The sequence below is a fragment of the Pedobacter lithocola genome (assembly GCF_042650845.1).
GTDB lineage: Bacteria > Bacteroidota > Bacteroidia > Sphingobacteriales > Sphingobacteriaceae > Pedobacter > Pedobacter lithocola.
Genome location: NZ_JBHSBW010000011.1, coordinates 634386 through 749728 on the forward strand (window position 1 = coordinate 634386; position 115343 = coordinate 749728).

Genomic DNA, 115343 nt, shown 5'->3' on the forward strand with positions numbered 1-115343 from the left:
CACCGCCTTGATAACTGGAGGAAGTTCTGCTTTGCCTGGTGGTACGACCGCTACTGGTTTCCCTCAGCAATCTAACAATCTGTTGCAAAATTTACCTGCTGGTGCCAGGTTTACAAATTCTAATGATGTCATTTCTTATTTCCAGGCCAATGGTGCAACTGATAACTTTGCGAAACTAACCTACGCCAGGAAATTAACCGATCGGGAATTTACATTTCAACCCCAGTTAGGATACCTTTCATTAAATAACGCATTAAATTCTGATGAAGTTTTAGCAGTTGCCTATCGCTATACCTATAATGGTGTAGAATATCAGGTTGGAGAATTTTCTACCGATGTTACTTTCGATGCTACTAATCCAAAGGTTTTGTATGCAAAATTATTAAAAAACGAAACCACAAAAATTAATTTACCTACCTGGGATTTGATGATGAAAAACATCTATTCTATTGGTGGTTATCAAATCAGTAGTCAGAATTTTAGACTAGATATTTACCGCATTGATAATGAAAGTGGCGTGGAAAATCCTGTTATGACAGAGGGACAAAACACGGCTAATAAGCAATGGATTAATCTGGTAGAATTCGATCGCTTGAATCAACAAAATGAACGAAGGTCGGATGGGGTGTTTGATTTCGTTCCAGCCAATAATGCTTTTGGCTCGGCAACAAATTCTTATACCGCAAATAGCAGCAACGTTTTTGGTTCTAATTTATCTAGTTCGGGCTTGGCTTCTCTGGTTACCAATACCAATACGGGTTACATTACCATAGACCCAGCCAACGGACGCATTATTTTCCCGATTATTGAACCTTTTGGTAAAGATTTGGCGGCAAAATTTACGCCAGCAGAACAAGCCTTAATTGATAAATATACTTTTACAGCTTTATATGATTCCACTCAGCTTATTGCCAAACAGCTTTTTCAAAATAAAAATAGGTACATCATTAAAGGAAATTATCAGTCAGATGTTTCATCAGAATTTAGCCTTAATGCCATTAACGTACCTGAAGGTTCGGTAAAAGTTTTTGCCGGCACAATGCCATTAACTGAAGGTGTAGATTTTACAGTTGATTATCAAGGTGGAAGAGTAAGTGTTATCAATCAAGCTTTATTAACCTCTGGGCAGCCTATACGTATTACGACGGAAAACAATGAACTTTTCGGTTTACAGCAACGTTCACTTTTCGGAACCCGGTTTGATTATCGTGTAAACAATAAATTAAATCTCGGCGGTACAATTATGAACTTAACCGAGAAACCGCTTACCCAGAAGGTGAATATTGGCGAAGAACCGATTTCTAATACCATATGGGGAGCCGATGTTAATTACAGTTCGCCGTCCAGATTTTTAACTAAATTGGTAGATAAACTTCCATTTATTTCTACCAAAGCTCCATCAAGCGTTAACTTTTATGGAGAATATGCACAATTAATTCCTGGGCATCCACGGGCATTAAATTTTGCCGGAAGCGAAAATGGAGTAAGTTATTTAGATGATTTTGAAGCATCAAGATCGGTTATTGATTTAAAAAGTGCAATATCATGGCAGCTTTCCGGAACGCCGCAAATGTTTTCAGAATCGCAACTTACTAATGATTTGGCTTATGGCTATAATCGGGCTAGAGTTGCTTTCTATAACATCGATCCAACATTTTACAACTCTGCCGCATCTACCACACCAGCTAATATTCGTAACAATAGAAATGAGCTTTCTAACCACTATGTTAGGGAAGTTATTGAGCAGGAAGTTTTTCCGTTTAAACAAACCGCAACTGGGCAAGCTTTAAATATTACTACACTAAATGTTGCATACTATCCAACGGTTCGTGGTCCATACAATTACCGCACAACGGGTTTTGATAGAGATGGTGCTTTGTTAAATCCTCGCAACAATTGGGCAGGTTTTCAGCGTAAAATCGAAACAAATGATTTTGAAGCTTTAAACATCGGTTTTATCGAGTTCTGGGTGATGGATCCATTCATCAATAAAACAAATTCTACTGGTGGGGATTTATATTTCAACCTTGGTAATATATCTGAAGATATTTTAAAAGATGGAAGAAAGACGTTAGAAAATGGTTTGCCTGCAACCAACGATCCTACTAAATTTGATGAAACAACTTGGGGTAGAGTACCAAAATTACAACCTGTTATTCAAGCTTTTGATAACAGTCCGGATGCCCGAAGGCAGCAAGATGTTGGTTTAGATGGTTTATCAAACGAAAATGAGCGTGTAAAATTTGCTTCTGCCGTAAACTTGATAAAGGCGCAATTAAGCACCGCTGCAGCTGCCTTAATGGATGCCGATCCATCATCTGATGATTATACTTATTTTAGAGGGCCTCTTTTAGACCAAGCAAATGCCGGGATTTTAAAACGCTACGAAAAATATAATGGTACCGAGGGTAACTCTAAAACCTCACAGCAATCGCAAGATGAATTAGGCTTAGAAAACTCTGCATCAACATCATTGCCTGATGGTGAAGACATCAACCGCGATAATAACATGACACAAAGCGATGAATACTTTCAATATAAAGTATCTGTTCGTCCGGGTGATTTAACAGTTGGTCAAAACTTTATTACCGATAAGGTTACTTCTCAGGTGAGATTGGCAAATGGAAATAGTCAGGCCGTTTCGTGGTATCAGTTTAGAATTCCAATCGGCGATTATCAGCAGAAAGTAGGTAACATTCAGGATTTTAAATCCATTCGGTTTTTAAGAATGTTTATGACAAATTTTGCCGATACAACAGTTATGCGTTTTGCAAAACTTCAACTAATAAGGGGCGAATGGCGAGAATTTAATGCTAAGAACACGGCAGACCAAGTGATTGTTGATCCCTCTTTGCCAGCCTTAACTCCTGATAATTCTACCATCGAAGTTTCTACTGTTAACATAGAAGAAAACGGTAAACGTTCTCCAATTCCTTATGTTACACCTCCAGGTATTGTGCGTGAGAGAGATTTTAGTAATTACCGAGGAGATACTCGATTGAATGAACAATCTTTATCTGTTACGGTAAAAACTTTAAGAGATGGTTACGGCCGTGCTGCTTTTAAAACAGCATACAGCGATTTCCGCTCTTACAAACATTTGGAAATGTACATTCATGCAGAAGCCATAAATAACCAATTGTTAAATGATGGTGATGTACAAGCTTTTTTAAGAATCGGAACGGATAATCAAGATAACTACTACGAATATATTCTTCCTTTAAAGATAACATCACCAGGAACTACCGATCCGGATGCGATTTGGCCTGAAGCCAACCGAATGGATATTGATTTGCTGCTATTTCAAAATGCTAAACTTGCCCGAAATGTAGCAAAACTTGCAAATGGACAACCTTGGCCTATCAATTTGCCATTTACTTATACAGATGGCACAAGAACAATTGTAGTTAAAGGCCAGCCAGATATGAGTAAAGTCAGGGTTTACATGCTTGGTGTTAAAAACCCAATTAGAAATTTGGCAGAAGGCGAAGGTGATGATGGTTTGGATAAAAGTGTATTGGTTTGGTTTAATGAGTTAAGGTTAACGGAGTTTGATGAACGTGGTGGTTGGGCAGCAACGGCAAGATTAAATTTAAAGCTTGCAGATTTTGCTGATGTAAACATCTCCGGAAGTAAATCAACAATCGGTTTTGGCTCTATAGATTCTAAAGTAAGTGAACGTAATCGGGCAGATAATACGCTCCTTGATGTTTCTTCTGCTGTTGAATTGGGTAAATTTTTACCTCAAAAATCGGGTGTAAAAATTCCGATGTATGTGAGTTATTCTAAGCAAATTGCTACACCACAATACAACCCAAAAACGCCAGATATCGAACTGAAAAATGCTTTAGATCAGGCATCGCGAGAACAAAAGGATTCGATATTAAACTTTGCACAAGATTATACCGTTCGAAGAGGAATCAACTTTACAAATGTGCGTAAAGAGCGGACCAACAATACCAAACCTGTACGGCTTTGGGATATTGAAAACTTCTCTGCAAGTTATGCTTATACACAGTATAATCACCGAGATTTTATCAATCAAAGCAGTATTCAGAATAATTATAGAGGATCGTTACAGTATAGCTATTCAAAAGAAGCGAAGAGTTTTGCTCCATTCGAAAAGATCATTAAATCGAATATGCTGGCCATTTTGAAAGATTTTAATTTTAGTATTTTACCAAGTGCTATAAACTTTAGGGTAGATGTAGATAGACTATATGCAGAAAATACATTAAGAAATAACGATCCAAATAATTCCATTCCTATTTATCAAAGTGGTTATGGAACAACGTTTAATAAAAACTTTAGGATGAGCCGTATTTATGGCATCGCCTGGAATTTAACGCGTTCGCTTCAGTTAGATTTTAATGCAACCAATTATTCGATTATTGATGAACCAGATGGCAGAATTGAAGGGCTGAAACGTGATACCGTTTGGGAAAATCTGAAACGCTTAGGTCGCACGACAGATTACAATCATAACCTAAATGTAACTTATGCGGTGCCAATAAACAAAATACCAGGCTTAAATTGGATTACGTTATTAACCAAGTATGGCACAAACTTTAACTGGCAAACCGAACCACTTTCTACGTTAAGAGATCCAAATATAAATTTAGGAAACACGGTACAAAACAGTAGAAACATACAGGTAAATCCCACTTTTAATTTAACATCTCTTTATAATAAATTTGGGTTTTTAAGAAATGCAGGCAACAACGAACAAGGTGGGGGAGCTAAAAATTTCTTTATCAATATATTAACTAGTTTGAAGAATGTTAATGTAAACTATGTACAAACTAAGGGTACGTTTTTGCCCGGCTATTTGCCTACAACAAGATATTTGGGTATCGATAATGTAACAGGTGCACCGGGATTAGGTTTTGCATTTGGCAGCCAGCGAGACATTAGAGAAATGGCTTTAAATAATGGATGGTTAACTACCGATACATTGCAAACCCAAATGTATGTAAACACCCTTCGTGAAGATTTTCAACTCACAGGCCAATTAGAGCCAATAAAGGATTTAAGAATTAACATTCGTGCAAACCGAGCTCAAACCAGAAATTTCTCTACCAATTTCAGGTATGTGGCAAGTGTATCATCTTTCGAAAATTTAAGTGCAATTACCACGGGAGATTACAGCATTTCATACATCGCAATTGGAACAGCATTTAAAGAGAATAATGCCAGCACAGTTTCTACATTGTACAATCGATTTATGTCTAATCGTTTGATAATATCGCAAAGATTAGGTGCTCAAAATCCAAATTCGGTTGGAGCAGCAAATGGTTATGCCGATGGTTATGGAAAAGAAAGTCAGGATGTTGTGATTTCGGCATTCCTTGCAGCTTATTCAGGTAAAGATGCTGGTAGTTCAAAAATGAATTCGTTTCCGAAAATACCTTTGCCTAACTGGACTTTAACTTACAACGGCTTAACAAGAATTGCATTTATTGCCGATAGATTTTCATCAGTTGATATCAAACACGGCTATCGTTCTGCCTACAACATTAACGGTTATAATTCTTTGTTGCGCTATCAAGAGAATGATGGTTTCTCAAGCAGTAGAGATGCAAACAATAACTTTTTACCGCAATTTCAGTTTTCTCAGGTAACGGTTTCCGAATATTTTTCGCCATTAATTGGTGTTGATACAAGATTGAAAAACAACGTTACAGCAACTTTCGAATTAAATCGGTCACGTTTATTGGGTTTAAGCTTATCAAACAGTCAGCTTGCACAGTTATCAGAAAATAATGTCGTTTTAGGTTTAGGATATCGTACCACAAAATTCAGATTTCCTTTTGGCTGGTTTAAAAGCTTAAAAATGGATAACAATATGGATTTTAAGTTGGATGTGGCGATAAGAGATAATAAAACGGTTATTTATCGTGCCGATGTAGAAGAAGCAGAAGTTTCATCGGGTGCTAAAAACATTACTTTACGGCCAAGTGTTGATTACGTGTTAAACCAAAAATTTAACGTAAAACTATTTTACGATTCGAACATTACGAAGCCTTATACATCACAAACTTTCAATACATCGTTTAGTAACTTTGGGTTTAGTTTAAGGTTTACACTAAATTGATGGTAACTTTTATGTTTAGAATGATTTCTTCATAAAGTTTTTTAATGCTAAAATCCCAGATTCAGGAAAATCCTGATTAACTTTGACATAAATAAATTTAAAACAAATGAATTTCCCATCAGAAGGGAAATCATAGGTATTTCTGAATAAGTTGAATCATTTTTAAAGCGCTAAAAGGCGCTTTTTTCATTTCATTTCGATAGGTTAGATATTTACGAAAATTTACTAATGTGTGCAAGTTGTTTGCAAATGTGTGTGCAAGTGTTTACCTTTAGTTATGGCAAATGCGAGCAAATTTCTAGATAAGAGGTTTAAACTGGCTGATGGAACTTACAAGGTTCGTATCAGGGTAACTCATGAAAGAAAATCAATTTACTTAAATACTGATTACTCGTTCGATGAAGATACCTACAACAAAAAAATTGTTGCTGGTAAAAACATGAATAATAATGAGGATTTACAAAGAGCTAAAAGGGAAATTGAAATTAAAGAGCAAAAAGCTAATGAGGTTATAAAGAACCTACCTAACTTCACGTTTCATGAATTTAAAATAAGATTTGACCAGAAAGGAGATCGTTCAGACTTAGTTAATCTGTTAAAAGAACATTCCATTTTATTAAAGAAGGAAGATAAGTTTTCGAACGCTAACATCTTTTCTTATGCGAGTGAACTCTTCAAGCAATACGCCAATTACAAATTTAAATCAGATGTTTTCAAAATAAGCCAGGTTACTCCAAATGAGCTTCGAGCATTTCAAACATGGGCTGAAAAGAAAATAGGTGATAAAAAAGCTTATAGCACAACTACAATTAGTATGTATTTGGTAAGGGTCAAGAAAGTACTCAATAACCTTATTGCATCAGGCGAACTAAACAAATCTTTATATCCTTTTGGTGATAAGCTATATCAAATTCCAGAATCTGTAAATGCAAAGCGGCCGCTTACCTTGGACGAAATTATGCTGCTTCATAACTATCAACCTGTTACCAAAGTTGAAGATTTCGCTAAATCGATGTTCATGTTCAGTTATCTATGTAGTGGTATGAACATGGCAGATGTTTTCAGGCTGAAGCATTCAAATTTTAGTGCTGATAGGATAACTTTCATAAGGCAGAAAACAAAAGGTAAAGGAAAGGTTAAAACACTTTCAATTAAATTAACAGATGAAATACGCGATATTGTAGAAAGGCATAAAATTCATTCGCTTAATTCTGATTATGTATTTAAAGTTTTCAATAATCAAATGAGTGAAGAGGATAAGCACAAAGCAAAAGACATAGCTATCGCCGCCATTAATCGCTCATTAAAAGAAATTGCTGTTAAAATTGGTATTACGAAATCCATATCCAGCTACTTTGCTAGACACAGTTACGCAACCATTCTTATGGAAAGTGGAGCCCCAACAATTTATATAAGTAAGAAACTCGGACATTCCAGTATGAGTACAACCGAAGCTTATTTAAGCCAATTCTCAAAAGAAAAAGAAGAACAATTTGAAGCTAATCTTTTAAAAAAAGTTGACTAATCATGAATCAAATTAAAACTATTACAGATTTACGTAACATAGTGAATGATGTTAATTGTTGGTCTGAATACTTTGATACTTATTTGTTATCAAAGGCAACGTTCATGAATGATGATCAATTAAGAATTGCGGATGAGTTTGTTCGAGATATTTTCCCGTTATTTCAAAAGTCATTTTGCAATTGCGATAGTGGCGAAGAAATTGATAATGTTTTAAAAGAATATTTTGAGACTGTAAAGGCATTTGTAAAAGATTGTTATGAGTTTGAAACCTTAAGCGGTTACAAGTGGCTTAGCGATAATTTGGACGGGAAAGCTTCAACTAAAGAACTGGTAATAAATAAACTCAGAAATCTTAAATCTTATTATATTTTCGAAAAGCATTTCAATAAGGAATTAGAGAGTGAATTTCTTCAAACCTCAATTGCCTTGTTCGAAAATATGAAAGACTGTTTGCCAAAACATATTACACAGGATGCAAAGAATACTACTATCAGAAAACATGAAGTTTTTCAGCATTTCGATGATGCCTTTCTGAATGAAGACAACAAAGAAACATTTTACAATGAACTTAAAGCATATGCGCCGGACGGCAAATCAATTTTTGAAAACAAAAGTGATTTTAAGTTAAAGAAAGGTGAAGGGATGCACCTTGCCAAAATTGTAAGGAGTTATCATGACAAAGGTTTTTTCAAAAAAATTAATCTAATAAAGCTCCGGCCCCTATTTGCGAAAAGATTCGAAATAATCATTTCTTACCAGGGTTTCAAAGAGGGTAAAGCCATTTCAATATAATAACTATACTAATTATACATCTTGCTTATATGTATAATTAGTATAGTTAAATAATTCGTTTACTGGCGTTTACGCTTTTACATTTGTTTTATAATTAAATATATGCAAATGGAAAGTTTAAGTTTCACCACAGCAATACCAAATAATCGGGTTGGAATTATTGAGTCTATTGACGCTCAAATGCAAGAACTTCGTTCTGAAGTAAATGAGTTAAGAAGCATGATTGCCAGCCCCCCAATAGCCTCATTACCTAAATATGTCGATATTAATGGTGCTGCGGAAATCACAAGCAAATCGCCAAATGCTTTGAGAATTCAGATTTCTTTAGGTAATCTCAAGTCGATTAAAAAGGGAACCCGGAATTACTTCGATAGGGAGTACTTAGAAAACTGGATTTCTGGCACCAATCTAAATAATAAATCTAATGGCTAAGGTTTTTCCCAGAACCTTACCAAAAAATAAAAATCAACCAACCATCACAAGCACTGAGAAGCTGCTCATACTTCAGGTTCTCAGTCTTACTAAATCACTTTGCCGACGTCAAATTCATAACCTGACCTTAATATCAGTGTCATCGCTTTGCCGTGCTTTAAAAGGCCTTGAGGATAAAGGTTTAATTAAGATTGAAAGCTTTCGAAAAGATTGTGTAACCGGCAGAAGTGTGTATTTCTATGCTTTGAATAAGAAAGGAGTTGACGATGAGCAATAGTTCAAATATTCAAACATATTCCGATTCATACATTCTTAAATCTCTAAAAAAGATGCAATTGTATTTCACTCAAGCAACTATAAACCAATTGGTAAAAAAATATGGAGTGGATGAATCTCATTTAAGAGCCTTAATTAAAACAGCTACAAACTCAAGCAACTGGATTTAAGATGAAGTTTAGAATTGATTACATCAGGCAGCTAAATGCTTTTAGAGATATAAAGCTTAATACACCGGGGCTAACATCGGGAATGATTGCGGTTTATCACTCCCTTTTAGAAATTAACAATCAATGGAACTGGAGCGAAGAGTTTGATGTGGATTTTGGTTACATATTAGCCTTATCGAAAGTTGATAAGACCACTTACTATAAAGCGCTAGAATTTTTTCTAGTAAATGGTTTGATTGATAGGTATACAAAAGGTGTAAATCATTATACAAAAGCGAAGGTAACGCTTACAGTACTAGGCGAAAAATCGATAGGTAACTCACCAACTGAATCGCCTTCTAAATCACTAGGTAACTCACTAAGTGAACAGGATGCAGAACATAATACTTTAAAAGAAACATTAAACAATAAACCAAAAAAAGAAACAAAGATAGATTTTGCAATTTTTTGGAATTTATACCCAACAAAAATTAGCAAGAAAAAAGCTAAAGAAAAATGGGATTCTCTTAAACAAGTTGACCAAACCAAAATAATTGAAATCCTGCCAGCATACGCCGTGTGGAAACAATTTCCCGGATGGAACCATCCTAACCCAACTACCTTTTTAAATCAGGAAAGATGGGATGATGATATATCTCAAAATACACTAAAGTCCGAAAACCCGCAACATCATGTGGCGCCCTTGCCTAAATCACTTCAAAAATTTGCAGTACAATGAAAAATGATAATATAAATTCTCAAGTTCTTACACCTCCTAATGCTTTAGATTTCGAAGACGTAATTATTGGAGCTCTTCTACTTGAGGAACAAGCAATGGTTGAAGCTGCTGACAAATTAAAACCTCAAATGTTTTATTCGGCCTCCAATAGATTGATTTACGAAGTAATGTTAAATCTTTTTAATGATGGAAATCCAATTGATATAATAACGGTTGTTAACGCTTTAAGAAAGGTTGGAAAAATTGACGAGGTCGGCGGCGCCTATCACATTACAAATTTAACCAATCGTGTTGCATCTTCAGCAAACATCGAGTATCACATTGCAATCATTTCCGAAAAATACTTGAAGCGTGAACTTATCAAAGCCTGTAGAGAAGCTGAAAGAGCATGCTATGATGAGGGTGAAGATGTTTTCGATGTTATTTCAAAGGTCGATCTGAAAAAAGATGAATTGTTAAGCGAGGTTATAACAAAACGAGAAATTACAAATGAAGAGCTTTTTAAAGAAAGCTTAATTCATTTTGAAACTAGCCGAAACAAAAAATCCGAAATAACCGGGATTGAATCTGGCTTTTCAGATTTAGACAGGATAACCGCCGGCTGGCAGAAAACAGACTTAATAATTATTGCGGCCCGCCCGGCGATGGGAAAAACGTCGTTTGTAATACAATGCGTTCTAAACGCCGCAAAAGATTTTAGTCGTAAAGTCGCTTTTTTCTCGTTGGAAATGAACAATAGGCAGTTGATGAATAAGCAAATCTCAATTACTACAGAGATACCTTTAGAAAATTTTAGAAAAAATAGATTAAGCGAATTTGATTTCCAGAAAATACATCGCAAAGCCGGCGAAATATCAAACTCAAAAATATTCTGGGATGATACTTCGGCAATATCAATAACAGAAATTAAGGCAAAAGCTAAAAAGTTACATAGGAGAGAAGGTATAGAGTTAATTGTAATTGATTACATGCAGCTAATTACCACACCCGCTAAATCAAGAAGCAATAATCGTGAACAAGAAATCGCCTTAATTTCAAGAAGCTTAAAAGCCCTCGCAAAAGATTTAGATTTACCAGTAATCGTTTTATCCCAATTATCAAGAAACGTTGAATCTAGGGCGAACAAGACGCCTCTATTATCTGACTTAAGGGAATCAGGCTCAATCGAGCAAGATGCTGACTTAGTATTATTTCTTCATCGACCAGAATATTATGGACAAACAGAATATCCCAATGGCATTTCCACGGCTGGAAAAGCTGAAGTGATTATTGCTAAGCATCGGAATGGTGCAACGGACGATATTATGCTAAACTGGATTGGTGAAACCACTTCATTCAAGGACCTTGATTATTTATCGATTAATGAGATTAATAATCAGCAGGAAGAAACTAAAATTTTTTAATAAACCATGAAAAAAACTAAAGAAGAAATCACAACTCGTACGATTTACCTGGCGGAAATTGCGGCGGTAAACAACAATCGATTTCTGACAGCTGCGGAAAAGGAATTGAAAATAAATGAATTGCAACAATTTTTAATTAAACAAAAATAACATGGCCAATCATTCAACAGAGCAACGCGAAAGGTATGAAGCATACCTGGAAGAAAATTTGAAAAATTATCCTGATGATTTAAAGCGGGTTCTTCGAAATAAGGTAATGTTTTCACATTTCGAAAACGATGCTGATTTTTTAAAAGTCGTTAAAGCGGCAACCGACATTCATGACAAGCAAGTTTCAGCTGATGAAATAAAGGATGGTATGGAAGAAATATCCTACGGCACGAACGCAAGTAAACAATTGAATACTCAGCTTAAATCGCAAAAGAAAGATGAAGACTTAACCGATGAAGTATTCAAGCTTCTTAAAATCTAAGATTGATTCATCGTTAAAGATTTGAAGCCCATCGATAATAATATGTTAAAGCATTTTATTTAATAATAACGGGCCTCATAACAATATTTTTTTTGTTGAGAGACCCGTTGTAGATTTTCTCAAATGCCACACTAAAAGGCCTTTTAGGATTAATAACACATTAATAAAATTATGGCAAACAAACATAAATTGAATCAGGAACCTGAGATAATTGATGCTATCAGGGTTTTAGCTGAACATTTTGCTTTCCAACCAATTGGAAGTAGAAGAGAAGAAATGCTTAAAACAATCATAATATCTGCCTATAGCTTAATAAAAGCCGACAAAACAGCTGATTTATTTAATGTTTTGATGCAAAAATTGAAGGTTTTAAACCAAAATAACTAAAAATGAAAGAAAACACAACAAAAACAATAAACGATTTGCCAGAAAATAATCTGCTCATGATGCTTATTCAAGACATTAGCGAAGGTGGACCTTTTACAGCTTACATGGCTTCAAAACCACCTATTATGGCGGTAAAGTTTAAGATAAAGAAACGCTCTATTACCGATAAAATACTATTTAGAAAAGTAAGAATTTTTAAAGTTGATGAAGTACTATGTTCCGTTGCTGAATTAGCTGCTGATTACGTAAAAATGATGGATGGCAAGAAAGATATTGATTTAATGCTAAACACCATTTCAGTTTTTCTCATTAATAGTCCACATGTAAGCGGCAAAGAAATTATAAAGCTTAAACAGTTTTTACATTGGAATTGTGATGTGCCTGAAATGATTGTTCTTTTCGACAGATTAATCCAGCATGCCGGGAGTTTCTTTTTATCAAATGAGTACGAAAAAATTAAACAAAAAAATAATTTAGGATAACATGAGTGTGAACATAGGTTATGGTAGTGATGGGGGCTCTTTAAGTTTCGAAGCTGAAATTGAAACTTCAAAATTCGATGCCGGCGTTAAAAAAATAGAATCAGGAATTGAGGCATTATCCAAAAAACAAAATGCTGCGGGAACTTCCATTGGTGAGAATATCGGTAAAAGCCTTAAAGATGTTAGTGCGCAAAACAAGGCTTTACTTGATAGTTACGCCAAAAATGCCAGAGAAGCTGAAGCGTTATGGAAAAACAAGCAGTCGGTTATGCAACCGGCTCCAATTGTAAACAACCTAAAAGAGGTTGCTCAAGATGTTTTAAAATTAAAGGGAGCTACTCAAGAAAACAATGCTGTTCAGGAAGTAGCAGGTGAAGTTTTAAGTGGAATTTCCTTGGAAACGTTTACGCTGGCTGGTGCAATATCCTTTGCAACCGGATTTTTAGTTTCTCACAAAAAAGAAATTTTAGAATGGGTTGTAGCTCTTTTCAAAGGTAATGATGCTACTGCTCAAGCTACAAAACTATTAAAAGAGCAGATTGCTATTCAATTGGCCTCAAGAGAAGCCAGGCTAAAAGGTTTACAAGCCGCTGCTCAAGAAAGCGTAGAAATGAAAACGCTTTATAAGGCTGCTTTGGATTTGAATATTCCTTTGAAGGAGCGTAACAAAATTATTGAGGAGTTGCAATCCAAATACCCTGACTACTTTAGTAGCTTTTCAAATGAAGAAATACTTGCAGGTAAAGCAGAAAAGGCTTACAATCTTTTAACAACAGCAATATTAGCGGCTGCAAAAGCAAGAGCAGCTCAAGATGCCATTGCCGAAAATCAGTCGAGAATTCTTGAAAATGATTTTACAAAAGCGGATTTAGCAACTGAAAGAGAGAAAGCCAGATTAGCAGTTAAAAAAGCTCAAGAAAACTTCAATAATGCTGATAAATATCGTGATAAAACAGCGTCATCACTTACCGGTGCAACTACTATATCTCAAGCGAGTTTAGCTGCTGGCGCAATATCAGGGGCGAAAAAGGATTTGGATGTAATTGATAAGAAAATAAGAGATATATCCACTGATAGTGACATCCTGAATAAAAAGAATGCTAAGCTAGCGAGTGACGTTCAAGACAATATTCGAAAAAACGGCGCTGTTGCAGTTTTAGGTATTAATAACAATAAACCAAAAGCTATTAAAGAAACTACTGACAAGACAATCAACGAAAGGAAAGCTCTTGTTTCTCGCATGAATGATATTGATGCCGAATACAGCCGTAAAAGCTTTACAAAAGATGAAGAAGAGGTTCAAGCTTTAAAAGACAAGTTTAGTAAATTCAGAAAGATTATAGAAGATTTTAATAAAGCAAATCCAAAGCAAGCAATAGGACTTGAGGGTTTGGGAGAAATTGAAACACGTGCAAATTCCGATTTAATTTACAGGCAAAATACTGAAAAACTCAAAATTTCATTGAATGAGCAGAAAGGTATCTATACCGACTTTGAAAAGGAGAAAACAATCATTGGTGAAGCTCAAGCAAAAGAACGCTTCAGCAACGAGATAAATACCCAAAAATCGTATTTAACAATCCTTCAAGATGAGCTTAGTAACCTAAATTCTAAAAATGAATTGTCAGGAGCTGAATTGGAACGAAAAAAGGCGATTGAAGATAATATTAAAGCGGAACTCAAAATAAGGAAAAATGCTAAAGATAAAGAATATGCTGAAGCTTATCTTTCGGCTGTTTCATACGGTGAAACTTTAGCGCGAATCGATATTGAATATAGTGCTAAGGCAAAGGCATTAGGTAAAGATTTAACCGATGAAAAGAAAAACGAATTATTGAGGCAAAAAAATGATGCAATTGAAATCGCCAACGATGAAGCCTATCAAAAAACTGAGATTTATAAAAGACTATCACAGGAAACGATTCTCTTAAGTCGAGAACAAATTAAGGAGCAAATAACAATACTTAAGGAACTTCTCAATTCTGAATCTATCCAGCCTAAAGTACGAAATCAATTGAATAGCCAACTTTCAGGGTTACAAAATAGATTAGGTTTAGGCAGCAGGCAGTCAAATGTAAATGCATTAAAAAAAGAGCAATCTGATATTGAAAAAGCAATTACATTGCCTCAAAGCCAAACCAAATTAAAAGAACTGCAGGATCGCTTAATTAAAGTTGGTGCTGAATTAAAAAAAATATCTGGTAATGCTAAAGGTGCGGATAAAGGTTTAAGTGGATTTATCAGCAAACTAAGCGATAATGAGTCATTAATAGATATTAGTAATTATGCTGCAGATGCCGCAGATGGATTGAACAGTATGTCAGCTGCTTTAGGAGGCAATGAAACCGCAGCCGGCTATGCCTTAGATACTATTGGACAGCTCGCCGGTGGTGTCGCTGATTTAGCAGCTGGTTTGGCATCTGGTGATCCTGCTAAAATGATTGGCGCTGCTATTAAGGCAATAGGAACTTTGTTTTCTATCGGAAAAAAGGTTAAAGAAATGAATGCTGCGGCCCGTAAGGAAGTTGCTGATTTTTATGCCAGTGCAATTAGTGGCGAAAGAGAGTATCAAGATTTATTAAAAGAACGTGCCTTACAAACCATTAGAGATAATAAAGTTGTTCTGGAAGGAATCCGTGCTGAAATCGACTTAAGAAAATCTCAAGTAGTCGATTACAATAAAGAAGTTAATGAGATTATGGCTAAACTTCAAGGACAAAACTATACTGCTAGCGAAAGCTACACGCATGGTACCTGGTTTAGAAAAGCTAGTGTAAATAAAACTTACAGCAGTCTTCAAGGGATGGACTTTTCTCAGCTTAGTTCACTACTAGCTCAAGGTAAACTTGAGGGTGATGCTAAAGCTTTAGTTGAGCGATTAAAAGAGCTTGAGCAAAAAGGTTATGATGCAACAGCTGCGGTTGCGGAATTAGCAAAGCAAACAGCCGAAATATTTACAGGTACAAGCTCCGATACTTTGACAGATAGTTTGTTAAATATGTTTAAAGAAGGTAAAACGGGGGCGCAGGATTTAGCCGACTTTTTTAAATCTACTATGAACGATGCTGCTTTAAGCATTTTTAAAAATAAAGTTCTTGCAGCCGGTATTGATAAATTTTACGAACAATTTTCAAAAAAGGCCCAAAGCGATGATGAGTTAACGAATACTGAAATTTTGGACTTACAAAGCCTTTTCAAAACTTTTACAGATGATGCTCAAAAGAAATTTGAAGAGTTTCAGAAAATTACTGGTCAAAGTTTAAATACCACTTTAACCAATTCTGCTTCCGCTGTTACCGGCACGATCACATCTGCTGGATTAACTGAAAACAGTGCCAATATCGCCATGGGTATATGGAGAGGCCAATATGACTTGACAAAAACATTAGTCAGGCTTTCAGGCGATAGCCTCACCCATACCATGGCAATTAGCAAAGGCGTGCTCGATTGCTATAATATGTCTGTAAATATTTTTACTACAGCATTGGAAATTCGGGATAACACATTTAGAACTGCAAACAACACCGATAACCTGTATTTAATCCTAAGTAAAATCGAGAAAAACACAAGTGGTGGCTCATCATACCAGAATCTTATAAACGGTGGAATAAAACCATAAGCTATGTTAGAACAATCTATTAATACAAATATATTTTCGAACGAGGAGAAGGAATCTCTTTCGACTGCAGGAGATATTTTGACCGAAAAACCTAGTTTAATTGAGGTCACAATAAAACCTAAAAACCTTGTTCAGCATTTTTTAATAACGATTAGGTGTATTACCAATAAACGAGTTTTTGTTTTACGACCTCTTTTAGTTGGCAACATGTTTAGAATAGCATCAAAAGTTGTTCTAATTCCATCAAATTTTCTGGAGCAGAATTTAACAACTGCTATAATGGTCGGGGCTAATCAACATTTATCTAAGCTCGTTTATTGCGTTGCTTGTGCGCTGCAAAACGATCATAGAGAGCCAACAAATAGACTAATAAAATTAATAGAAAATGAATTTACGCTTTCTGATTTGTGTCAAATATTTGATGGCATACTATTACAAATTAATACGAAGGATTTCATGGAAATCTATCATCTTGCTGAAAGGCCTAAATGTGATAAATGCACCGGAAGAGGCTGCATAAAGTGTAATCACACAGGTTTTGCAAAAGATGAGCCTAAAGACAAGGGAGATAATAGCCCTTGGAGAATGACTGGTTCATATCGTAAATATTTCAAGGTTAGCCAACAAGAATTATTGTGGCAGACAAGCTGGGCAAATTTCACACTTGATACAGCAAGCATACCCGTTTACGAAAAGAAATCTTCAGAGGATGATGATATAGTCAGTCCGGAGGATGAAGAAAGAGAATTAAGAGAATTATTAGAATCATAATAATTATGTTAAAACCAAGGTTTAATAGCAGCAAATTAAAAGCTGAAATACAAAAACGTGTTGGACAAATTAATTTGGCAATATTGACAAGACTTCAACTAGTCGGAGAAACGTTTGTAGCTAATGCTAGGTCAAAAGCTGCGGATATTTACTTCGTAGAGGTTAATGGAAGAAAGACTGCTAAACATAAATATGGACCAAGACCAAAACTTATAACGGAAAGTACACCTGGTTTTATTGATCATACTTCAAACTTAAGATCCTCTATCGCTTATATCATCTTAAAAAACGGCAAAACCATTCAAGAAAATTATGAGGTAAGCGGCACAGGCTCCAAGGGCGTTCAATCTGCTAAAGCGTTGATTCGAGAGATTAAAGCGAAGTTTAACACTGGTTATGTTTTGGTTGTAGTTGCCGGAATGAATTATGCTGCAGCTGTTGAAAGTAGGGGCTTTGATGTAATTACAGGCTCAAGTAAAATTGCTGAAGCAGAACTAAGAGCAGCATTAGAAAAAATAAAGAAAATTAACAAAAAATAAAATGAAAGATAATGTATTAAAGGTTAGCGTATGTATAAAGAGTGGTTATGTAATAAAACTTATCAGGTTTTTGAAAATTTCAAAGTGCACAAGAACTTTAAAATTAAGACCTCTTAATGTTGGCACGATTCATAAGGTTGCAAAATATCTAACTGAGGATGTAACATTGGCTGAGAATGAACGCATTTATTATATAATTGCTTATGCTGTTCAGAACAACAGCCGCGAACCATCAAAGCGGATTGTTAAATGGCTTCACAGGAATTTAGGCACAACCGAATGCAATAATATTCTTAGCGTTGTATATTCACAAATAAATCCACTGGCTGCATTAAAATCATTTATAATGATTAGAAGTCTTAACGTTTTGGATATGCGTAATTAGAAATAATGGGTGCAAATTATTACACCCATTATGTAATCCTATTTTTGTAATCTATTTTTAAGTTCAAGAATGAATTCGGGTTCAGAAATATTAAGAGCTTCAATTTTATCTTTGTGCTTATTTAAAGCAAGCCTAATATCTCTATCACGAAAAGCGCTTAAAAGCTTCTCATTTTCACTTTGCTTTGCAGCTTTGCCTTTATTTAAGTATGCTATTTGCATGATATTGGTTTTAAGAATTTGTAATTATTGAACTTAAATTTTCATAGATGGTTTCATTTTTTAGTAGTTCCTCAAGATAGAGTTTTTCTAAAATCTTAAGCCTGGCTTTAAGAAACTTGATTGTATTTTTATTATTTTTCATTTTCAGCGCCTCCAATGTAAAAGTAAAACTCGCTAACGTCCAATATTTCTTTCCATTCTGTTTTTTTTGTGATTTCGTTGTAAACAGGGTAATTTTCTAATACTTCAGCATATTGAACCTGAATCTCATCACGATTAAAAACATCTCTATCGATCGGCCAATTACCAGCGGTTCTGATTTCTGTCAGAGCTTTACCAGCAACTTGATTAATTGCCATCATCCAATAATCATCATTGATAAGGCTTTTCTTTTTTTTGAATTTCTCAAAGCCAGCATTGCCATCAATTATGCTTTGTCTTGTAACATGATATTGAGGCGATTTTTTTGCTCTTGCACAATACGGGTGAATGCAAGCATCGTTCCCTTTTGACTTAATTAAGCACATGATGAACCTCCTTTCAAATAAACTGTAAAGATTGGAATGCTTCTAGCTCTACCTAAAGACGGGAGCTGTTTTGTTTCGTTTTTAAAATTGTTGTTTCGCATAACATTTTATTAAAAAGTATTCCAGGTGCTGCGAAACAACAATTAACTCTATAAGAGAAAAGTATTAGATGCCGCTCGAACGGCTCACCTGGAATTATCGTATGAAAAAAAAGCTATTGAATCAAGGTTTCTCTATTAGATTAAAATTTTATTAATTATTGTTTCGCAATGCAATATGCATAGGATCTTTTCTTAATGCAAATAATCAATGATTTTTTTTAAGTTTGTTTTTCAACTTAACCATCTCATTATGAAATTATTTTACTCATTAGTTTTATTTCTTGCTTTATCAAATGCTGCGGTTGCTCAGGATAAGCAAACATTTTCATTAACAAGCAAAGGCTTTGTAAGTTCAACTGATACAACAAAAAACTATTTAGTTTATGAGCTACCAGGTAAAACACAAAATGAGCTTTATAAAAAATCTTTAATTTACCTATCCGGATTGTATGCTTCGCCAAAGGACGTTCTAAGCACTATTGAGAATGAAAGCATTACAGTAAATGCTATTGCGCCAAAAGCAATAAAAATGAAGGTGCTTTATTTGAATCCGAGCTGGGATGTGAATTATACCATTACTTTTCAATTTAAAGAAGGTAAGTTAAGAATCAGCGAACCTAACATAAATAAAATATCAACCTACACCGGTGATGTTTACAGAACCGCTTCTATATATCCTCAATCAGGTACCAACAATAAAGAGATATTTAATAAGAAAGGTATTTTAAAACAAGAAGATGGTAAGCAAAACCTTGAAACCTATATTAATGGATTTATTGAAAATTATATTAAAGGCACGTTTGCTAAGGGCGATAATTGGTAGGTATTAACACATTTGTCATCAGTTGGTTCTGTTAAATGATTATTTAAAGTTTGGGTACCTACCAGCACCAATTAGCAATTCTTGACATGGTCTGCAAGCCTCAAGTTCAGCTTTGGTGATTGGTTTTTGTTTTGGAAGTAACGAGATTATTCCGAATGCTAGATAAACAGCGACAATACAACTTATTGAGGCCGCAAGCACTTGATAAAGAAAGTCTTTAAACGAATCAGACATAATCTAAATATAATGAAAATTTATTTTTGTAGAAATTTAGGTAACCTAGATTTTCTTGATTCGAAGTATCCACGATGTTTTCCTAGCTTCTTTTCAAGAAAAATTATCATTCTGGTTGACGGGCGCTCAATCCAACCAATGAAATTACCATCATCATCCTTTTTCATTAAGCCACGAATTAATATCATTTGCTGGCTTTCGGTAAAATCTAAAAGACTTTCACGAACATCATCATAAACCTGTTTTAATTTAGGCTGTTTTAACCAGTTGTAAATAGTTCTACGGTTCACGTCAAATGCTTTAGAAATTTCGTATGCGTTGCAAGAAGCACTTTCGCATGCTTTTCTAAAAGCATCTACAGATGGTGCTTTTCCCAAAGTTTTAGCCTCTTTGGTTTGATTGTTTTTTGAAATAGCGGATGACTTTGCCATATTGTAAATATACAAAAAGTGATATAATCAGCTGATAATTAAATGCGTAAACATTATCTTTAAAAATGGAAATATTGCCGGTTGGAACAGTATTAAAAACAAAAACTACCTATTTCGAGATAACTAGGTATAACGATAGCGGAACCTACGATGTTTGTGAGATTGAAGGAAATCGCGAAATGTTTATTGATGAGGAAATTATTCATTTAGGTTTAGAAGATGGAACTTGGGAGATTATCGATTAAAAAATCACTCTTTCTATTGCTATTTGAAAATAATGAATAGTTTCATGTAACATAAGTACCCCCTTCGTGTAAATATTTTATAATTATTAGATAATTATAAAACCAATTTTATAAATTAGACGTTAATTAGTGGGAAGAGCTTAAAAGAGGGAATATGTTCAGTGGACATATTTTTTTGTACAACAAGGTTTTACTTAAAAAATATTCTTACTTTTGCACTCCCTTAAAAATAAATCAAACAGGCTTTTATAAAAGTTAAATTTTATAAAAAGTTAAATCAAAAATATGACCCCTTTTAAATTTCAAAAATCAGTACAGTTACTAAATTTCTTTGCTATAAAAGAAGGAGGTAGCCTGAATAAATTGAAAGCATTAAAATTAATGTGGGCTGCTGAACGTTTGAGTCTTCGGACGAGTGGATTAACTATTGTTGGTGATGATTTTTTCGCGATGAAGCTTGGTCCAGTGCCTTCGTTTACGAAGGATATAGCTGAAGGTCGTGAAATGATGTCTGATGAAGAACAAGAGTTTAGAAGTTTATATTTAAAAACTACATCTAAACATAACTTTAAAAGTTTAAAATCTTTTGAAGATTCTTATTTCTCAATAAGTGCTATAAACGCGATGGAGGCTTCTTACAAGGAATTTGGGAAATATGATGGCTTTCAAATGGCTGATATAACACATCTTTATCCCGAATGGACTAAATTTTCACACTTATTTCCTAGATTTTCTAGATTCGAGATGGATTATCTAGATTTCTTTAAAGATCCTACTGAACAACCGTTTAGTATATTTAATCAGGATAAAGAACAATTGGAATTTATGAAAGATCATTTTATTGAAGAGAGTAATTTCAACAATATTATGTTTAGCATTTAATTTCTTAAATGGAATTACCCGACTGTCTTAAGCTAAATTCTGATATTTTTGAACCAAAGGGGATTTATAAATTTCCTAGTGAGCTACTGTCTAGTCCCCATCCACATTATTTTATCGTTGTTGAAATTGAAGGGAGGCTTTTCCATTTGGTTGTTTGTACCACACAATTTGAAAAGAAAAAACAATATTTAGCTTATGCAGGGATAGATGAATGTACTTTAGTATGGGTTAAGCCGGCTGAAAATAATGGTCTTACTCAAGAGTGTTATGTTAATTGTAATACAGTATTCAGTCATTACACAACAGAAGACCTTCAAGAAAAATTAACCTCAGGAGTTTTAACTTACGAAGGCCAAATCAGTGACAGTGAATATTTTCAAATTATGAACGGTATAATACAAAGTCCGAATGTGGACAAATCTGTTATACTTGTTATAAAGAAAACTTTCGATGATTTCAATGAATTGTAAAATGTCAACATAAAGGTAATTTCTTAAGGAATGAATCTGAATTACGCCAATAAACCACTCTAATTTATCGCAAATAATACTAAATTTGGCAGTAGTTTAATAAAATGTTTGCAATTTGGTGTTCAGCCTACAACTAGTAAATAATATAAGTAATTAATAATCAATAAGTTAGAAACAAATGAATTTCCCATCAGAATTAAAATACACTAAAGACCACGAGTGGGTTAAAGTAGAAGGTAATGAAGCATTTATTGGTATTACCGATTTCGCACAAAAAGAACTTGGTGATATTGTTTATATAGATGTTAACAGCGTTGGCACAGAAGTAGCAAAAGATGAAGTTTTTGGTACAGTTGAAGCCGTTAAAACTGTTTCTGATTTATTTATGCCACTTACAGGTTCTGTATTGGAGCATAATGCTGAATTAAACGATAACCCTGAATTGGTAAATTCTGATCCTTATGGTAAAGGGTGGATGGTAAAAGTTTCACTATCTGATTTATCTGAAATAGACCAATTATTAGATGCTGATGCCTACCAAACTTTAGTTGGTGCATAAATCATTAACATTTTACAAAGCACTAAAGCAGCAAAAATGGGCTATCTTTTGGACCCTTTTTATTTTAGTGCTTTGTAATTTAAAAATGCCACAAACTGAAGGTAGTGGCTTTTTCTTTATTGGGTTTGATAAAATGACCCATTTGGGTTTCTTTTTCGTTTTATCTGTTTTACTATTTTACGGTAAGGTAAAATATCAGCATAATTTTGGTTTCAGAACTTTAACCATTTTTAAAATTATACTAATTAGTGTATTTATAGGTGGAGGAATTGAGATACTGCAATGGAAAGTTTTTACATATCGTTCTGCAGAATGGTGGGATTTTGGTTGTGATATGTTAGGCTGTTTGATGGCAGTTTTTAGTTATGTACTTTTACATAAATTAAAGTTTGATGAAAAAATCGATTAGTTTAATCTGTATTGTTGGTGTTTTAGCTTTAAGTGGATGTAGCATTTTTAAAAAAGGCTGCAATTGCCCTAAAGTTTATTACAAATCTTACCCTTCGCAACGCAAATAGGCATTCTAAACAATAAATTTACCGCTAACGATGGATTTCGGTGCTGTATTTAAATTGTTACCTAAAATTTAACACACCTTAACAAACCTTTCAGCATTCCCCTAGTCTGATAGCATAGTTTTATAATACTAATATTTAAAATTTGATGAAAATTTACGTTCAAAGAGCAATATTTCTTGTTCTTATTTTTTGTGGATACCTTGCAAACGCTCAAAACACTGGCTCGGTAAATGGTAGAATTATCAACGCCAAAGACAAAAAACCTGTTGATTATGCAACTATTGCTGTTAAAAGCTTAAAAGACTCTAGTGTTGTGGCAACTGGGCAAACCAATCCTGATGGTACTTTCTCTTTCAAAAATATTCCTGCCGGAAATTATAGGGTAATAGCAGCATTTCTTGGATTAAAAACTACGAGTAAAAATGTAACTGTAGCAAAAGCTGCGGTAAATACTGGCGACATTGCTATGGCTGATGATGGTTTAAACCTTAATGATGTAGAGGTAGTTGCCCAAGTGCCAACGGTTGTTGTAAAAAAAGATACTTTAGAATACGATGCAAAATCGGTTAAGGTTCGTGAAAATGCCGTTGTGGAAGATGTATTAAAGAAACTTCCAGGTGTTGAGGTTGCAAAGGATGGTAGCATTAAAGCTGGCGGTGAAACCGTTACAAGGGTTAAAGTAGATGGTAAAGAATTCTTCGGAAGCGATCCTTTATTGGCTACAAAAAATTTACCTGCTGATATGGTAGATAAAATTCAGGTTATTGATGAACTTTCAGAGCAGGCACAATTTACAGGTGTTGATGATGGAACTCGTTCTAAAATATTAAACATTACAACCAAAAGCGGCATGAAAAAAGGCTACTTTGGTAATAGCACAGTTGGTTACGGTACTAACGATCGTTATGATGCCAGTTTAAACGTAAACAAATTTAATAACGACCAACAATTCAGTTTTATTGGTCAGTTTAATAACGTTAACAAACAAAATTTTGGTGGTGGAAATGGTCAGGGCAATGGTTTTGGCGGTGGTGGTAATGGAGGTCGTGGTGGCGGCGGTGGCGGTACATCTGCTGGTGGCGGTATTACAACTACAAATGCTGCTGGTTTAAATTTTGGTGATACCTATAAAGACGGAACTCAACTTCAGGGTAGTTATTTTTTCAATAAATCATCCGTTTTTAACGAACAAACTAGTAATACACAAACGCTTTTAGGCAATACATCTCAAAATGTAAATAATTACTTAAACAGCAATAGCGATAGAAACAATCATAGATTAAATTTTATGATTGATACAAAATTGGATTCGACTACAAGTATTAAAATTCAACCTAATATTTCTTATACAGAAAATAACGGCTTAAGTTTAAATAACTATATAAGAAATAACATTATTGCCACTGGAACTTCTAATACGGTAGGTAATCAAAGTTTCACAACAGAAAGCTCTACTCCATCTATAACCAATAATATTTTGGTGCGTAAGAAATTTCAACGTAGAGGTCGTACATTATCATTAAACATTAATACTACAATCAACGATAGCGATTCTGATAACATCAATTACATTTTAGATAACAATACGCTTAATGGTGTAACAACTCAAAAGCTTACTAATCAGTTAAATGATTTGAATAGCCATAACATTACCAACACAACAAGGGTTGTTTATACAGAACCATTATCTAAAACAGCAAGTTTAGAATTAAATTATCAAAACGGTATTAATAACAGCACATCCGACCGTAATATTTTGAATTTTAATCCGGCTACTGGTGATTTTGATATAGTTGATAATGTTTACTCCAATCATTTCGAAAACCAAACCTTAACCAATGCAGCTGGTTTAAGTTATACCGTAAATCAAAAGAAATACAACTGGAATATTGGTGTTGCCGGGCAACAAACCCATAGAGAAAATACCAATCTAACAACAGGCGTTGTTTTTAACCAAAACTTTATCAACCTTACCCCTTCTGCTCAATTTAGATATAACTTTAGCAATAGCAAAAGATTAAATATTAACTATAGAGGTACAACCCAACAGCCAACTATCGATCAGATTCAACCTATTCCTGATAACACCAATACACAATCGGTAATTTTAGGTAATCCAAACTTAAAACCTGCTTTTAATAATACTTTAAGCATAAGGTATAACAACTTTGCTTTTGCTAAAATGCGTTTCTTTGCTGTGTTTTTAAACTTAACACAAACATTTAATGCTTTTGCATCAAGCCAGCAAGCTGTAACAGATATTAATGATGTAAACTATGGTAAAATTGCATCAACATTTATAAACGTTGATGGAAATTATAGTGGTAATGCGAATATAGTTTTAGGTCAGCCGATTATTCCGAACAATAAATTAAATTTAAACGCTACACTAACAGGTTCATATTCAAAAGGAACAAATGTTACCAGTGGCATTAATAATGTTACCAACAATTGGAGCTTAGGCAATACTTATCGTTTTGTTACGAATTTAGATAAATGGGATATTACAGTAGGTATTGGTGGTACCGTAACAAATGCTACATATTCTGCTCAGCCAAATTCTAATAATACATTTTATACCATAAATCCAAGCTTTGATATTTCTTACGTATTGCCTTTAAATATCCGTTTGGCGATTGATTTGGATTACTTTAAAAACACTGGTCGCGGCGAAGGTTTTAACACAGAATATACAATTGTAAATTCTTACGTAAGTCGTCAATTCTTTAAAAATCGTGGAACATTTAAAATTGCTGTAAATGATGCTTTGAATCAAAATCAAGGGATTAGCCGTACGGCAACTGCAAACACAATCACCGATTTAAATTACAACGTACTAAAACGATATTACATGTTCTCGTTTACCTACTCGCTAACCCGAATTGGTGGTCGTAATATTGGCAACGATGTACAAATGCCTGGAATGGGTGGTCAAGGCGCCCCTCGTATGAGATTTTAAATAAGATTTAAGTTATTTGTTAGGTCTGCTTATTTATTTAAGCAGACCTTTTTTGTGCAGGATAAATGTATTTCAATTGTTACTTATGCGAAACAAACCATACCGTAGCTTCGAAGTCCTAACTATGAAAACATATTAACCTGATGAAGATACTTTTTACTTGTTTGTTGCTCTTTTCGTATTCTTTAATTTTTGCCCAACAAAAAATCGGTTTAGTTAGTGGTCGTGTTATTCAATCAAAAGATAAAAAAGCAATTGATTATGCATCAATCGTAATAAAAAATCAGAAAGATTCTAGCATTGAGGTATCTGGTAGTACCAGTGCCGATGGAAAATTCTCCTTCAAAAACCTCCAACCGGGTTCATATCGTTTGTATGCCGCATACCTCGGCTTAAAAAATGTAAATAAAGATTTTATCATCTCAGTAGATAAGCCTACCGTTGTTTTAGGAGATATTGTTTTAGAAGGTAGCAGTATTGATTTACAAACCGTAGAGATTAAGGCAGAAGTGCCACCAATCACTGTAAAAAAAGATACTTTAGAATTTAATGCCAGCTCATTTAAAACGGTAGAAAATGCAGTTGTAGAAGATTTATTAAAGAAATTGCCAGGTGTTGAAGTTGATAAATCGGGTGCTGTAAAAGCTCAGGGAGAAACAATAACCAAAATTAGAGTAGATGGTAAAGAGTTTTTTGGCAACGACCCATTGTTGGCCACCAAAAACCTTCCTGCTGATATGGTTGATAAAATCCAGGTGATTGACGAACTTTCTGACCAAGCTCAATTTACTGGTATTGATGATGGTTCGAGGACAAAAATTATAAATATTACCACTAGAAAAGACAAGAAAAATGGTTACTTCGGTAACACGAGTATAGGCTATGGTTCTGATGATAGATACGACATTAATGCAAATCTGAATCGATTTAACAAAGACCAGCAAATGAGTGTTGTAGCGCAATTCAATAATGTAAACAAACAAAACTTTGGTGGTGGTTTAGGTGGTAATGGTGGGGCAGGAGGCAGAAGCACCGGACTCACTACAACAAATGCGTTAGGTTTTAATTTTGCAGATACTTACACCGACCAAACACAAATAACAGCCAGTTACTTTGTAAATAAAACAGAAAATTTGATTTTAAGAAACAGCGTTACTCAAAATTTACTTGGCGATATCACCACAGTTTTTAATAATAACCAAAACAACACTTCTAATAGGTTAAACCATCGGTTTAATTTTATGGTTGATACTAAAATTGATACGCTAACATCTTTAAGAATTCAGCCAACGATAAGTTATACCAACAATGAAAGTTTAAACAATAGTATTTACACCAGAGATTATAGCACCTATACCACAAATGGTACTCAATCATTAAGCAACGCAAGTACCTCACCATCAATTAATAATAATATTTTGTTGAGACGTAAATTTAAACGCAGAGGCCGAACGCTTTCCTTAAATCTAAATACCAGTATAAATAGTAGTGATGCCGATAATTACAACAACATTACCGATAATACCGTTAATGCTGGTGTTACAACTCAAAAATTAACCAATCAATTTAACGATCAGAAATCTTCATCCATAAACAACAGCACACGTTTGGTTTACACCGAGCCATTATCTAAAATGTTGAGCTTAGAATTTAATTACCAGAACGGTTATAATCACAATCTATCCGATAGGTTTACCTATAATTTCAATCCAGCAACATTACAGTTCGATTTGCTCGATTTAACCTATAGCAATTCTTATGAGAACACAATTTTAACCAATACTGCAGGATTTAGCTTTAATGGAAACGGCAAAAAATACAATTGGAATCTTGGGTTTGCTGTTCAAAACACAGATAGAAACAACAATAACTTAACACAAAACTTTGTACTAAAACAAAATGTGTTTAACTACACACCATCGGCCATGTATAGGTACAATTTTAGTAATAGTAAGCGTCTGGTAATTAACTACCGTGGTAGCACAAATCAACCCACCATAAATCAATTACAGCCCATACCAAATAACACAAATACACAAAGCATTCCGGTAGGAAATCCAGATTTAAAACCCGAATTTAATAATTCTTTAAGGGTTGCCTACAATACATTTACTGTTGGCAAAAACCGCTCTTTATTTGTAAACTTAAATTTAACACAAACTTCGAATAAAATTGCCAATAGTAGTAGCCTTATCCAAAGTGGTATAAATCAAGGTAAGCTTGCTATATTGCCTGTGAACGTTAATGGTACATATGCTGGGAGTATTTCATCATCACTAAGTTTGCCTATTATGGATGAAAACAGACTTAATTTTCATATCAATGTTAATGGTAGTTACGATAGAGATGTAAACTTTACAAACGCTATTAAAAACATAACAAACAGCTGGTCGGTTACGAATGGTTATAGATTGGTATCCAATTTAGATAAACTCGATTTAACCGCGGGTGTTAATGGCTCCATTAATCAGTCAACTTATTCTGTTCAATCGAATTCAAATACCAGGTATTATACATTTAGTCCGAATATTAGTGTAAGCTATTTATTTCCAGGTGATATTCGCTGGTCGGTTGATGCCGATTACAACCAAAATACAGGTAGAGGTGAAGGATTCGATACTCGTTTCACACTTGTAAATTCATACATAAGTAAGTTATTTTTTAAAAATAGAGGAACACTTAAAGCAGCAATAAATGATGTGCTAAATCAAAACCAAGGTATAACTAGAACAGCCAATAACAATACCATTCAAGATGTTAGCTACAACGTTTTAAAAAGATATTTTATGTTCTCCTTTACCTACGCCTTAAATAGAATGGGTGGGAAAAATATTGATGCAATACGTGGAAATGGCAATGGAGGCAGAAATCGAGGTGATGGTGGTAATCGAAGAAACTAAAATATGTTGCATACTTCTCTGTATTAAATACTATAATATTCTCATCATCTTATTTGGAATAAATCTAAAGAAAGGGTAACTTGCACAACATTTAATTATCAATAATAACATGTGATGATTGAATCCAAAAACAATAAGCAGATGAAACTTTCGCAGCTAAAAGTTGGTCAATCCGGAACTATAATGGCTTTTACAGATTTAGAAATGTCTGTAAAACTTATGGAAATGGGCTGTTTGCCTGGCGAAATTGTAGAAGTAGAGAGATTTGCTCCACTTGGAGATCCAATGGCTATCCGCGTTGCGGGTTATCAGCTTTGTTTACGTAAAAGTGAAGCTGCAGTTATCATTATTCAATAAGCAGTCGGTTTGAATATTAAAGTTGCATTAGTTGGTAATCCGAATACAGGTAAATCTACCTTATTTAATCGCTTAACAGGTTTAAATCAAAAAATTGGAAATTTTCCGGGTATAACGGTTGATAAGAAGACGGGCTACACTAAACTTGTTGAAGGTAGAGATGCCGAAATTATTGATTTGCCTGGTACTTATAGTCTTTATCCAAAAAGCAATGATGAGCGTATAGTTTTCCAGGTATTAGCAGATAAAAATAATAATAGCTACCCTGATGTTATCGTTTTAATTGTTGATGCTTCGAACCTAAAAAGAAATATGTTATTGTTTTCTCAGGTAGCAGATTTAGGTATCCCAATGGTTTTGGCTTTAAACATGACAGATTTATCTGATAAACAAGGAATTTATATCCATGTAGATAAATTGGCTTCCAAACTCGGTGTACAAGTTATTCCAATCTCCGCCCGAAATAACATCGGTATTGATAAATTAAAAACTGCGGTTGCTTACACCAACAAAATTGCAACCCAAACTAACGCTGTTGATGTAAATTTTTTAGCACCTGAAGCCATAACTGCAGTTAAGCAAAAAATTAATACTGATAATGATTACTATGCCTTACAGGTTTTGCACCAACATGAGCATTTAAACTTCTTTTCAACTAGCGACCAAACAGAAATTGAGGAGATTGAAAAATTAAACCATTTCGAATCATCAAAATTGCAAGCTGCAGAAACAATAGCACGTTATAAGCACTTAAGCACCATTTTGGCCGATGTAGTGATTGATAAAGGAACCGCAGAAAAATTTAGCTTTAGTGATAAATTAGATAGCATTCTTACACACAAGGTTTGGGGCTTCGCTATTTTTCTGCTCATTTTGTTTGTGATTTTTAATGCAATTTTCGCCTGGTCATCTTATCCAATGGATTGGATTGAAACCGGCTTTGGATACATTACAGAAGCGGGGCATAATTATTTGCCCGAGGGAATGCTAACTGATTTACTGTTAGATGGTGTAATAGCCGGGCTAGGTGGCATCTTTGTTTTTATACCTCAAATTGCGATTCTATTTGCATTCATATCTATTTTAGAAGATACAGGCTACATGGCAAGGGTTACTTTTATGATGGATAAAATCATGAGCAAAGTAGGCTTGAATGGAAAATCTGTCGTACCAATGATTGGCGGTTTGGCTTGTGCAGTTCCATCAATAATGGCAGCCAGAAACATCGAAAACTGGAAGGATAGGATGATAACAATAATGGTTACACCGCTAATCAGTTGTTCGGCAAGGTTGCCGGTTTACATTTTATTAATTTCGCTTATTATCCCTCAAAAAACCGTTGTAGGTATAATTAGCCTACAGGGTTTAGCATTAATGGTAATGTACCTAATAAGTTTTGTTACAGCTATTTTGGTGGCTTGGGTTATGAAAGTTATTATAAAATCGAGAGAGAAATCGTATTTCATTATGGAGTTACCGGTTTACCGCATGCCCCGATGGAAGAACGTATTCTACACCATGTTCGAAAAATCAAAAACATTTGTATTCGAAGCGGGTAAAGTTATCATTGCTATTTCTATTATTTTATGGGTTATGGCCTCCTTCGGACCAGGAAACCGCTTCGAAAATATTGATAATAAATATCAATCGGCATTGCTTGATACCGCCAAAGCAGAACATGTAAAAACATTAGTAGCTACCGAAAAGCTAGAAAATTCTTACGTTGGCATTTTAGGGCATTGGATAGAGCCAGCAATCAGACCTTTAGGATACGATTGGAAAATTGGAATCGGATTAATTACCTCTTTTGCCGCCCGTGAAGCTTTTGTGGGCACAATGGCCACAATTTATAGTGTAGATGGTGGTGATGCAGACACCTCTACAATTAGAGAAAGAATGGCAGCATCGGTCAATAGTAGAACCAACCTGCCCGTTTATTCATTCGCTACAGGCATTTCATTAATGTTATTTTATGCTTTTGCAATGCAATGTATGAGCACAGTTGCTATCGTGTATCGCGAAACCAAAGGTTGGAAGTGGCCGATTATTCAATTGGCTTATATGACCGCAATGGCATATTTCGCGGCATTAATTGCTTATCAATTGCTGAAATAATTTCGACCGATTGCTTAAAATTTGTCCTATTTCTTTAAAAGAATTAATTTTTAAAATTAGAAGAGCAATTTTTGTGCATCTATTCAAGTTTGTTCCCACTTTCCGTTTTACTTCGCTCACAGCAGAAACGGCTGTGGCTCCGTGCTCAATCAATCGGGTCTAGAGGCGTTGAAAGTGATAAGATTAAGAGCTAATCGGCTAAAGATTTGCAAATTTGGTCTTTAATCTTTGTTCTTTTATCCTTACTCTTACCCTAACTCAATTTGTCTTTTAATACTTTCTTCCAGAGAGATTAAAGTTTCTGTTCTTTGGATGCCATTAACCGCTTGAATCTCTTCGTTTAGCACGTGGCGTAAATGATTGGTATCTCTGCAAATGATTTTGGCAAACATGCTGTACGAGCCTGTAGTGTAATGTAATTCCACCACCTCTTTAATTTTGCTTAATTGAGCAACAGCGTCTTTGTATTGAATCCCTTTTTCTAAATAAATACCCAAAAAAGCACAAATGTCATAACCAGCTTTTTGAGGGTCGATGATTAAGTGCGAGCCTTTAATAATGCCCATTTCCTGCAATTTCTTCATTCGAACATGGATAGTACCTCCCGAAACAATCAAATCTTTTGCAATTTCAGTGTAGGGTTTCGTTGCATCCTGCATCAATTGCTTTAGAATATCAATATCTAGGTTGTCAATTTCTAAATTGGAATTGTCTTTTTTGAGCATATTTTCTGATTTTGTTAAGCAAATTTAATAATAATTATCAATATTATAAAAATAAAATTAAATGCTTAAAATATTTGCAAGGTATTGGTTGTTCCTTTACATTTGTATCAAGCAATTAACAAAAAGGGAACGTTCTTTAAACAAAATTGCTAAACACAATGTAGGGTGGTGAAACAGGCAGACACACCTCCTTGTCTCGGTGGTGGAGAATATGGAAAACCGGTAACGGCTAACTACTCCTTGAAGGTTCGATTCCTTCCCCTACAGCTGTTTCAGTTTGCAGAATACAGTAAACGGTTAGCAATAACTGACAATTGGAAGCTGCTTACTGAATACTTAAAATGTTGGGTGGTGAAATTGGCAGACACGCCTCCTTGTCTCGGTGGTGGGGAATAATGGGACAAACGCAGTTTATTGGGTTGACCACAATTAATTTTTTGAACTGTAGCTAACTACCCCTTGAAGGTTCGACTCCTTCCCCAACAGCATTTTTTATGAATAATAAGTTAGTTAATCGAGCAATCCCGGATGGGTTGCTCTTTTTATTTTAAAGGTTTTTCTTTTCAAAAGGCAAAAAAAAAAGAGACAAATTTTCTTTGTCCCTTTTCTAAAAATTATCTGTAAAGATTAAACAGTCATTACATCTTTTTCTTTGGCTTCTGCATGTTTATCAACTTTGATAATATAAGCATCAGTAAGTTTTTGTACTTCAGCCTCACCAGTTTTAATTTCATCATCAGAAACACCTTCTCCTTTTAACTTTTGAATCTTGGTATTGGCGTCTTTTCTAATGTTACGCACTGTAATACGCCCACGTTCTGCTTCTTCTTTAACTTTTCTAACTAAGTCTTTCCTTCTTTCTTCTGTTAAAGGTGGTACAACTAAGCGAATCACAATACCATCATTTTGTGGGTTAATGCCAATATTTGCTACCTGTATCGCTTTTTCAATAGGCACTAAAAGTGATTTTTCCCACGGTTGAATAACGATGGTTCTGGCATCTGGTGTGTTAATACTCGATACTTGAGCCAATGCAGTAGAGGAGCCGTAGTAATCTACAAAAATACCATCAAGCATTCCTGCCGATGCTTTCCCGGCTCTAATTTTAGTTAATTCAGATTCACAATGATCGATGGCTCTATCCATTGCAGATTCAGCATCCAGTAATTGTAATTGTATGAGGTCGTTCATAATTGTGTGTATTTCTGCAAAAATAATAATTTTTTTAAATGGTTATTTCACCAAAGTACCAATTGGCTCACCTTTAGCAATTTTCATAAAATTGCCGTGTTTGTTCATATCAAACACAATAATAGGAACTTGGTTTTCTTCGCATAAGGTGAAGGCAGTCATATCCATTACATTCAAACCTTTATCGTAAACTTCTCTGAAGGTAATTTCTTCGTATTTGGTAGCCAGCGGATCTTTTTCAGGATCGGCTGTGTAAATACCATCAACCCGAGTACCTTTTAAAACAACATCGGCTTTAATTTCTATTGCCCTTAGTGCTGCTGCAGAATCGGTGGTAAAATAAGGATTTCCAGTTCCTGCTCCAAAAATAACTACTCTACCTTTTTCTAAGTGCCTTACAGCTCTTCTGCGGATAAATGGTTCGCATATTTGCTCCATTTTAATCGCAGTAAGTAATCGTGTTTTTATACCAACTTTTTCCAATGCATCTTGCAAAGCCATTGAGTTGATAACAGTGGCCAACATCCCCATATAATCGGCTTGTGCTCTATCCATTCCACTTTTTTCGGCACTTAGGCCTCTAAAAATATTTCCTCCTCCAATTACAATTGCGATTTCAAGCCCTTCATCGTGCACTGCTTTAATATCGATTGCATATTGCCTAACACGTTCATTATCAATTCCGTATTGTTTATCGCCCATTAGCGATTCGCCACTAAGCTTAAGTAGGATGCGTTTGTATTTCATGACTTCAAAAATATTAACAATTTTTTAATACCCTGCTATGCTTTTAAACAAATGATGTAATTATTTAGATTGAAAGATTTTTACCCTGGAAGATTACCTGTTTTAAATTTAAATCTTTATCCAGAACTAACAGGTTTGCTTCTGAGCCTTTTTCAACTTTGCCAATGGTATTAGATTTCCCGATTAACTTAGCTGGGTATATCGTGGCCATGTTTAAAGCATCTGGTAAGCCAATGTTGCAATGTTGAACACAATTTTTAACTGCCTGCAACATCGTTAAAGACGATCCTGAAAGTGTTCCATCTGGCATTACAAATTTATCTTCGCTTTTTATATGTTGGTATGGTCCGTTTGAACATTCGGTAACGGCATCCGTAATTAAAAATAACCGTTCTTTTAAAAGCTTATGTGCAAATTTTACTACCTCAAAATCTACATGTTGTCCATCTGCAATTATACTTGCTACTGCTTTATTGTGATTAAATACTGCTGTTGGAATTCCTGGCGCTCTATGATGAATTGGACTCATTGCGTTGAATAAGTGAGTAGTTGTTTGAATGCCTTTATCGTATGCAGCCGTTGCTTCTTCAAAAGTAGCGTTACTATGGCCTAACGATACTACAACATCGTTATCTAACAAATATTGAATCACATCATCATCCTGCAGCTCAGCTGCAATGGTCATTATTTTAATTACGCCATCACCAAAATCTAGAAGTGCTTTAATTTCATCTAAAGTTGCTTTTTTAATAAATTCAGGTGCATGGGCACCCAATCGTTTGGGATTTAAATATGGTCCTTCGAGGTGTAAGCCTAAAAAGTTTCTCGCATTTTTTTGGTAAGTTTTTGCTGCTTTTATGCACTCATTAAAAACTTCTGCACTATTGGTTGCCATACACGCTAAGAAACCAGTAGTCCCTTTCTTTAATAAATCATCTTCCATAATGGTTAATGATTCTAATGTTGGCTCTGCTGAAAACAATTTACCGCCAGCACCATAAATTTGTAAGTCTATAAAACCCGGAACTACAAATTCATTGTTCTTCGCTTGGCCAGTTGAAGATAAAATAGATAATATCTTCCCATTATTTATTTCAATGCTTTGATTTTCTATAAAATCATTATTCTGAAAAATTTGAGCATTATCGATTGTAAACATAGTAGATGATGGATTAGCTTAAATGTAATGGTTTATGCAAAGAAATTTGGATAGGAAAGTACAAAAAAAAACCTCCCGAAAAAATCGAGAGGTTTTAATTAATTTTATAAATGCTTATGCACCTAATTGAACACGTTTGAATGCAGATACTGTTAATCCTTTAGATGTATTATCTAAAAATTTACGAACATCTACTGAGCTATCTTTAACAAACTCTTGGTTTAATAAAGTACTGTCTTTGTAGAATTTGTTCAATTTACCAGCAGCAATTTTCTCAACCATTTCTTCTGGTTTACCTTCTTGGCGGATAACATCTTTAGCAATTTCGATTTCACGCTCGATAGTAGCAGGATCAACACCGTCTTTATCAACAGCAATTGGGTTCATAGCAGCAATTTGCATTGCAACGTCTTTACCAGCTTCAGTAATATCTGCACCATTAGCACCTTCAAATACTACCAAAACGCCCATTTTACCATTGGAGTGGATATAAGAAACAATTTTTTCGCCAGATACATTTGCGTATTCTTGAATAACGATTTTCTCTCCGATTTTACCGGTTAATTCAGTTATAGTTTCAGCAACTGTACGTCCATCTTCCAAAGTAATCGCTGATAATTCCTCAGCATTAGCAGGATTGTTGGCAACGGCTGCAGCTAAAACAGCCTGAGCTAGGTTACGGAAATCTTCAACTTTAGAAACTGGTTCAGTTTCGCAAGCTAAAGCAACTAATTTGCCATTTGTACCATCCGCTGAAACAGCGATAGAAACCAAACCTTCAGAAGTAGCATTACCAGAACGAGCGGCAGATACTTTTTGACCTTTTTTGCGCAATAAATCAACAGCTGCTTCGAAATCGCCGTTAGCTTCTACTAAAGCTTTTTTGCAATCCATCATACCAGCGCCAGTTTGTTGGCGCAATTTATTTACATCAGCGGCAGTAATTTGTACTGTAGACATTTTATTTCCTTTTTTAAATTTACAATCTTGTTATAACAATTACAGGTTACAAGTTACAAGTGTTAAGTTAAACTCATGTTAAGCCAACTTAAAACCTGAAACCAGTAACCTGCAATAAAAAATATTACTATTCTTCTGTTTTAGTTTCTTCTGATGAAGGTGCTTCAACTTCTGCTTCAGCAGTTACCTTTTTAGTAGTTGGTCTTTTTTCACCAGCTGCTCTAGGCTCTTTTGCTTCAGGCGCATCAGCTGCAACTTTCGCTGCTACTGCTTCTTTTTCAGCTTCATCATCTTTTTCGCGTTTACGCTCATCTAAACCTTCTTCAATAGCTTTGATAATTACATCAGTAATTAAAGAGATTGATTTCGTAGCATCATCATTCGCCGGAATAGGGAAATCGATGTTAGAAGGGTCAGAGTTTGTATCAACCATCGCAAAAGTTGGGATGTTTAATTTTAACGCTTCAGTTACTGCGATGTGCTCTTTCTTAACATCAATTAAGAACAAAGCTGCAGGTAAACGGTTTAAATCAGCAATACCACCTAAAAGTGATTCTAATTTAATACGTTCACGTTGAATCATCAAACGCTCTTTTTTAGATAAGATAGCATAAGTACCGTCTTTAGTCATTTTATCGATGGTAACCATCTTTTTGATTGACTTACGAACTGTAGCAAAGTTAGTTAACATACCACCTAACCAACGCTCGGTTACGAAAGGCATGTTTACTTTTTTAGCTTGCTCAGCTACGATTCCTTTTGCTTGTTTTTTTGTTGAAACAAATAATACTTTACGTCCTGATTTTACGATTTGTTTAATCGCAGCCGCAGCTTCTTCAGTTTTAGTTAAAGTTTTATTTAAATCTATAATGTGGATTCCATTACGCTCCATGAAAATGTAAGGAGCCATTTTTGGATTCCATTTACGGGTAAGGTGACCAAAGTGTACACCTGCATCCAATAAGTCTTGATAAGTTGTTCTTGCCATTGTCTTTGCCTCCTGTGATTAACGTTTACTGAATTGGAATTTCTTACGAGCTTTAGCACGTCCTGGTTTCTTACGCTCAACCATACGCATATCACGCGTCATTAGGCCTTTAGCACGTAATGCAGGTTTTTTCTCCGCATCTAGTTCAACAATCGCTTTAGCAATAGCTAAACGAACAGCTTCTGCTTGTCCTTTTACTCCACCACCTTGTACGTTTACAGTAATATCATAACGACCTGTAAGTTCAGAAACTTCTAAACTTTGGTTTACGATATATTGCAAAGGTAAAGTTGGGAAATAAACTTTGTGATCTTTACCGTTAACGGTAATTGCTCCAGCACCATCTTTTAAGTAGATACGTGCAACAGCTGTTTTTCTTCTTCCTGAAGTGTTAGTAACTGACATTTCTTAAAGTTTAATGGTTTTTGGAGATTGAGCTGAATGAGGGTGAGTTTCACCAGCATACACAAAAAGATTTGTGTATAATTTTTTACCCAATTTAGTTTTCGGTAACATACCACGTACCGCTTTCTCGATTACACGTTGAGGGTGTTTCGCCATTAACTCCTTCGGAGAAATAAAACGCTGACCACCTGGATAACCAGTATAAGAAACATATTGCTTTTCGCTGAATTTGTTTCCTGTCAATTTAACCTTGTCTGCATTGATAACAATAACGTTATCTCCGCAATCTACGTGTGGGGTGTACTCAGGCTTGTTTTTACCACGGATGATCATAGCGATCTTCGATGACAAGCGCCCCAAAATCTCGCCTTGTGCATCAACAACAATCCACTGTTTGTTAACAGTTTTCGCATTGGCAGAGACAGTTTTGTAACTTAACGTATTCACTTGCTTGTATTTAATTTATTAAACAATTATTTATTCCCATTAAATTTGGGACTGCAAAGATAGATAGAAAACTTTTATTATCAAATAGTTGATGGGAAAAAAGTTAAAGTTATAAGCAATAAGTTCTTTTAGAAAGTCGTCATGCTGAATTATTTCAGCATCTTAGTTCTTAATTAAATATATCAAATATTTTGTAAAGCAATAACAGTAGTTCTTTTGTTTGCTTCGGTCCCGCTTTTTGTTACAATCTTTTTTGTGAAAGCAAGCAACTTTAATATTTCGTCATTGCTAGGAGGATCAACGGAGCAATTTCATTCGTTCAGTTATCAAAAAAGTATTTCCACCTCAATCGGGTTTGAAGAACTTAGGCCTGAAATGCTATTGTTCTAAAGTCCAAAATCAGTTACAAATCATCAGGTTTAAATCCAATCCTTTTTCTTGGTTCAATTTTCTTATCCATCAACTTATCTATGTAAGTAAAAACCAATTCGATGTTTTTATCTTGATTTTTGAGTTTTCTTTTAATGTCTTCAATCTTGTATTTTAGTTCACCATTTTCATTTAGCCATTTGCGCAATCTTGTAAGTATTCTTACAATTTGAATGTTTACTTGAATGGCTTGTTGGCTATTTAAAACACTAGAAAGCATTAGCACACCATGTTCGGTGAAAGCATTAGGTAAATAGGTTCTGCCACCTTTATTTTTCTTTGAGATCACAATTTGTGATCTCAAAGATTGCCATTCAGTTTCTGTAAGGTGAAACATGAAATCTTCTGGAAATCTTTCACTATTTCTTTTGATAGCTTGGTTTAATGTTCTTGTTTCAACTCCATAAAGCTCAGCCAAATCACTGTCCAGCATAACTTTATGCCCACGGATTTCATAAATTTTGTTAACTAAAATATTTTCGGGGATGATTGAGAGCTTTTGTTTAGCTGTCATATCATTTTTGGATTTAAAATGTAAGATATAAAAATTGATTTGGATTTGAGGTCACAATTTGTAACCTCAAACAATATCCAATAGCTGTTGTTAAATCCTTAACCATCAAATTTAATGTATGCAGTATCTCGATAATATTTTCGGTTATCCCATTCCTCTGTTTTTAAAAAATATTATAGTTGGTATAGTAGCTTTATTATTAGGTGCTTTCGTAAAGTTTATCATTCATAAATTATTCTTGTTGTTATCACGTTGGTGGAGTTCAATTATAATTAAATCGACCATTAAGCACCTTAGAAATCCGATAGGTTTATTCATTCCGCTTTTGTTTTTAAACTTTTCGTTGTCGTTAATGGTAATGAGTGCTGCTTGGCGATTGCCACTAACTAAAACGTTAGAAATAGCATTGACTGTTACATTTGCTTTAATCCTGATTCGAGTTATTAATGTTCTTGAAGATTACTTTTTTCTTAAGTATGATTTAAACAAAGAGAATAATTTAAAAGAAAGAAAAATAAGAACCCAGTTGCAATTTGTAAGAAAGGTTATTGTTTCTTTAATCGTTTTGGTAACCGCTGCAATTGTGCTTTTGAGTTTCGAAAGTATGCGTAAAATAGGAGCAGGCTTACTTACCGGTGTAGGTATCGGTGGAATTATTATAGGTTTTGCAGCCCAAAAATCACTGGGAAATTTATTAGCTGGGTTTCAGATTGCTTTTACACAACCAATACGTATTGATGATGTAATAATTGTAGAAGGCGAATGGGGAAAGGTAGAAGAAATAACACTAACGTATGTTGTAGTAAATATTTGGGACCAGAGGAGATTGATCTTACCTATAACTTATTTTATTGAAAAACCATTTCAAAATTGGACAAGAGTTTCTGCTGATTTACTTGGAACCGTTTTTCTTTATATGGATTATTCTATCCCGATTGAACCTTTGAGGCAAGAATTAACTAGACTTTTGACCAATAATCCGCTTTGGGATAAAAGGGTAAATGTTGTACAAGTTACAGATACCAATAAAGATGGCTCTATAGAAATTCGATTTTTAATGAGTGCTTCAAATTCATCAAGAGCATTTGATTTGCGTTGTAATGTGCGTGAAGCAATGATAACCTTTATTCAAAACAATTATCCCGAAAGTTTACCAAAGAAAAGGTTGGACTTTAATGATAAGTTTGGAAATATATAAGCACCTTAGAAACCCAAGACTATATAAGCGAATAGCTTAGGTTTCTAAGGTAGTAAAAAAACGATTTAAGTTGCCACTTAATTAATTGCCTTAGTGGTAAAAATGTTATTTAAACATTTCTTTCAACTTTGCTAATTTCTCCTGTAAATCACCATCAGCACTTTTAGGTTCGTTACGTGGCTTTACGTTTTGCTTCTGATTACTCGGTTTGTATTCTTTCTTTTGAACCTTAGGCTCCCGACTGCGGACTTCAGACTTCGGATTAGCTTCTGTCTTCATAGAAAGCGAGATTCTTTTGCGAACCACATCTACTTCCATTACCGTAACCTCAACTTTTTGATGAACTTTCACAACCTCATTTGCATTTGCTATAAATCGATTAGCCAATTGGCTGGTATGTACTAAGCCATCTTGATGCACACCAATATCTACAAAAGCACCAAAATTGGTAATATTGGTAACAATGCCCGGAAGCTTCATGCCTGCTTTTAAATCCGAAATTTCATTAACACCATCTGTAAAACTGAAGGCTTCAAACTGCTCTCTAGGGTCGCGGCCAGGTTTTGCAAGTTCTTTTAAAATATCATTAAGCGTAGGTAAACCAATCTCGTCGCTAACATATTGCTGAGGTTTAATTTGCTTTTGTAGTTGTGAGTCTTTTATCAAAGCCGAAACGGTTGTGCCCAAATCTTTCGCCATTTTATCTACAACAGCATAGCGCTCTGGATGAACTCCGCTCATATCTAAAACATTTTCGGCATTGCGTATGCGCAGAAAACCTACTGCTTGTTCGTAGGCTTTATCACCTAAACGAGGAACCTTTTTTAAACTCTCTCGGTTTTTAAAAGCGCCGTTTGTATTTCTGTACTCAACAATGTTTTGCGCTAAAGTTGGTCCTAAGCCCGATACATAAGCCAGAATTTGTTTCGATGCAGTATTCAATTCTACACCAACGGCATTTACTGCACTTATCACATTATCATCCAAACTCGCTTGCAATTTATTTTGGTCAACATCATGTTGGTATTGCCCTACACCGATAGATTTCGGGTCGATTTTTACCAGTTCGGCTAGTGGGTCCATTAAGCGGCGACCGATTGAAACGGCTCCACGAACGGTAATATCCTGTGTAGGAAATTCTTCTCGGGCAACATCTGAGGCCGAATAAATTGATGCACCACTTTCATTTACCATTACAATAGTTGTGTTTGGTAAGTTTAGTCCACGAATAAATGCTTCTGTTTCTCTACCAGCAGTACCGTTGCCAATTGCAATAGCTTCGATTTCGTATTTTTTGCAAAGTTCTTGAATAATAACTTCAGCATTTTTTATGTTTCCTTGTCCGGTATGCGGGTAAATTGCTGTATTCTCTAATAACTGACCTTGCTTATCTAAACAAACCACCTTACAACCGGTACGGAAACCAGGGTCGATAGCTAGTACATTTTTTTGTCCCATTGGTGCGGCCAATAGTAACTGACGGGCATTTTCTGCAAAAACACGAATCGCTTCTTCATCTGCTTTTTGTTTTGTTAAAACCCTGAGTTCGGTTTCCATGGCGGGTTCCAGCAAACGTTTATAACCATCTTCTAAAGCTTGCTGAACTTGTTTTGAAGCAGTATTATTGCCAAGAACAAATTGATTTTCCAGAATAGAAAGAGCATCTTCAGCAGGAGGTAAAGCATCTAAACGCAAAATTAGCTCTTTTTCGCCACGGCGCATAGCCAAAACACGGTGAGATGCAGCAGTTTTTACGGGTTCACTCCATTCAAAATAATCTTTATATTTTATACCTTCTTCCTCTTTACCTTTAATTACTTCGGCTTTAAAAACTGCTTTTTCTTGAAAATAGGTACGCATTTTAGTTCGTGCTTCTGCATTTTCAGAAATCATTTCAGCGATAATATCTCTTGCACCAGCTAAGGCTTCTTCCAAAGAATTAACTCCTTTTTCTGCATTAATAAACTTACTTGCGGTAGCTTCTAAATCAAAATTTTGTTGGTCGAAAATTTGTAGGGCAAATGGCTCTAAACCTTTCTCTTTTGCTACCGATGCACGAGTTTTACGTTTAGGTTTGTATGGTAGATAAATATCTTCTAACAGGGAAATAGTTTCTGCCAAATTTATTTGCTTTTCTAACTCAGGCGTTAACTTTCCGAGCTCCGTCATCGATTTTAAAATCGCTTCTCTACGCTTATCTAAATCGCGTAATTGTAAAACTCTATCACGAATTGCAGCAACCTGAACTTCATCTAAACTTCCGGTTAATTCTTTTCTATACCGAGAAATAAATGGTACTGTTGCACCTTCATCTAATAGTGATATAGTAGCAGTAACTTGCTTTTCTGCAACTTTTAATTCGGTTGCAATTAATTTATGGTGGGTTAACATATTTAAAAATTAAAGTGGCAAAGCTAATCAGGATTTGCGGGATTTAAGGATTTTTAAAATGAAGTTTTCCACTAGAAATTGTTGGTAATAATCTAATTTTTTTGGAAAGCAATGGCAGAAGTATTGTCTATTGGTAGTCTGTCTTTACGCTAAATTCCCAATGAAAAATCGGGATATATCGCTTCAATCCCGTTTAGGTACTTGGGGTATTGCTGCTATTTTTGGTTGCTTTGTGCATTTAGAGAAAGAAGTTATGGAAAAGTAAAATAATCGCATCATATTTATAATATGAAAAATATAACCTTTATTCTGCTAGTATTTTGTTCCGGGTGCCGATATGAAACTTCTGAAATTCAGGAAAATGTTGATGAAGAAGTTCAGGTTATCTTGAATACATTCGAGAATGCTGCTGTTGCAGTATCAGAAAATGATTCTGAGGAGCTAAGAAGAACCAAGGTTCGATTTCCACCTAAAGGAAGTAAGGAAATTAATTTAAGCAAAATACCTAAAGTGCCTTTAAATAGAAAGCATCTGTATTTAACAAATGACACCTTAAATGAGATCAGTCAAAAGCTTTTCAATAATTTGTCTTCAAAGCAAAGAGGTATAATAATACATCCAGATTCCATTGGTGAAATATTGAAGAATACTAACCTTAAGTTTTCTCCAGCCAATTTGACCACAAACTCAAAAAAATATGAGATTAGAAATGATTCATCTGTCATTCACGATAGAAACTTTAATGGAAATCTGATTTTTACCCGAGTTGTTTTTAACAAAAATAAAACAAGAGCTTGCTATGTCTTTTCACAGAGCAAGAAAGTTGGTTATCAGAATTTTTGGAGCATGGGTACTATTATCTACGCAATGAAAGTAAATGGAATTTGGGTTTTTGATAGAGAGGAGGAACTTTGGATAACTTAAGACTTCTTTGCTATTTTATCCAAATCCTCTTCGGCTCTAAATTTAGTAATTCTGGTAATTAAATCTAATGGCATCGGTTTATCAATTGGAAACTGAACTGCACCTTTGCTCCATTTATATTCTCCAAATTCGTTTTGGAATACTTTAATGCCAGAACCTGTTGGATAAAAGCCAATGTGTTTTTCGTAAGCTGCGAAATATACTAAAACAGTATTCTGTTTAAAGGCTGGCATTTTATAGCTAATCACTTCGTTTGCATTCGGTACCGCTTTTCGTAGTGTTTCCCTAATTTGCTCCAAAATTAACTGTGTTTTGGCTGGAAATAATTGAATGTAATCATCTATAGTTTTTGGTTCTAGTTTTTCCATAGCGTTGAAATCTTGGAATGAAAATACGAAAATCGGCAATACTTATTCACTAATTTGAATGTCGTATTTATGCAAAAGACCCGCTAAACCAGATTTAGAAAACCTTGCTTTTTTTGTCCGATTATTATCAGGGTCGATGGAAAAATTGTACGCCGTCCTTATATCGGCTTTTTCTAAAGTGGTTGTGTCGAATGTTGCGCTGAGTAAATCGCAATTATCGAAAGTAACATTTGTCAAATCAGACTCCGAAAAATCAACTTCATGCATTTGGGTGTTTTTGAAATTGGTTTTCTTCAGTTTTATTTTGTAGAATGATGAATGGTCCAACTTGCAATTGTTAAAACTGAAAGCTAAACCGAAATCGTTACAGTTTTCGAAACGGAGTCCAAGCATTTTACAATCGCTAAAAACAATGTCGTTAAATGAGGTTTTGGTTAAGCTTGCTAAACTTAAATTACATAAAATGAATTCACAATCGAGAAATTTTACGCCGCTTAAATCAGAGTTGGAGAAGTTGCAGTTGATAAATTTACAATTTTCGTACTCTGCTATCGGTAATGCTTTTACAGTAAAATCTTCTCTGTTAAATGTTTGATCAGCTATGTAATTATTAGACATTGGTTGCTTTAATTTGAAGGCTAAGTTAAAAATTATCGCTTTGTTTTTGGCGTTCTAGCACGACTGAATTAAGATTTTTATACAGGTTTTACTAAAATAAACCAGACAGAAATGGAAATACTTTTTTGTTGTACTAGCTAAAAAGATTACCACGTAGTTCCTCCTCTCAATGACGGTAATTGAAGCATGACAGAAGTTAAAAAAGATTGTAATAAGTGGCGGGGCTGCTGAAAGCGAAGGATTAATAAATGTTGATTTTCTAATTACTTAACCCTTGTAAGAAATAAATCTGATTAAGCTTACGTGTTATATGGTGTTTTTAAGTGGTAAAGTATAGAGCAAAAAAAATCCTCCAAATTGCTTTGGAGGATCAGTATATTTTAGTCTTCTGTTTGTGAAGATTAGTAATTTTATTTTGTTGCGTACATTACTTCTTTAACTGCTTTAATTACTTTCTCTGCATTAGGTAAGCTGGCAGCAATTAAAGTTGGCGAGTATGGAAGTGGCACATCTGCACATGTAATGCGTATAACCGGTGCATCTAAATAATCGAAGGCTTTTTTCTGAACCATGAAAGCAATTTCACCTGAAAGTGATGCCAATGGCCAAGCTTCTTCTACTACGACTAAGCGATTGGTTTTTTTAACAGATTCGATGATGGTATCGTAATCGATTGGGCGAACTGTACGCAAATCGATAACTTCTACATTAATACCTTCTTTAGTTAACTCTTCAACAGCAGGATTTACCACACGAGTTAACATTTTACCGAAGGTTACAATGGTTACATCAGTACCTTCTTTAGTTACGTTTGCCTTACCAAATTCGATATAATATTCTTCTGCTGGAACATCACCTTTATCACCATACATTACTTCTGATTCCATAAAAATAACTGGATCTGGATCGATAATAGCTTGTTTAAGTAAACCTTTTGCTTCATAAGGAGTTGATGGTACAACAACTTTTAACCCTGGGGTATTTGCAAACCAGTTTTCGAAGTTTTGGGAATGTTGTGCGCCTAGTTGACCAGCATTACCGGTTGGACCACGGAAAACCATTGGGCAAGAGAACTGACCACCACTCATTGATAAAATTTTAGCAGCACCGTTAATAATTTGGTCGATTGCTACCAATGAGAAGTTGAATGTCATGAATTCTACAATTGGAATTAGTCCGGCTGTTGCAGCACCTGTTGCTATACCAGCGAAACCTAGTTCGGCAATTGGCGTATCGATTACACGTTTTGCGCCAAATTCATCAAGCATTCCTTGACTTACTTTGTATGCACCGTTATATTCTGCTACTTCTTCACCTAATAAAAAAACGCGGTCATCTTTGCGCATTTCTTCGCTCATGGCTTCGCGTAGTGCTTCTCTAAATTGGATTTCTCTCATTGTAAATTTTAATAACGGTGGCAAATATAATTATTAATCGCATTGAAACCAAAGGGAATTAAGCGTGTGTTTTGTAATAATTATGGTTGATTAAGGCTGTTTTTTCGGACAAAAATTTAAAGCGTTGTTGAGTTTTGTAGATATTTAAAAATAATATTGTGAATATCTGTTAATGAGGTGGTAATTGTGTTAAGGTTTATTGGTTTAACAAAATATATTGCTGCGATATGGTTTAAAGATTTTCAAGATCGTTGAGGTCTTTTGGACGGCCTGCAGCTTTTTTGGCTTTTTTTAAATCGTCTAAATGAATAGTTTTAATTTGGATACCATCTTCTTCAAATAATATTGCGTTATCATAACTGGCATCAAAATCTAAACCTTTTACAGCTAACATCAAATCAATTGCTGATGGTGGTATGCCAAAAGTAAAAACATCCCAATTTTTATGCGTGAGAAAATTTTCCTCAGTCATATCAAATACAGGCATCCCAAAATTTAAAAATGCATTTTTGATTTTGCCATAGTTTTCTAAAGTTCTTGCCACCCAAATATCCATATCACCCGTAGTTCTTGAGTAACCATGAAGAATTACTGAGAAGCCTCCAACTAAAATATATCGAACATCAGCCTTGTTCAAAGCCTCGACAAAATCACGAAAATCTTCATTAAAAATGTTGCCCATTATTTATTTCTAGCTCTCACACCAAATTTTGTTTTATCCATTCGTGGCGGATTCTCTTCAGGGAAATTGTAGGCAATGCTATTTAAATAGTTTGCAATTCGCAAACGTTCTTGCGAGGTTAAAGTACGATAATATTCGGCATGAGATTTTGAAGCCTCTTCTGCAGTTTGGCCTTTAAATGCTGTTCTGTCTAAACGATACATAGTCAAATATAAATATTTTATGTATTGATTTAATGCTTCGGATTTAACAATCCGTAAATTTCACTGTCTAAAAATTTTCCTCTGAAATAATAATCCTGTTTAAAATGTGCTTCTTTTACAAAACCCTGTTTGATGAGGATTTGTCGTGATGCATCATTTTCGACATTAATATTTGCTTTAATGGTATGGAGATTCATGTCGTTAAAACCAAAATCGATTGTTCTTTTTAAAGCTTCGGATATAATACCTTTTCTCCAATAATCTGGATGTAGCATATAGCCAATTTCTGCCCTGTGGTTTGCATAATCTGTTCTCCAATAGCCAATTGAACCTATCATTTGATTTGGATTTTCTTTTAAAGCTATAACCCAAGCCAAATTATCGCCATTTTCAAAGCCCTGATTAAATGTGCTGATGAATGTTTTAATCTCTAATAAATCTTTAGGTCTTTCGCGATCGATGTATTTCATCACCGTTTCATTGGTACGCATATCATATAGTGCTTCAGCATCTGTAAGCGAATGTTCGCGAAGGATTAATCGTTCGGTTTCTAAAAGAGGGAATTTGGTGAAATTGAGGGTTAGCATTTTTAAATTTAAAGATTAACCGCAAAGCACACAAAGTTTTTCGCAAAGGATTTAAAGTTTTATTACCACCGAGTACACAGAGGTTTTCACCAAGAACAAAAGAGATTGTGTAATTAGCCTGAGCTTTGTGCCCTCTGTGCTTTTCTTTTTTTGCTCTGTGGTTATATAGAAATCAAAGCCTAGCGTTCTTGCGATTTTTCTTCTATCCCTTTACGGTTAAAAACCTATTTCCCAAACAGCGTTTTGTAAATGGAATACTTGTAATTATCAGGAATTTCGCTTGCTTTAAAATAAGGTGCGCCAAAAAGCTCGGTAAGTTTTTCTTTCAATTTATTTAAAAACAGTGGTTTTATCTCTTCTAAAAAATCGCCACGTAAAACCTGTCGATTAGATTTAAACCAAACACCTCCATAGGTAGGGTCGTTCATGGTTTTTACAATATAGAGATTGGGTTCTACACAAGTTTTACCAGCAAATTGTTCGTAAGCATAAGTATAAAGCAAGGTTTGGATTAAAGCTTTATTGATGTGTTTTCCATCCGAATTAAAAAGTTCATCAATAGATGCAAAAGCCAGTTTATCACTTCCGGATTTATAATCGATAATTTTTGTAACACCATCTTTAACATCAACCCTATCAATATAGCCGAAGATTTTAATGCTTTCTTCTTTCCCGTTTAGTGGAAAACTAATTTCTGCCTCTATTTTTTGTTCTAAGCTGATAATATTAAATGGTGTTTGTGATATGTCTTGATTCAAAATAATATTTACATAAGCATCAACAATGGCTAAGATTACCTTTTGCATGCCTTTATATTCCATTACCAAATCAGGATGTTTGAACATTACAGCATTGAACGCTTTTTGAATCAATTGCGGAACTTTCTTCCGCTGCTCTTCTATTTTATCCTTCGTAATTTCTGCTTTGCGTAAATCGGCGTAGAAATATTCCATCACTTTGTGCAAAATCGAACCAATTTCATTGGCTTCAACTACTGCACTTATCTCTTTTGGTTCTTTAATTTCAGCTATGTAATTGAAGAAAAAATCGATCGGGTTAGAAATATATTGTGTAATTGCCGAGGGTGATAGCGATTTAGTTTTATCCAAATAACGTTTCAGTTTACTTTGGATAAATTCATTACCGGTTTTTTCGATTTGAACATCTCTAAATTGTTCTGTTTTCACATCTAAATTAAGTTCATTATATGTGAAGTTGAAACCACTTTCATATTCCAATTGCTTTAAAATTCTACTGGCTTCGCCCGATGTATTTTCGTCAGTTAAACTGTTGTAAACAAAGTTGATGTTTTTTGCCCTTTGCATTAAACGGTAAACCATGTAGGATGAAATGGCATCGAGGTTTTCTAATACAGGCAAACCGTAAACCCTCCTAATAGAATCGGGGATAAAACTATTTCCAATAGATGATTTTGGTATAATTCCTTCATTAAAACCCAAAATCACTACCTTATCGAAATTTAGATTTCTGGTTTCGAGCAAGCCCATCACTTGGATACCATTAAGCGGGTCGCCAGAAAGGGGGACGGCTATAGCCTGCAATGATTTTTGAACCAAATAAATTACAAACGGAATTTCCTCTTTGCCAATATGATTGCTGAATGTATCGTGTAGCCTGTTTAACTCCTGAATTGTTTTTACAAAAAGCTCCGCATCGATTTTTTTTAGTGTTTTCGCGTTTGATAATCTTGTTAAAACGAAATCTAAAACCTCTAATAAATTGGTAACTACAGCTTGCGGTTCTTCAATTTTTTTATAAAAAACTTCAAATAAGCCACTTTGCCTTAAAAGTCGCTTGTGGTCAACCTCAACTTTGTTTTCCTGTAATAATGCTGTGAGTATTTTATCTCTCATTTTTTGAGATAATCCTGAAAGTGGGTGTGTTAAAAAAGCCTCAACATTTTTATACATTACTTTATCAGCTTGCAAAATTTCTAGCTGACTGGTTAACCATACATCAACCAAACCAAAAATACTCGAAGTAGATAAAGCAAAACCCATAGTTACATTTAGGTCTATTGCTGAACCATTAAAACTTGTTGGAATGGTTTGTAACGTTGGAATAAGTAAACTTTCATCAGCTAAAACCACAACCGTTTTGCCAACACTTTCGGCATTGGTATAATCTTCTTCTAAAATAGTGTTAAGAATTTTTGCCTGGGCAGATTGACCCTGAACTTTAAAAACATTCACATAATGCGATTCTGTTTTCATCAAGCTTTCTTGTTTTGCAAACACATTTTTTAATCCAATCTGATTTAAGTTTTTTCGAAGAAACAAGCCAGCTTCTTGCGAAATGTCATCTAAATAATAGCTATCAGCGTCGAAATAAAACAATGCTTTTTCGGCTTCTTGTAGCTGTGCAAATATTTTTGCTTCGGCACTGCTCAAAGCATTAAATCCAACAAAAACGATTTTTCCTTTATCAAAATTGGAAATAAATTCTTGATGATTTGTAATGTCATCTGCCAAATGGCGATATACCGAACCATTGGTTAAATAGCCTTGTTTTTTTAATTCAGCATGAAATTTTTGATAAAGCTTTGGCATTCTTCGCCACATCTTTATAAATAATTCTTGCTGTTTTTTATGTTTTCCTTCAGAATAAGAAGTCCAGAATTGAGCTAGAAATTGATATTGTTCTGCACTTAAATAATCAAATTCTTTATTGATAACAGAGATATCTTCCAAATCGCGGTACAACTTTTCGGCATCCACTAAATCAGCATCAATTTGATTAAAATCGCTAAGAATAATTTTCGCTAAAGGAAAAAATTTATGGCTTGAAATGGTTTCTAAATTTTCCTCAACCAAAAGTTGGTTGTATATTTTATGTAGCGTAAAAAACTGCAAATAGAAATCGGCAATTTTATAACTTGTTGAGCATGCAAAAAACTCTTGAATGGTAAAAAAAGAAGGACTGAAAAAAGGTTTACCAATGATATCTGCAAAATGCTTTTGCAAATAAGCAGATGGACGTTTGTTATTGAAAACAATAGCACAATTTTCTAATTGATTTCCAAACTTAAAAACTAAATCTTCGGCAACTTCTTGTAAAAATGGTTTCATTTGCGTCTTCATGTTATACCAATTTCAATTTGCCTTTTACTGCGTAAAATAAATAGGTTTTTATGTTTTTAAACCCAATCTCGGCTAGAAGATTTCTATATTTATCTACTTGTTCGATGTGTTTATTGCTCTCTTCTAAAGTGAATTTATAATCCAGAATAATAACTTCATCGGCATTAATTAAAACCCTATCTGGACGATGAAGCTTTCCGCTAGCATCAATAATATTTTTTTCGGTGATGCTTTCTGTTGCCTTTTCTAAAATTTCTTTCAGCTCAGGGTGATTCAAAACTTCCAGCGCAGAATCGATAAGTTTTTGCTTTTCTTCTTCTTTAATAATGCCTTGTAAAACGAGATTGCTGGTGTAATCAAAAACGCCTTTTTCAGTGCTTGAACTAGCTAAAATATCATGCAAAATGGAGCCTTTTCTTCCAGATTTTTCTATGTTAACCAAATGCTTTAAATGCTTTTCTTCAGATGGGATATAAAGTTCTGATAAACGATTAGTAGTTGGATAACTCTCCAAAGAAATAAAATTAGCCTCAACTGGTTTATTTTCTATTGATAGATAATCTACAATTTCATAAACGCCATTTTCATCAAACTTATCATTAAACGTGTGGTTTAATACATCTCCCATATTGGATAAGTTAACTTCTTTATTGCCTTTTGCTTCGGCCTTACCCATTGTAGCAATATAGAGGAAATCTTTAGAGCGTGTTGTTGCTACGTAAAGCATATTTAAAGCATCCATATTGTTGTATAGCAATTCTTCGAAATATGCTTTGGAAATGGATGAATCGGCTAAATCTTTGTTGTATTTTAATGGAATTCCACGAAGTTCCTTATAAACCGTATCTTCTGATGAAACCCAAAAAGTTGAGTTGGGTTTACCTTTTATTTCCCAGTTGCAGAACGGAACAAAAACAGCTCTAAAAGCCAAACCTTTCGATTTGTGAATGGTGATGATTTGAATCGCATCTGCACCATCAGGCGATGGAAGTGATTTTTTAATGCCATCTTCATCCCACCAGGTTAAAAATGAGATTATCCCTTTTTCTCCTAACCTACCTGCATTGGCGGTCAAATCTCTGAAGGCTAAGAGATATGGAAGATGTTGTGCTAGGTTTTTTAATTCATAAGCTTCAATTAAAATTTCTACCAACTCAGGCAAAGGGAGTTGCAACCACGATTGCCAGTTTTCGCAAAGCGATTTAGGAAGCACATTGCTTAATGAATTTAAAGTTGCATTATTAAGGTTTAAATAATGATTTGCATTGGCTTCTTTTCCATGCAATGAATTAAAAAGCGCAATGCAATTTGCCTTGTACAAAGCCGTTTGCGCATCTAAACCGATTAAAACTTTTAGCGTATTAATGAGTAGCTGAATGGCTGAGTTATTGGAAATTAGTAAGGCATCGCCAGAAAGTACAGGCAGCTTTTGCTCCATTAATTTCTGAACGGTTAGCAAAGCTTCGCTGTTAGAGCGAACCAAAATTGCAATATCTTTTAAAGCATAATGCTGTTTATCCTTTAAATAAAAAATTTCCTGTATAACATCATCTAAAGCAATATCTCTAAAAATCGTTTCGCTAAAACGTGCTTCATCTGGTGCATGTTCTTTTCCAAATTTTTTGATTTTAATGGTTCCGCCTTTTAAAGTGTTTTTAGCGAAATTTTGTTTAGAACCTGCATAAATATCAGTAATAATTTGGTTGTAGTTTTGGCTATTCCACCACGTTGATATACTTTCAGGTTTGCTGGCTAAATTTTCGTTCAACTCATTTTGTAAGGTTAAAGGAATAGAAAGATAGAGTACATTATTAAATGTGATGATATTTTCTGTGCTGCGGTAGTTTTCTTCTAAACTTTCTTCGATAACATTATGTACGCCAACGTCGGTTTTCGCATGTTTGTGCAAAATATTCCAATCGCCATTACGCCAACGGTAAATGGATTGCTTGGTATCACCAACAATTAAATGGTCAATCGAATCAACACTTGGAGTAGCTATTGCATTGGTTAAAAGCGATTTAAAACTTCCCCATTGACTGGTAGATGTATCTTGAAATTCATCAAACAAAAAATTTTTGTATCGGTTACCAACTTTTTCCCAAATAAATGAGGGGTTGTCACCTGCATCTTCGGTAATTCCTGAGATTAGTTTTTGGGCATCACTAATTAGAAGGTTATCATTTTCTGCTCGATATTCTTTAAGTAGAACTGCAATTTCTTGCATTAACCGTAAATAATAAAGGTTTTTGTTGAAAGCAATAGCCAGCTGGTAGTTTGGTAAATGCGCTAAATAATGTGCTTTAATTTGATGTAAAATAGGATTTACAGTTTCATATGCTTCAGATGAATAGGCATTCTTTTGAAACCACTCTTCAGGTTCATCTATAAGATTGAATATTGATTCTATCTTTGAAAAGTCGCCCGGTGCTGTTAAGATTAACTTCGTTAGCGGGCTTTTTGATTTTCCTTTAAGTTGGTCGTTTTCTATACCTAAAACTTCTAAAGCGGCATGTGCATCAGTTGCCAAACGAATAATTTCATCCTCAAAATTTTTAATTTCTTCTTTCGTAACATTTATGTATTTTTTAAAAAGTTCATCTATGTTATCCAATCCTAATTCTTCAACCGCCGTTTCGAAAATTTGAAAACGCTCCGAGAAAATTTCGCCAATTAGGTTGTAGAGTTCGATTTTGTAATTCCAGCTTTTGTTATCGCTGATGCGCTCGATGGCCAAATCAATAATCCATTGCAAAAGTTGTTTATTATCGTTTAAGGCATTATCGAGTTTGTTAACCAAATCATCTTTTACTTTATCATAATTCATTTCTAAATTATAATCGGCATTTAAACCGAGTTCAAAGGCGAAACCACGAATTACTTTTTGAACAAAGCCATCAATAGTACTTACCGAAAAACGACTGTAATCGTGAAGGATTTTTCGATAGATTTTATCTGCTTTGGATTGAAGTTCTTGTGCGGTTAATTGTGGGTAAGCAATTAAAATCAGTTTGCGGTAATCATCAATTTTGTTTGATGGATTGCCTTGAGCTAAACCAACCAATACTTCTAAAATCCTCGATTTCATTTCTTCAGTGGCCTTATTGGTAAAGGTTACGGCCAAAATTTCGCGATATTTATTCTCACCGCTGAAAAGTAAAGTAAGGTAGTGTGCTGTTAAACTGAATGTTTTACCAGAACCTGCAGAAGCTTGGAGAATTTTAAGGGGTTGGGGCATTTGCTATATTTTTTAAACACCCCGCCCTGCGGGCACCCCTCTGGAAGAGGGGAATATTGGGTGCAGAAACTTTCTTATATAATCTTTCTTTGTCGTTTTGTAATTAGGCGCTGTGTAATTCCCCTCTTTTAGAAGGGTGGATGCGCAGCAGACGGGGTGTTTTTTGCAAAGTTATCCCGAGCCAAATCCATAATGCTCAATAATAAATTCTTCCAGTCCTACTAATACAAATTCCATATTTTTCATCACATCATCAACCGTAATTCTGTAAATTTTTAATCCTAAAGAAATAAGATATTCTTCTCGAACTTTATCATGTAGTTCTTTATCATCATGGCTTGAACCATCAATTTCTATAACTAATCCCAATGCTTTAATGTAGAAATCTACAATATAGTTTCCAATAATTCTTTGTCTATCAAAATCAATCTTATGGAAATTACCCCTTGTAACCTGCATCCAGAATAATACTTCTGGTAAATTACCTGCTCTTAGAAGTAGTTTGGCTCTTTCTTTTAGACGAGGTTGATAGGGTAAATCTCTAACTACATTTTGCCTTAATTGAATGCCATTAATACTGATTTTTATATTTAACACCCCGTACTGCGGACATCCCTCTGCAAGAGGGGAATGCTGGGTGCCAAAATTGGCAAGAATGTCATTAGGTGGTTGCATTTTGAGGCAATTTGTTTATAGCGCTTTGTAATTCCCCTCCTAAAAAGTGCTGGCAGGACGGGGTGGTTTTACAACACCTAACTTACAACAATTTAAAATTTTCCTGAAATCATGATACCAACAATTAGATTAAAAAACTCATTTTTGGTACTTGTACCCACTAAATAACAAGTTAAGAACTTTTCTTTAGTTTTTTCTTCGCCAAAGTTTTGTGGCTAATCCTCAATGGCCTTTCCGCCATTTCAATTTTTAGGCCTAACAAATCTCTAATTACAACAGAAGCACAAGCGCCACCAAATGCAGCAGGCAAATAAGAAACTGTGCCGTAAGCAGAGCGCTTGAAATTGCTACCATCCGTCATAATCATTGAGTTTTTATCCATTTCTTCGGTAGAGAAAACAGCTTTAATTTTGTTGGCACCCTCAAGTTTATTTAATCGTTTACGAACATAACTTGCGAAAACGCATTGGTAAGTATCGGGCAGCATGGCAATTCTCAATCTGGTAGGGTCCATTTTTCCGCCAGCACCCATTGAACTTACAATTGGAATATTTTGCGCTAAAGCTGTAGATAGTAAGGTGATTTTTGGCATCACACTATCTATACAATCCATAATGTAATCGAACTTAGAATTTAATATTTCTCTGCATTTTTCAGGCGTAAGAAAGGTATTTACCACATGAAGTTTCAATTCGGGGTTTATCGCAAGTAAACGTTCTTGCATAATTTCGGCTTTGCTTACCCCATGATTGGTAGCTAAAGCAGGTAATTGTCTGTTTCTATTTGTCGGGTCAACAACATCACCATCAACAATTGTCATTTCGCCAATACCCGAACGACAAATAAATTCCGCAGCAAAAGAACCAACACCACCTAAACCAATTATTAAAACATGTTTGGCTTGTAATTTCTCAATTCCATCATTGCCTACTAAAAGTGCAGAACGCGAAAGCCAGGTTGTATCAGACATTTTTGATTAATTTTTTATCACAGATAAAAAGGATGAACACAGATATTTCAAGCTTTAATCTATAGTTAATTTATTTCTGCCACGGAAACATGGATTGACACGGAATTTTTTCTGTGAATTCTGTACTCTCGTGGCTAATTATATTTTATACTCTCCAAATTAGACGCCATAATCAGTGTTTATCTGTGTCCATCTGTGGTTAAACCAAATTCAATTCTTTCCAGCTTGCAAAAATACGTGCTTTAAGCTCATCAACCGAACATTTTTTTAAACTTGCTGCAACTTGATAAATTTGCTGTATTGAAATGTTCGAATCATCTGTTTCTAAAAAGAAGTTATCATTACTTTGGATCAGTTGGGAAGCACCAGAATTTTCTTTTAATATGGAAGCGCCAAATGATAAATAAAAACCGTTCGCAATTAATAGTTCGCCAAGTGCTTTCTGTTTATTAAATCCATGAATTATCATCGGTATTTTCACTTTTAACCGTTTTCTAATCTCCAATAATTCTGAAAAACTTTTAACACAATGAAGAATAACAGGCTTATTTAATTTTTCTGCCAGTTTGATTTGGTTCTCCAGAATAATAATTTGATTGGTAATGCTTTCTCCTCTTAATTTATCTAAACCGCATTCACCAATCATTTTTACGTTTGGTTGTTGTGCTTTACATTCGAGGTGTTTTAATTGAATTTCTAGATTTTCTAGTTTTGCAAACCATGGATGCAAGCCCACCGAAATAGACCTATTACAGGTTAATGGATATAAATTTCCATCCGTTAATGATAAACTTAAAATACTTTGAATATCTTTTTGCTGCAGTGAGCGGTGGGTATGAATATCAAGATATGGCATTTATTGAAGAATGTAAATGTAGTTGCTCTGTAAAGAATTAAGAAATAATCTACAAAATTAGTCGACTTTATTATTTTTGCAGCATCATTCTTTAAAAATCATGAAAAAAATATTAATATTAATTACTGCTGTATTAATTTCTAGTGCAGCATTTAGTCAGGCGAAAACAGAAGGTGTACATATTTATAACCCTGAAGCAAATGCCCTGGCAGATTTAAAAGTGGCTACAGATAAAGCTGCTAAAGCAAATAGACACGTATTAGTACAGGTTGGAGGAAATTGGTGCAGTTGGTGTATTGCTTTTCATAATTTGGTAGATACAACTGCAGTTTTAAAGCAAACCATTAATGATAATTACGAATATGTTTTGGTAAATTGGGATAAAGACCATCATAACGATGAAGCTATGAAATATCTTGGTTTTCCAAATCGTTTTGGTTATCCGGTTTTTGTAGTGTTAGATGGAAAAGGTAAAGTGCTGCACATCGAAAATTCTGCTTATTTAGAAACTGATGAAATTGGTGCAAATGGCAAGAAAAAAGTTGGACATGATGTGAAAAAAATCACTTCGTTTTTGAAAGGATGGACGGTTGCAGCTGTAAACCCCGAAACTTATAAAGCTAAATAGAGGTAGAGGGTAAAAAGGTATAACGCGAAGGGTAAAACTCAATTTCAAAATTAAAAGCCGCTGATTTTCAGGTATTAATCTGCGAATCAGCGGCTTTTGTCTTTAATCATCTAAATCGTCTTCATCAACTTTAATGTCATCTACATTTAATTCGTATGATGGTTTAGATGCTTCATCAGCTTGTTCCAACATATCTTTGTCGTGTTCGATGTTTATGTTATCACCACTGATTTCATTAATGTTTTCCGTACTGTCTTCTCTACGCAAAGCATCATTGGGGTCGTTCGAATAATCTTCGTCTTTTGGGTCTATCATAACATTTAATTTATAGATAGATAATCAATTTGACTAAAGAATTGTTTTTAATTTTTTATTGATTTACATCATACTGAACTCTACCCATTGTTAATAAACCTGATTGCAGCGACAGCGGCAATTTTTCATTGACGCTACAGCGAAAAAGCCGGGCCACAATAAGCAATGGAATACTGAACGTTAACTTTCAAAATCCCTAATCGTATAAAATATTACGGGTTAGACTGATTTTGTATAAAGGCGGCGGTGTAAACTGTGATCTTTTATGTTTTAACAGCTCAACTTATAAGATAGTGATGGTTAGCTCAAAACAAGCTTATTGTTTACAAACCATCTCCGTATTTAAAATTAGGCAAAATGCTAACTGGCAATTTCCCGGCAGGTACCAATCGATTATTAATTACTGCCGCTGCAGAGATTTGCATATAATCTTCTTTTTGGTATCCTATAAGTAAGCCTTTACTATTTTCTAATCCTGGTAAACCAGCTAGGTTATATGGATTTGCAAATAGTGCAAAAACTGCATTTTTGCCAGATAATTCTTTAATAAAATTTTTAACACCAGCATTTAAAGGTATGTTATTTCCTGGTCTTGCCCGGCTATCGTGTATGCCCACAATTACCTGGTCGAACGCCCCGATTTCTCTAGCAATATTTGATATTTGCGTAGCCGATGCATCTTTATCCAGCACATAATAAACCGAATTATAAAATCCTTTAGAAACTTCTTTCTGGAACCTGGTAACCGTTGGAACGCCAATACTAATGATTGCTGTTCTTCTAATCGGAATCATATTTTTAATATAATCTTTACCTTTAAGCAAGGTAACCGAAGCATTTGCCAATTCTTGAACCAATGCATTACTAGCGTTGCGGTTTACATTAGCAACAATGCCTTGGGTTACAACGGTATCTTTTTTATTTAAGCCTGCCCAATATTTAGCAGTTAATATTTTTCGTACACTTTCATCAATCGTTTTAATATCAATTCTACCCTGGCGTACTGCTCTCCGTACTAGATGAATCGCCCTGTCGCTATTTTCAGAAAGCTCCAAAATATCATTACCGGCAATTATTCCAAGCAAATCTGCTTCGCCATTCTTAAAGTATTTTACAACACCTTTCATGTCCATTGCATCAGAAATAATTAAGCCTTTAAAACCTAATTTTTCTTTCAAAATTCCGGTAACAATTGGTTTTGATAATGTTGACGGCAAGTTTGGTGTATTATCTAGCGATGGAATATTCATGTGGGCAATCATAATTCCAGCTGCACCTTGTTTTATCAATTCTTTGAATGGATACATTTCCAAACTATCTAGCCGGGCAGCACTAAATGTAAGTTGTGGCAGATCGTAGTGCGAGTCTACATCCGTATCACCATGCCCAGGGAAATGTTTTAAAGTGGTTAGCAAACCACCATCTTGCATTCCTTTCATATAAGCGGCAGTTTTTGTAGCCACATTATATTTATTTTCGCCAAAAGAACGGTAATTGATAACCGGATTTTTGGCGTTGTTATTTATATCTGCATCGGGAGCCAGATTCATTTGCATACCCATGCGTTTGTAATCTTTGGCAACTTCTTGCCCCATTCGGTAAATCAAATCTTTATTTTGGATGGCACCTAAAGTCATTTGGTATGGAAAAGAAATTGTACTATCCAACCGCATGCCCAAACCCCACTCGCCGTCGTTTGCTACAAGTAAAGGTACGTGACTAACTTTTTGGTAGGCATTTGTTGCAGCAGCTTGCCTTACCGGGCCACCTTGAAAAAAAATTACACCACCCAATTGTTCTTTCTTAATCACCATACCAACAGAATCTGTATATTTTTTGCCAAGATTAGTATGCGCCCTAACAAAAAACATTTGAGCAATTCGCTCTCTTCTGTTCAATTTTTTAAAAACCGAATCAACCCATTTTGGTTGATTGTTTAATAAATCCAGATAGGTTTGCTTTTGAGCATTTGCCGATAAAGTGGCAATACAGAATATTAGTAGTAAGAATAAATTTTTTTTCACGATGTTTTGTAGTAACCAGTTGGCTAAATTAATAAGTTAAACGCGAATTAAACAAAAACCAATCCAAGTAATTGATTTAATACAATGTAGAACGCTAGGTTTCCTGAATTTTGAAAATTAACGTTCAGTAATTCTTTTGTAACTGCAGCCCCGCTGTTCGCTAAAGCCTCGCAGAAAAAGCTCGGGCTATCGCTACCATCGGGTTTATTAACAAAGTTAGTGCTAAACAAACCCATCGTAGCCTAGTTTTATCAAATCATTTTATCAAAAAATAAAAACATAATTTAATGTAAGCAGTTATAATATTAACGCTTTGCAAATATTTAACTAAATTTTATAATTATGAAAAATGTAAGCACACCAAAGAACAACCCAACTACACAAGGTAGTTCTATAGCCGACAGAGCTAATCACGATGTTAAAGTTGATAAAAAAATTCAGGGAATTACAAATGGTGGAGGTCAGCGTTCCGATCAAACATCAAATAAAGATAATCAGCGTAAGCATGATAATAAGAAATAAATTGAGATGGAAGATGGGAAATAACATGTAAGAGGGAAGATGGGAATAGAAGTATATAAGCCATCTTCCCTCTTACATACCACATCTTAAATTTTCCATCTTCTATTTTCCCCTCCCTTAATCTGGTTCACTAGCCAATTCAATAATTTCTTTTCCATCCAAAATTTTTCTTCCGTTGGTGTGGCTTAAGGTGTTTATCATAGCATCAGCAAGTTCTACCATGGTACAAAATCCAGAAGGATAGATGGATCTTCCTATCGGGAATAACCAATTTACATATTTATAAAATTTATGAGCATACTTTTGGGTTTGTAATGGCTTTATAAATCCCGGGCGAAAATTGTAAACCTGCTCAAAAGGTAATTTAATCAAATCACTTTCTGTTTTACCTTTAACCTGAGCCCATTTTAGTCGGCCATTTTCATTAGTTCCACTACCCGATACATAACAAAATGTCATCGCCTCATTTAGTTTTGCTAGTGTTTTAGCAACATGCATGGTTAAAGTGTAGGTCATTTTGTAATAAGTTTCCTCATCGGCACCAACTGATGTTATTCCTAAACAGAAAAAACAGGCATTGTAACCTGTTAATTGATTTTCTATCGTGGAGAAGTTGAAGAAATCCTGGTGTATGATTTCTTTTAATTTGGCGTGCGTGTATCCACAAGGTTTACGATTGATTACCAAAACCGAATTAATTGCCGGGCTATTTAAGCATTGAATTAAAACACCTTCACCAACCATACCAGTTGCACCAGTAATAATTACATTGTTTTCCGATCTCGATTTTCCCATAAAAAATTTGTTTGTTTAAACTTAGTACTAATTTTCTTTACCCGGTTTAATAAACTCCGAATAACTTTTCTTAACATAAAGCAGAATTTGATAATCATTCATTTTCCTGATTTGTGTTGCCGAAGGCTTATATTGCTTAATAAAACTTTGTAAAGAATCTCCCTTTAATTTAGTAATAGCGGCAATCTTTTTAGCATCAAAACGACGATTTATATAAGTTGTTTCTTCATCATTCAGCTCAACTTTTTGCAATTTAGAAATAGACGATTTATTCTTAGTAATTAAGCCAATGGTTTTTAAAACATCTAAACTTATTATAGAAGAGGTAGAATTAGAAACCAAATTAGAGCCAATTGTTGGGTAACGCCAACCTTTCTGCACCAAAACATCGTTAATAGTAGGTGCTTTATAGGCAAAAACACTTTCATTATCTGCTCTCATTTTTAACGAATCGGCAACATAATCTCTTTTCGATAAAATGGTAACATCATTTAAATCTATAGAAGTGGCTTGGAGATAAACGCTTAAATCGGGCAAATTGCTGTTTAAATTTAATTCGTATTGTTCGTAGCCGAGTTTACGAATTTTCACGATTGCTATTGATGGAATTCTATCCAATTTAAATCTTCCATCGGAACCTGTTATTATAGTTTGCTTGCCATAACTAACAACAACTTGCTCAATCGGTAGTTTTGATTGATAATCGAAAACTTGCCCATTAAATTGCTGAGCGTACAACTTATTCGATAAAATAAGTATGGATAGGATGATGAATATTCTCATGTTTCAGGTTAGATTTAAACTAAAATTAGCGTATAAATTGAGGCTGATTTAAACTTTAACACATGTTAACTTTTATAGTTTTACCATTGCGGGCTAATGCAAAAAAAAAGTCTCAACTTCCGTCGAGACTTTCTTCAAATTATGTTAATTACCTCACAGCTGGAGGTTTCATTTGGTAATCGTAAGGTGGTTGGGCACCCAACAAATTCTGTACAAAATAATCCCATCTCCGTCTCATCATATAAGGCGAATAAGCGCCATAACCATGCGCACTATTGGGGAATATGACTAAATCGAATGATTTGTTTGCTTTTTCTAAAGCTTCTACAACCAATAGGGTATTGTAAGGTGGAACATTATCGTCCATCATTCCATGTACCAACATTAATTTTCCTTTTAAATTCTTGGCATAATTCTGATTGGCTTGTGCTTCGTAATCAGCATTTTCAACCAGTCCATTATAGCGTTCGCCCCAATCATCTTCATAGTTTCTATTTTCATGGTTTCCAGATTCTGAAATGCCAACCTTAAAGAAATCAGGGTAACGAAACATGGCTGTTGCAGTTGCAAAGCCACCACCAGAATGCCCCCAAATTCCAACTTTGGTAGTTTCCATTGGATATTTAGCAGATAGTTGTTTTATGGCTGTAATCTGATCTGGCAAAGTGTTTTCTGCCATATTGCCGTAGCTCATATCATGAAAACTTTTCGATCGGTTTGGATTACTTGTACCTTCCATCACTACTACAATAAAACCTAATTCTGCCAGGCATTGATTATCTCCACGAGATGCCGCGAAAGACCAACTGCCAACACTTCCACCTTGCGGACCAGGATAAATGTAGTCGATTACGGGATATTTTTTGCTGGCATCCATTTTAGTTGGTGTAAAAACCAAGCCGTAAATGTCGGTTTTGCCATCAGCAGCTTTTACCGAAACAGGTGTTGGCGCTTTCCATCCAGTAGCCACTAATCTCGATATATCAGTTTTCTCTACTTCCATTACTATTTTTCCGTCCATGCTGCGTAAATTACTTACAGCAGGAACATCAGGCTGAGAATAGGTATTTACAAAATAGTTTCCTGAAGGTGAAATGGAAACGGTGTGATTTCCTACCTCTGGTGTTAAATCAACCAATTTTTTTCCATCGAAACCAATTTTATAAAAATGCCCGAAATATGGATTGGTTTTATCTTGTCCGTTAGCCATAAAATATAGCGTACGGGTTTTTTCATCCACTTTTAACAGGCGTGTAACCACCCAATTTCCTTTGGTAATTTGGTTTTTAACTTTACCTGTTGTAGCATCATACAAATATAAATGGCCCCAATTATCTCTTTCCGAGTACCATAAAATTTCTTTTGTTGCAGGTAAATAACGCCAGTTAATGGCACCCTGACCAGATTCAAATTGTGTTTTTACAGTCTCTTCAAATACCTCACGTACGGCACCAGTTTGTGCATTTGCAATGCGAAATTTCTCATTTTTATGGTCGCGAGAGGTTGATACAAATGCAACTTCAGAACCATCGGCTTTCCAATCGATATCATCAAAAGTACCACTGCTAGAAATGTCATCACTCAAGGTAGCACGATGCGGATCTGGCGGAATATTCAATGAGATTACTTTCGGGTTTTCTACATCAATAACAACTCTTCTGATGGTAGGAATTTGCTTATCGCCCGGTAAAGGATATTTCCATGCACTAAGCTTTGGCGAGCCAACATTTGTGCTTACCAGGTACATATCTTTGGTATTTCTTTGGTCTTGCTGAAAGGTTGCTATTTTTTTCGAATCTGGCGACCAACGTAAAATCGCTCCATCGCTATGTTTCCAGCCGGCATTATCAGTTGCGTAACCGTAATCTTTTATTCCATCAATTGTTAATTGAGTTAACTTTCCGGTTGCTACATCTTTAACATAAAGGTTGTAATCTTTAATCAAAATTGATTTTTTGCCATCTGGAGATACAACTTCCTCGCTATTTCTACGTCGAGGTGCTGAAGAAACATTTTTATACTCAGTAGTAATCGACTTGGTTTTCTTTACGGGATCTACCAAATATGTTTGTGTACCCGCTTGATTGCGTGATACATACCAAAATTTGTCATCTGCTAACCAATTTGGAGAAACTCCAGGATTATCGATGTACTTGGCAGTATTGTAACTTAAAAAGGTTTCAGCGTGTTCGTAATCTTTTGCAGTTAGCGATGTGGCCTGTTGTGCATTGGCTGTAGCGGCTATCGCAAAGGCAGCTACAGATAGTAAATATTTATTCATATTCATTTTTTCTTCGCCATAAAAATAACACTGTTTTATAAATTGATTGGTATTAATCATGATACAAAATTTATCATTCACAAATCCTTTATTTTGAATAGAAAGTTTTATTGTGAGTCTAATAAATGTTATTATGACATTTATTTTTTTTTAATAACTTCGTTTTTGGTGTAAAATGTAACCAAACCCATCATTCAATAATCTTATCCCAGCCATGTATAACTTTAAAATCAAGAATTTTTTAAAACATCATCGTTTGCCGATACTTTTTTTCATGGTATCCATATTTTTTCTACAAAACACATACGGCCAATTGCGGACGGAATATTTATTAGAAAAAAACTGGAAATTTAGTAAAGGCAACCATCCAGAATCGGTTAAAGAAAATTTTAATGATAGTAGCTGGGAAACGGTTACAGTTCCTCACGATTGGGCAATTAAAGGCCCTTTCGATGGTGCAAATGATAGTCAGGAAGTTGCCATTGTGCAAAACGGAGAGAAACAAGCATCGAAAAAAACAGGTAGAACAGGCGGATTGCCTTTTATTGGGAAAGCCTGGTATCGAAACACATTTACCGCGGCAGCTTTTAAAAAGGGCAAAAGGGCTGTTATCTTAATTGATGGTGCGATGAGCTATCCGGTAGTTTATCTAAATGGTGAAAAAGTTGGGCATTGGGCTTATGGATATAATTCTTTCTCAATCGATGTAACATCTAAAATGAGGGAAGGCAAAAATGTTTTATCAATCGGATTAGAAAATTTACCAGAAGCTTCACGCTGGTATCCTGGAGCTGGCTTATATAGAAATGTACATGTAATTATAACCGAAGATGTGAACATTCCAGTTTGGGGAACTTACATCACAACGCCTGTAATCAATAAAGATTTTGCCAAGGTTAAAATTAAAACCAAGGTGAATTCTATTAGTGGTAAATACGATGGCTTGAATTTACAAACAACCATAAAAAATGCCAAAGGACAAACGGTAGCCACTGCCACCAAAACCTTAAGCGATACAGATTTACAAGAGTTTGAGCAAGATTTGATTGTTAAAAACCCGGCATTATGGTCGCCAGAAACACCTAATTTATATCATGCAGAAACAAAATTATATATTGGAAAAACCCTGAAGGATGAATACTCAACAACATTCGGTATTAGAACAATTAAATTTGAAGCGGAAAAGGGATTTTCTTTAAATGGCGTTTACCGAAAGTTTAAGGGCGTTTGTAATCATCATGATTTAGGTCCGTTGGGTGCTGCCATTAACGTAGCAGCTTTACGCAGGCAACTTACATTATTAAAAGATATGGGTTGCGATGCTATACGTACTTCGCACAATATGCCAGCACCAGAACTGGTTAAACTTTGTGATGAAATGGGTTTTATGATGATGGTAGAATCTTTTGACGAATGGAAAGAACCAAAAGTTAAAAATGGTTACAGCCATTTATTTGATGAATGGGCAGAAAAAGACGTGGTCAATATGATTCATGCCAATAGAAATAGTCCCTGTGTGGTAATGTGGAGCATTGGAAATGAAGTGCCAGATCAAGGAACAAAAAATGGCGGAAAAATATTAAAATTCCTGCAGGATATTTGTCACCGTGAAGATCCAACCAGACCTGTAACGGTAGGTATGGACCGCATTCAAAATGCTTTGGATAATAACTTCGCGTCTGTATTGGATGTCCCAGGATTTAATTACAAGCCAATGCTTTATAAAAATGCTTATAATCGTCTTCCACAAGGTTTTATTTTAGGTACAGAAACGGCGTCAACGGTAAGCTCGAGAGGTGTATATAAATTCCCGGTAGAATTTTTTAAAATGAAAATGTATGATGATAATCAAAGTTCATCTTACGATTTTGAGTATTGTAATTGGTCGCAAATTCCTGATGATGAGTTTGTAAAGCAGGATGATTTAAAGTATGTAATCGGCGAATTTGTTTGGACAGGCTTCGATTATTTGGGCGAGCCCACACCTTATGATGAAAAATGGCCTTCGCACAGTTCTTATTTTGGAATAATCGATTTGGCTGGAATCCCGAAAGATAGATTTTATTTGTACCGTAGCAGATGGAATACCGAAAAACCAACCTTGCACATTGTACCACATTGGACATTTCCAGGTAGGGAAGGACAAGTTACTCCGGTTTTTGCGTACACCAATTATCCATCAGCCGAACTTTTTATTAATGGTAAAAGCCAAGGAAAACAAACTAAAAATAACTCATCCAATACCAACAGATACAGATTAATGTGGAAGGATGTAAAATATCAACCAGGTACAATTAAAGTTGTAGCTTACGATGCCAGTGGTAAAGCCGTTGCAGAAGAAGTTGTTAAAACTGCTGGTAAACCACATCATATTTTGTTAGAAACAGATCGTAAAGCCTTAACCGCTGATGATAAAGATTTAGCATATGTAACCGCTAGTATAGTTGATGTAAATGGTAATTTATGTCCTGATGCAGATAACAGTTTATCATTTGATGTTAAAGGAAATGGACAGTTTAAAGTAGTTTCCAATGGCGATGCAACAAGTTTAGAACCATTTCACCTGCCAAAAATGAAAGCTTTCAATGGTAAATTGGTGGTAACCATACAATCAAGCGAGCAGGCTGGAAAAATAAATTTACAGGTTTTATCAAAAGGATTAAAAGCAGGTAATTTAACCGTTTCGACTAGTAAATAAATTCAAAAATGTCTTTGGTTTAAAAACCACAGACATTTTTTTTTGCGGAGAGGGCGGGATTCGAACCCGCGGTACCTTGCAGTACACACGCTTTCCAAGCGTGCTCGATCGACCACTCTGACACCTCTCCGTTTTTTTGCAAAAATATATTTTTTATTCAAAAAAAATGCCTGAGTAAAAACTCAGGCAAATTAAAATATATTTTTGTATTGAAATTAATCGATAACCGTAATTTTAAGCATATTGGTTTTACCTTTAGCTTCCATCGGGATAGCTGCGGTATTGATGATAATATCACCTTGTTTAACCAATTTTTTGCTTTTTAAGAACTCATTAACTTCAATTATGGTATTATCTGTACTTTCCCATTTATCGTAATAAAAGCCTCTAACACCCCAAAGCAAGCTTACTGCGTTCAATAATGATCTATTGCTGGTAAATATAAAAGTCAATGCTTCTGGTCTGTGACTAGAAATTTCGAAAGCAGTATAACCACTCAATGTCATCGAAACAATACCAACAGCATTAGTTTGTTTAGCTAAGAAACATGCCGAATCACAAATCGCATCACTTAAAAATGATGGAGATTTTGGTTTCAAAAATTTATCAGGATTAAATGGATAATTGTTTTGCTCGATGTTTTGAATAATTTTCTGCATCGTTTCGATAACGATTAACGGAAACTCACCAACTGATGTTTCACCACTTAACATTACCGCGTCAGCACCATCCAATACAGAGTTTGCAACGTCATTAACTTCCGCACGTGTTGGGCGAGGAGTAGTAATCATGCTTTCAAGCATCTGTGTTGCAACAATTACTGGTTTAGAAGCTGCTCTACATTTCGCAACAATCATTTTCTGTAACAACGGAACTTCTTCCATCGGGCATTCAACACCTAAATCTCCACGTGCTACCATAATACCATCAGATACAGCGATAATTTCATCGATGTTGGCAATAGCTTCTGGTTTCTCTATTTTAGCAATTACACGAGCAGTTTTACCACGTTCGGCAATTATTTTTTTAAGTTCGATGATATCATCAGCCTTACGAACGAATGATAAACCAATCCACTCTACATCATTTTCTAGAACAAACTCTAAATTTTCACGATCTTCTGGTGTTAGTGAAGGAATAGAAACTTTAGTATTTGGGAGGTTTACACCTTTTCTTGAAGTTAAAATACCACCATGAACGATTTCGCAAACAACTTCATCTTTTAAGTTTGTAGAAATAACTTTCATTTGAAGCTTTCCGTCATCCAAAAGGATAATTTCTCCAGCCTGAACATCTTGAGGAAAACTTTGGTAAGTAATATAAATACGTTCTTCATTACCAATACATTCGGTAGTAGTAATTACAGTTGTTTTGCCATTAATTAAATTGATACCACCTTCTTTTACCAAGCCGATACGAATTTTCGGACCTTGTAAATCAGCCAGGATACCAACATTATATTCGTATTTTTTATTTAAATCACGAATAGTATCTAAAACTGCTTGGTGATCTGCTTGAGAACCGTGAGAAAAGTTTAATCGACAAACATCTAAACCGGCATTAAACATACTATATAATACTTCTGGTTTAGCTGATGCAGGGCCGAGTGTGGCTACAATTTTTGTTCTAGAATGAAAAGGTTTCATTTAATATTTGATTTAGCAATGCAGTTTGTACTGTTAATTAATTAGCTAAAATTAATTAAACTGCATTAAATTTTATATATATTTTGTTGTGTATAGTTTTTTATAACCCTCAAATATAGTGTAATTAATACACCAAGTATATAATTTTTATATTACCAAATTCTCTTTCGATTTTAATTTGGTTGGTTCTATTTTTGCAGCTACCTGTATATCAGGCAGTTTATTAAGTCCGTTTATTAAATAATCTAGATCTTCTTTATCAATAAATTCTTTTATAATTATAAAAAAATCTACGTTACTCATCTCTGGAACTAACACACCGTCGCTACTTTTATTGCTGATAAGGTAGTATTCTACATCGCCTTGCTCAACAAAAAAGTAATATTTAGAGAAAGACCATGCAGGTTCATCGATATTAAAAAATATTTCATGGTCCTCCACTTTGGCAAATTGCGTGTTTAATCGCGTATTAATTTTGTGGCACAATACATAGTCTTTTAGCGGTGCGGTTACGGCAATTAATATGAAATCAAGGTCTAACGTTAATTTTAGATAAGTTTTATTCAAGTCGAAATAAATTATTTACAGAACGAAATTAAAAAACTAATTCTATATTCGCTTGTTATTTGAGAGCCAAATTTAGGTATCGAAATAAAAACATTTGAAAATTGTAAGAATTTATTTTTCTTTGCACAGAATTATTTAACCATTAAATTATAAAATTATGTCTGATATTGCTTCAAGAGTTAAGGCTATTATCGTAGAAAAACTAGGTGTTGACGAAAGCGAAGTTACGCCTGAGGCTTCATTCACCAACGATTTGGGTGCAGATTCTTTAGATACCGTAGAATTAATTATGGAATTTGAAAAAGAATTTAATGTAGCTATTCCTGATGATCAGGCTGAAACCATCGGTACAGTTGGTCAAGCAATCGCTTATTTGGAAAAAAACGTTAAATAGAATTACGCTTTTTCAGTATAAATGGAATTAAAAAGAGTAGTAGTAACAGGGTTGGGTGCGCTCACTCCTATAGGCAATAATGTTCCTGATTTTTGGGAAGGATTGACTAACGGGGTGAGTGGCGCTGCTCCTATTAAAGGTTTTGATACTGAAAAGTTCAAAACTAAATTCGCTTGCGAGGTGAAAAACTTTAATCCAGAAGATTTTTTGGAGAAAAAGGAAGCTCGTAAACTAGATCCGTTTGTACAATACGCTTTGGTTGCAACCGAAGAGGCTGTGAAAGATGGTGGTTTTGATTTCGAAAAATTAGATACCAACAGAATCGGCGTTATTTGGGGTGCAGGCATAGGTGGATTGAAAACTTTTTTAGATGAAATTTCGAATTTCGCTAAAGGGGATGGCACGCCAAGATACAATCCATTTTTTATCCCTAAAATGATAATTGATATTGCTCCAGGGCATATATCTATCAAGTATGGCTTACGCGGGCCAAATTTTGCAACTGTTTCGGCATGTGCTTCATCTACCAATGCAATGATTGATGCATTCAACTATATCCGATTGGGTATGGCCGATGTCATTATTAGTGGTGGTTCTGAAGCCATTATTAACGAGGCAGGAATGGGTGGTTTCAATGCCATGCATGCATTATCTACACGTAACGATGATCCTCAAACGGCATCTCGTCCTTTTGATAAAGATAGAGATGGTTTTGTAGCTGGTGAAGGTGCAGGAACAATTATTTTGGAAGAACTTGAACACGCCAAAGCAAGAGGTGCAAAAATATATGCAGAACTTGTGGGTGGAGGAATGAGTGCAGATGCTAATCACATTACGGCTCCTCATCCTGAAGGTTTAGGCGCCAGAATGGTTATGACAAATGCTTTAAAAGATGCAGGTTTAACAACTGCCGATATAGACTATATTAATGTTCACGGAACATCTACACCATTAGGTGATATTAGTGAAACCCGTGCCATTGCAGATCTATTTGGTGATGATGCCTATCGTTTGAACATTAGTTCTACAAAATCAATGACTGGTCATTTATTAGGTGCTGCTGGTGCTATTGAAGCAATTGCTGCAATTCTTGCTGTTCAGAATGATATTGTACCTCCTACAATTAATCACTTCACAGATGATCCAGCATTTGATCCGAAATTGAATTTTACTTTTAATAAAGCTCAAAAACGCACAGTTAGAGCAGCTTTAAGTAATACTTTTGGATTTGGTGGTCATAATGCATCAGTAATTTTTAAAAAGTACGAAGATTAATAAATCGCCTCTGCTATATAATTTTGTATGCTAATTAAAAATAGATAACTTAGTTAAATATGCTAGTTAGCCGCTAATTGAGTTATTTATTTAATGCCGATATTAAAATTATATAAACTTTACTTATCTCCTGAAAAGGAGTTTGTTAAAAAGCTAAAAAACATTCTTGGGTTTGTTCCTGGAAATGTGACGCTGTATAAAATGGCGTTCAGGCATCGTTCTGCTGCAAAAGTTTTAAAAAACGGTTCGCGTAGCAGCAACGAAAGATTAGAATTTCTTGGCGATGCTGTTTTAGGATCCGTAATTGCCGAATTGCTTTTTAAACACTACCCATATAAAGAAGAAGGTTTCCTGACAGAAATGCGCTCGAAAATTGTAAATCGGGCAAATTTAAATCAGTTGGCTAAAAAGATGGGTTTTGATAAGTTAATTCAGTTCGACCAACGTTCTGTAAGCATTCAAACCAAACACAACTCTATGTTAGGCGATGCATTTGAAGCAATTATTGGTGCCGTTTACATGGATAAAGGGTATAATTTTACTAAAGATTTCTTACTTCGAAGGATAGTAAAACCACACATTGATATCCACACTTTAGAATTAACCGAAACGAACTTTAAAAGTAAATTAATTGAGTGGTGTCAACGGCATGGTAAAGATGTGCTTTTTGAACTTGCAGCCAATGGTGAAGGTGAAAGCGCAAAACTATTTACCATTAGTGCTATGGTTGAAGGTGAAAAAGTAGGCGTTGGTAGAGATTATAATAAGAAAAATGCAGAAAAGCTTGCAGCCGAAAAGGCTTGTGAAACACTGGCAATTTAATTTGATTCAACTCTATTCTCCCGCGAGAAATGAAAACCAATATCTGTATTACTTTCCTTTTCCTAAAGTATCTGTAAACTTTTTCGAAGATTCTTTTATGTATTTGATGTAATCGTAGCTATTCCAGTGTTGAGCCTTCTGAAATTCTGGGCGATAATCAATCATATATTTCTCCAAAGTATCGCCTCTTAACTCGGTATTGTTTTTTATAATACTCGGATTAAAATAAACATCAATTTGCGATTGTTTTATTTCATTATCTGCATATCTACTAAATCTCCTTGCATTTTTTGGGTCTCTTCCAACCAAATTGTATAGCCCATTAATCGGATTAAATATTGCTGATAAAAACGAAGATTTACCGCCATTAAATACACCTTTACTCTGAAAATCTCTTTTAATGTCAGCGAGATCTTGCTTTTTTGTACTACCAAGAATAGTAACCTCATTTAGAGTTGTACTACCTCTAATCATGTAAATCAAAATATCTTGCCTGCCAAGAACCAAAATTCGCTGATCGTTTAAGTAGGTTTTGCCAATTTGTAAAGTATCTCCGATTGCTGCTTTAAGTTGGAACATTCCTAAATCGTTACTCGTTACACCTGTTTTTGTACGTAAATTAGTAATGTTGGCAAGTGCAACCCGTACATTCGAACCCTTTTCTAGCACTACGCCTTTCACAATAAAATCTTGTGCATTAACAATTGATGAAATTGTAATCAGGCAAAATAATAGGGTTACAAAAAGGTATCGGACTTTCATTCTAAATAATGTTTTGCGTAAAATTAACAAATGTTAACTAAGTAAACTGTTAAAATAACGTTAATGCTGGCTTTAATGTTTGTGGCTTTTATTTATTTAAGTATTAAAATAATCTAAAATGTAAGCACATGGTTAACTCTTGATTGATGCAACAAATTAAAACTGTACATTAATTTTTTCTATCTTTGCGCATGATAAAATCCATGACAGGATACGGCTTAGCAACAGCCGATTATGCCAATGCAAAATATAGTGTCGAAATCAAATCGCTCAACAGTAAATTTCTTGAGCTCAATCTAAAATATCCTAAAGCCTTTTCTGATAAAGAATTAATTTTACGCAACGTTTGCAGTAAAGATATTGAACGCGGTAAGGTAAGCTTAAGCATCACAGTAGAACGCAGTTCGGGCGAGGTTACTGGCGCAAGCATAAATACAGCTCTACTTGCTCATTATTATAATCAGTTAATGGCAGCTAACGAACAGTTGAATGCCAATAGTACTAACTTATTGCAAACCGCATTAACCTTCCCAGAAGTTATAAGCTACAAAGAAGAGAGTGTAAGTGAGGATGAATGGAATCAATTGTACAAAATCTTCACTGAAGCTTTAGCAAATTTTAATAGTTTTAGAGAAGATGAAGGTGCCGTTTTAAAAGCTGATTTAGAATTAAGAATTAAAAACATCCTTTCTTACTTTAAATCCGTTGAAGAATTAGAACCAAAAAGGTTAACGGCCATTCGCGATAAATTTTCTCAATTTTTGGATGATGCTGTGGGTAAAGTGAATATAGATCAGAATCGTTTTGAACAAGAGTTAATTTATTATATCGATAAAATAGACATTACTGAAGAAAAAACCCGTTTGAAAAGCCATTGCGATTATTTCGTTCAAACCTTAACGAGCAAAGAAGCTAATGGAAAAAAACTCGGCTTTATATCTCAAGAAATTGGTCGAGAAATAAATACAATGGGTGCTAAAGCAAACGATGCACAAATGCAGCAATTTGTTGTGGGTATGAAAGAAGAATTGGAGAAAATAAAGGAACAATTATTAAATGTGTTGTAAGGTTTTAGGATTGGGATGTTGTAACGTTTCAACTCCTCAACTTTACAACTTTGTAACAATAAAGCATGCAAGGTAAATTAATCATATTTTCAGCACCTTCTGGAGCGGGAAAAACTACAATAGTACACCATTTATTAAAAAAGTTTCCTGAACTAAGTTTTTCTATTTCTGCCACAACTCGCGAGTTGCGAGGTGCAGAACAACATGAAAACGACTATTATTTTATAACAAAAGAAGAATTTTTACATAAAGTAGCCAGACAAGAATTTGTTGAGTTTGAAGAGGTTTACAATGGTACTTTTTACGGCACTTTGCGTTCGGAAATAGAACGAATTTGGGATGAAGGGAAACATGTTATTTTTGATATTGATGTTGAAGGTGGAATTCGTTTAAAAAGAAAATACGAGGAAGATGCTTTGGCAATTTTTGTTCAGCCGCCATCATTGGAAGTTTTAAAAGAACGGTTGAGTGGTCGCGGCACAGATAGCCAAGAAAAATTACAGGAACGTTTTGTCAAAGCAGAAAAGGAATTACTCTACGCTGATAAGTTTGATGTAATTTTAAAAAACTATGATTTAGCAACTGCTTGTACAGAAGCTGAAAAGCTGGTGGGAGATTTTTTAAGAAGTTAGCAGTTTCCAATTAGGAATTAACAGTTTTGGATCACTACAAATAACCCTGAAAAATATGGAGTTGTTTAGGTATTCACTTAATTAAAAATATAGCCCGCACAACTGTAAATTGCAACAGATAAATGTTAACTGCAAACTCAAAACTGAAAACAGGCCTTTTCTTCGGTTCCTATAACCCAATTCATACCGGGCATTTAATTATTGCAAATTATATGGCTAACCATACCGAACTTGATGAAGTTTGGCTTGTGGTTTCTCCACATAATCCTTTAAAAGATAAAAGTGGCTTAACCAATATGTACGATAGGCTTGAAATGGCTAAACTCGCAACTGAAAATGCAGAAAATATTCGTGTCAGCGATATTGAGTTTTCGCTACCCCAACCATCTTATACAATTGATACGCTGACTTATTTACATGAAAAATATCCTGAGAAGGAGTTTGTACTTATTATGGGGGCAGATAATTTGGTTTCGTTTAAGAAGTGGAAAAATTATGAGGTATTGCTCAAAAACTATCAAATTTATGTTTATCCACGGCCTGAAGCAGACGTTTCAGAATGGAAAAATCATCCTTCAATAACTTTTACAAATACACCTTTAATGGAAATCTCTTCTACTTTTATCCGCAAAGCGATAAAGGAGAAGAAAAATGTTCAGTTTTTTTTACCTGATAAGGTTATTGATTTTATTGATGGAAAAGGGATGTACAGGTAGTTGAATTAGTTAATCGATAATTCCCTTAACATCTTTGTATTTAAGTATAACACGGTTGGCATGCTTTGTTAGTGATAATTGTAATCCATCTAGCTCAGCTCCACAATAACCAATGCCCTTATTATCTTTAATTCTGCTAAGTTTTTTCCAATTGTCTACTAATATTGTAGCAGTTACATAAAAATCAGAACCTTTAATATCTACATCTAAATATTCTTGTAAACCTTGCGCCCTGTATTTCTTAAAAATATAGGTTAATTGTCCATTATTATCTTTTATTTTTCTAGCGAGTTCAATCGTAAATTCCTTTGAACCCGGATTTATAGTTGATAATTTCGAATCTTCTTTTTTGCTTTTTGTACAAGAAATAAGGATGGTTAAAGAAATTAAAGCAATTTTTAAAAATGCGTTTTTCATGAGCTTTAAATCAAATAATCACTATCAGCTTAAAATTTTACTATTACAAACCTTTTATATTTGGTAATATCATGTAGAATAGTTAAAGCTAATGAATTAATACAACAAAAATATTGCTGGTTTTTTATGTAAATCTATTTCTTCTTTACGCCAGTTATAAATGCTCTGGGTTTTTATAAATTCATCTTCACCTGTTAAATTACAAGCAATGCAAAGTTGTGTTTTAGGGTTGCAACTTTTTAAAACTTCTTCTAGCATCTGATTATTACGAAATGGGGTTTCGATAAAAATCTGTGTTTGTTTGTATCTACTAGCTGATAAATCTAAATCTTTAATGCGTTTGGTTCGTTGTTCTTTATCAATGGGCAAATAGCCCCAAAATGCGAAACTTTGTCCGTTAAAACCAGACGCCATTAATGCCAAAAGTATAGAACTTGGCCCAACTAACGGCACAACTTTTATACCTCGCTTATGTGCTTCAGCTACAATATCAGCACCAGGGTCTGCAATACCCGGGCAGCCTGCCTCACTCATTAAGCCAACATCTTTACCAGCTTTTAATTCTGTAAAAAACTGACCTAAATCGGTTCTGTTGTGCTTACCGTAATCATGAACAATTAAATCTTTTTGGGGAGTTTTTAAGCCTGCTTCTTTTAAAAATCTACGGGCTGTTTTACTATTTTCTACAATGTATGTATCAATTTGATTTATTGTATCAACCAAATATGGCGTAAAGGTTTTGTGGGCTACCTCTTCTGCCAGAGGTACAGGAATTAAATATAATGTGCCGTTTTGCATAGCACAAAAATACTCACAATTAATATAATTTAAGTTCTAAAATTCATTGTGTATGCAATATAATCTCTTTTGCAACTATCGGTGTAGCAAATTTTATTTTTTAATGACTTACTTTCCGCACAATTATACAATGCGTAAAACGTTAAATAATAGTTAAATATGTATTTAAAGCAATAAAAACAGTAATTATTGTAAACTATGCTAGCATATTAAACCATCTGCATTTTTGGTTCTCTAATTGATACACACATGTTAGGTTATTAAATATAAACACACAAATGAAAACACTGAAAACTACGGCACTTGTGCTGGGGCTTTTTGCGCTCCTTGCCGGAACCACAACCTTAGCCAGGGCACAAGGCTACGAAGAAAATTACCAGGATGATGGTTACAATACTGGTACTGTTTCACTTCAAACATTTTATGATGAACTTTCGCCTTATGGTACCTGGATTCAGGACCCTCAGTATGGTTATGTTTGGCGCCCTGATGTAGATCAGAATGAATTTCGCCCATACTATACCAATGGACGTTGGGCAATGACAGAATATGGCAATACCTGGGTTTCTAATTATGACTGGGGTTGGGCTCCATTTCATTATGGACGTTGGGTCATCAACAGTTACAGACAATGGATTTGGTTACCAGATACAAACTGGGGACCAGCATGGGTAGATTGGAGAAGTGGTGATGGTCAATTCGGTTGGGCACCAATGGCTCCAAGCATTAATATTAATTTAAGTTTCGGTCGCCGTTATGTTGTGCCAGAATTTTGCTGGAACTTTATTCCGCAATCAAATATTTATATTAATTCTTTCCCAAGATACAACTACGGTCGTAATAATGTTTACATCCGCAATACAACAATCATAAACAACACTTATGTTTATAATAGAAGAAGTTATTATGGTGGCCCAAGGATCGAAGATATTAGAAGAGCAACTAACCGTAATGTAACTGTTTATAGATATGCACAAAGTAATAGACCAGGTGCAAGTAGAATAGATAATAGATCTGTTTCTATTTACAGACCAAGACCAGAACGGGGTGCGGTTGATAATCGTAGTGCTGCGCCAAGAAAATTTGAGCAAGGTAATGTCGGTTTCAATAGAAATGGCAGAGGTGATGACAGTTACAGTCGCGAGCAAAGAGGTGGTAGCAATGACCAAAGATTTGGTCAGCGAAATGATAATAACAGAATGGCTCAGCCAAATAGAGGTGAAGGAAATATAGATAATCGTAGGGAAAACGGCAGTCAGCCTAATAATAGAGGTGATATATTAAATCGCAATTCTAACGGAAGAAGTGAAAGAGGGAATCAAAACCTTGGTTCTACCGACCAAAGAAACAGGCAGATTGGCGAGCGTACTGCAGAGCAAGGTAATCGTGATCAGCAACGTATTCAACAAATGCAGCAAAGAAGTCAACAAGATAGAATGAGCCAGGATCAACAACGGGTGCAACGCGATGTTCAAGGTCAGCAACAACGTGCTCAGCAGTCAGATCAACAACGTCAGCAAATGCAGCAACAACGTTCGGCTCAAATGGAACAACAAAGAGCTCAACGCGATCAGCAAATGCAACAACAACGTAATCAGCAAGTAGATCAACAACGTTCAGCTCAAATGGAACAGCAAAGAGCGCAACGTTCTCAACAGGCAGATCAACAACGTCAACAAATGCAACAACAACGTAATGAGCAGGCTCAACAACAAAGGGCTCAACAATCTCAACAACGTGAGCAGATGCAACAACAACGTCAGCAGAGAGCAGAACGCCCAGCTGAAGTTAGGCAGCAAGCACCACCTCAACAACAAAGTCGTGGTGGAGAAAGAAGTGTTGAAAGTGGAAGACCAGGTAGAGGTGGAAGATAAAATAAATTAAACAATAAAAGTCCCGACTAAAAACCGGGACTTTTTTATTTCATGCATATATTTTTGTATTACCTTTTCTTCTTACAATATTAAGCTTGACCAGCAGCCTGATGTAAATTACTAAAATCTTTTCCTCTAAAAGTAGTTTCGGCATCTGGGTGCAGGTTTTCAGGATCTAACAGAAAAGTAGTTAATCCTAATTCCAGCCCAAATTTTATCTCCGATTCTGCATCGTCACCAATGACTAAAATTTCTTCTGTATTTAAACCGTATTTCCTAATTAGTGCTTCAAATGCATCCTTTTTATTCTGGTTCGAAGTGGTTACATCAACAACATAAACTTCTTCAAAATCATCTTCAATGCCAAGCATTTTAACCTTAGTAGTTTGCTTTTTTAAAAATCCGGCTGTTACAATAAATTTACGCCCTTTTAGCGATTTAATATAATGATAATCCTCGCTGGCAGTTAGTGGCTTAGTCACTTCGCCAGTAATTAAATAATCTATCGCATTATCAATCGCAGCTTGTTTAAAGCTATATTTTTCTCCTACCTTTTGGAAGGGCATTCTTAGCATATCTTTCTTTGCCAAAAGATACGTTTCTGGCGAAATACCTAAATCTTGCTGCTCTAAAACATTGTACAAACCACGCATAAGTTGTTCTTCATTGGGCTTGGTGAAGTAGATTGTATTGTCTAAATCAATAAAAAAAATGCTTTTCATTATGGACTGGTTTTTGTATCATTAAAAAAATAAAACAGCAAGAGCTTATTTATGTTTATTAAATAAAAAAAATAAAGTTATGACAAAGGAAACAAAAATTATAGTTGGTGTATTAGCCGGAGCGGCATTAGGAGCAACAATTGCATTAGCATTATCTTCAGATTCTACTGATGACTTAAAAGGCAAAGTATCTGATTGGTTAAGCGATATTTTAGATTCATCTAAAGATAAGCTGGCAGGTCTTGCTGATAAAGCATCTGGCGTGGCAGATAAAGTAAAAGATAAAATAGCTGATATAAAAGCTTAAAAATAATTGGAGATGCCGGATAATTCCGGCATTTTTATTCAATTATAATTTCTAACCATTTAAAAATGAAAATTTCTTTTCATGGTGCTGCCCGAACAGTTACGGGAAGCAAGCACCTTATAACGCTCAACAACGAAACTCAAATTTTATTAGATTGCGGCCTATTTCAAGGCATGGGCAGTATTACCAATAAGCTGAACGGCTATTTTGGTTTCGATGCTAAAAAGGTTACCTACCTTATTTTATCTCATGCACATATAGATCATTGCGGTTTATTGCCCCGATTGGTTGGCGAAGGCTTCGAAGGAAAAATCTACTGTACATCGGCAACAATGGATTTAGCTCGTATTTTAATGATGGATTCGGCAAAAATTCAAATGCAGGATGCAGAATTTTCAAACCGTCACCTAAAACCAGGACAAGAAAGAGAAGAACCTTTATACACCGATGAAGATGTTGTAAAAACAGTTGGTAGCATGAAAATTGTTGAGTATGAGGAAGATTTTGAGATTGAGCCTGGTATTAAATTAAAATTTACCGATGCCGGACATATTTTAGGTAGTGCGGCAGTGCATTTAACAATTACAGAAAACAACAAAACCACCCACATCACTTTTAGTGGCGACGTTGGTCGTTATGGTGATTTACTGCTTAAAAGCCCCCAACAATTCGACCAGGCAGATTACATTTTATTGGAATCTACTTATGGCGATTCGCTGCATAAGGATTTAGATCCGATTGAAGATATGCTGCTCGAAATAATTGAAAACACTTGTAATGTTAAAAAAGGCAAAGTAATTATTCCGGCATTTAGTGTTGGGCGAACGCAGGAACTTTTATATGCGCTTAACGGTTTAGAATTGAAAGGTAAATTACCAGATGTTCTTTATTACGTTGATAGTCCGCTATCATCAAAAGCTACCGAAATTTTAAGAAACCATCCCGAAGTGTATAACAACGGGGTTAAGGAAACGCTTAAAGTAGATCATGATATTTTTGGTTTCAAAGGATTAAGATTTGTTGAAACGGTTGAAGAATCAAAAGCTTTAAATAACGACCCTCGCCCTTGCGTAATTATTTCAGCATCGGGTATGGCAGAAGCTGGTAGGGTAAAGCATCACATTCGTAATAACATCAGTAATTATAAAAATACCATTTTAATGGTTGGCTATTGTGAGCCTACATCGCTCGGTGGAAGATTAATTGCCGGACAGAAAGTTGTTGATATATTCCATGATGATTATGAAGTAAAAGCCGAAGTAAGGTCCATAAAATCAATGAGTGCTCATGGCGATTACGATGATTTACTTCAGTTTTTATCGGGTCAAAATCCTGAAAAAGTTAAGCAACTATTCTTGGTTCATGGCGAATATGAAGTGCAACAGAAATTTGCTGAACGTTTAAAAAATCATGGTTTTAAAAACGTAAGCATTCCAGAGTATCACCAAGAATTTACGCTTACCTAGGCAATCTCCGAAGGTGAAGCAGGGTAATATGCTTAACTATGGTCTTTAGTCTTTATTCTTTGGTCTTTATTCTTTTGGCTTTAGTCTTTAATCTTTCATCACTATCTTTGGTTCCATGGATATTTTTGGCAAAGCTCTAACAGATTTCTATAAAACCGGCGAAGCTGAGATACTTTGGTTAAACAATTCTTATGGTGAACCGGAAGAAATGCCAGTTGATTTTTTCTTTCGTGATGATGAAGATATGCCTGTTATGGAACTTCAGGCCCTTCAAATGTGTGAAGGAACGGTTTTAGATATTGGTGCAGGTGTTGGAAGCCATGCCTTAGTTTTACAAGCTTTTAGGGTAGATGTTACGGCAATCGATATATCAAAATCTGCGGTTGATATTATGAAGGGTAGAGGCGTAGAAAAGGCACTTTTGCAAGATGTTTTTACTTTGAATGCAAAATTCGATACCATTATAATGTTAATGAATGGCATTGGTTTAACAGGTACGTTATTGGGTTTTAAAGAGTTTTTAATCAAGCTTAAAGACTTAATCAATCCGGGCGGGCAAGTGCTCTTCGATACATCAGATATTTCTTACTTGTACGATGGCTTAGAAAAACCGATAGACAAGTATTTTGGTGAAGTATCTTATCAATATGAATACAAAGGCGAAAAAGGCGAGTGGTTTAATTGGTTATATGTTGATGTAGAAACTGTACATAAAATCGCAATGGAAACCGGATGGTTAAGCGAAGTTATTTTTGACGATGACGAAGACCAATATTTAGTGAAACTGACTTTGAAATTTGATTAGACTTACGAAGCTTAAAGAAAACCGTAAGTCTAATTCGCCTCTTTTTAAAACCTAAAGAAAGTATCTTTTCCGCCAACTTTTCCGCCAAAGTTTTGAATATTGTAGGTAAAAGTCAGCATAGAATATCTCCCTAAATTATTATAGCGAGCATCGCGGATTGAGTTTTCTGTAATCGATACATATCTTCTTGTATTGGTATTTAGAATGTCGTTTACAGAAAATTTCAATTGAGCCCTGTCGTTTTTCATAAATAGATAAGTTAAACCAGCATTCCAGATTTGAATTTTATTGTTAAAACCGGCAACTGTTTGTGTGTTGTAATTTAAACGATAGGTGGTTTCCCAAACCAATTTTTTAGGTAAACGTACTATTAGTTCGCTTTCGCTTACGTGTGTAAAATAGTTGATACTTGTAAAATAGCTGTCGTCATACCTGCTACTGTTTATACCTAAGTTGTAGCTTGTCGAAATTTCTAATTTATCATTTAAATTTAATTTACCACTAACTCTAGGGTTAAAATTTAAAATTTTTGCATAGCTACGTATATCATTTACAAGCACTAAATTTCGGGTAAAGTTTGTGTAAAAACCCGTTCCGATAGTGAATTGGCGCTTATCCTGTTTTATATCCTTGCTAAAATTTAAACCTGCGTTTAATCTTATTATTCCATCAACATTAATAGGCGTTGAAGTTTGCAAACCATTGGGGGCAATTGTTCTTGCCATAATTACAGCATCATTATCAATATTAGCACTTCCATAAGCGTTGTAATTGAGTGAGCGCTTTACATCGTATTTGTATAAGTTTAAATAAATTTGATGGGTCTTTGTAGGAACCAAATTTGGGTTTCCGTTTTGAACATATAATGGATTTGTATTATTTGCAACAGGTTGAATGTAACTTACATCAGGCTCACGAAAGCTTGGGGTATAATTTAAGCTAAAATCTTTGTAGCGAATTACAGCAGATGGCGCAAAGAAATTAAAGTTTTGGTTAAAAGATGGGTAACTAGAGAAACTGTTTTCTAAATTAATGGTATTAAAAACTAAGCCTGGTTGAATGGTAAAATCTTTCGTAAGTTTCCATCTTAACGACGCCCGATTATTGGTTTTATAACCCTGTTGATTTACAGTTTGCGAAAGTGTTGGTATTGCAATATCGTAAGCCTGACTGTTTGGATCTTTATAAAATGTTGCCAATGCATTCTCGTTATCCAGGTAATTTCCATTTGTTGATAGCGTTAAGCTAAGCTTTTTTGTTAGCGTTTTAGTATAATTTACGCTAAGATAAACACCTTGATTTTTGATGTTGTTATCTCGTAATTGATCCAAAACCTGAATAGAGTTTGGGTTGTAAAAATTGGTAGTTGTATTGTTAAAATAATCAACTAAATTATCTTTTTTGGTAAAATCCAATGTTGCATTTAAACTGCCTTTGCTTTTTCTAAAATCTCTCCAATAATTTGTAGAAATCTGATAATCAATGTTATTACCAATATTTCTTGATTCGTTTATGCCATTATTTAATTGCAGATTATCAATGTTTCGTGTTTCTGTTAATAGCAATCCATTATTTCGGGTATTGGTAATGGTAACGGATGGTGAAATAATAAGTTGATTTAAACTATCTAATTTAAATTCGGCACGCCCGCTAATGTTGTGGTTATAATTTTTATTTCTTTGGTTTTGATTGGTTGATGATAATAAATCTCCGGTTCCTAAACTTTGTCGGCTATCAGTTAAGGTAATAATCTCCTGATCATTTTGTCCGAAAAAGTATTTAAGATTAAGTTTTGCTCCTTTTTTAGTTAAAGTATTAAAGTTTGCACCAGCACCGGCAGATTGTTGAATACCACTTGCAGCACCACCAAACGAAATCCCGTTAAGGGCATAACCGCCATCGCTATTAACCATCATCGAATTAACACCAGTACGTTGCATACCCCCAATCCTCATAACATCACTTATCGAAAAACCTGGTTTATTTATATTATTGCCGTAACCTAATATACTTACTTGTGTGGTATCTCTAAAAAAGTTCATAATTCCACCAGCTTCATAACGGCTGTTTGGTAAGCCAAAACCACCATATATTTTTCCAAAAGCACCTTGTTTAATAGCTCTTTTAAGTTTTAAATTTATTACCTGCGGCGTATTTACAGCAAGCAAATCAGGGTCGGCTCTTTTTGCATCCTTATCATCCATTACCTGTACTTTATCTATAATATTGGCAGGTAAGTTTTTAGTCGCAATTTGCTGGTCGCCACCAAAAAATTCTTTACCATCAACCAGTATTTTACTTACTGTTTTGCCATTAACTTGGATAGAGCCATCGGCTGCAATAGCAACCCCAGGCAACTTTTTTAGTAAATCTTCTACAACTGCCGATGGCAATGTTTTAAACGATTCGGCATTAAACTCAATGGTATCTTTCCTTACAATAACTGGCGGTCTTTCTGCAATGATATTCACTTCATTTAAATCGTTCGCCTTGGTTGAGAGATAAATTATGCCCAAATTAACTGTTGGTTTATCCGCTGTTAATTCGATTTCTTTACGATACGTTCCGTATTGCCATGCAGTAATAACCAACCTGTATTTTATGCCGGTTTGCAGGTTATTGATTTTAAAAACTCCTTTATCATCAGATAATTTGTAGGTTGTTAATACACTATCACCAATTTTGTAAACGGAAACAGTTGAATAATTTAACGTGGTTTTATGGTTTGCACTATCGACCAGAGCGCCGCTTATGCTACCATTTTTTTGTGCAAAAATGGCTGTTGAAATCAGAAATAAAGAGAGGATAGAGATGAGTTTCTTCATAATACGATGGTTCGATTGGCAAGTTTAATGAGTTGGGTTTTATCAATAATTATAATGTGATGAATGGGTTTTTAAATGTGATGAACCTTGTTTTATTTAGACATTTTGAACATATGACAGTTTTAATATTGAGATGTTGCAGCAAAGCCAATAATTAACTAAACTTTTAGGTAAATATAGTTTTGGAAGGATATAGATACAAGTACCAACGAGAATATTACATAAATAAAAAACCTCCATCATTTATGTGATGGAGGGATAGTGTTTAATTTAGATTGATTAGTCCTTAGAAATATTTTTTTTGCTAGATGTCTATTTCAAATCGTTATAGTTTACAATTTTTACATCTTTATTTTTAGCTAAAATTTCTTCCATCCAGGTTCTGTGTGCGGCACCTACACCCACAACTACTCTTTTTGCCTTTTTCGCTCTTGCTTGCTCGATAACTTTTTTGCACATGCCTTCGTTTCTTAAAGTCCATTGGGCTACCATATCTTTAACAGCTTCGGTTGGGAAGCCAGCATAACCATAAAAATTGCGGCCGCCGTAAAAGTTCCATGCTTCTATTAATGCGCCATACTTTTCAGTATTCATACCTGCATATTGGTCAGCATTAAACTGTTTAGCTTCTTCAGGATTAAAGGTCCAATATTTATTAATTGCGCTCATGGTTTTTCCTTCTGGCGATAAAGAATCAGCCTTTGCCTTTGTTGCCATAATTTTAAAAAGCGAATCAGTTTTCGCCCATGCAATGCTCCATGGTTTATCATACGTTTGGCAATCCATATTATAAATTTGGTTTTGTCCAAGTTGGTATATTAGCGGGAAATATATTTTGTTGTATTCGCTTCCTGGTCTGTTAATGCCCAATTTTTTTAAAGAATCGGTGCTTCCAAACATTTTATTGTACTCTGCCAATTCTTCTTTGCCGAATTTCGGTTTCATGACGTTTTCTAACACAAACATTTGATAGTCGAAATTTCCTCTATCCCAAATTTTGGCGTATTCTAGTGCCAAATTCATTCTGGTTTTGTGGTAAAATGCAAATGATGCTAGGGCTTTTTGGTTCCTTTTTATCAGCGATGGAATATTCTTTGGCGTTTCTGGGTTTAAGCGATTAACGTAATTTACTTTTTTTTGGAAAGCTTCTTTAGCCCAATTACTTTCTTCCAATTTCGAATAATCTTCTGCTGGTAAGTATTCGCCAAAAACCATATCGGGTTTAAAATTTTTTAACTTATCTATAACAGCCTGAAAGTTCTGGTTAGATTTAGAATTATCGTGACTTGATGCAACGATTACGATTTCAATTTGTGCATTTGATTTTACTACAAATGCGATAAATAATAAAAATGCTAGGCTAAGTTTTTGTAGGGTTTTCATAATGAATCTGTTTTTGATTTGTTGATTCAAAGATGATTATACAAAGGCTGCTGCTAAATTTAATTATCCCAAAGGCTTAGAATTTTATCCCAATAAATGGATTAAGAATTAATGGGTTTATCACTCAAATCCCGTTGTTCACACTCATAATAAGGTGTTTCATCCTACAAATCAGAACTATTTCATTAATGCTTTATTGAATGATACAATTAATTTAAACAAATCTCGATACTCTGTTAAAGGCAAAGTCTCAGCTTTATCAAATACATCATGATAGGCTGAAATTCCTCCCTGTGTGTAGAAAAAGAAAGCCGGAACACCTTTTTCGGTAAAGAAATAATGATCGCTGTTAGCCGCTTTGCCTCTCGAATTTATTTTAGCAATTAAATTTTGCTCATTATTAGTTTGAATTAAAACCTCGAAGGCTTTAGGATAAACACTTGCATTTACAACGGTCATTCCGCTTTCGCCTGTACCAACTAGATCGAGATTTATCAAAAACTTTATTTGGCTTAGCGGTAACAATGGGTTTTCAGTAAAATACTTTGAGCCAAGCAAGCCAGCTTCTTCACCAGCAAAACAAATAAAACCGACTGAATAAGATTGCGGATTTGCGGCATAATATTTCGCTAAACTTAGCAACGTTGCTACACCAGCTGCATTGTCATTTGCGCCCGGAAAATAGGTGTCTTTTCCCATTCCGCCCAAATGATCGTAATGTGCGGTTATCAACAATACCGAATCAGGATATTTTGTGCCTTTAACCAAACCGCAAATGTTAACGGCTTTAAAATCAGGAATTAACTTATTTTCTATACTAACACTAATTGTTTTTGGAATTTGTGTAAAAGTTTTTTTATTTATTTGAATTATCGTTTTATCTGCAACTTCTGTAGCTACAGACCAGGTAAGTTTATCTTTAAAAACAATTTGAAGGTTAGAATCAGCCTGATAAGTAATTGAATCTATTTTATTAACATTAGATTGTTTACCTAAAGAAGGGCTTTCGTTGTTGATGATAAAATCTTTACCCGGCACTAAATTTTTCCCGTTAATTACCACAAGCATTTTCCCAGGAAAAGTATTTACTTGATAACTGAAAGATTGCTTATAGTCTCCTTGAAATGGTAGAAGACCAATTTTTTTATATTCAGCAGATAAGAAGTTGGCTGCTTTTGTCATACCGTCTTTTGTATAACCTCTTCCCCAAAATGCCTTTGAAGTTAATTGCTTAATTGTGTGGCTTACATAAACAGAATCTTGTGAGAAGCCATTTAATGAGGACAACATTAAAAGCAATAAGCTAAACCTTTTAATAGATAAAATTTGCATGGCTCTAATTTAGGCATTGCATCTGAATTCGGCCTTATCTTCATTTTCAGCTGACCAAAATTTCAAATTCACCATAAGTCTTCATCAAAATTTATAAAGCGTTTGCGGCGGCTTTCTTCTTCTTTTTGTTTCTACCAATCCATATTAGTACACCCGTAATTGGCATGCTTGCGGCAATTAAACTTGCAAAAAAAGCAATAACTTTTCCAGTTAAACCCGCAATGGAACCAACGTGTATGTCGTAATTCATCCTATAAATTTTATCGGCTACAGTTGTGTTTTTTAATTTCCCATAAGCATGCTTAACTTCAATTTCTTTCAAGGTATGCTGGTCAAAATACCGATAATCCGATTTCCAATAAGTTTCTGGGTTGGGGTTTTTGGCAATTTCTATTGAAGCTTTTTCATTTTCCGGAACATGAACATCCAAACTGCCTTTAAATTGAGGGTCGGCTTTTAAGTAAGCTGTCCAAATTTTATCTGCCGCTGATGTATTGATGGTAAGCTTTGCATTTTTGGTTGTATCAGAATACGTTTCTTTAAATTCTATGAGTGATTTACCACCAGAGCTAACAAAATATATTGATTTTGCAAACCATTGAAAGCCCATAACCATTCCAGTTAAAGCAATAAAAATTATTACCCAAGTAATGTAAAATCCAAGAACGTTATGAAAATCATAATTTACTCTTCTCCACTTGGCATTCCATTTTATGGTAAATCGTTGTTTAGATGCAGCCTTGTTTTTTGGCCACCAAAGTATCAACCCGGAGATTAATAACAATACAAAAATTAAGGTAGCACTGGTTAATATTGGCTGCCCAATTGTAGGCGGCAACCATAAATAATAGTGCCCCATAATCACAATCCTGAAAAAGTCATCATTCATGTTTTTAACCTTTACCACTTCGCCGGTGTATTGATTTACAAATACGATGTAGTAATATTCAGGATCGAAATTATAGTAAACCACCTGAGCAGTTTTGCCTGGTTGATAATTAACGCTGTGGGCTTTTTTGTTGGGCAAAGCCTTATCAGCAATTTGCTTTAGTTGTGTTGGCGGTAATAAAGCTTTGTTTTGTATGGCTAAATTGCGATAGGGTTGAGTAACGTTTTCAATCTCTTTTTCAAATGCCAGAATACAGCCTGTAATTCCTAAAAAACATACAAATAGCCCGGAAGTTAATCCGAGCCACAAGTGTATTCTGCCTACCCAATATTTAAAGGTTTTATTCTTTTTCTTTTCGAACATGTAAGCTGATTAAAATTTGTATGCAATGCTTACCCTATAATTTCTTGGTGCTTCTGCTTGATAGTAATAAGCATTTAGCCATTGATAGTATGAACCGCTAAATAGGTATTTATCAAGAATGTTAAAGGCATTTCCAGTAATCCTAAACTTCGAACGTTCGTAAAATAATCCACCATCTAGCTTAAAATAGTTTGGTAATTTTTGTAATCCAACACTCCAGGTATCTGTTGCACGATCGGCTAAATATGTAAAGCCGGCAGAAATACCCGAGCCTTTAAGCATACCTTCTTGCAAAGTATAGGTTAACCAAGCATTTGATACATGTTTGGCAAAACCTGGAATAACATCACCAACATTAATCCCTGAAACACCAGGTGTAACTTCGGTAACTTTAGAATCCGTATAAGCATAATTTGCGATTAACGTTAATCCATCAGTTATTTTTCCTCTTAAATCAAATTCAATTCCTTGCGATCTTTTTTCGCCTAGCACAACACTAAAATTTTGTCCGGGTGTATTTGTTGGGTCGGCGGTTAATTCATTTTGTTTAAGAATTCTGTAGGCCGATAGTGTGGTATTCCATTTACCATCAAACCAATCTTTTTTAATTCCGATTTCATTATTTGTGCCAGTAATTGGCTCAACTTTACCGCCATCTCTAACCAAGCCACTTTGAGGTGTAAAAGCTTCATCGTGCACCGCATAAACCGCCGTGTTTTTATCTATAGAAACACTCAAGCCTATACGAGGTGTAACTTTTTTAGCTTTATCTGCTGCTGCTCCAAAAGCCGATTGGCTTACATAAGTATATCTTCCGGCTAATGTTAAACGTACTTTGTTGTTAAAAAAGCCCAATTCATCTTGTGCGTATGCACTTAAATATTTCGAATCCATTAAACCGCCAGCATTAATTGCTCTTTGCTCTAACGAGGTAATGCGATCGAAATTTGGATAACCATTAGAAGGGAAACCATAGTTGGGATTATTTAAATCGAATGGAGAAGTTGGTAAATCTAAATTATGAGATTGACCCCAATCTGCCATATAATTTTTATTTCCACCATCAAAGCCCGCCAAAATACGATGGTTTATACCACCGGTTTTAACCTGTCCGTTGATAAATAATTGAGCAAGTTTCATGCTGCTGGCTGCATCCCAAATGCCAACGTTTCTAATCACAATTCCGTTTGTATTAACTGCTGATGGCCATGAACTCATACCAACTTGTTGGTAATTAAAATAAGCTGCTTGTGCAGTTAATTTCCAGTTGTCATCAAAGTTGTGTTGTAAATTTAAAAACAAACTTTGGTCGTTAATTCTTGTTGCTGGCAATCCGGGCTGTGTCATTGTCAATTCTCTTGGATAGGTTGCGTAACCATTGGGTGAGAAAATATAATATGAACCAACCTCCGTCATTTTTGCATTTTGAAAAGTGTATTCTGCCGTGATTTTAGTTTTATCCGTTATTTGATAGCTAAGTACTGGAGCTATGCTGTATCGGTCATTTTGCTCGTAAGGGCGGAATGAACCTTTATTTTGAACTGCACCATTTAACCTGAAAAGCAATTTGCCATCACTTGTTAATTTATGGTCGAAATCTACTGTGGTTCTGTATAAATCATAACTTCCAAGCGTAAAAGAAACTTCGCCGCGATTAAAGCCCGTAGGTTTTTTGGTTACAACGTTGTATAAACCACTTGGGTCGCCATTGCCGAGCATAAAACCCGCCGGACCTTTAACAAATTCTATATGATCTACAAAACTCATATCCTCGGTTAATGGTCCCCAAAACGAAGAAACCACATTAAAACCATTCCGCATTGCTTGAATTTGCGAACCACGCATGGTAATATTTGTGTACATATCTCCCCAATGCTCAACCCTTACCGCACCACTAACATTTCTTATTAAACCATCGCTCATGCTAATAATCTGTTGATCTTTTATCACTTGGTCGCTTACGGTTTGAATATTTTGCGGAGCTTCTAAAAGCGGTTCGTTAAGCCTTAGCGATGCTGATGGAAGACTAATTTTGTATCTATTATTTCTTCCGGCTACAGTAACTTCTTCTAAAGCCTGGTCATTTTCTGATAAAACAAAATCAACAGTTTTGTTTTCGCCGGCCAAAATGGTAACTGATTTTTCTGAAGCATTTATGCCAACTGCAGATGCTTTGATGGTATATGTGCCAGGTTTAACACGATGGATGGTAAATTTTCCATTATCATCGGTGGTTGTTCCATTACCATTTCCTTTTAAACCTACCGAGATGTAGGCAGCAGGTTTGCCATTTGATGTTGTTATTGTTCCTTTTATGGTTGCAAGTTGTTGTGCAAATGTTGTTAAATAAAAAAGGGAGAGTAGAAACGTAAAGCTGATAGGTCTGATTTTATGCATCTTAATTTTATTTGGATTAATTCTAAACAGTTGCAAAATAACGTTACAAAAGTTTATGATCCAAATTATTTTGAATAATTCTAAATAAGGTGTGTATAAAATACAATATGTCTATGTTGAGGAATTACAAATAATCTGGTCTGCTTTGGTAAAAACCATTAATAAAAAAAGGATTATCCCAATTAAAGGATAATCCTAAGCTATTGTTGTTTTTGGGTTAGGGGCTTTATTTGATGGTTAATACATGTAAACCAATTGATTTTTCGCTATCATTAGCAGGATTGATTAATCCACCGCAAATCACATCGTAGTGGTATCCGGCTACAAATACCGCATCAGTTATCGTCGTTTTTACCGAACCTGTTGCAGTGTCTTTCGCATCAAGAGAATAAGTTCCTGCATCAATAGCAACAAATCCACCGGCTGTTTTAAAAGCTTTGTTTGTTGCATAAGATGTTGTTGTTGAGGTTTTAAACAAATCCAGGGATGGAGCATCAGGAGATAAATTAATAAAACGGATGTAGGCTTTATCTGTTGATGGCATACTTAAATCATCTCCAATTAATAGGCCATCCAATTGGCCAGGTTTGTTAATCAAGTAATAAGAATATCTTGTGTTTTGATTTAAAGTTACATCTTTCGTAAGCAAGCTTTCTGTGTTGCTACCAGATGTAAATTTCAGGCTATAAGTTCCTGCGGTTTTTGAAGTGTAGGCTAAAGAACCCGCAAAAGGTAATGATGCTGAGTTTATTGCACTTCCATTTAAATATACATTGTAAGTTGCCAAACCGGGTGAAGAATTTACCACCCGTAGATAGGAAATTGTAGTATCTGTAGCATCAGTTTTAACACATGAACTGATTAGGACGGCAATCAGCAGTATCACTAATGAATAAATATAAGATTTTCTTAAAAGGAAGATTGTAAATGTTTGCATAATTGAGTTGGGATTTGATTTATTATTGATTACGATTAAAACGACTGTAGAATTGCAATCGCTACAGCTTTACAAATATTGTGTTTAAAGGGGTTTGAAGGATGTTAAATGTTGTTAAGCAGATGTTAAAGTTTTAAGGCTTTTTTTAACAATGGAAGTTATATTACAGGATATATACCTTAACACTTAGAAAAAAACAAAAAAATAAATTATCTGTTCATATAGAGTTTACATAAGTATTTAATAAGCTTAACAGTAATTGATATTCTGAACTGTAATTTAGATTAACCAATAAAACTTAAAAAAATGATAAAAAACATCTCAAAATTAGCAATCATCTCTGTTGGAGTATTTGCACTTGCTTCATGCAGCAATTCATCAAAAGATAAACCTGCTGACACAACAATCACAAAAACAGAAACAACAGTAACTCTTCCAGTTAAAGAAGAGAATGCACCCGAAAGTGTTGATTATAATGTTACTCCTGATACAGCAATACTTGGTAAAAATAAAGAGGCACTTGTAAAAATAACCGAAGCCAAATCTATTATTTTACAAGATGCAGATGGTAAATCTACAGGTTCTGAGCTAACCGTAAAACTGTTAATAACCAACAAAAGCACCTTAGATGCAAAAAAATACTTTTCGATTTCTGCTTCTGATGCTAGATTAGAACTCGATAATAAAACCTCAGTTCCTGGACGTAAGGAAAATGGGAGTACAGAGCCAGATGCAGAAGCATCCTCGGAAGCAGTTTGGATTTTTCAACTCCCTGCTTCAACAAATCCAGTTAAGCTCAACTTCTTTTTAGATGGAACCCGAGTATCTGTTGGATTGATAAAAAAGTAAAATAAAGCCCCGAAATTTTCGGGGCTTTTTATTTCACAGATTTGTATTAATTTTTAAAAAAATTAAAAAACATTGTGTAACTCGATTTTTATTTAAACCTTTGCACCTCAATAGAGTTAAAGCCGTTTTAATACGCAAAGGATGATTAAACAATTTTTACATAAACTTACTGCATTTACAGCAATACACATTGCTGCGAAGAGTTTGTTTATTAATCGTTTTCAGCCTGTTTTCTATTATCCCTTAAGTCGGCAAAATTTTACGCCGCGTATTTAGTACATCTTACTAATACTATGAGGAATTGATCCTCTCTAAAAACCCAATTAACAAGAATACCTTAATTTTTCGTTAGAAAACGAATGGATATTAATGAATTTATAGTACAAGTAGCCATTGCTGAGCATCAAGTTTTTGCAGAGCAGATTGTTACTGAAATGGCAGAATCTGCAAAAGCTCGTGGAACTGGTATTGCAAAACGTTCTCCAGAATATGTTGCCAATAAAATGAAAGAAGGCAAAGCCGTTATCGCCTTTCATAAAGATGGAACATGGGCAGGCTTTTGCTATATCGAAACCTGGAGTCACGGTCAATTTGTGGCAAACTCTGGGTTAATAGTTTCTCCTGAATACAGGAAAGCTGGTTTAGCACATGCCATTAAAGAACACGTTTTCGAACTCTCGAGAAAATTATATCCTAAAGCGAAAATTTTTGGTTTAACAACGGGTTTGGCTGTAATGAAAATCAATTCCGATTTAGGCTACGAACCCGTTACCTATTCTGAATTAACGCAAGATGAAGAGTTTTGGAAAGGTTGCCAAAGCTGTGTAAACTTCGATATTTTGAAAATGAAGGAGCGGAAAAATTGCATGTGTACTGCTATGCTTTATGATCCTGCCACTCAAAAACACGATGCAGCCAAAAAATTTGCCGAAGAGTTACAAAGGAAACCAAAATTATATGAGCGCTTTATGCGCATTAAGCAACGTTTGGTTGTAAAACCTAAGCCAAAAACGGGCTTAAAATCACTTTTATTTTTACTTACCCTTTTATTTCATAAATGATGAAGAAAGTTGTTTTAGCATTTAGCGGAGGTCTTGACACCTCATTTTGTTGCATCCATTTAGCAAAAGACCGCAATTTGGAAGTTCATTCTGTAATAGTAAATACAGGTGGTTTTTCTGAAGAAGAATTACAAGAAATTGAAAAACGTGCTTATGCTTTGGGTGTAGCCTCTCACGCGGTAGTTGATGAAACTAAAAGTTATTATAAGGAGTGCATTAAATATTTAATTTTTGGTAACGTATTAAAAAATGCTACTTATCCATTATCTGTGAGTGCAGAACGTGTAAGTCAGGCTACAGCAATTGCCAATTATGTTAAAAAAGTGGGAGCTGATTATGTCGCTCATGGTAGTACAGGAGCGGGTAACGACCAGGTTCGTTTTGATATGATTTTTAATATTCTAATTCCAGAAGTTGAAATCATAACCCCAATTAGAGATTTAAAATTATCCCGCGAAGCGGAAATAGAATATTTAGCGAAACATGGTGTAGAATATAGTGCTGAAAAAGCTAGATATTCAATCAACAAAGGCTTGTGGGGAACTTCTGTAGGTGGAAAGGAAACGTTAACATCAAACGAAACCTTGCCAGAAAGTGCTTGGCCAACCCAGGTTACGGAAACAGCATCGCGTAAAATTGAACTGACTTTTGAAAAAGGTGAATTGGTTGCTATCGACGGTGAAACTTTAGAGCCGGTTAGGGCAATTCAGAAACTACAAGCCATTGCGCAACCTTTCGGTATTGGTAGAGATATTCACGTTGGCGATACAATTATCGGAATTAAAGGTCGCGTAGGATTTGAGGCTGCGGCACCGGTTTTAATTATAAAAGCACACCATACTTTAGAAAAACATACCTTAACCAAATGGCAGTTAAGCTGGAAAGAACAATTATCTTCTTTCTATGGTAACTGGCTGCATGAAGGTCAGTTTCACGACCCAATTATGCGGAACATAGAAGCTTTTTTAGCAGATACGCAGCAAATGGTTAGCGGTAAAGTTTTCATCGAATTGTTGCCTTACCGTTACCAGATTATTGGTATAGAATCTAACCATGATTTGATGAGTAATAAATTTGGCAGCTACGGCGAAATGAACAATGCCTGGAGCGGAGAAGATGTTAAAGGTTTTTCTAAAATATTTGGCAACCAGGTAATGATTTGGCATAAAGTAAATAACGAGGCTTAGCCTTGAAGGTTTGAGGTGTAAGGTTTAAGCGTAAAGTTAATGCGCCTAAATCCTAAGCCTTAAACCCCAAACCTTAAACCTTTTTAAATATGAAAATTAAAGCAGGAATAATTGGCGGTGCCGGATACACAGGTGGCGAAATGCTCCGTATTTTGGTTAATCATCCAGACGTAGAAATTGCTTTTGTAAATAGTACCAGTAACGCAGGAAATTTGATTTCTGATGTACATACGGATTTAATTGGCGATACTGATTTAAAATTTGTTGGTGATATTCCTCAGGATATCGACGTACTTTTTTTATGCGTTGGCCATGGCGATGCACAGAAGTTTTTAACGGCTAACCCGATTAATGATAACATCAAAATCATCGATTTATCTCAAGATTTTAGACTCATAGCAAATCGTAACTCTGAAATCTCAAATCGTAAATTCGTGTACGGTTTGCCAGAATTAAATCGTGATGCAATTAAATCAGCAAACAACATCGCTAATCCGGGTTGCTTTGCTACCTGTATTCAACTTGGCTTATTGCCTTTAGCTGCTAAAGGTTTGATTAAAGGTGAAGTTCACATCAATGCAACAACTGGTTCAACCGGCGCAGGACAAAGCTTATCAACAACTTCGCATTTTAGCTGGAGAAATAATAATCTTTCAATTTACAAAGCTTTCGAGCATCAACATTTAAATGAAATTGGCGAAAGTTTATTGCAATTACAGCCATCCCTTACAGATGCATTGAGTTTCATACCACAACGCGGTGCTTTTACTCGAGGCATTTTAGCAGCAACGTATTTAGAAAGTGATTTAACTTTAGAGGAGGCACAAAACCGTTACGAAGAGTATTACCGTACGCATCCGTTTACTCATGTTAATCGGAAAAATATCGATTTAAAACAGGTTGTTAATACGAACAAAGCGCTGGTTCATGTAGAAAAGCATGGTAACAAATTATTCATCATCAGCATTATCGATAACCTGCTCAAAGGCGCCAGCGGACAAGCGGTTCAAAATATGAATTTAATGTTTGGATTGGAAGAAACGGCAGGGTTAAAGTTGAAAGCAGCTTATTTTTAAATATGGTAAAAGGCGGAAGGTTTAAGGCTTAAGGTAAAATAGCATGAGAGATTATAAAAAGCTTGATGTTTGGAAAAAGTCACATGAGTTGAATATGTTCATCAAGAAAAATATTGCAACACTATTTCCAAAAGAAGAACGGTTTGAATTGACATCTCAACTTACGAGAGCCTCCCTATCCATCCCTCTAAATATTGTAGAAGGTTGCGGAAGATTTACTGATAAGGACTTTGCACATTTTTTAGATACTGCTTTAGGCTCTACAAATGAAATTGATTATTGCTGCCTTTGCGCATCAGAGTTAAAATACATTAGTGTGGATGATTATCTAAAAGTGAATCAATCAATTAACGAAGTTAGAGCAATGCTAATTTCATTTTTAAAATTTTTGAGAGGTAGTACGACTAAACCTTAAACCCTACACCTCAAACCTTACACCTTAATAAAATGCAACTATTCGACGTTTACCCACTTAACGATATAGAAATAACTAGAGCATCTGGCAGCAATGTTTGGGATGCTAACGAACAAAAATATTTAGATTTATATGGCGGTCATGCTGTGATTTCAATTGGTCACACCAATCCGCATTATGTAAGTCGATTAACAGACCAGCTAAGCAAAGTTGGCTTTTACTCAAATTCAGTTAAAATTCCTTTGCAGGTTCAGCTTGCAGAGAAATTGGGTCAGGTTTCTGGTAAAAAAGATTACCAACTGTTTTTAGTAAACTCTGGTGCAGAAGCAAACGAAAACGCCCTTAAATTGGCCTCTTTTTACAATGGCAGAAAGAAGGTAATCGCTTTCACGGGTGCTTTCCACGGAAGAACATCTTTGGCGGTTGCTGTTACCGATAACCCAAAAATTGTTGCTCCGGTAAATCAAACCGAAAATGTAATCTTCTTACCTTTTAATAATGAAGTAGCTTTAGAGGAAACTTTCAAAGCACAGGGAAATGATATTTCTGCTGTAATTATCGAAGGCATTCAGGGTGTAGGAGGAATTAAAGAAGCCTCAAAAAGTTTCTTGCAAAAAATCCGTTCACTATGTGATGAGTACAATGCAGTTTACATCGCCGATTCAGTTCAGTGTGGTTATGGCAGAACGGGTTTGTTTTACGCTCACGATTATGCAGGTGTAGAAGCTGATGTTTACACCATGGCGAAAGGAATGGGAAATGGGTTTCCGGTAGCCGGAATTTCTATTGCACCGAAATTTAAACCATGGCATGGTGAATTGGGCACTACATTCGGTGGCAACCATTTAGCTTGTGCAGCCGCTTTGGCCGTTTTAGAAGTAATGGAAAGAGATAGCCTGATGAAAAATGCTGAAGAAATTGGGAACTATTTAATTACGGAATTAAAGAAATTTAAGCAGGTAATAGAAGTTCGCGGTCGCGGGTTAATGATTGGGATTGAATTACCTGAAGAATTAGCTCATGTTAAAAAGGAATTGTTATTTAAACATTTCATTTTCACGGGCGAGGCTAAACCAAATGTAATTCGTTTATTGCCCGCCTTGAATTTAACGAAAGCACATGCTGATGAATTTTTAAGTGCCTTTGAGAAAGCGGTTAAGGGTATAGGACATAAGGCTTAAGGTAATGAGAGACTACAAAAAATTGGATGTCTGGAAAAAAGCTCATGAACTTAATGTCATTAAAAAAAGAGATTGCTATAAAGCTTCCAAAAGAAGAAAGATTTGAATTAACTTCTCAACTTACAAGAGTCTCATTATCTATTCCTCTAAATATTGTTGAGGGATGTGGTAGATTTACAGACAAAGATTTTGCCCATTTCTAAGACAACGCCTTAGGTTCGACTAATGAAATAGATTATTATTGTTTATGTGCCTCAGAATTTAAATATATAAGCGAAGAAGATTATAAAAAAGTAAATAAATCAATTAATGAAGTTAGGGCAATGCTAATTTCTTTTTTGAAATTTTTAAGAGCCGGTGGAGGGGAAAACCTTAAACCCAAAACCTCAAACCTTACACCTTAGTATGAAACTTTTCACTTCCGTACACGATGTTCCAAGCATCAAACAATTTGTAAATGATGCCCTTGAATTAAAGGCAAATCCCTATGCACACCAAAATTTGGGTAAAAATAAAACCTTAGGTTTAGTTTTTATGAATCCAAGTTTGCGCACCCGTTTAAGCACTCAAAAAGCAGCGCTAAACTTGGGTATGAACGTGATGGTGATGAATTTGGATAAAGAAGGTTGGGCTTTAGAAACGCAAGATGGTGTAGTAATGAATGGCTCCACAGTTGAGCATATTCGAGAAGCTGCTGCAGTAATGGGACAGTATTGTGATATTTTAGGATTACGATCATTTCCTAAATTGAACAACCGTGAGGAAGATTATAGCGAAGATTTCTTTAATAAATTTGTTAAATATTGCGCTGTTCCTGTAGTAAGTTTAGAAAGTGCAACTCGCCACCCGCTACAAAGTTTCGCTGATATTATTACCATCCATGAAACTTGGACGAATAAACCTGATGATTCAAAACCAAAGGTAGTATTAGCTTGGGCGCCACATGTTAAAGCTTTACCACAGGCGGTTCCAAATTCTTTTGCCGAATGGATGTGCAAAGCCCAAGAAGAAGGATTGATTGACTTTAAAATTGCTCATCCTGCAGGCTACGAACTAGCAGAACAATTTACAACCGGCGCTACTATTGAACATAATTTAGATGAAGCTCTAGCTGGTGCTGATTACGTTTATGTGAAGAATTGGAGCAGCTATAAAGATTATGGTAAGGTATTAAACTATCCAGATGGATGGATGATGAACAATGAAAAATTAAAACTGACCAATGATGCGAAAGTAATGCATTGTTTGCCAGTTCGCCGTGATTTAGAATTGTCTTCTGAAATTTTAGATGGACCAAATTCTTTGGTTATTCATGAAGCAGGGAATCGTTTATGGGCAGCTCAAGCGGTAATAAAGGCTATGTTGGAGAAAATGTAAATCTGTTGGTGAGTTATCAGTTGTTAGTTGTCTGGCTGGATGCTTCAACTTAGAACCTATAACTCAAAAACTTATAACTTAAATATGAAACAACTTACCATCATCAAAATCGGCGGAAACGTTATTGATAATTCTGAAAATTTACATCAATTTTTATTAGACTTTACAGCTTTACCAGGTGAAAAAATCTTGGTTCATGGTGGTGGTAAAATTGCAACAGAATTGGGCGAAAGTTTAGGTATTGAGGCAAAGATGTTTGAAGGGCGACGAATAACGGATATTGAAACTTTACGCGTTGTTACCATGGTTTATGCGGGTTTGATTAACAAAAACATGGTAGCTCAGTTACAAGCCAAAGGTAGTAACGCCATTGGTTTAACCGGTGCTGATGGAAATATTATCAAAGCGAAAAAACGACCTGTTAAAGAGATTGACTATGGTTTTGTAGGCGATTTAGATGACAACTCCGTTTCAGCCGCAACATTGGATAGCTTGCTAAAAGCTGGATTGGTTCCTGTTTTGTGTGCAATTACACATGATGGTGATACTCAACTTCTAAATACCAATGCCGATACCATCGCGTCTTCGGTTGCAGTGGCCATGTCTTCACTTTATGAAACCCGTTTGGTATATTGCTTTGAAAAAAAAGGTGTTTTGAAAGATGTAAATGATGATGCATCAGTTGTGAGAGAGATTAAAGTGGAGGAATTTGATGATTTAAAAGCTGATGGAACCGTTCAAGGTGGGATGATTCCTAAATTGCATAATGCTTTTGAGGCGATTAAAAAAGGTGTATCAGCAGTTTATATTGGTAAAGCCGACGAATTAAATGAACTTGCAAATGGAACTTTTGGGACGAAAATGCTCGGGTAAGACTGAAGGTATAAGTAGAAATTTAAAGGATTAAAGCGGATGGTTTATGCGCATTACATAGAAACCGAACCAATAAACTACTTTTTTTGCCACTTAAACCTGATAGTAGCGAACACGAAGTGCAACGAAGTAAAGCGAATAGCAGGGCTTGACATTAATAGTTGTACGGAACTTGTTTTTCAAAAAAAATAAATCAATGAAATCACAATAATCTGTGTAATCAAATGAAAAAAAAAATAGCAATTATAGGTTCTGGAAATATTGGAATTTCTTTAGCAAAGGGATTGGTAAAGGCCGACTTTGCGCAAGCCGCCGACATTACGCTAACCCGTAGAAATATTGACCATCTAAAATCTTTCGCCGATGCGGGGTTTGTAGTGAGCAACGATAACAAAAGTACTGTAGCCGCTGCGGATGTTGTAATTCTGGCGGTATTGCCTCAACAATTAAACACGGTTTTAGATGAAATTCAACCGTCGATTAATGCTAGCAAACACTTGGTTATTTCGGTAATTTCTGGGGTAAGTTGTGCTGCGGTTCGGGAGAAATTGGGCGATGATGTTGAAGTGGTTCGGGTAATGCCAAATACGGCAATTGCAATTGGTCAATCAATGACCTGTATTGCAAGCGATAATGCATCAGCAGAAAATATTGCCGATGTTACTAAAATGTTTGAAACAGTGGGTTCGGTTGTGAAAATAAATGAAGATTTAATGACTTCTGCTACAGCACTTTGTGCTTGCGGGATTGCGTTTTTTTTAAGGGCAATTAGAGCGGCATCTCAAGGTGGTGTGGAGATTGGTTTCCATGCTGATGAGGCTTTGAAAATGGCAGTTCAAACAGCAAAAGGTGCTGCTGATTTGCTTTTGTTGCATGGCACTCATCCAGAATCAGAAATAGATAAAGTAACTTCGCCGAAGGGTTGTACCATTGCCGGTTTAAACGAAATGGAACACAACGGTTTTAGTTCATCGCTAATAAAAGGCATTAAACTTTCGGCTTTAAAGGCAGGGAATTTATATACAAAAGAAGGTTAAAGGTATAAGGTAAAAGGTATAGGTTAAATCCCTATGTCTTGATACTTGATACTAAATACTTGATACTATGATAGAAAATATACAAAAAGAATGTCTGGATTTGTTGCGGCAGTTGATTCGCATCCAATCTTTTAGTAAAGAGGAAGATAAAACTGCAAATTTAATCGCTCACTTTTTGAAGGAGAGAGGAGTTAAAACACACCGTAAAATGAACAATGTTTGGGCTTACAACAAACATTTTGATGCAAGTAAACCGACATTGCTTTTAAACTCACATCACGATACAGTTAAACCAAATTCTGGCTACACCCGCGACCCTTACGATGCCGCAATTGAAGGCGATAAGCTTTTTGGCTTGGGCAGTAATGATGCTGGTGGTTGCTTGGTTTCTTTAATCGGCACATTTTTATATTATTTTGAGCAAGAAAACTTAAAATACAACATCTGTTTGGCTGCAACGGCAGAAGAAGAAATCTCTGGGAATAATGGCTTAGAGCTGGTTTTACCAGATTTAGGTGAATTGGAATTCGGTATTGTAGGCGAACCAACGGAAATGAATTTGGCCATCGCTGAACGAGGTTTGTTGGTGTTAGATTGCGTCTCTCATGGCAAAGCTGGACATGCGGCAAGAGAAGAAGGCGAAAATGCAATTTACAAAGCTTTAGCAGATATCGAATGGTTTAGAAACTATCAGTTCCCGAAAGTTTCTGAGGTATTTGGCCCGTTGAAAATGACGGTAACCATTATTAATGCAGGCTCTCAACACAATGTGGTACCAGCAAATTGCACTTTCACGGTTGATGTTCGCGTTACAGATGCCTACACAAATGAAGAGGTTTTGGAAATTATTAGAGCGAATGTGAGTTGTGATGTTACACCACGTTCTATCCGTTTAAAACCATCATCGATTGATAAAAATCATCCTGTTGTACAAGCTGGCGTAAGTTTGGGTAGAACAACTTATGGCTCGCCAACCACATCAGACCAAGCCTTGTTGGATATTCCATCTGTAAAATGCGGTCCGGGTTTTTCTGGTCGCTCGCACATGGCCGATGAATTTTTATATGTTAAAGAGGTTGCAGATGGTATAGAGGGTTATGTAAATATGCTGAAGCCAGTGATTCAAGGTTGAAGGTAGAGGTTGTAAGTTAGAGGGATTGGATGCTTATCTTATATGTTCTTATATGGTTAAACTACCAAGCAAAATTTTTTATAAAATGACTTTTGCGTTCCCTTAAAAAACTCGGCGTATTCGATGGTAAAATTGATAAAATAACTTTGTGTGCTTTGCCAAAAACTTAGCAACCTTTGCGGTAAAGAAATTAATATGAACCCTGCTTAGCAAGCTTCATCAAAAATAAAAATAAATAAATATCCTGATGAAAATCTGGCAAAAAAATATAGATGTAAATAAATTCGTAGAAACTTTCACAGTTGGGAAAGACCGCGAATTGGATTTACAAATGGCAAAATTTGATGTTTTGGGTTCTTTGGCGCATACTCAAATGTTAGAAACCATTAACTTGCTTACTGCTGACGAATTGAAAACCATTCAGCAAGAGCTTAAAAATATTTACGCTGAAATTGAGGCTGGTAATTTCATTATCGAAGATACCGTTGAAGATGTACATTCTCAGGTAGAATGGTTATTAACTCAACGCATCGGTGAAGCCGGTAAAAAAATCCACAGTGGGCGTTCGCGTAACGACCAGGTTTTAGTAGATTTAAAGCTATTTTTTCGTGCTTGTATCGAAGATATGGTTAACCAAACTTCAACACTGTTTAATCAATTAATTGAGTTGAGCAATACGCACAAATATAAGTTGATGCCAGGTTATACCCATTTGCAAATTGCAATGCCATCATCTTTTGGTTTGTGGTTTGGTGCTTATGCTGAAAGCCTTGCCGATGATATGGAATTAATGCTTGCTGCATGGAAAATCACCAACAAAAATCCATTGGGTTCTGCTGCAGGCTATGGTTCATCTTTCCCTTTAAACAGAACCTTAACCACAAATTTATTGGGCTTTGAAAGCTTAAATTATAATGTGGTTTATGCACAAATGGGGCGTGGAAAAACTGAAAGAATTTTGGCTCAGGCGATGAGTGCTGTGGCAGCAACTTTGGCTAAAATGGCAATGGATGTTTGTTTATTCATCAATCAGAATTTTAGTTTTATCAGTTTCCCGCCCGAATTAACCACAGGTTCGAGCATTATGCCGCACAAAAAAAATCCTGATGTTTTTGAATTGATTCGTTCAAGATGTAATAGAATTCAGGCATTGCCCAATGAAATTGCGATGATGATTACCAATTTGCCATCAGGTTATCATAGAGATTTGCAATTGTTAAAGGAAAATCTTTTTCCTGCAATTACTTCGTTAAACGAATGCCTTGAAATCGCGACTTTCATGTTCCAAAACATCACCATAAAAGATGATATACTAAAGGATAAAAAGTACGATTACCTATTTAGTGTTGAGGTTGTTAACGATTTGGCTTTACAAGGCGTTCCGTTTAGAGAGGCTTATAAAATTGTTGGCGAACAGATTGAAAATGGTACTTTTGCACCATCGGGCCAAATACATCATACACACGAGGGGAGCATTGGTAACCTTTGTAACGAGCAAATTTCTGTGGCAATGCAGTCTGTATTAACTCAATTTGGTTTTGAAAAAGTGAATAAAGCAATAGAAGATTTAATAGCATAATATGAAAGTTTCAAAATTAGCCAGCGCTTTAGTTGGTTCAGAAATTATAAAAATTGGTAACGAAGTTAATGAGATGAAACGCAAAGGCGCATCAATCGCTAACTTAACCATCGGTGATTTCGATTCGAACATTTACCCAATTCCAACAGAATTAAAAGCCGGAATTGTAGATGCGTACAATGCCAATCAAACCAATTATCCACCAGCAGATGGCGTTTTGCAATTAAGAGAAACGGTTTCAGAATTGTTAAAGGATAGATTTGGTTTAGAATATAACACTAATAGTATTTTAGTTTCTGGCGGTTCTCGTCCGTTAATTTACGCAACTTATTTAGCACTAATAGACCCAGGGGATACCGTGGTTTTCCCAGCACCATCTTGGAATAACAACCACTATTGCCATTTAACCTCAGCAAAAGCAATTGCGGTAGAAACTGATGCAGAGCATAATTTTATGCCAACTGCTGCACAATTGAAGCCACACTTAAAAGGTGCAACGTTGTTGGCTTTGTGCTCACCATTAAATCCAACAGGAACCATGTTCGACGCAGATTCTCTTGCAGAAATTTGCGACGTTGTTTTGGAAGAAAACGCATCTCGTGGAGCGGATGAAAAACCATTGTATTTAATGTACGACCAGATTTATTCATTGCTTACTTTTGGTAAAGAACATGTAAATCCGGTTTCTTTACGCCCTGCAATGCGAGAGTTTACTGTTTTTGTTGATGGCAGTTCGAAATGTTTAGCAGCAACTGGTGTACGTGTTGGCTGGGGGTTTGGTCCAGAAGATATTGTGAACAGAATGAAGGCTTTGGTTGGTCATATGGGTGCTTGGGCACCAAAGGCTGAGCAAGTTGCCATGTCGAACTATTTCAATAACAAAACACAGGTTGATACTTTCTTAACCAACTTTAAGAGCCAAATTCAAGATAGCTTAAATGCACTTTACAATGGCTTTAACGAATTAAAAAGTGAAGGTTTTAATGTTGATGCAGTTGAACCTATGGGTGCAATTTATTTAACCATCAAAATCGACTATATCGGAAAAACTACAGCCGATGGTCAGCTTTTAAAAAATAGTGCTGATGTAAACTTCTACTTAATTAAAGAGGCTGGAGCAGCATTGGTTCCATTTTCTGCCTTTGGTAATGAACACAGTATGCCATGGTTCAGGGCATCTGTTGGCGCATGTACTTTGCAAGATATCAAAGACATGTTACCGAGAATTAAAGCTGCCCTTAGTAAGTTGAAATAAAACAAACAAAAAAGTCCTATCTAGTTTGAAAACCTGATAGGACTCTTTTACTTGTAAAGCCCTTTAGTGATTTAGGTTATTTAAACTCGCTCGTTTTATGGAAATCAATATCAGGATAATCCTGTTTCGTTAAGTTAATCATATAATCACTATCTGATAAATAAACAGGGTTTGCCTCTTTATCAAAACCAATATGTTGTTGTTTGCGTTTAACAAATTCATCCAATTTCTTTCTATCGCTTGATGTTACCCAGCTCGAACGTGTATAACTTAATGTACGGAAGCGACATTTTGCACCGTACTCATGCTCTAAACGAAAGTTAATCACCTCGAATTGAAGTTCTCCAACAGCACCGATTACCTTTCTATTTCCTGGTTGCATTACAAACAATTGTGCAACACCTTCATCAGTTAATTGTTCAATGCCTTTTTCCAACTGCTTGGTGCGCATTGGGTCCATATTTTCCACCTCTTTAAAAATCGACGGAGAGAAACTCGGAATTCCCTTAAACTGCAACTTTTCACCTTCAGTTAAGGTATCGCCAATTTTAAAATTACCACTATCATACAAACCAACCACATCGCCCGGCCAGGCCTCTTCCACAATACTTTTTTCGTTCGCCATAAAATCCATCGGGTTCGAAAATTTTAGTTTCTTATCCTGACGGGTATGGTAGTAAAATTTATTTCGCTCAAATTTGCCAGAACAAATACGCAAGAAAGCAATTCTATCGCGGTGTTTTGGGTCTAAGTTGGCGTGAATTTTAAACACAAAACCACTAAAATTTTTCTCTTCCACCAGCACATCACGCTCTTCAGCTTCTCTATGTCGCGGACTAGGGGCAATATCAATAAACGTATCTAAAAGCTCTTTAATCCCGAAATTATTAATCGCACTGCCAAAAAATACGGGTGCTACTAAACCTTCCGTATATAAATCTTTCTCAATTTTTCCGTAAATCCCATCTACCAATTCCACATCATCTTTCAGGGTGTTTATTTCATTTTCCTTCAAATAATTTAGTAAAGATGGGTCGTTTAAATCGTTAGCCGCCACAACCGAATCGGTCACTTTAGTTTTATCCGAATTGAATAAATTTAAGTGTTTGTTGTAAATGCTATAAACGCCTTTAAAAGTATGTCCTTGACCAATTGGCCAAGAAAGCGGGCACAAACTAATGTTCAGTTTTTCCTCAATTTCATCCAATAAATCGTAAGCTTCTTTACCCTCACGGTCCATTTTATTAACGAAAATGATTACAGGCGTATTTCGCATCCGGCAAACCGACATCAGTTTTTCAGTCTGTTCCTCTACACCCTTCACACAATCTACCACTAAAATTACGCTATCCACAGCCGATAAAGTCCGGTATGTATCTTCCGCAAAATCCTTGTGCCCAGGCGTATCCAGAATATTAATTCGCTTGCCACTATATTCAAAACCCATTACCGAAGTTGCCACCGAAATACCACGTTGTTTCTCAATTTCCATAAAATCGGAAGTGTTGCTTTGATTCGCTTTATTCCTTTTTACCGCTCCAGCAGTGTTAATTGCACCACCAAAAAGCAGAAATTTTTCTGTTAGTGTGGTTTTGCCTGCATCGGGGTGGCTAATAATGGCAAAGGTTTTACGTTTTTCTATTTCAGGGTTAAGCATAATAAATTTTGGGTAAAAAAGTGGCGATGAAACCTGGTTAAAGGAATTTAACTGCGATAAGATTTGAATAGTGTTGTTTCATCTGGCTGCAAAGATAGCAAATTTGCTTAACTGTTTGAACTGGTTAATCGAGAATACTAGTAGACCAAAATTCTGTTGAGGAAAAAAATAGAAATGATTTTTTAGAAAAGCAGATTCAGTAGTTCTTAGGTTGCATCAGTCCCGCCATACATTGCAATCTTTTTACAACTACTGTCATTTTGGGCTTTAAAGCATTTGTTCTATCGGCTGGTTTGCAAGTATAACTTAGGTTTTTGCAATAAAAAAGGATTTCCATTTCTGTCGGGTTTGGATAACTTCTTCAGTAATTCTTTGGATTGTTTTTAAAACCTATAGTCTGTAAATTTTTCATGCTCGAAGTCTCGATGTTGCCAATAGCCCAAGGGTTTAAACCCTGGACTATATGTTAATTTTAAAATGGTTTTCTTCTCCCAAATACCTAATTCTTTGTTCTTAAACCTGACAGCAGCGAGCATACCGATTTAAGGGTATGCTTGCTTGTTTCACAGGTTTCATCGGTATAAAGCGAATGGCAGGGCTGGAGTTCTCCGAAGAATTACTGAGCGTTCATTTCCATAAAATCAGAATCGCATTTTAATAGTTAACGACACTAAAAACCTTCTTATCAACGATAATCTTACAAATCATACTTATTTTTGTGCTAAAATTGTTAGCTTTAAATATCCCTTCAGACTAAAGCAACCAAAAATCTTATTGCCAATGCCAGAATTAGAAGAAACTTCTATGGCCGCAGAAATTGCGGCTAAATTTGTGAATTATACCTCCAAACATGTTTTCTTAACGGGAAAAGCCGGAACAGGTAAAACTACTTTTTTGCGGAAACTGATTAAGCTAACCCATAAAAAGGCAGTGATTTGTGCGCCAACTGGTATTGCTGCTATTAATGCGGCAGGCGTTACTATTCATTCACTTTTTCAGCTGCCATTTGGGTCGTTTTTTCCTGATGCTGCAGCAAATATCATCAATCAGAATATCACCTTTAACTTTAATACGCCACGCTCAATTGTTAAGCATTTAAATATGCAAACCAATAAGCGGCGATTGATTCAGGAATTGGAGTTGCTGGTGATTGATGAAGTGAGTATGCTCAGGGCAGACATGCTCGATGCAATTGATTTTGTGTTGCGCTATGTTCGTAGGAATAGAAATGTGCCTTTTGGCGGTGTTCAGCTGCTTTTTATTGGCGATTTGCATCAATTACCACCTGTTGTAAAGAATGATGAATGGCGGGTAATGTCGGGATTTTATAAAAGCATTTACTTCTTTGATGCATTGGCTTTGAAAGATAATCCTCCAATTTACATTGAATTAGATAAAATTTACCGTCAGAGTGATGCCGTGTTTATCAACCTGCTAAATAACCTTCGAAATAATCAAATTACCCCCGAAGATACTTCATTACTAAGGCAACATTTTAAGCAAGATTTTAAGCCATCCGAAGACGAAAATTACATCACATTAACTACGCACAATAATAAAGCTGACACGATAAACCGGGAACGCTTAACACAATTGAAAACCAAATCATACTTTTTTGAGGCTAAAGTTACTGGAGAATTTAATGAATATGCTTATCCGAACGATAAAAGCTTGGAGCTTAAAGTTGGTGCTCAAATCATGTTTATTAAAAATGATATGTCTGCCGAAAAGCGCTATTATAATGGTAAAATTGGTGTTGTTCATCACATCGAAAAGGATATTATTGAAATTGAATTACCAGATGATAAGGTTGTAATTGAGGTTTCGCCATACACCTGGGAAAACGTAAAGTATAAACTAAACGAGGCTACGAACGAAATTTCGGAAACAGTTGCTGGCTCTTTTATTCAATATCCAATAAAGTTGGCTTGGGCCATTACGGTTCATAAAAGCCAGGGTTTAACTTTCGATAAGGCAATTATAGATATTGGCGATGCTTTTGCACCCGGACAAGCGTATGTTGCTTTATCGCGTTTACGCTCTTTAAATGGCTTGGTTTTAACCTCACATTTACGTGAAAACGGTTTGCAGCAAGACCAAAACATTCATTATTTTTCTAAAACTAAACAAGCTGCCGAAGTGCTGCATCAGCAGATTAGTTTTGAGAGTTACGATTTTATCAGGACTTACTTATTAGCAGCTTTCGACTTGAATTTGGTTCGCTATTATTTAAAGGAACACGTTCAAACTTTTGATAAGGGAGAAAAATCTACCAAGCAGAAATACGATGATTGGACGATGGAACTTTATCGTGATTTTCAAAAAATTACGGCAACTGCTGATACTTTTATTAACCAACTCAAAAATTTATTTGCTACACAAACGGAACACACTTTATTTAATGTTTCTAAAAGAGTTGGTGCAGCTTTGAAATATTTTAACCCACTAGTAAAAGAGATTTCGGATAGGCTTTTGGCTCATATTGAGCAAATTAAGGAAGATAAACAGATTAAAACTTACTTAACCGAATTGCTTGAATTGGAGATTTTGGTGTATGAGCAATTGAAGAAGATGCACAAGAGTAAAGCACTTTTACAAGCCATAATTGAGGGAAAGGAATTTAGCAAAGCTGATACTGATGCTTTATTGAATATTGCAGAACGCAATCAACAGTTGCAGAAAGCGATTCAGTTGAAGGGTATGACGTTGAAGGTAAAATCTGTTACAGAAAAGAAAATTAAAGAACCTAAAGTTGATACGAAATTAGTAAGCTTTGAACTGTATGAGCAGGGGAAAAGCTTGGAAGAAATTGCTAAAGAACGGGGTTTTTCAGTTGGGACAATTGAAGGTCATCTGGCCTATTACGTATCTACACAACAAATTGATGTAGCTAAATTGGTTAAGGCGAATAAAATAAAAAATATTGCAGATGCGGTAGAAAGTCAGAAAACAAAATCGATGGCCGTGATACGGGATTTTTTAGGAAAAGATTATTCATTTGGGGAGATTAAGTTAGTGTTGGCATCGTTGTTCCCATCGGAAGAGTAGGGAAAATCTAACCGCAAAGACGCTAAGAAAAGAAACGCTAAGAACACAAAGCTGGATTCAAAATTATGGATGAGAATGAGTTATCAAAGATCGTAATCGGTTTATCAATTGAAGTACATAATGCATTAGGACCTGGATTGTTAGAAAGTGCCTATAAAGAATGTTTGTTTTACAAAATTGCTAAGACTGGATTATTTGTTGAGAAGGAAAAAATTATACCTTTAATATTCGAAGAGGTTAAGTTGGAATGTGGCTACAGAATTGATATTTTGGTAGAAAATAAATTAGTATTGGAGTTGAAAAGTGTTGAAGCTTTAAATGATGTTCATCTGGCTCAAACATTAACTTATATGAAATTGGGGAATTACAAACTTGGTTTATTAATCAATTTTAATGTTTCTCTTTTAAAGCACGGGTTAAAACGTATTGCTAATGGCCTTTAATTTCTCTTTGCGAAAAACTTTGCGAACTTTGCGGTTAAATGGAGAAAGTTAATGTTTTAGCGCAATACATGCCTGCCCAGGCTGCACCGCTAATTGCAAGATGGATAGATTATTTTCAGTGCGAATTTAAAATTGCCAAAACTCGTTCTACCAAACTAGGCGATTACCGCCATCCATATCGCGATAAAGGTCATCGAATTTCTGTAAATTTCAATTTAAATCATTACGCTTTTTTAGTAACTACCGTTCACGAGTTTGCACATCTTTTAACCTGGAACGATTTTAAAAACAAAGTAAAACCACATGGGTTAGAGTGGAAAAAAAACTTCCAAAGAATGATGGTTCCGTTTTTCGAAATGAATATTTTTCCAGATGATATTCATAAGGCTATAGATAATTATATGTCGAATCCTGCCGCATCAAGTTGCTCAGATTTACATTTATCCCGAGCTTTAAAAAAGTATGATTCTGGTAAGACCGAAACCTTACATTTAGAACAATTACAAGTAAATGCCATTTTCAGAATTAAAGATGGTAGGCGATTTACAAAAGGGGAGCGAATAAGAAAGCGATATCGATGTGTTTGTTTAGACGACAAACGGATTTATCTTTTTAATCCCTTAGCGGAGGTTTTTATAATCTAATTGTTTGGATTGTTGGTTATTTCGTTTTTTTAGGCATTTGGCCCTCTATATTGGCTTGCCCGAATTTTAACCTCCCAAACAAGAAATAAACTAATCTACTAAAAAACTAAATTCATCCCCATCAAATAAACCTTTATCGCTCAATTTTAAATGTGGAATAACCAGTAAAGCCATAAAAGAAAGCGTCATAAAAGGAGCCAACAATGTAGAGCCAAGTTCTTTCGAAAACCTGTCAATAGACGTATATAATTTGGCTACCTCATAACCATTGTGGTTGCTCATTAAACCTGCCACAGGCAGCGGCAAAACTTCTTCTTTTCCATTTCCTACAGCAACTACACCACCAGTTTCTTTGATAACCAAATTAACCGCTTCACAAATACTTTTATCATCTACACCAACGGCAATAATGTTATGACTATCATGCGCTACGCTAGATGCAATTGCGCCTGCTTTTAAACCGAAATTTTTAACAAAGGCTATGGCAATTGGTGCATCAAAGTAACGGTTAACCACAACCATTTTTAAAACATCATTTTCAAAGTCGCTGATGATATTTCCATTTTCTTCTTTGGGTGAGCAAAACAATTTATTGGTAATTAACTGTCCATCTAAAGCCTCGATAACTGGTATCTGCTCCTGCCCAGAAAAAGGCAAAACGAAATCATCAACTTTTTTTAAGCTGCAATTAAAATGGTTTACAGATTCTTTATCCTCAACTTTTGGTGTCCAATTTTCAACCACTTTGCCGTTTTCTGCTAATAAAATTCCATCGATATAGGTTTGTTTTACCTTGAAGTTTACTAAATCTTCAATCACGATGAAATCTGCATAATCGCCAACTTGCAAAGCACCAACATCTAATTTATAATGTAGAATTGGATTAATGCAAGCTGCTTGTAAAACATTAAAAATGTCGATTCCTTTGGTAATGGCTCTGGCACAAAGGGCGTTGATGTGACTTTCTACCAAGCTATCAGGATGTTTATCATCACTACAAAACATCATCATTTCAGGCCAATCATTCAATAGACCAATTAAAGCATCGAAATTTTTTGCTGCACTTCCTTCGCGGATTAAAATTTTCATACCCCGTTCAAGTTTATCCAAAGCCTCTTCTGCAGTAAAACATTCGTGGTCGGTAGAAATTCCGGCATCAATATATTGCTGAACGGTGTTTCCACGTAATCCGGGTGCATGTCCATCAACAGGTTTTCCTGATGCATAGGCAGCAGCTATCTTCTTTAAAACTTCTTCATCCTTATAAAGCACACCAGGGAAATTCATCATTTCACTTAGGTATTTTATCTCGGGTCTTTCTAAAAGTTCTTTAACATCATCGTGGTTTAGTTCAGCACCAGCGGTTTCAAAAATGGTTGCCGGCACACAACTCGGTGCTCCAAAGTTGAATTTAAAGGGAACGGTATTTCCATTATCTATCATAAATTCAACGCCTTCCATCCCGCAAACGTTGGCAATTTCATGTGGGTCGCTGATGGTTGCAACCGTACCGTGAACAACAGCCAGCCTTGCAAATTCACTTGGAATAAGCATGCTGCTTTCGATGTGTACATGGCTATCAATAAATCCAGGCAGGATAAAAGGAATTCCATCCTTTTGCTCAGCAATTTTATTGATGGATTTTATCTTCCCATCTTCAACTTCAACCTCGCCAAAGAAAATGTAACGCTTTGTAATGTCTATAATGTTTCCTTCAACCTTAAAATTGCTCATCGTATATGTCTTATTTTAACGTCACCCTGAATTCAGGGTCTTAATAGCAAATAAGATGCTGAAATAAATTCAGCATGACGATACGGCAAGAACCGTTTCTAAAATTTCAATAATTTTTCTATCGTTTCAGCTAACCGGGCTTTAGCCAAAAAGTTATCTTCTAAGGCTTTGTTCATGGGTATTGCCGTATCTAAACTTGCGCAACGCATAATTGGTGCATCTAAATATTTAAAGCAATGTTCACCTATCCAAGCAGAAATTTCGGCGCCAAAACCGTTGGTTAAAGTATCTTCATGTAAGATTATAACTTTTCCAGTCAATTTTACAGCCGCTAAAACCGTTTCCTTATCCCATGGTTGAAGTGTGCGCAAATCTATTAAAGTGGCATCAATTTCAGGGTTATTTTTCAGGTAATCTAAAGCCCAATGAACACCTAAACCGTAAGTAATTATCGTGAACTGTTTTCCACCAGTTAGCTTAACCGCTTTGCCAATTTCAGTTGTAAAATAACCATCGGGAACAGAACCGCTTAAACTTCTGTATAAATATTTGTGTTCGAAATATAAAACTGGGTTTGGGTCTTCAATTGCAGCCAATAATAAACCTTTAGCATCTTGAGGGAAAGCAGGATAAACGATTTTTAAGCCAGGAGTTTTAGTAAACCATGCCTCGTTACTTTGCGAATGAAAAGGACCAGCACCTGTTCCGGCACCTGTTGGCATTCGAACTACAACATCGGCCTTTTCGCCCCATCGATAGTGGGTTTTAGCCAAATTATTTACAATTTGATTAAAGCCAACCGTAACAAAATCGGCAAACTGCATCTCTACAACTGCTTTGAAGCCATTGATGGATAAACCCAAGCCTGCACCCACAATTGCCGATTCGCAAATTGGCGTATTCCGAACCCTTCCTTTTCCATATTTAGCGGTAAAACCATCGGTAATTTTAAATGCACCGCCATAATCTGCAATATCCTGACCCATTAAAACCAGATTGGGATACCTTTGCATCGCCAAATCCAAGCCATCGGTTATCGCATCTAAATATCTTTTTTCTGTTGAAGATGGAGCAGGTTCTATTACCTTCTGGACAAAAGGAAAATACATATCGCTTTCCTCTCGATTAGAATCAACTTCAGGTTCTGGCTCTTCAAAAGCTTCTTCCACTTCTAATTCAATAGTTTTTTTGATGTGAACTTTTATATCAATAATTGAATCGGGTGTTAAAATTCCTTGTTCAACTAAATACGATTCATAATTGTTCAATGGGTCTTTCTTTTTCCATTCATCAAATAATTCTTGAGGAACATATTTTGTACCCGATGCCTCCTCGTGTCCTCGCATTCTAAAAGTAAGGCATTCTACCAACACCGGGCGAGGGTCTTTCCTAATTTCAGTTGCCAGCTGATGAATGGTATCATAAACCTCAAGAATATTATTACCATCAATTTGAACGCCTTCGATACCGTAACCAATCGCTTTATCTACCAAGTTTTTGCAAAGAAATTGTTCTGATTTTGGGGTGGATAAGCCATAACCATTATTTTCAATAATGAAGATAACTGGTAGATTCCAAACAGCCGCTACATTAACCGCTTCATGGAAATCACCTTCACTTGTAGCGCCTTCGCCTGTATATACCAAGGTGGCTGTTGGCTTATTGGCTAAAACATCAGCTAATGCAATACCATCTGCCAAAGCCATTTGCGGACCGAGATGGGAAATCATCCCAATTATTTTATAGTCTTGAGTGCCAAAATGGAAAGAGCGGTCGCGACCTTTAGTAAAACCAGTTGCTTTCCCTTGCCATTGCGCCATTAATTTTTTTAGGGGAATATCTCGAGTGGTAAAAACACCCAAATTTCGGTGCATGGGTAAAATATATTCATCGCTTTGCATCGCTAAAGTAGAGCCAACTGCAATGGCCTCTTGCCCAATGCCCGAAAACCATTTGCCAATTCTACCCTGCCTTAAAAGTTTGAGCATTTTTTCTTCAACCATTCGCGGATAAAGCAGCTTTTTGTATAAATTCAGTAAGAATTTGTCGTCTTTATCTCTTCGGTTGAATTGCATTTCGGTTCTCAGTTTTTAGTGAGCAGTTAAGTGGAACACTAAGATTCTTTACTTTTCTTCAACTCTTCCCACTGTTTTGCAAAAGATTTATCGGCTACTTTTGGCATTTCACGGTACTTACCCCAGCTTTTTTTGAAGAAAGTTTTAAGCATGAAATTTTTAAATTTCCCGCCAAATAAATCCATCCACTTGCGTTTTTGCATCATTCGGTTAAACATTCCCCAGCCAATTTCTTCAACTTTACCATTTTCGTGGCTGGTTGCCGCATCTCGGCGATTTAGCAAAAGCATTTTGTGTATGTCGATTTTAACCGGACAAACTTCAGAACATTTACCGCAAAGACTGGAGGCATAACTTAAGTGCTTAAATTCTTCCATTCCCTTTAAATGCGGCGTAATTACCGAACCTATTGGTCCGCTATAAGTAGTGTTATACGTGTGGCCACCAATATTTTTATATACCGGGCAAGCATTTAAACATGCGCCACATCGAATGCAGTATAAACCTTGTCGCTGGTCTTTTTGAGCCAATAAATTTGTACGACCGTTATCTAAAAGGATAACATACATTTCTTCCGGACCATCAGTTTCATGTGGTTGGCGAGGTCCGCTTAAAATGGTATTGTAAACGGTTAAGTTTTGTCCCGTTCCGTGAGATGCCAATAATGGCCAGAATAAATCTAAATCTGCCATCGAAGGAATTATTTTTTCGATACCAACTATGGCAATATGTATTTTCGGAAACGTTGTACTTAAACGGGCATTTCCTTCATTTTCGGTAATGGCAATACTTCCCGTATCGGCAATTAAGAAGTTTCCTCCACTAATTCCAATATCTGCATTTAAATATTTATCTCGAAGTAACTCTCTGGCCTTTTGAACCAATTGAGGAGGGGTTGCATCAATGGGCGTCCCGAATTTATCGTGAAATAGCTTTGCTATATCGGTTGCACTTAAATGCATTGCAGGTGTAACGATGTGGTAAGGTGCTTGCCCAAGTAGTTGAACAATGTATTCGCCTAAATCACTTTCTAACGATTCAATTTGATTACTTTCCAGGAAATCATTCAAGTGAATCTCTTCGGTCGTCATCGATTTGGATTTGATAACTGTTTTGCCGTTGTTTCTTTTGATGATATTTAAAATTTCCTGCTGCGCTTCTTCTGCATCATTTGCCCAAATAACTTTTCCACCTCTACGTTGAAAATTCGATTCAAATTCCGGGAGAAATTTATCTAGATTTTCCATCACACGCCATTTTACAACATGTGCTTTCTTTTTTGATGCCTCCAGATTTTCAAACTTAGATAATCCGCGTTCTACAGCTACATTGTATTTACCAATATTGTAATTTATGGTTTTACGATGTGGCAAATCGAAAGCTTTTTCATCAGATTTCTCTAAAAATTCCTCAGCAGTTTTCATCATAATTCAAAGATAGGAATTTATGCTACCGACTAAAGTATTGTGCATAAAAAAGCCCCGATTGTGGTATCGAGGCTTTATTTTATGACTTAATTATTTCTTTGGATTTCCTTTTCCATCCATATCTACGGCTGGTCGTTTGGCTTGATTAGCCAATTCCCATGCAGTGTAATACGTTAACTGTGCTCTTTTTGCCAATAATGGAAAGTTGATTTTGCTAACTTCATCGCCTGGTCTGTGGTAATCTTGTTGAAGCATTCCATCGTAAAAGAAAATAATCGGAATGCCAAGTTTTGCAAAGTTATAGTGATCAGAACGATAATATATTTGTTCTGTATCGTTTGGATCATCATACTTATAATCCAATTTCATTTTGGTATACGTTGCATTTACTCGCTCACTTAAATTAGAAAGCTCACTGCTTAACATTTTAGAACCAACTGAATAGATGTAATTTGCAGAATCTGGTTTGCCCAAGTATTCTTCACCAATACGACCAATCATGTCTGTATTTAAATCGGCGATTGTGTTTTCAACAGGAAAAACCGGATGCTCAGAATACCATTCAGAACCCCATAAACCTTTTTCCTCACCAACAACTGTCATGAATAAAATGCTACGTTTAGGGCCTTTACCTGCTTTTTTTGCATCCATAAATGCTTTAGCCATTAA

The 115343-nt window shown here is 35.4% G+C and carries 101 protein-coding genes, 3 tRNA genes and 1 pseudogene (2 of these 105 cut by a window edge); 58 read left to right on the top strand and 47 right to left on the bottom strand.

Annotated features, from left to right (window positions below; genetic code table 11):
- The 15 genes from sov to ACFOWA_RS13235 form a co-directional block, all read left to right on the top strand.
- A protein-coding gene (gene sov / locus ACFOWA_RS13165; protein ID WP_378985849.1) for a T9SS outer membrane translocon Sov/SprA crosses the window boundary here: on the top strand, positions 1-6094 show its 3' portion. It extends 1085 nt beyond the left edge of the window; only the last 6094 of its 7179 coding nucleotides appear in the window; the start codon falls outside the window, past its left edge; the stop codon is at positions 6092-6094.
- 277 nt (positions 6095-6371) lie between these two features.
- Complete coding sequence (locus ACFOWA_RS13170) at positions 6372-7619, top strand: tyrosine-type recombinase/integrase (RefSeq protein ID WP_378985851.1); 1248 nt, start codon at positions 6372-6374, stop codon at positions 7617-7619.
- 2 nt (positions 7620-7621) lie between these two features.
- Positions 7622-8413: a hypothetical protein gene (locus ACFOWA_RS13175; RefSeq protein ID WP_378985853.1), complete on the top strand. Its 792-nt coding sequence runs from the start codon at positions 7622-7624 to the stop codon at positions 8411-8413.
- 108 nt (positions 8414-8521) lie between these two features.
- A complete protein-coding gene (locus ACFOWA_RS13180; protein ID WP_378985855.1) occupies positions 8522-8845 on the top strand; it encodes a hypothetical protein in 324 nt (107 codons plus the stop codon).
- A complete protein-coding gene (locus ACFOWA_RS13185) occupies positions 8838-9122 on the top strand; it encodes a hypothetical protein (RefSeq protein WP_378985857.1) in 285 nt (94 codons plus the stop codon). The genes ACFOWA_RS13180 and ACFOWA_RS13185 overlap by 8 nt, the downstream gene beginning before the upstream one ends.
- 170 nt (positions 9123-9292) lie before the next feature.
- Positions 9293-10009, top strand: coding sequence for a hypothetical protein (locus tag ACFOWA_RS13190; RefSeq protein ID WP_378985859.1), 717 nt, complete (start codon positions 9293-9295; stop codon positions 10007-10009).
- On the top strand, positions 10006-11412 hold the full coding sequence (gene dnaB / locus ACFOWA_RS13195; protein ID WP_378985861.1) for a replicative DNA helicase: 1407 nt from the start codon (positions 10006-10008) through the stop codon (positions 11410-11412). The genes ACFOWA_RS13190 and dnaB overlap by 4 nt, the downstream gene beginning before the upstream one ends.
- 6 nt (positions 11413-11418) lie before the next feature.
- Positions 11419-11562 carry a hypothetical protein gene (locus ACFOWA_RS13200; protein WP_378985862.1) on the top strand — a complete coding sequence of 48 codons (144 nt, stop codon included), beginning with the start codon at positions 11419-11421 and terminating at the stop codon, positions 11560-11562.
- Between the two features lies 1 nt (position 11563).
- Positions 11564-11884 carry a hypothetical protein gene (locus tag ACFOWA_RS13205; RefSeq protein WP_378985864.1) on the top strand — a complete coding sequence of 107 codons (321 nt, stop codon included), beginning with the start codon at positions 11564-11566 and terminating at the stop codon, positions 11882-11884.
- Positions 11885-12055: 171 nt separating this feature from the next.
- A complete protein-coding gene (locus ACFOWA_RS13210; RefSeq protein WP_378985866.1) occupies positions 12056-12271 on the top strand; it encodes a hypothetical protein in 216 nt (71 codons plus the stop codon).
- 2 nt (positions 12272-12273) lie between these two features.
- On the top strand, positions 12274-12753 hold the full coding sequence (locus ACFOWA_RS13215; RefSeq protein WP_378985868.1) for a hypothetical protein: 480 nt from the start codon (positions 12274-12276) through the stop codon (positions 12751-12753).
- Position 12754: 1 nt separating this feature from the next.
- Positions 12755-16372 carry a hypothetical protein gene (locus tag ACFOWA_RS13220; protein ID WP_378985870.1) on the top strand — a complete coding sequence of 1206 codons (3618 nt, stop codon included), beginning with the start codon at positions 12755-12757 and terminating at the stop codon, positions 16370-16372.
- 3 nt (positions 16373-16375) lie between these two features.
- Positions 16376-17143 (top strand): hypothetical protein, encoded by a 768-nt coding sequence (locus ACFOWA_RS13225; RefSeq protein ID WP_378985872.1) that lies wholly within the window; start codon positions 16376-16378, stop codon positions 17141-17143.
- Positions 17144-17148: 5 nt separating this feature from the next.
- Positions 17149-17682 (top strand): hypothetical protein, encoded by a 534-nt coding sequence (locus ACFOWA_RS13230; RefSeq protein ID WP_378985874.1) that lies wholly within the window; start codon positions 17149-17151, stop codon positions 17680-17682.
- A 1-nt stretch (position 17683) separates the two neighbouring features.
- Positions 17684-18067 carry a hypothetical protein gene (locus ACFOWA_RS13235; RefSeq protein ID WP_378985876.1) on the top strand — a complete coding sequence of 128 codons (384 nt, stop codon included), beginning with the start codon at positions 17684-17686 and terminating at the stop codon, positions 18065-18067.
- Positions 18068-18105: 38 nt separating this feature from the next.
- Here ACFOWA_RS13235 and ACFOWA_RS13240 read toward each other — a convergent pair whose 3' ends face one another.
- Both ACFOWA_RS13240 and ACFOWA_RS13245 read right to left on the bottom strand, forming a co-directional pair.
- Positions 18106-18288, bottom strand: a complete 183-nt coding sequence (locus tag ACFOWA_RS13240; protein WP_378985878.1) for a hypothetical protein — start codon at positions 18286-18288, stop codon at positions 18106-18108.
- Between the two features lie 131 nt (positions 18289-18419).
- Positions 18420-18815 carry a hypothetical protein gene (locus ACFOWA_RS13245; protein WP_378985880.1) on the bottom strand — a complete coding sequence of 132 codons (396 nt, stop codon included), beginning with the start codon at positions 18813-18815 and terminating at the stop codon, positions 18420-18422.
- A gap of 351 nt (positions 18816-19166) precedes the next feature.
- Here ACFOWA_RS13245 and ACFOWA_RS13250 point away from each other — a divergent pair, with 351 nt between their 5' ends.
- The gene (locus ACFOWA_RS13250; RefSeq protein ID WP_378985882.1) at positions 19167-19739 is read left to right on the top strand and encodes a DUF4468 domain-containing protein; all 573 of its coding nucleotides are present in this window, start codon (positions 19167-19169) and stop codon (positions 19737-19739) included.
- A gap of 254 nt (positions 19740-19993) precedes the next feature.
- Here the strand turns inward: ACFOWA_RS13250 and ACFOWA_RS13255 are convergent, their stop codons facing one another.
- Positions 19994-20404 carry an IS630 transposase-related protein gene (locus ACFOWA_RS13255; protein ID WP_378985884.1) on the bottom strand — a complete coding sequence of 137 codons (411 nt, stop codon included), beginning with the start codon at positions 20402-20404 and terminating at the stop codon, positions 19994-19996.
- Positions 20405-20469: 65 nt separating this feature from the next.
- Here ACFOWA_RS13255 and ACFOWA_RS13260 point away from each other — a divergent pair, with 65 nt between their 5' ends.
- The 9 genes from ACFOWA_RS13260 (at position 20470) to feoB (ending at position 31409) form a co-directional block, all read left to right on the top strand.
- Positions 20470-20649, top strand: coding sequence for a hypothetical protein (locus ACFOWA_RS13260; RefSeq protein ID WP_378985886.1), 180 nt, complete (start codon positions 20470-20472; stop codon positions 20647-20649).
- Positions 20650-20934: 285 nt separating this feature from the next.
- Positions 20935-21531, top strand: a complete 597-nt coding sequence (locus ACFOWA_RS13265) for a Panacea domain-containing protein (protein WP_378985888.1) — start codon at positions 20935-20937, stop codon at positions 21529-21531.
- An 8-nt stretch (positions 21532-21539) separates the two neighbouring features.
- Positions 21540-22001 carry a hypothetical protein gene (locus tag ACFOWA_RS13270; RefSeq protein ID WP_378985890.1) on the top strand — a complete coding sequence of 154 codons (462 nt, stop codon included), beginning with the start codon at positions 21540-21542 and terminating at the stop codon, positions 21999-22001.
- Positions 22002-22179: 178 nt separating this feature from the next.
- Positions 22180-22560 (top strand): glycine cleavage system protein GcvH, encoded by a 381-nt coding sequence (gene gcvH, locus ACFOWA_RS13275; RefSeq protein WP_378985892.1) that lies wholly within the window; start codon positions 22180-22182, stop codon positions 22558-22560.
- Positions 22553-22969 (top strand): VanZ family protein, encoded by a 417-nt coding sequence (locus ACFOWA_RS13280; RefSeq protein ID WP_378985894.1) that lies wholly within the window; start codon positions 22553-22555, stop codon positions 22967-22969. The genes gcvH and ACFOWA_RS13280 overlap by 8 nt, the downstream gene beginning before the upstream one ends.
- Before the next feature lie 254 nt (positions 22970-23223).
- The gene (locus ACFOWA_RS13285) at positions 23224-26037 is read left to right on the top strand and encodes an outer membrane beta-barrel protein (protein ID WP_378985896.1); all 2814 of its coding nucleotides are present in this window, start codon (positions 23224-23226) and stop codon (positions 26035-26037) included.
- 143 nt (positions 26038-26180) lie between these two features.
- A complete protein-coding gene (locus ACFOWA_RS13290) occupies positions 26181-28937 on the top strand; it encodes an outer membrane beta-barrel protein (RefSeq protein ID WP_378985898.1) in 2757 nt (918 codons plus the stop codon).
- Between the two features lie 141 nt (positions 28938-29078).
- Positions 29079-29294 carry a FeoA family protein gene (locus ACFOWA_RS13295; RefSeq protein WP_378985900.1) on the top strand — a complete coding sequence of 72 codons (216 nt, stop codon included), beginning with the start codon at positions 29079-29081 and terminating at the stop codon, positions 29292-29294.
- 9 nt (positions 29295-29303) lie between these two features.
- A complete protein-coding gene (feoB, locus tag ACFOWA_RS13300; protein ID WP_378985902.1) occupies positions 29304-31409 on the top strand; it encodes a ferrous iron transport protein B in 2106 nt (701 codons plus the stop codon).
- Positions 31410-31657: 248 nt separating this feature from the next.
- On the opposite strand, the gene ACFOWA_RS13305 is transcribed toward feoB, so the two are convergent.
- Entirely contained in the window at positions 31658-32134 is a 477-nt protein-coding gene (locus tag ACFOWA_RS13305; protein WP_056848148.1) for an Lrp/AsnC ligand binding domain-containing protein, read from the bottom strand.
- 159 nt (positions 32135-32293) lie between these two features.
- Between ACFOWA_RS13305 and ACFOWA_RS13310 the strand changes: the two genes are divergently transcribed.
- Positions 32294-32401 (top strand) — tRNA-Asp (locus tag ACFOWA_RS13310).
- Positions 32402-32476: 75 nt separating this feature from the next.
- Positions 32477-32620 (top strand) — tRNA-Asp (locus ACFOWA_RS13315).
- Between the two features lie 141 nt (positions 32621-32761).
- Here the strand turns inward: ACFOWA_RS13315 and frr are convergent.
- The 8 genes from frr to ACFOWA_RS13355 form a co-directional block, all read right to left on the bottom strand.
- On the bottom strand, positions 32762-33325 hold the full coding sequence (gene frr, locus ACFOWA_RS13320) for a ribosome recycling factor (RefSeq protein WP_378985904.1): 564 nt from the start codon (positions 33323-33325) through the stop codon (positions 32762-32764).
- Positions 33326-33367: 42 nt separating this feature from the next.
- Positions 33368-34072, bottom strand: a complete 705-nt coding sequence (gene pyrH, locus ACFOWA_RS13325; RefSeq protein WP_123207466.1) for a UMP kinase — start codon at positions 34070-34072, stop codon at positions 33368-33370.
- A gap of 64 nt (positions 34073-34136) precedes the next feature.
- Positions 34137-35231 (bottom strand): N-acetylglucosamine-6-phosphate deacetylase, encoded by a 1095-nt coding sequence (gene nagA / locus ACFOWA_RS13330; protein ID WP_378985906.1) that lies wholly within the window; start codon positions 35229-35231, stop codon positions 34137-34139.
- Between the two features lie 114 nt (positions 35232-35345).
- Entirely contained in the window at positions 35346-36191 is an 846-nt protein-coding gene (gene tsf, locus ACFOWA_RS13335) for a translation elongation factor Ts (RefSeq protein ID WP_188411604.1), read from the bottom strand.
- A 127-nt stretch (positions 36192-36318) separates the two neighbouring features.
- Positions 36319-37179 carry a 30S ribosomal protein S2 gene (gene rpsB / locus ACFOWA_RS13340; protein WP_131557564.1) on the bottom strand — a complete coding sequence of 287 codons (861 nt, stop codon included), beginning with the start codon at positions 37177-37179 and terminating at the stop codon, positions 36319-36321.
- An 18-nt stretch (positions 37180-37197) separates the two neighbouring features.
- On the bottom strand, positions 37198-37584 hold the full coding sequence (gene rpsI, locus ACFOWA_RS13345) for a 30S ribosomal protein S9 (RefSeq protein WP_055913282.1): 387 nt from the start codon (positions 37582-37584) through the stop codon (positions 37198-37200).
- A 3-nt stretch (positions 37585-37587) separates the two neighbouring features.
- Complete coding sequence (gene rplM, locus ACFOWA_RS13350; RefSeq protein WP_116248884.1) at positions 37588-38031, bottom strand: 50S ribosomal protein L13; 444 nt, start codon at positions 38029-38031, stop codon at positions 37588-37590.
- 403 nt (positions 38032-38434) lie between these two features.
- Positions 38435-38974 (bottom strand): ORF6N domain-containing protein, encoded by a 540-nt coding sequence (locus ACFOWA_RS13355; protein ID WP_378985908.1) that lies wholly within the window; start codon positions 38972-38974, stop codon positions 38435-38437.
- Positions 38975-39092: 118 nt separating this feature from the next.
- On the opposite strand from ACFOWA_RS13355, the gene ACFOWA_RS13360 reads away from it, so the two are divergent.
- Entirely contained in the window at positions 39093-40172 is a 1080-nt protein-coding gene (locus ACFOWA_RS13360; protein WP_378985910.1) for a mechanosensitive ion channel family protein, read from the top strand.
- 105 nt (positions 40173-40277) lie between these two features.
- On the opposite strand, the gene ACFOWA_RS13365 is transcribed toward ACFOWA_RS13360, so the two are convergent.
- The gene (locus ACFOWA_RS13365) at positions 40278-42563 is read right to left on the bottom strand and encodes a Tex family protein (RefSeq protein ID WP_378985912.1); all 2286 of its coding nucleotides are present in this window, start codon (positions 42561-42563) and stop codon (positions 40278-40280) included.
- Between the two features lie 288 nt (positions 42564-42851).
- Between ACFOWA_RS13365 and ACFOWA_RS13370 the strand changes: the two genes are divergently transcribed.
- Complete coding sequence (locus tag ACFOWA_RS13370) at positions 42852-43487, top strand: hypothetical protein (protein WP_378985913.1); 636 nt, start codon at positions 42852-42854, stop codon at positions 43485-43487.
- On the opposite strand, the gene ACFOWA_RS13375 is transcribed toward ACFOWA_RS13370, so the two are convergent.
- From ACFOWA_RS13375 to ACFOWA_RS13425, 11 genes are all read right to left on the bottom strand, one after another.
- Complete coding sequence (locus ACFOWA_RS13375) at positions 43484-43855, bottom strand: iron chaperone (RefSeq protein ID WP_378985915.1); 372 nt, start codon at positions 43853-43855, stop codon at positions 43484-43486. The two genes, ACFOWA_RS13370 and ACFOWA_RS13375, sit on opposite strands and share 4 nt — an antisense overlap.
- 42 nt (positions 43856-43897) lie before the next feature.
- Entirely contained in the window at positions 43898-44473 is a 576-nt protein-coding gene (locus tag ACFOWA_RS13380; protein WP_378985916.1) for a pentapeptide repeat-containing protein, read from the bottom strand.
- A gap of 410 nt (positions 44474-44883) precedes the next feature.
- The gene (locus ACFOWA_RS13385) at positions 44884-45870 is read right to left on the bottom strand and encodes a pyruvate dehydrogenase complex E1 component subunit beta (protein ID WP_378985917.1); all 987 of its coding nucleotides are present in this window, start codon (positions 45868-45870) and stop codon (positions 44884-44886) included.
- 232 nt (positions 45871-46102) lie between these two features.
- On the bottom strand, positions 46103-46552 hold the full coding sequence (locus tag ACFOWA_RS13390) for a DUF6036 family nucleotidyltransferase (protein ID WP_378985919.1): 450 nt from the start codon (positions 46550-46552) through the stop codon (positions 46103-46105).
- Positions 46552-46755, bottom strand: coding sequence for a hypothetical protein (locus tag ACFOWA_RS13395; RefSeq protein ID WP_378985920.1), 204 nt, complete (start codon positions 46753-46755; stop codon positions 46552-46554). Before ACFOWA_RS13395 ends, ACFOWA_RS13390 begins: the two co-directional genes overlap by 1 nt.
- 29 nt (positions 46756-46784) lie before the next feature.
- Positions 46785-47342, bottom strand: coding sequence for a GNAT family N-acetyltransferase (locus tag ACFOWA_RS13400; protein WP_378985922.1), 558 nt, complete (start codon positions 47340-47342; stop codon positions 46785-46787).
- Positions 47343-47566: 224 nt separating this feature from the next.
- On the bottom strand, positions 47567-50431 hold the full coding sequence (locus tag ACFOWA_RS13405) for a PD-(D/E)XK nuclease family protein (protein WP_378985924.1): 2865 nt from the start codon (positions 50429-50431) through the stop codon (positions 47567-47569).
- Positions 50432-50444: 13 nt separating this feature from the next.
- Positions 50445-53681 carry a UvrD-helicase domain-containing protein gene (locus tag ACFOWA_RS13410; protein ID WP_378985926.1) on the bottom strand — a complete coding sequence of 1079 codons (3237 nt, stop codon included), beginning with the start codon at positions 53679-53681 and terminating at the stop codon, positions 50445-50447.
- A 171-nt stretch (positions 53682-53852) separates the two neighbouring features.
- Complete coding sequence (locus tag ACFOWA_RS13415) at positions 53853-54356, bottom strand: endonuclease domain-containing protein (protein WP_378985928.1); 504 nt, start codon at positions 54354-54356, stop codon at positions 53853-53855.
- Positions 54357-54528: 172 nt separating this feature from the next.
- Entirely contained in the window at positions 54529-55326 is a 798-nt protein-coding gene (locus ACFOWA_RS13420) for a tRNA threonylcarbamoyladenosine dehydratase (protein ID WP_378985930.1), read from the bottom strand.
- A gap of 199 nt (positions 55327-55525) precedes the next feature.
- On the bottom strand, positions 55526-56182 hold the full coding sequence (locus ACFOWA_RS13425) for a TatD family hydrolase (protein WP_378985932.1): 657 nt from the start codon (positions 56180-56182) through the stop codon (positions 55526-55528).
- Between the two features lie 100 nt (positions 56183-56282).
- Here ACFOWA_RS13425 and ACFOWA_RS13430 point away from each other — a divergent pair, with 100 nt between their 5' ends.
- Positions 56283-56810, top strand: coding sequence for a thioredoxin family protein (locus tag ACFOWA_RS13430; RefSeq protein ID WP_378985934.1), 528 nt, complete (start codon positions 56283-56285; stop codon positions 56808-56810).
- Positions 56811-56912: 102 nt separating this feature from the next.
- On the opposite strand, the gene ACFOWA_RS13435 is transcribed toward ACFOWA_RS13430, so the two are convergent.
- On the bottom strand, positions 56913-57125 hold the full coding sequence (locus ACFOWA_RS13435; RefSeq protein WP_378985936.1) for a hypothetical protein: 213 nt from the start codon (positions 57123-57125) through the stop codon (positions 56913-56915).
- 323 nt (positions 57126-57448) lie between these two features.
- The gene (locus tag ACFOWA_RS13440) at positions 57449-59149 is read right to left on the bottom strand and encodes a glycoside hydrolase family 3 protein (protein WP_378985938.1); all 1701 of its coding nucleotides are present in this window, start codon (positions 59147-59149) and stop codon (positions 57449-57451) included.
- 342 nt (positions 59150-59491) lie between these two features.
- On the opposite strand from ACFOWA_RS13440, the gene ACFOWA_RS13445 reads away from it, so the two are divergent.
- On the top strand, positions 59492-59671 hold the full coding sequence (locus ACFOWA_RS13445; RefSeq protein WP_123204902.1) for a hypothetical protein: 180 nt from the start codon (positions 59492-59494) through the stop codon (positions 59669-59671).
- Between the two features lie 117 nt (positions 59672-59788).
- On the opposite strand, the gene ACFOWA_RS13450 is transcribed toward ACFOWA_RS13445, so the two are convergent.
- The 3 genes from ACFOWA_RS13450 to ACFOWA_RS13460 all read right to left on the bottom strand — a co-directional run bounded on the left by ACFOWA_RS13450 (position 59789) and on the right by ACFOWA_RS13460 (position 63590).
- Positions 59789-60466: an epimerase gene (locus ACFOWA_RS13450; protein WP_378985940.1), complete on the bottom strand. Its 678-nt coding sequence runs from the start codon at positions 60464-60466 to the stop codon at positions 59789-59791.
- Between the two features lie 27 nt (positions 60467-60493).
- Positions 60494-61249: a hypothetical protein gene (locus ACFOWA_RS13455; protein ID WP_378985942.1), complete on the bottom strand. Its 756-nt coding sequence runs from the start codon at positions 61247-61249 to the stop codon at positions 60494-60496.
- Between the two features lie 148 nt (positions 61250-61397).
- A complete protein-coding gene (locus ACFOWA_RS13460) occupies positions 61398-63590 on the bottom strand; it encodes a S9 family peptidase (RefSeq protein WP_378985944.1) in 2193 nt (730 codons plus the stop codon).
- Positions 63591-63804: 214 nt separating this feature from the next.
- On the opposite strand from ACFOWA_RS13460, the gene galB reads away from it, so the two are divergent.
- The gene (galB, locus tag ACFOWA_RS13465; RefSeq protein WP_378985946.1) at positions 63805-66228 is read left to right on the top strand and encodes a beta-galactosidase GalB; all 2424 of its coding nucleotides are present in this window, start codon (positions 63805-63807) and stop codon (positions 66226-66228) included.
- Between the two features lie 45 nt (positions 66229-66273).
- Here the strand turns inward: galB and ACFOWA_RS13470 are convergent.
- The 3 genes from ACFOWA_RS13470 to ACFOWA_RS13480 all read right to left on the bottom strand — a co-directional run bounded on the left by ACFOWA_RS13470 (position 66274) and on the right by ACFOWA_RS13480 (position 68441).
- Positions 66274-66358, bottom strand: a tRNA-Ser gene (locus tag ACFOWA_RS13470).
- 85 nt (positions 66359-66443) lie between these two features.
- Positions 66444-67874, bottom strand: coding sequence for a pyruvate kinase (gene pyk / locus ACFOWA_RS13475; protein ID WP_378985948.1), 1431 nt, complete (start codon positions 67872-67874; stop codon positions 66444-66446).
- 147 nt (positions 67875-68021) lie between these two features.
- Positions 68022-68441, bottom strand: coding sequence for an IPExxxVDY family protein (locus tag ACFOWA_RS13480; RefSeq protein WP_123204896.1), 420 nt, complete (start codon positions 68439-68441; stop codon positions 68022-68024).
- Positions 68442-68598: 157 nt separating this feature from the next.
- Here ACFOWA_RS13480 and ACFOWA_RS13485 point away from each other — a divergent pair, with 157 nt between their 5' ends.
- From ACFOWA_RS13485 to rnc, 3 genes are all read left to right on the top strand, one after another.
- Positions 68599-68835 (top strand): acyl carrier protein, encoded by a 237-nt coding sequence (locus tag ACFOWA_RS13485; protein ID WP_008508386.1) that lies wholly within the window; start codon positions 68599-68601, stop codon positions 68833-68835.
- Between the two features lie 21 nt (positions 68836-68856).
- Positions 68857-70110, top strand: a complete 1254-nt coding sequence (fabF, locus tag ACFOWA_RS13490) for a beta-ketoacyl-ACP synthase II (protein ID WP_378985950.1) — start codon at positions 68857-68859, stop codon at positions 70108-70110.
- A gap of 93 nt (positions 70111-70203) precedes the next feature.
- Positions 70204-70932: a ribonuclease III gene (rnc, locus tag ACFOWA_RS13495; protein ID WP_378985952.1), complete on the top strand. Its 729-nt coding sequence runs from the start codon at positions 70204-70206 to the stop codon at positions 70930-70932.
- A gap of 48 nt (positions 70933-70980) precedes the next feature.
- On the opposite strand, the gene ACFOWA_RS13500 is transcribed toward rnc, so the two are convergent.
- The gene (locus ACFOWA_RS13500; RefSeq protein WP_378985954.1) at positions 70981-71694 is read right to left on the bottom strand and encodes a hypothetical protein; all 714 of its coding nucleotides are present in this window, start codon (positions 71692-71694) and stop codon (positions 70981-70983) included.
- 203 nt (positions 71695-71897) lie between these two features.
- Between ACFOWA_RS13500 and ACFOWA_RS13505 the strand changes: the two genes are divergently transcribed.
- The 3 genes from ACFOWA_RS13505 to nadD all read left to right on the top strand — a co-directional run bounded on the left by ACFOWA_RS13505 (position 71898) and on the right by nadD (position 74109).
- Positions 71898-72761 (top strand): YicC/YloC family endoribonuclease, encoded by an 864-nt coding sequence (locus ACFOWA_RS13505; RefSeq protein WP_378986160.1) that lies wholly within the window; start codon positions 71898-71900, stop codon positions 72759-72761.
- A 65-nt stretch (positions 72762-72826) separates the two neighbouring features.
- Positions 72827-73393, top strand: a complete 567-nt coding sequence (gene gmk, locus ACFOWA_RS13510; protein WP_378985956.1) for a guanylate kinase — start codon at positions 72827-72829, stop codon at positions 73391-73393.
- 122 nt (positions 73394-73515) lie between these two features.
- The gene (gene nadD / locus ACFOWA_RS13515) at positions 73516-74109 is read left to right on the top strand and encodes a nicotinate (nicotinamide) nucleotide adenylyltransferase (protein ID WP_378985957.1); all 594 of its coding nucleotides are present in this window, start codon (positions 73516-73518) and stop codon (positions 74107-74109) included.
- A 9-nt stretch (positions 74110-74118) separates the two neighbouring features.
- On the opposite strand, the gene ACFOWA_RS13520 is transcribed toward nadD, so the two are convergent.
- Entirely contained in the window at positions 74119-74526 is a 408-nt protein-coding gene (locus ACFOWA_RS13520; RefSeq protein ID WP_378985959.1) for a hypothetical protein, read from the bottom strand.
- 96 nt (positions 74527-74622) lie between these two features.
- Complete coding sequence (locus tag ACFOWA_RS13525; RefSeq protein WP_378985961.1) at positions 74623-75324, bottom strand: SAM-dependent methyltransferase; 702 nt, start codon at positions 75322-75324, stop codon at positions 74623-74625.
- Between the two features lie 278 nt (positions 75325-75602).
- On the opposite strand from ACFOWA_RS13525, the gene ACFOWA_RS13530 reads away from it, so the two are divergent.
- Positions 75603-77198, top strand: coding sequence for a DUF6600 domain-containing protein (locus ACFOWA_RS13530; RefSeq protein ID WP_378985963.1), 1596 nt, complete (start codon positions 75603-75605; stop codon positions 77196-77198).
- An 89-nt stretch (positions 77199-77287) separates the two neighbouring features.
- On the opposite strand, the gene ACFOWA_RS13535 is transcribed toward ACFOWA_RS13530, so the two are convergent.
- A complete protein-coding gene (locus ACFOWA_RS13535; protein ID WP_378985965.1) occupies positions 77288-77920 on the bottom strand; it encodes an HAD family hydrolase in 633 nt (210 codons plus the stop codon).
- A gap of 79 nt (positions 77921-77999) precedes the next feature.
- Between ACFOWA_RS13535 and ACFOWA_RS13540 the strand changes: the two genes are divergently transcribed.
- The 3 genes from ACFOWA_RS13540 (at position 78000) to ACFOWA_RS13550 (ending at position 80498) form a co-directional block, all read left to right on the top strand.
- Positions 78000-78227: a YtxH domain-containing protein gene (locus ACFOWA_RS13540; RefSeq protein ID WP_123204884.1), complete on the top strand. Its 228-nt coding sequence runs from the start codon at positions 78000-78002 to the stop codon at positions 78225-78227.
- Between the two features lie 65 nt (positions 78228-78292).
- On the top strand, positions 78293-79693 hold the full coding sequence (locus ACFOWA_RS13545) for an MBL fold metallo-hydrolase RNA specificity domain-containing protein (protein WP_378985967.1): 1401 nt from the start codon (positions 78293-78295) through the stop codon (positions 79691-79693).
- 115 nt (positions 79694-79808) lie between these two features.
- Positions 79809-80498 carry a class I SAM-dependent methyltransferase gene (locus ACFOWA_RS13550; RefSeq protein ID WP_378985969.1) on the top strand — a complete coding sequence of 230 codons (690 nt, stop codon included), beginning with the start codon at positions 79809-79811 and terminating at the stop codon, positions 80496-80498.
- Positions 80499-80542: 44 nt separating this feature from the next.
- Here the strand turns inward: ACFOWA_RS13550 and ACFOWA_RS13555 are convergent, their stop codons facing one another.
- The 6 genes from ACFOWA_RS13555 to ACFOWA_RS13580 all read right to left on the bottom strand — a co-directional run bounded on the left by ACFOWA_RS13555 (position 80543) and on the right by ACFOWA_RS13580 (position 90624).
- Entirely contained in the window at positions 80543-83323 is a 2781-nt protein-coding gene (locus ACFOWA_RS13555) for an outer membrane beta-barrel protein (RefSeq protein WP_378985971.1), read from the bottom strand.
- A 312-nt stretch (positions 83324-83635) separates the two neighbouring features.
- Positions 83636-84706, bottom strand: a complete 1071-nt coding sequence (locus ACFOWA_RS13560; RefSeq protein ID WP_378985973.1) for a DUF5694 domain-containing protein — start codon at positions 84704-84706, stop codon at positions 83636-83638.
- 177 nt (positions 84707-84883) lie between these two features.
- A complete protein-coding gene (locus tag ACFOWA_RS13565; protein ID WP_378985975.1) occupies positions 84884-86038 on the bottom strand; it encodes a M28 family metallopeptidase in 1155 nt (384 codons plus the stop codon).
- Between the two features lie 91 nt (positions 86039-86129).
- Positions 86130-87290, bottom strand: a complete 1161-nt coding sequence (locus tag ACFOWA_RS13570) for a PepSY-associated TM helix domain-containing protein (protein ID WP_378985977.1) — start codon at positions 87288-87290, stop codon at positions 86130-86132.
- Positions 87291-87299: 9 nt separating this feature from the next.
- Entirely contained in the window at positions 87300-89687 is a 2388-nt protein-coding gene (locus ACFOWA_RS13575) for a TonB-dependent siderophore receptor (RefSeq protein WP_378985979.1), read from the bottom strand.
- Positions 89688-89913: 226 nt separating this feature from the next.
- Positions 89914-90624: a DUF4397 domain-containing protein gene (locus tag ACFOWA_RS13580; protein WP_378985981.1), complete on the bottom strand. Its 711-nt coding sequence runs from the start codon at positions 90622-90624 to the stop codon at positions 89914-89916.
- 306 nt (positions 90625-90930) lie between these two features.
- Here ACFOWA_RS13580 and ACFOWA_RS13585 point away from each other — a divergent pair, with 306 nt between their 5' ends.
- The 13 genes and pseudogenes from ACFOWA_RS13585 to ACFOWA_RS13645 all read left to right on the top strand — a co-directional run bounded on the left by ACFOWA_RS13585 (position 90931) and on the right by ACFOWA_RS13645 (position 103646).
- Entirely contained in the window at positions 90931-91473 is a 543-nt protein-coding gene (locus ACFOWA_RS13585) for a hypothetical protein (RefSeq protein WP_378985983.1), read from the top strand.
- A 359-nt stretch (positions 91474-91832) separates the two neighbouring features.
- Positions 91833-92534 carry a GNAT family N-acetyltransferase gene (locus ACFOWA_RS13590; protein ID WP_378985985.1) on the top strand — a complete coding sequence of 234 codons (702 nt, stop codon included), beginning with the start codon at positions 91833-91835 and terminating at the stop codon, positions 92532-92534.
- Entirely contained in the window at positions 92531-93721 is a 1191-nt protein-coding gene (gene argG / locus ACFOWA_RS13595; RefSeq protein ID WP_378985987.1) for an argininosuccinate synthase, read from the top strand. Before ACFOWA_RS13590 ends, argG begins: the two co-directional genes overlap by 4 nt.
- 89 nt (positions 93722-93810) lie before the next feature.
- Positions 93811-94797 carry an N-acetyl-gamma-glutamyl-phosphate reductase gene (gene argC, locus ACFOWA_RS13600; protein ID WP_378985989.1) on the top strand — a complete coding sequence of 329 codons (987 nt, stop codon included), beginning with the start codon at positions 93811-93813 and terminating at the stop codon, positions 94795-94797.
- Positions 94798-94840: 43 nt separating this feature from the next.
- Positions 94841-95212, top strand: a complete 372-nt coding sequence (locus ACFOWA_RS13605; RefSeq protein ID WP_378985991.1) for a four helix bundle protein — start codon at positions 94841-94843, stop codon at positions 95210-95212.
- A 32-nt stretch (positions 95213-95244) separates the two neighbouring features.
- The gene (locus ACFOWA_RS13610) at positions 95245-96393 is read left to right on the top strand and encodes an aspartate aminotransferase family protein (RefSeq protein ID WP_378985993.1); all 1149 of its coding nucleotides are present in this window, start codon (positions 95245-95247) and stop codon (positions 96391-96393) included.
- Positions 96394-96446: 53 nt separating this feature from the next.
- Positions 96447-96797 (top strand): annotated as a pseudogene (locus ACFOWA_RS13615) (four helix bundle protein).
- Position 96798: 1 nt separating this feature from the next.
- Positions 96799-97770 (top strand): acetylornithine carbamoyltransferase, encoded by a 972-nt coding sequence (locus ACFOWA_RS13620; RefSeq protein WP_378985995.1) that lies wholly within the window; start codon positions 96799-96801, stop codon positions 97768-97770.
- An 84-nt stretch (positions 97771-97854) separates the two neighbouring features.
- Entirely contained in the window at positions 97855-98643 is a 789-nt protein-coding gene (gene argB, locus ACFOWA_RS13625; RefSeq protein ID WP_378985997.1) for an acetylglutamate kinase, read from the top strand.
- 224 nt (positions 98644-98867) lie between these two features.
- Positions 98868-99680: a pyrroline-5-carboxylate reductase gene (proC, locus tag ACFOWA_RS13630; protein ID WP_378985999.1), complete on the top strand. Its 813-nt coding sequence runs from the start codon at positions 98868-98870 to the stop codon at positions 99678-99680.
- Between the two features lie 67 nt (positions 99681-99747).
- Positions 99748-100812, top strand: coding sequence for a M20 family metallo-hydrolase (locus tag ACFOWA_RS13635; RefSeq protein WP_378986001.1), 1065 nt, complete (start codon positions 99748-99750; stop codon positions 100810-100812).
- A gap of 247 nt (positions 100813-101059) precedes the next feature.
- On the top strand, positions 101060-102391 hold the full coding sequence (gene argH / locus ACFOWA_RS13640; protein WP_378986003.1) for an argininosuccinate lyase: 1332 nt from the start codon (positions 101060-101062) through the stop codon (positions 102389-102391).
- Between the two features lies 1 nt (position 102392).
- A complete protein-coding gene (locus ACFOWA_RS13645) occupies positions 102393-103646 on the top strand; it encodes a pyridoxal phosphate-dependent aminotransferase (protein WP_378986005.1) in 1254 nt (417 codons plus the stop codon).
- 76 nt (positions 103647-103722) lie between these two features.
- On the opposite strand, the gene ACFOWA_RS13650 is transcribed toward ACFOWA_RS13645, so the two are convergent.
- Entirely contained in the window at positions 103723-105303 is a 1581-nt protein-coding gene (locus tag ACFOWA_RS13650; protein ID WP_123204857.1) for a peptide chain release factor 3, read from the bottom strand.
- Positions 105304-106083: 780 nt separating this feature from the next.
- On the opposite strand from ACFOWA_RS13650, the gene ACFOWA_RS13655 reads away from it, so the two are divergent.
- The 3 genes from ACFOWA_RS13655 to ACFOWA_RS13665 all read left to right on the top strand — a co-directional run bounded on the left by ACFOWA_RS13655 (position 106084) and on the right by ACFOWA_RS13665 (position 109438).
- On the top strand, positions 106084-108351 hold the full coding sequence (locus tag ACFOWA_RS13655; protein WP_378986007.1) for a helix-turn-helix domain-containing protein: 2268 nt from the start codon (positions 106084-106086) through the stop codon (positions 108349-108351).
- A 65-nt stretch (positions 108352-108416) separates the two neighbouring features.
- Positions 108417-108794, top strand: a complete 378-nt coding sequence (locus tag ACFOWA_RS13660; protein WP_378986009.1) for a GxxExxY protein — start codon at positions 108417-108419, stop codon at positions 108792-108794.
- Between the two features lie 38 nt (positions 108795-108832).
- Positions 108833-109438: a SprT-like domain-containing protein gene (locus ACFOWA_RS13665; RefSeq protein WP_378986011.1), complete on the top strand. Its 606-nt coding sequence runs from the start codon at positions 108833-108835 to the stop codon at positions 109436-109438.
- Positions 109439-109528: 90 nt separating this feature from the next.
- Here the strand turns inward: ACFOWA_RS13665 and ade are convergent, their stop codons facing one another.
- The 4 genes from ade to ACFOWA_RS13685 all read right to left on the bottom strand — a co-directional run.
- Positions 109529-111172 carry an adenine deaminase gene (gene ade / locus ACFOWA_RS13670; RefSeq protein ID WP_378986013.1) on the bottom strand — a complete coding sequence of 548 codons (1644 nt, stop codon included), beginning with the start codon at positions 111170-111172 and terminating at the stop codon, positions 109529-109531.
- 98 nt (positions 111173-111270) lie between these two features.
- Entirely contained in the window at positions 111271-113247 is a 1977-nt protein-coding gene (locus ACFOWA_RS13675) for an alpha-ketoacid dehydrogenase subunit alpha/beta (RefSeq protein ID WP_378986015.1), read from the bottom strand.
- A gap of 38 nt (positions 113248-113285) precedes the next feature.
- On the bottom strand, positions 113286-114674 hold the full coding sequence (locus tag ACFOWA_RS13680) for a LutB/LldF family L-lactate oxidation iron-sulfur protein (protein WP_378986017.1): 1389 nt from the start codon (positions 114672-114674) through the stop codon (positions 113286-113288).
- A gap of 90 nt (positions 114675-114764) precedes the next feature.
- Positions 114765-115343 carry the end of a M28 family peptidase gene (locus ACFOWA_RS13685; RefSeq protein WP_378986019.1) on the bottom strand. 1056 nt of this gene lie beyond the right edge of the window, so 579 of the gene's 1635 nt are visible here — the last part of the coding sequence; the start codon falls outside the window, past its right edge — the gene reads right to left on this strand; its stop codon occupies positions 114765-114767.

Coding starts and splice junctions, on each gene's coding strand:
- ACFOWA_RS13170 (WP_378985851.1), top strand. CDS start 6,372: ATGGCAAATGCGAGCAAATTTCTAGATAAGAGGTTTAAACTGGCTGAT.
- ACFOWA_RS13175 (WP_378985853.1), top strand. CDS start 7,622: ATGAATCAAATTAAAACTATTACAGATTTACGTAACATAGTGAATGAT.
- ACFOWA_RS13180 (WP_378985855.1), top strand. CDS start 8,522: ATGGAAAGTTTAAGTTTCACCACAGCAATACCAAATAATCGGGTTGGA.
- ACFOWA_RS13185 (WP_378985857.1), top strand. CDS start 8,838: ATGGCTAAGGTTTTTCCCAGAACCTTACCAAAAAATAAAAATCAACCA.
- ACFOWA_RS13190 (WP_378985859.1), top strand. CDS start 9,293: ATGAAGTTTAGAATTGATTACATCAGGCAGCTAAATGCTTTTAGAGAT.
- dnaB (WP_378985861.1), top strand. CDS start 10,006: ATGAAAAATGATAATATAAATTCTCAAGTTCTTACACCTCCTAATGCT.
- ACFOWA_RS13200 (WP_378985862.1), top strand. CDS start 11,419: ATGAAAAAAACTAAAGAAGAAATCACAACTCGTACGATTTACCTGGCG.
- ACFOWA_RS13205 (WP_378985864.1), top strand. CDS start 11,564: ATGGCCAATCATTCAACAGAGCAACGCGAAAGGTATGAAGCATACCTG.
- ACFOWA_RS13210 (WP_378985866.1), top strand. CDS start 12,056: ATGGCAAACAAACATAAATTGAATCAGGAACCTGAGATAATTGATGCT.
- ACFOWA_RS13215 (WP_378985868.1), top strand. CDS start 12,274: ATGAAAGAAAACACAACAAAAACAATAAACGATTTGCCAGAAAATAAT.
- ACFOWA_RS13220 (WP_378985870.1), top strand. CDS start 12,755: ATGAGTGTGAACATAGGTTATGGTAGTGATGGGGGCTCTTTAAGTTTC.
- ACFOWA_RS13225 (WP_378985872.1), top strand. CDS start 16,376: ATGTTAGAACAATCTATTAATACAAATATATTTTCGAACGAGGAGAAG.
- ACFOWA_RS13230 (WP_378985874.1), top strand. CDS start 17,149: ATGTTAAAACCAAGGTTTAATAGCAGCAAATTAAAAGCTGAAATACAA.
- ACFOWA_RS13235 (WP_378985876.1), top strand. CDS start 17,684: ATGAAAGATAATGTATTAAAGGTTAGCGTATGTATAAAGAGTGGTTAT.
- ACFOWA_RS13240 (WP_378985878.1), bottom strand. CDS start 18,288: ATGCAAATAGCATACTTAAATAAAGGCAAAGCTGCAAAGCAAAGTGAA.
- ACFOWA_RS13245 (WP_378985880.1), bottom strand. CDS start 18,815: ATGTGCTTAATTAAGTCAAAAGGGAACGATGCTTGCATTCACCCGTAT.
- ACFOWA_RS13250 (WP_378985882.1), top strand. CDS start 19,167: ATGAAATTATTTTACTCATTAGTTTTATTTCTTGCTTTATCAAATGCT.
- ACFOWA_RS13255 (WP_378985884.1), bottom strand. CDS start 20,404: ATGGCAAAGTCATCCGCTATTTCAAAAAACAATCAAACCAAAGAGGCT.
- ACFOWA_RS13260 (WP_378985886.1), top strand. CDS start 20,470: ATGGAAATATTGCCGGTTGGAACAGTATTAAAAACAAAAACTACCTAT.
- ACFOWA_RS13265 (WP_378985888.1), top strand. CDS start 20,935: ATGACCCCTTTTAAATTTCAAAAATCAGTACAGTTACTAAATTTCTTT.
- ACFOWA_RS13270 (WP_378985890.1), top strand. CDS start 21,540: ATGGAATTACCCGACTGTCTTAAGCTAAATTCTGATATTTTTGAACCA.
- gcvH (WP_378985892.1), top strand. CDS start 22,180: ATGAATTTCCCATCAGAATTAAAATACACTAAAGACCACGAGTGGGTT.
- ACFOWA_RS13285 (WP_378985896.1), top strand. CDS start 23,224: ATGAAAATTTACGTTCAAAGAGCAATATTTCTTGTTCTTATTTTTTGT.
- ACFOWA_RS13290 (WP_378985898.1), top strand. CDS start 26,181: ATGAAGATACTTTTTACTTGTTTGTTGCTCTTTTCGTATTCTTTAATT.
- ACFOWA_RS13295 (WP_378985900.1), top strand. CDS start 29,079: ATGAAACTTTCGCAGCTAAAAGTTGGTCAATCCGGAACTATAATGGCT.
- ACFOWA_RS13305 (WP_056848148.1), bottom strand. CDS start 32,134: ATGCTCAAAAAAGACAATTCCAATTTAGAAATTGACAACCTAGATATT.
- frr (WP_378985904.1), bottom strand. CDS start 33,325: ATGAACGACCTCATACAATTACAATTACTGGATGCTGAATCTGCAATG.
- pyrH (WP_123207466.1), bottom strand. CDS start 34,072: ATGAAATACAAACGCATCCTACTTAAGCTTAGTGGCGAATCGCTAATG.
- nagA (WP_378985906.1), bottom strand. CDS start 35,231: ATGTTTACAATCGATAATGCTCAAATTTTTCAGAATAATGATTTTATA.
- tsf (WP_188411604.1), bottom strand. CDS start 36,191: ATGTCTACAGTACAAATTACTGCCGCTGATGTAAATAAATTGCGCCAA.
- rpsB (WP_131557564.1), bottom strand. CDS start 37,179: ATGGCAAGAACAACTTATCAAGACTTATTGGATGCAGGTGTACACTTT.
- rpsI (WP_055913282.1), bottom strand. CDS start 37,584: ATGTCAGTTACTAACACTTCAGGAAGAAGAAAAACAGCTGTTGCACGT.
- ACFOWA_RS13355 (WP_378985908.1), bottom strand. CDS start 38,974: ATGACAGCTAAACAAAAGCTCTCAATCATCCCCGAAAATATTTTAGTT.
- ACFOWA_RS13360 (WP_378985910.1), top strand. CDS start 39,093: ATGCAGTATCTCGATAATATTTTCGGTTATCCCATTCCTCTGTTTTTA.
- ACFOWA_RS13365 (WP_378985912.1), bottom strand. CDS start 42,563: ATGTTAACCCACCATAAATTAATTGCAACCGAATTAAAAGTTGCAGAA.
- ACFOWA_RS13370 (WP_378985913.1), top strand. CDS start 42,852: ATGAAAAATATAACCTTTATTCTGCTAGTATTTTGTTCCGGGTGCCGA.
- ACFOWA_RS13375 (WP_378985915.1), bottom strand. CDS start 43,855: ATGGAAAAACTAGAACCAAAAACTATAGATGATTACATTCAATTATTT.
- ACFOWA_RS13380 (WP_378985916.1), bottom strand. CDS start 44,473: ATGTCTAATAATTACATAGCTGATCAAACATTTAACAGAGAAGATTTT.
- ACFOWA_RS13385 (WP_378985917.1), bottom strand. CDS start 45,870: ATGAGAGAAATCCAATTTAGAGAAGCACTACGCGAAGCCATGAGCGAA.
- ACFOWA_RS13390 (WP_378985919.1), bottom strand. CDS start 46,552: ATGGGCAACATTTTTAATGAAGATTTTCGTGATTTTGTCGAGGCTTTG.
- ACFOWA_RS13395 (WP_378985920.1), bottom strand. CDS start 46,755: ATGTATCGTTTAGACAGAACAGCATTTAAAGGCCAAACTGCAGAAGAG.
- ACFOWA_RS13400 (WP_378985922.1), bottom strand. CDS start 47,342: ATGCTAACCCTCAATTTCACCAAATTCCCTCTTTTAGAAACCGAACGA.
- ACFOWA_RS13405 (WP_378985924.1), bottom strand. CDS start 50,431: ATGAAACCATTTTTACAAGAAGTTGCCGAAGATTTAGTTTTTAAGTTT.
- ACFOWA_RS13410 (WP_378985926.1), bottom strand. CDS start 53,681: ATGCCCCAACCCCTTAAAATTCTCCAAGCTTCTGCAGGTTCTGGTAAA.
- ACFOWA_RS13415 (WP_378985928.1), bottom strand. CDS start 54,356: ATGCAACCACCTAATGACATTCTTGCCAATTTTGGCACCCAGCATTCC.
- ACFOWA_RS13420 (WP_378985930.1), bottom strand. CDS start 55,326: ATGTCTGATACAACCTGGCTTTCGCGTTCTGCACTTTTAGTAGGCAAT.
- ACFOWA_RS13425 (WP_378985932.1), bottom strand. CDS start 56,182: ATGCCATATCTTGATATTCATACCCACCGCTCACTGCAGCAAAAAGAT.
- ACFOWA_RS13430 (WP_378985934.1), top strand. CDS start 56,283: ATGAAAAAAATATTAATATTAATTACTGCTGTATTAATTTCTAGTGCA.
- ACFOWA_RS13435 (WP_378985936.1), bottom strand. CDS start 57,125: ATGATAGACCCAAAAGACGAAGATTATTCGAACGACCCCAATGATGCT.
- ACFOWA_RS13445 (WP_123204902.1), top strand. CDS start 59,492: ATGAAAAATGTAAGCACACCAAAGAACAACCCAACTACACAAGGTAGT.
- ACFOWA_RS13450 (WP_378985940.1), bottom strand. CDS start 60,466: ATGGGAAAATCGAGATCGGAAAACAATGTAATTATTACTGGTGCAACT.
- ACFOWA_RS13455 (WP_378985942.1), bottom strand. CDS start 61,249: ATGAGAATATTCATCATCCTATCCATACTTATTTTATCGAATAAGTTG.
- ACFOWA_RS13460 (WP_378985944.1), bottom strand. CDS start 63,590: ATGATTAATACCAATCAATTTATAAAACAGTGTTATTTTTATGGCGAA.
- galB (WP_378985946.1), top strand. CDS start 63,805: ATGGTATCCATATTTTTTCTACAAAACACATACGGCCAATTGCGGACG.
- pyk (WP_378985948.1), bottom strand. CDS start 67,874: ATGAAACCTTTTCATTCTAGAACAAAAATTGTAGCCACACTCGGCCCT.
- ACFOWA_RS13485 (WP_008508386.1), top strand. CDS start 68,599: ATGTCTGATATTGCTTCAAGAGTTAAGGCTATTATCGTAGAAAAACTA.
- fabF (WP_378985950.1), top strand. CDS start 68,857: ATGGAATTAAAAAGAGTAGTAGTAACAGGGTTGGGTGCGCTCACTCCT.
- rnc (WP_378985952.1), top strand. CDS start 70,204: ATGCCGATATTAAAATTATATAAACTTTACTTATCTCCTGAAAAGGAG.
- ACFOWA_RS13500 (WP_378985954.1), bottom strand. CDS start 71,694: ATGAAAGTCCGATACCTTTTTGTAACCCTATTATTTTGCCTGATTACA.
- ACFOWA_RS13505 (WP_378986160.1), top strand. CDS start 71,898: ATGACAGGATACGGCTTAGCAACAGCCGATTATGCCAATGCAAAATAT.
- gmk (WP_378985956.1), top strand. CDS start 72,827: ATGCAAGGTAAATTAATCATATTTTCAGCACCTTCTGGAGCGGGAAAA.
- nadD (WP_378985957.1), top strand. CDS start 73,516: ATGTTAACTGCAAACTCAAAACTGAAAACAGGCCTTTTCTTCGGTTCC.
- ACFOWA_RS13520 (WP_378985959.1), bottom strand. CDS start 74,526: ATGAAAAACGCATTTTTAAAAATTGCTTTAATTTCTTTAACCATCCTT.
- ACFOWA_RS13525 (WP_378985961.1), bottom strand. CDS start 75,324: ATGCAAAACGGCACATTATATTTAATTCCTGTACCTCTGGCAGAAGAG.
- ACFOWA_RS13530 (WP_378985963.1), top strand. CDS start 75,603: ATGAAAACACTGAAAACTACGGCACTTGTGCTGGGGCTTTTTGCGCTC.
- ACFOWA_RS13535 (WP_378985965.1), bottom strand. CDS start 77,920: ATGAAAAGCATTTTTTTTATTGATTTAGACAATACAATCTACTTCACC.
- ACFOWA_RS13540 (WP_123204884.1), top strand. CDS start 78,000: ATGACAAAGGAAACAAAAATTATAGTTGGTGTATTAGCCGGAGCGGCA.
- ACFOWA_RS13545 (WP_378985967.1), top strand. CDS start 78,293: ATGAAAATTTCTTTTCATGGTGCTGCCCGAACAGTTACGGGAAGCAAG.
- ACFOWA_RS13550 (WP_378985969.1), top strand. CDS start 79,809: ATGGATATTTTTGGCAAAGCTCTAACAGATTTCTATAAAACCGGCGAA.
- ACFOWA_RS13555 (WP_378985971.1), bottom strand. CDS start 83,323: ATGAAGAAACTCATCTCTATCCTCTCTTTATTTCTGATTTCAACAGCC.
- ACFOWA_RS13560 (WP_378985973.1), bottom strand. CDS start 84,706: ATGAAAACCCTACAAAAACTTAGCCTAGCATTTTTATTATTTATCGCA.
- ACFOWA_RS13565 (WP_378985975.1), bottom strand. CDS start 86,038: ATGCAAATTTTATCTATTAAAAGGTTTAGCTTATTGCTTTTAATGTTG.
- ACFOWA_RS13570 (WP_378985977.1), bottom strand. CDS start 87,290: ATGTTCGAAAAGAAAAAGAATAAAACCTTTAAATATTGGGTAGGCAGA.
- ACFOWA_RS13575 (WP_378985979.1), bottom strand. CDS start 89,687: ATGCATAAAATCAGACCTATCAGCTTTACGTTTCTACTCTCCCTTTTT.
- ACFOWA_RS13580 (WP_378985981.1), bottom strand. CDS start 90,624: ATGCAAACATTTACAATCTTCCTTTTAAGAAAATCTTATATTTATTCA.
- ACFOWA_RS13585 (WP_378985983.1), top strand. CDS start 90,931: ATGATAAAAAACATCTCAAAATTAGCAATCATCTCTGTTGGAGTATTT.
- ACFOWA_RS13590 (WP_378985985.1), top strand. CDS start 91,833: ATGGATATTAATGAATTTATAGTACAAGTAGCCATTGCTGAGCATCAA.
- argG (WP_378985987.1), top strand. CDS start 92,531: ATGATGAAGAAAGTTGTTTTAGCATTTAGCGGAGGTCTTGACACCTCA.
- argC (WP_378985989.1), top strand. CDS start 93,811: ATGAAAATTAAAGCAGGAATAATTGGCGGTGCCGGATACACAGGTGGC.
- ACFOWA_RS13605 (WP_378985991.1), top strand. CDS start 94,841: ATGAGAGATTATAAAAAGCTTGATGTTTGGAAAAAGTCACATGAGTTG.
- ACFOWA_RS13610 (WP_378985993.1), top strand. CDS start 95,245: ATGCAACTATTCGACGTTTACCCACTTAACGATATAGAAATAACTAGA.
- ACFOWA_RS13620 (WP_378985995.1), top strand. CDS start 96,799: ATGAAACTTTTCACTTCCGTACACGATGTTCCAAGCATCAAACAATTT.
- argB (WP_378985997.1), top strand. CDS start 97,855: ATGAAACAACTTACCATCATCAAAATCGGCGGAAACGTTATTGATAAT.
- proC (WP_378985999.1), top strand. CDS start 98,868: ATGAAAAAAAAAATAGCAATTATAGGTTCTGGAAATATTGGAATTTCT.
- ACFOWA_RS13635 (WP_378986001.1), top strand. CDS start 99,748: ATGATAGAAAATATACAAAAAGAATGTCTGGATTTGTTGCGGCAGTTG.
- argH (WP_378986003.1), top strand. CDS start 101,060: ATGAAAATCTGGCAAAAAAATATAGATGTAAATAAATTCGTAGAAACT.
- ACFOWA_RS13645 (WP_378986005.1), top strand. CDS start 102,393: ATGAAAGTTTCAAAATTAGCCAGCGCTTTAGTTGGTTCAGAAATTATA.
- ACFOWA_RS13650 (WP_123204857.1), bottom strand. CDS start 105,303: ATGCTTAACCCTGAAATAGAAAAACGTAAAACCTTTGCCATTATTAGC.
- ACFOWA_RS13655 (WP_378986007.1), top strand. CDS start 106,084: ATGCCAGAATTAGAAGAAACTTCTATGGCCGCAGAAATTGCGGCTAAA.
- ACFOWA_RS13660 (WP_378986009.1), top strand. CDS start 108,417: ATGGATGAGAATGAGTTATCAAAGATCGTAATCGGTTTATCAATTGAA.
- ACFOWA_RS13665 (WP_378986011.1), top strand. CDS start 108,833: ATGGAGAAAGTTAATGTTTTAGCGCAATACATGCCTGCCCAGGCTGCA.
- ade (WP_378986013.1), bottom strand. CDS start 111,172: ATGAGCAATTTTAAGGTTGAAGGAAACATTATAGACATTACAAAGCGT.
- ACFOWA_RS13675 (WP_378986015.1), bottom strand. CDS start 113,247: ATGCAATTCAACCGAAGAGATAAAGACGACAAATTCTTACTGAATTTA.
- ACFOWA_RS13680 (WP_378986017.1), bottom strand. CDS start 114,674: ATGATGAAAACTGCTGAGGAATTTTTAGAGAAATCTGATGAAAAAGCT.